This window comes from Allobosea sp. 10L422 (assembly GCF_056395345.1).
Map to the genome: position 1 here is coordinate 278,859 of NZ_JBFTJI010000003.1, position 112,071 is coordinate 390,929.

The window sequence follows — 112,071 nt, forward strand, 5'->3', positions numbered from 1 at the left end:
AGGACATGCCTTCCGCACCAAGCCGAGCGGCACCGTGGTCAACGCCGCCGGCCAGGTCGTGCGCCTCATTCCCGCCACCGGTTTTGCCCGCGAGCGCTTCGCCAATCTCTACGGCCAGGGCAAATACGTCCCGCATCACGCCTATCCGGCTGCTGACACGGTCGATCCGGCCTATGCCGAATACACGCGCACGACCAAGGCCGAGGCCAATGGCCGCTTCGCCTTCGACAAGGTCGCGCCGGGCTCCTACTTCGTCACCACCCAGGTGATCTGGGGCGATGAGAACGCCTTCACGCGGGAGGGCGGCTTGGTCTATGACAGCGTCACGCTGACGGGCAAGGAAACCGAGCCCGTCCAGGTCATCCTCTCCGGCAACTGAGTCCCACCTCCGTGAAGCTGCTCCTCGTCGTCGCCTGCGCTTTGATCGATGCCGACAACCGCGTGCTCGTCACGCGGCGCCCCGAGGGCAAGGCGCTCGCCGGCCTCTGGGAATTCCCCGGCGGCAAGCTCGAAGCGGGCGAGCGACCGGAGCCGGCGCTGATCCGCGAGCTTCATGAAGAACTCGGCATCGCCGTGAAGGAGAACTGCCTCGCGCCGCTGACCTTCGCCAGCTACGCCTATCCCGAGTTTCACTTGCTGATGCCGCTCTATATCTGCCGGCGCTGGGAAGGCAGTGTCGCCTCCCGCGAGGGCCAGGCTTTGAAATGGGTCCGCCCCGGCAAGCTGCGCGATCTCGCCATGCCGCCGGCCGACGAGCCGCTGATTCCGCCGCTGATCGACTTGCTGGGCGCCTGACGACGCGCTGCCTCAGTGCACGGCCGGCAGGCCGAGCGCCTCCCAGCGGGCCTGCGGAATCGGATCGCCAACCTGGAAGGCGAACGCCGTCACCCGCTTGAGATCGGGGGAAATCGTGCACTCGAAACGCAGTCCGTACCAGCGACGCCTGCTGCGGAAAGCCGCCCCCTCCGCCCGCATGATATGGCCGGCATAGCGGGTGTCGGCCGTTGCATAGGCACTGACGCGGTCGGGCTCGTAGCTGCGTTGCCAGGCATGGATCTGGCCCATCGCCTCCAGCCCGCAGAGCTGCTCGGCGCGCTCATCCGGCGCCAGGCGCGGCAGCAGCGCCAACGTCTCCCGGCTGCGCGGATCGGCCAGAACCTGCTGCGACAGCAGGCGCCGCGGCCGGACCAGCCCGTCCGTTTCGGCCGAGACCGGCGGCTCCGCGGGTGCCGGGGCGGACGGCAGGGGCAGTTGCGGAGCCGGCTGCAACTTAGGAGCAGGCTCGGCCGGCGGCGCGGGTGGCGGTGGCGGCGGGCGCATCATCGCCTCGAACTGCTCGGGCGTCTGCAGCTCGACATCGACGCTCTGCTCGATGAAGGCCGGCATCTCGTTGAACTGCTGGATAGCGACGGAGGCGAGCCAGGCCAGCAGCGCCGCATGGATGAGCAATGCGGTTGGCAGGCCGGGATCGGGCATCGCCCGGCGCGTGCGGCTCGCGACCGGCATAGCTCAGGCCGCATCCTGCGGCGGCACGAAAGCACCGGTCCGGAAATTCGCCGTCATCCGCTCGTTTCGCGCCTTTCGCCCCTGACGAGCGCAACAGCGCCGATCAAGCCGACATTTTTGTGATCTCGGGCAGCAGCTCCAGCTCGGCTTCGCCCCGCCCGAGCTGGAAGCGCTCGAAGCGCTGCAGCTCCTCCTCGATCGCGGCCTTCAGCGCCGGCGTCTCACAACCGTCGAGCCAGCTCCATTGCTGCATCAGGAGCTTGCCGGCGGCGCGGTCGGTCTTGAGGTCGAGCACCGCGACGATACGGTCCCCCGCCAGTACCGGCAGGCCGAAATAGCCGTAAACCCGCTTCTCCTTCGGCAGATAGGCCTCGAAGATATGGGCGTAATCGAAGAAGAGCTTCGCCCGCTTGCGCTGGATCATCAGCGGATCGAAGGGCGAGAGGATGTGGATCAGCGTCTCTTCCGGCGCCTCCGATAGCTCCAGCGATGCCGGCGTCGCCCAATGCTGCGTCTTGCCGGCGCCTTCCACCGCGACCTCGACAAGTTCCCTGCGCTTGACGCGGGCTGCGATAAGCTCGGCCACCGCCTTCTTGCTGGGCGCGTCGAGATGGCAGGCAGAATCGAGGCTGACGAGCCCCTGCGCCCGCAGGGCACGGTCGAGCTTGTAGGCGGTGACATGCCGCTCGCTCGCCGGTGTCGGCCTTTTCTCCCACTGGAAGTGCCGGTCGAACAGCTCATAGGTCTTGAGCATGCCGGAGCGCGCGGAGATCGCGAGCTCGCCATCGTAGAAGGCGCGCTCCAGCAAGCCCTTGGACGGCTTCTTGCTGGCCCACAGATGCGCCTTCTCGATCAGCTCCTCCTCGATGTCCCGGATCGTCAGCGCCCCGTCCCTGCGAATGCGGCGCAGGAGCTTGCGCGTCTCCTCGCGGGCGCCGACCGCCGACCAGCGCTTCGGTTCCGCGCGATGCGCCTTCATCTCGGGCAGCAAATAGCGGATGTCGCGGGTCGGTACATATGACAGCGCATGCGTCCAGTATTCGAAGACGCTCTTCTCGACCGATTGCAGATGGGCGAGATCGACCCGGCGATAGCCGGGGATGCGGGCATAGAGAATGTGGTGGTGGCAGCGCTCGATCACGTTGATCGTGTCGATCTGCACATAGCCGAGTTGCTCCACTGCCGCCCGCGCCGCGGCAGGCCCGGCCCCGAAGGGCTCGCGCGTATCGAGACGCTGGGCGTGCAGCCAGATGCGCCGGGCCTGTTCGGTCGTCAGGGAAAGGGGCTTGCGGGGTCGTGGAGGCATGATCCGCAGGCTAGCCTCGTCCGCGCCGCGCCGTAAGGGGCGCAGCCCGCAGCCGCTGACAGCCCGTGGCGGGAGCGAGAGCCCCGGCCGCCAGAGCATTTTCGAGCGAGGCGGACACCGGTTCGCGTGAAGAAAATGCAGCAAAACAAAGAGATGGAGCACGTCCACGCTTCTGCGAAACGTGGAAGTGCTCCTGCGTCACGGCGCGACGATCAGCGCCCAGTAGACCTGATATTTCGAGCCCGGCGCATAGGCGGTCGCGATGCCCATGCGCTTGGCCCTGGCATCCTTCATGACGCGGTCGTGCTGGGGCGAGTCCCGCCAGCCGGAGAAGGCTTCGGCGAGGCGCCGGTAGCCGGCGGAAAGATTAGCCTCGGCCCCCGGTTGGCCTTCCCTGGCAAGCCGGGCCTTGACCGCATCGGCCTGCACCGGCTTGTCGGAGGCCGCCATCGCCGCAGCCTCGCGCTGCGCGGCCTCCACCAGCGCCGGGTCGAGCGTCAGCGTGCCGAGCCCGGCGTTGAGGCGATAGGCCGAGATCATCGCCCGCGCCTGCTCCGCATCGACCTGGGCCGAGGCGGAACCAAGGTCGCGATAGAACGCCGGCTGACCCTGGCGCTGCGGCTCGGTGCAACCGGCTACACCGAGAAGGGCGAGCGCGCCGACCAGCGCGGCCGGGCAGGTCATCGCGCGCCGGCCGGCGGCGTGGCGCAAAAGGCTGGGCATCCGATCATTCCTTGCTGTCTTCTTTGGCGGCTTCGAGCACAGGCAGCGGGGCGGGCTTCGCCGCTTCGGCGGTCTCCTCCTCGCTCTCTCCGGCCTCGGTCGGCTTGCGGGAACGGCGAGCAGCGGCAGACGCGGCCGGCTTCACCGCCGCCCGCTTCGCCTGCCCGCCCGCATCTCGCCCGACTGCCGTAGCGATGCTGTCGAGGGAGTGCTCGACGCCTTCCAGCCCGCGCACGATCAATTCAGGCGTGGCGGCCGCCGGCTCCATATCGGCGAGGCGCTTGTGGATGGCAAAGTTCAGGTCGCTGGTCACGCGCCCGACGATTTCGACATCTCCCACCACGCAGACCAGCTCGAAATCCATCGTCGTGGTGCCGAGCTTCTTGAATTGCACCACCGGCGGCGGCTTCTGCATCACGTCGCCATGGTTCGCGGCGACCTCCGACAGCATAGCCCGCACCTGCCCCGCCTCCAGGGTGCGCGGGACGGAGAGCGCGATCAGCACGCGGCCGGTCCGGTCATTGCGGACGCGGTTGCGCACCACGCCCGAAATCAGGTTCGAATTCGGGACGATCACCGTCGAGCGGTCGAAGGTCGCGATCTCGGTTGAGCGGACATTGATGCGTTTGACGATGCCTTCGATGTCGCCGACCAGTACCTGATCGCCGACGCGGATCGGCCGCTCCCAGAGCAGGATCAGGCCCGAGACGAAGTTCGACACCACCGACTGCAGGCCGAAACCGATACCGACCGAAAGTGCCGAAGCGACGAGCGTCAGACGCTCGAGACTCAGGCCCACCGCCGAGACCGCGATCGCCACCGCGCCGATATAGCCGACATAGCCCGCCGCCGTGCTGATCGAATTGCGCAGCCCGGGATCGAGCGCCGTCGTCGGCAGGAACTGATTGTCGAGCCAGCGCTGCAGCGCCCGCGTCGCGGCGATGCCGAGCCCGAAGACGAAGGCGAAGACGACGATGGTCGAAAGCGAGATCGTGACACCGCCGACCTGGAAGCCGAAGAAGGCGGCGCGCAGCGAAACCAGAAAATCGGTCGATTCCAGCCCCCAAGGCGCGAGCACCATGAGAACCGTAACGACGATCAGCAGGAGCTTCAGTACGCCGACACTGATAACCGCGACCTTGTCCAGCGTGGTGCTGCGCAGCCCCATGCCGGCCCTCAACGTCAGGGCGAAACGGCCCTTGCCCGTCAGGAGCCGTGGAAGGCCGAGATCGATGAACTGGAAGGCCAGCAGGAACAGGCAAGCGACGACGCCGATCCAGAGCGTCTGCTCGGCCAGGAAGGCGGCGAAGACGACATAGCCGCTGAGCGCCGAGGCGATGATCAGGAAGCCGATGATCCAGCCGAGAATCCGGACCGGGCCGAGGCTTGCCCCGTCCACCGGCACATAGGGGCCGAGGCAAGCCTCCTGCTCGACCTCGTCGTCATCGCGAATCTGGTAGAGCCCGGCAATCAGCGTCAGGGCGAAAAGAATGGCGAACAACGCCTTGACGATGATCGAGATTGCCAGGCCTGCGGCGATCGCCTGGAGCCAGGCCTCGAAGACCTTGCCCACCGACATCACGAGCGCGAGCGAAGAAGCGATCCAGACGACACTGCGGGCCGTCGGGTCGAGGACGCGGACCAGACGACGCTGCGGGCTGGACGGCGCGAACAGGGCATCGGCCAGCGCCTGGACGAAGGCGAAGAAGGCGAGGCCGACAACCACGGCCCAGATCACCGGCTGGATGCGCGGCGGCAACAGCCCCGTCGTGCTCAGCGCCTTGTAGATCAGCCAGCTGGCCAGCACCGGCGGCGCCGCGCCCGCGACGATATGGGCGAGCGCTATATAGAGGCAATTCAGATTGCCGGCGTCCTGCGTGTTGCTGTAGCGCGCCTTGAAACGCGGCAGATAGCGTGCCCGGGCGACGTAGAGCAGGACGGCGCCGAGCAAAGCGAGAGCGACCACACCACCGCGCGTCCCGGAGAAGGCGTCCGTCACCCCTTCCAGCCAGCCGCCGAAGATGTAACCGGACGCCCGCAGATCCTCGGGCGCCGTCGCGACCGCGTTGCTCCAGACCTCCGGATTGGCGACGGAGGGCCCAGCGGCGAATAGCGTCTTGGCGAAGATTTCGCGGCGCTTGTCGCCGATTGCGCTCTGGAGCTGCTCCGCCTGAAGCAACGACGCCTTGGCGATCTTCAGCGTCTCGTCGGCGTCGGCATAGGCCTTGGCGCGGGCCTCGCGGTCACGCGTGATCTCGGCGCTTTCGGGCGGCGCATTGGCATCGGGCTTCGGGCCGAGCTGATCGAGGCGAAGCTTGGCCTGCTCGACCCGCGGCGTCTGTTCGGCGATGATGACGCGCAGCTGATCGAGCGAGGGCTGCAGGCGGATCCGCTGACGCTGCAGCTCCGTATCGCTCGCTTCCGGAGAGGCCAGCGTCGTCTCAATTTGCGCCAGCTCGGTGCGGACCGCATCGAGCCGCGCCCGTGCGCTGTTCGGATCGGCAGGGGTCGCAGCCGTCTGGGCAAAGGACGGCGCCGCGGCCGCCATAACCAGCGCGAGGAGCAGCAGGCAGGCGGCCAGAAGCCGCCGCAGGCTGCGGAACGGTGCGTGTGCCATGCGCCCTGCCATGGTGGTGCAGCCCTGCTCCTCGGGATGATTCGGCTCGGGATCGACCCTCGGCACAGCCTTGCGCGCAAGGCAAGACGGAGAGCGGAATTCGGCGGCCGGCAAAGCGGATGCTCCTCGGATGGCAAGCGGACATGGCGAGCCAGATCGCGGCTGCGGCCCGCTCATCGCCGCAAAACACGACCTGAAGATGGCACGATCTATGCCGGGATCAGCGTTTGCCTGCTGCTTTACCGGTTTCCTTGGCACTCGTGCGATTGCGATAGCTCGCATTGCCGAGCCCGGTCCCGATCGTCAGCACCGCCCAGTTTTCGACGTCCTGCATCGCCGGCATCTCGCTCAGTCCCTGGATGACGGCATCGTTGTGCATCACGATTTCCGTCTCGTGATTGCCGATCTCCGGCACGAGTTCGCGGATGCTGTCGACGAGGTTGAAGCGGCTGCTTTCCCAGTTGCCGGGCAGGTTCTGCGCGCCGCGCTCGATCGCGCCGTCCGGCTGGATCAGGCCGGGACAGCCCACGCCGATGAAGGGCGCGACCCGCAGGCCCTCCTTCTCGGCATTCGCGATCTGGTCCCGCAGCATCTTGCCGAGACGCTTGATCGCCTCATCGCGGCTCGGCTGCTCATCGGCATGGCGCCAGAGCTCCGATTTCCAGACTCTGGCCTTGCCCAGATCGGGCGCCTTCTGCTGCCGGAGTTCGACAATCCCGGCGCGGATGTTCGAGCCACCGATATCGACAGCGACGAGGCTGTCGAAGGCCTCGAAGATCCATTTCGGCGCAAGATGCGCGCTTCCGACCAGACCCGCCTCGTCCGGATGATGGCTGACGGGCACGAGATCGAGATCGCGGCCATCGGTGCGCAGGATGATCGCGGCCCGCGCGATGGCGAGTTCGCCGACGCGGCTCTCCCGGAAGCCCCCGCCGACGACGATGCGATCGACCGGGGCCCAGCTCTTCAGGCGCGCGAAGCGGCGGATGACGAAGGCAAGCGATTGGGCGAAGCCCTCGACAGCGCTCAGCACCAGAGCGGCTTCGGCGGCCTCGCCCTCCTTGATCAGCGCATCCAGCTCCTTCTTGCTGATCTCGGCGGTCTTGCCCTTCAGCGGATCGTCGCCGTTGCGTTTCAGATGGCTGCGCAGCGCATCGAGATGCTCGACGAAAGCACCGCGGCTCGCCTTGTCGCCGACGAAGCCATCATCGTCCCGCACCTCCAGATTGTAGCTGGTGACGGTGACCGAGGGCAGCTCGGCAGCGCCATGCGGCCCGGTCCCGGCATTGTGTGGTTTTTCGGCATTCGCTGTGGCCATGAAGAATCTCCCCCGCGGTTTCGCGAAGGCAACCCGGCAAGGGCGAGCGGGGTTCCGACGCCAGGGCGATGCGCCACATGCAGCCCGCACCCCGCGCAGACAGGCAGGCGCTGCAGTTGACCGCCGCCACAATCGTCGCTCCAACAGGCAAGAGCCGCGGCAGGCGGCCTTGGGGGCGGAACGTGTCTGATCTGATTTTGCGCATGATCGTCATCGGGGCAGGCGCGACGGCGCTCACCGATCTCTGGGCGCAGCTCCTGCGGCTTTTCGGGCTGCCCAAGCCGAACTGGGCGATGCCGGGGCGCTGGTTCGCCCATCTGCCGCGTGGCCGCATGTGGCATGCCGACATCGCCAAATCCCAACCGGTGGCAGGCGAGCTCGCCATTGGCTGGATCTGCCATTATCTCGTCGGCATCGCCTTCGCGGGCGTCGTCCTCGCGATCTGGGGCGCGGACTGGACCCGCAACCCGACCTTCCTGCCGGCGCTGATCGTCGGCTGGGCCACGATCGGCTGCGGCTGGTTCATCCTGCAGCCCGGCATGGGCATGGGCATCGCCGCCTCGAAGAAGCCGAATGCCGGTCAGATCCGCCTGCTCAACTTCGTCAGCCACACCCTGTTCGCCATCGGGCTCTATGGCACGGCGCTACTGATCCGCTGAGCTGCTCCGCCGTCATGCTCGGGCTTGACCCGAGCATCTCGTGACGCGAAGGCTCCGGCGTCTCTTCCGGCCAGAAGTCTCGGAACAAGCCCGAGAACGACGGCTTCAGTCGAGCAAACGGGTCTCGTAGCTATAGAGCTGGCGGAAGCCGAGGCTGCGGTAGAGATTGATCGCGACGGCGTTGCTCTGCTCCACCTGCAGATAGGCATCGCCACAGCCCATCGCCCCGGCCCAGCCCAGCAGCCCCCTGACGATCTTGCGGCCATAGCCATGGCCGCGATGATCGGGGTGAACGCAGATCAGGCCGATCTCGGCCATGCCACGCTCGGCCACGCTCATGCCGAAGGCGACGGCCTCGCCCTCGACCAGCCAGGTGGCGAAGGCGGCCGGCAGCCTGACTTTCTCGACGATCGCGGCGAGATTGCCGACATGGGTCTTGATGCCGCTCTGGAGAGCGGCGACGCCGGCGGTCCATTCCAGGCTCGGCCGCGCCTCGATCTGCAATTCGGGCTCTTCGGAAACGTCGAGGCCGCCGAGCGGCGCGATCAGGCCGAAGGACTTGTCCTTGACCCGATAGCCGCGCTCCAGCACTGCAGCGCGGGTCGCCTCGGTGACGAGCGGCGTCAGCCGGATGCTCGGCGCCAACCCATCGGCGCGATAGAGTTCCGCGATCAGATCGAGCGTCGCATCGTCGAGCTCGGCGCCATAGACCAGCGGTGTCGCCGAATTGGCCCGGCCGGAATAGCCATTGGCGAAACGCAGCGCCCAGTCTCCGACGATGAGCGTCGACAGGGCCGGCCACGCATTGATGATCCGCCGCTCGCAGCCGAGCACGAGCGCGCTGTCTTCGGTCTTCGTCAGCATCTCATCCCCCCGCCGGCTTGCGCGGCGTCGGCCGCCAGCCCGGCGGCGCCATCTCGAAACCCGAGAACTCGAAACCCGGCGCGACCGTGCAGCCAACCAGCGTCCAGGCGCCGAGCGAGGTCGCACTCTGCCACCAACCGGCGGGCACCACGAATTGCGGCCGCTCGCCGGCGGCAAGCTCAGTGCCGAGATAATGAGCCGAGGCGTCGTGGCCATTCGGCGAGACCGTGATGACCAGCGGCGCGCCGGCATAGTGATGCCAGATCTCGGCAGCATCGACCCGGTGCCATTCCGAAGTCTCGCCGGTGTCGAGCAGGTAATAGATCGCCGTCGAGAAGCCCCTGCCCTCCGGCCCGGCCGGATCGCGGAAGGTCTCGCGGTAATGGCCACCCTCGGGATGGGGCTTCAGTTCGAGCAGCCGGATGACCTCCGCCGCCGTCAGCCCGTCCAGCCGCGTCGGCATGGTCAGAACCGGTTCTTGGCTTCGCGCAGGGCCGCGAAGACCTTGTCGGCCGAAGCGCCCGCCAGCCCGACGGAAGCGGCGAGAGCGCCCTCGCCGGCCCGGAAGAACGGGTTGGTCGCCTGTTCCTCCGCCACCGTGGTCAGCGCCCAGAAGCGCCCATCCGCCTTGGCCTTCTCGGCCTCGGCGAAGCGCGCCTTGAGCGCCTCGTTCGCCGGATCGACCGACCGGGCGAAACGGGCATTGGCCAGAGTGTAGTCATGGCCGCCGAGCAGGCGCGTATCGCCCGGCAGCGCCATCAGCCGCGACAGCGAGATCCACATCCGCTCCATTTGCCCCGGCTGGACCCGCCCGCAGCCCATGACGAAGACGACGTCGCCGACAAGCGCGAGCTTCGCGCCGCGCCCGACATAGCTGAGATGGCCGTCGGAATGGCCGGGCGTATGCCAGATCTCGAAACGCTCCCCGCCCAGCGCGACGACATCGCCCTCGCCGACCACCGTGTCGAGCGGCGCACTGGCGCGGGCGTCGGCCGGGCCGATAACCTTGGCGCCGGTTGCCTGCTTCACCTCCGCGACGCCCTGCGTGTGATCGTGATGCGCGTGGGTGATGAAGATGTCGCTGATCGTCCAGCCCTTCTGCCGGGCGGCCGCCAGCATCTCGCCGGCATCGGGCACGTCGATAGCCGCGCAGGCGCCGGTGGCGGGATCGTGGAGCAGCGCGCCGGCATTGTCGCTGAGCGTGCGGAAGATGTGAAGGTCGAGCGGCATGGCTTCCTCCGGCAGGGTCGGCCCGACGGGCCGATGAATGATCGTCTTCTTGAATGGGCCATGCCCGGCGCCCGATCAACCCGCAGCAACGCAGCCGGCACCTGCCGCTGCTGCCGCGCAGCCCTTGCGTTCGGCCGCCGCGCGTTCCATCTCAAGCGCCATGCCTCTCGACGTCGTCGATCTGCGCGCCTTCTATGCCAGCCCGCTCGGCCATGTGGCCCGGCGCTTCATCGGCCGGACGATGCTGCGCTTCTGGCCGGACTGCTCGCGTCAGCGGCTCCTCGGCCTCGGCTTCTCGACGCCCTATCTCTCCGTGCTCGGCATGCAGGCGGAGCGGACCATCGCCTTCATGCCGGCGGCGCAGGGCGTCGTGAACTGGCCGACGCCCGGCCTCTCCGCCTCTGCCCTGGTCGAGCCGACGCTCTTGCCGCTGCCGACCGCCTCGATCGACCGGGTCGTCCTCGTCCATGCGCTCGAGGAGACGGAAAGCCCGGACGACCTGCTCGACGAGGTCTCGCGCGTGCTAAATCCCGGCGGGCGGATGATCCTGGTCGTGCCCAACCGGCGCGGGCTCTGGGCCCGGATGGACGGCACGCCCTTCGGCCAGGGCCGCCCCTTCAGCCGCCGCCAGCTCTCCGCCTTGATACGCGCCGCCGAGTTCTCGCCGGAGCATTGGACGGAGGCGCTTTATGTACCGCCGCTGCAGCGGCGGCTCCTGATGCGTTCCGCCCCGGTCTGGGAACAGATCGGCGCCGGCCTCTCGCTGCCCTTTGCGGGCGTGCATGTCATCGACGCGACCAAGCAGTTTTACCGTCGCGCGCCCCTGCGCGCGACGCGGCGCAGCTTCGCGTTGCGGCCGGTCCTGCTGCCGCAGCCGGCTCCCACGCCGCGCGCAGCGGCCCCGCCGACGGAAAGCCGAACGGGTTGACATTTTCGCCGGGTCGCGGCCAAGGTCCGCCGCCTTTCGCGCCGGTTGTGCCGTAAACCGCTGTTCCGCCCGATTTTTGGCGCGGATTCTGAACTGGATCACGATGCGTAGCTATCTGGATTTCGAGAAACCGGTCGCCGAACTGGAGGCGAAGGCGGATGAATTGCGGGCACTCGAGGCACGCGGCGACGGCATTTCCCTGTCGGAAGAGATCGGCAAGCTCGACGCCAAGGCCAACCAGGCTCTGAAGGACATCTATGCGGCGCTGACGCCCTGGCAGAAGACGCTGGTGGCGCGCCATCCGCAGCGCCCGCACTTCAAGGATTACTGCGCCGGGCTGATCGAGGAATTCACGCCTCTCGCCGGCGACCGCGCCTTCGGCGAGGACGAGGCCATCGTCGGCGGCTTCGGCCGCTTCCGCGGCGAGCCGGTCTGCATCATCGGCCAGGAAAAGGGCGATTCGACCGAGACCCGCATCCGGCACAATTTCGGCATGCCCAAGCCCGAAGGCTACCGCAAGGCGGTGCGCCTCGCCGAAACGGCCGACCGCTTCGGCCTGCCGGTGCTGAGCTTCGTCGACACCGCCGGCGCCTATCCCGGCATTGAGGCCGAGGAGCGCGGCCAGGCCGAGGCCATCGCACGCTCCACGGAGACCTGGCTCGGGCTGCGCAGCCCCAGCGTCGCGCTCGTCATCGGCGAGGGCGGCTCGGGCGGAGCCATCGCCATCGCCGCCGCCAGCCGCGTGCTCATGCTGGAGCATGCGATCTATTCGGTGATCTCGCCCGAAGGCGCGGCCTCTATCCTCTGGCGCGACACCGGCCGCGCGCAGGACGCGGCGACCGGCATGAAGATCACGGCGCAGGACCTGCTGAAGTTCGGGATCATCGACCGGATCGTGCAGGAGCCGACCGGTGGCGCCCATCGCGACGCGCACGCGGCGATCAGCCGCGCGGGCGATGCGATCGCAGCTGCGCTCGGCGATCTGGCCGGCCTCAGCGGCGAGGATATCGTTGCAAAACGCGCCGAAAAATTCCTCGCGATCGGGCGCAATCTCTGAGCAATCTTTGCGCGCGATATCTCGCACCAGCGAAAGCAGGGTTCTTTACCGGCCGTTGACCATGTGGCCAGACGGGGCAAGCCTATGGTAAGGAACCCTCAAGGCTAACGCTTCTACAACGAGTCGACGGGCACAATTTGGCCCTCTTGCGAAGTCACAGGTCGCACTCTGGGCCTGCCGTTCGATGGGAATGACGACGTGGCAATCAAGCAACTCGCGCTCGTGGCTTTTGTTGCATTGACGCTGGCGGCCTGTGAGGAGGAGCGTTATCGCGGCTCCGCCCGGCACAACATCCCGATCCCGACCGCGACCTACGCGCTGATGTCCGAGAAGGGCATGAGCAAGGATCAACCGATCCTGATCCGCTCCTACAAGAAGGAGTCGGAGCTCGAGGTCTGGAAGCGCAAGGCCGACGGCCAATACGCCCTGCTCAAGACCTTCCCGATGTGCCGCTGGTCCGGCCAGCTCGGCCCGAAAGTGCGCGAAGGCGACCGCATGGCGCCCGAGGGCTTCTATGCCATCGCGCCCCAGCAGATGAACCCGAACTCGTCCTATTACGTCTCGTTCAACATGGGCTACCCCAATGCCTATGACCGGGCGCATGGCCGCACCGGCGCGCACCTGATGGTCCATGGTGCCTGCTCCTCGGCCGGTTGCTACTCGATGACGGACGACCAGATCGGCGAGATCTACGCGCTGGTGCGCGAGGCGCAAAATGCTGGCCAGCGCGCCGTGCAGATGCAGGCCCTGCCCTTCCGGATGACGCCTGAGAACCTCGCCAAGCACCGTCTCGACCCGAACATCGCCTTCTGGAAGAACCTGAAGGAAGGCACGGACTATTTCGAGGTCACCCGGAATGAGCCCGCCGTCGCCGTGGCCGGCGGTCGCTATGTCTTCAACGGCGGCTCGGCTCCAGCCGCCGTCGCCGCGAAGCGCCAGCAGGACGAGGTCCAGGTCGCCTCGCTGGTCGCCAAGGGCACGCCGGCGATCCGGCTGATCTATGATGACGGCGACCAGCACGCGTCCTTCAAGCAGACGCTGCTCTCCGGCGGCTCCGATGCGCTCAACCGCTCCGCTTCCTGGGCCTCGAAGGATGTCGGCGTCAGCCGCGCCGACGCCCTGTCGATCGGCCCGCGCGTCGTCGTGCTCGACGACAAGGGCCAGGCGAAGGCCACCATCCGCGCCGCTTCGGCCGACAATGACGCCGTTCTCGCCGCCATCGCCGCTGCCCCGCCGGAAGTGGCCGCCAAGCCTGCCGCCGCGCCGCGCCCGCCAGCAGCTCCGGCTGCGACCCAGCTGGCCAAGGTCGCGCCCGGCAACGCCCTCCAGGCGCCGGTTCTCGCAAGCGCGGGTTCGACGCCGGTCGCGACCGTGGCTCCCGCAGAGGAAAAGCCCCTGCTGCAACGCGCGCTCAGCTTCATGCCGGTCTTCGGCGGCGGCTCCAGCGCTACGGCCGACCAGGGTGTCGGCAGCGCGCCGATCGCATCGGTCGTTCCGGCGACGCCGACAGCCACCAGCGCCCCGCTCCCGCCGCGCCGGGCCAATGGGCTCAAGACGTCCAGCCTGGACCAGTCCACGGCCGGCTATGCAAGTCAGGCCGCGACGCGCTGACCCATCGAAAACAGTCACTGGTCGCGTGACGCAAATGCAACAGCGCAACGGATAAAACGGGCTTGCTTATTTCGCAGGCGCGAAGGCCCTCCATTCGGGGGCCTTTGCTTTTTGCGTGGGCGAAGCGCCCAAAACCTCGTCTTGCCCAAGTCGGTCTCGTCCGCTTGCTGGGACGACAGCGCAATCAATGCGCGGCAAGGGGGTTCCTGCAGATGTCCGTTCGTTTCCGTTCCTCGATTCTAGGACTGGGTCTGGCCGCCGCTGTCGGCGTGGCACAGGCCTCAGACCTGCCGAGCAAGAAAGGCCCGCCGCCCGCCCCGGTCGTTCCGGCGATCACCTGGTTCGATATCGCCCTCAGCGTGAAGGGCATGACCGACTACAATTTCCGCGGCATCTCGCAGACCGATCGCAAGCCGGCCATCCAGGGCGGCGCCGAGCTGCAGATCTACAACAATCTGTTCTATCTCGGCGTCTACGGCTCCAACGTCGATCTGGCGACGAGCCCGACCGCGGAGATCGACTTCTACGGCGGCATCCGGCCGAAATTCGGCGACCTCTCCTTCGATTTCGGCGTCTGGCAGTATTACTATCCCGCCGAAAAGCAGTTGATCGACGGCGCCGGCGTGTTCTGGACGCCGAAGAACACCGACTTCACCGAAGTCTACGGCAAGGTCTCCTACACCTTCGCCGAGAGCCTGACGCTCGGCGCCAACGTCTTCTACGCCTGGGACTGGCTCGGGACCGGCGCGAGCGGCACCTACGCCTCGCTGACGGCCAAGTACAGCCTGCCCTTCCTCGAGGGTCTCTCGGTCTCCGGCGAGCTCGGCCATTACTGGCTCGGCACCACCAACCTCGCGATCTGGTCGACCGTGCCGCCGACCAACCTGCCCGACTACACCTACTGGAACGCCGGCGTCTCCTATACCTGGAAGAACGTTACCGCCGATCTGCGCTACCACGACACCGACCTGTCCAAGAACAACTGCTTCCTGCTGACGGCCGATCCGCGCGGCATCGCCACCGGCACGGGTCGTTCCAACTGGTGCGGCGCCGCCGTCGTCGCGACGCTCTCCTTCGATATCACCGCCAGCAGCCTCGGCGTCTTCGCCGCCAAGTAAGCCTCCAAGCGGCCCAGCCCCAAGGAAAGGCCGCCTCGCAGGCGGCCTTTCTCATTCTGGCAGGACGACGGTGCCGTCAGACGATCTCGGACACCAGCTTGGCGATCAGGCTGTTGGAAAGGATCACCGGCAGGCCAGCCTCCGCCGCCTCGTGGCGATGACGCTCGACGAAGCCCATGCAATCCATCAGCAGGATTTCGGCCCCGCGTCCGGCCAGTTCGCGCGCGGCTTCCGCAACCGAAGTCCCCCCGCCGCCATAAGGGGAGGCAGCGGCATAGAGAGGCGCCCGGCCGAGCGGCGCCCATTTGCCGGCCTCTGACGAAATCTGTTCGGCCAGAGGCACGATGATCCCCAGCTGCGCGCCTTGCGTCAGCGCCGCCACGGCCGGCGGCAGGATGCGGTCCGGCTCGACGAGCCGCGCCTTTTGCGTGCTCAGGCTTTCGAAATGGCCGGTGCAGAGCATCAGGATGGTGCCGCAGCCCTCGGCCTCCAGCAGAGCGAGCTTGCGCTGCGCCGCCTTCTCGGTCCGGGTGCGGTCGATGACGACGGCGCTGCCGTCGAGCAGCTTCGTGATCAGCACCGGCTGGCCCGGCAATGCGGCTAAATCGCGTTCGATCTCAGCCCGGCTGAGACCGTCCAGCACGCCGGCATGGCGTCGGGGCAGGTCCGCATTGAGCACGGCATCCAGGATCGGCGTGATGTCGGCCCGCGGCGCCTGGCCGATGGTGAGGGTTCCGAGCTTGCTCATGGTCTCGTCCTGCACAGAAGAAAGAGGCCCGGGCGGTTTCTCGTCCGGGCCTCGGTCCCTCAACGCTTCCAGAAATTCTTCGAGACGGAGTCGAAGAAGGAGAAGATTGCGTCGCCGGCGATGACGCCCGCAGCAAAGACCTCCATGTCGCCCTCGCCGCTCTTGCCGCGCAGCTTTTCCCAGACCACGCGGCAGAGGATGCCGGCCAGCACCGCCCAGCCCGCCATCGGGAAGCCGATCAGAAGGCCGGTGGCAAAGAGTACGCCAATCTGCCGCTTCGGCCCGCCGATGAACTGCAGGATCGCGCCSGGRATCGCCCAGAGGAAGAGCTGCCAGGCGACGCCATCAGCAACGCCGGCCTTGATCGTCGCGGCATAGACCTTGTTCACGGGGGCGACGAGGTTCTGGTCGAAGAAGGACTGGTACGAGAACAGCACGACCGCGCCGGCGACGACGAAGGCGAACATCGCGGCGAAGAGCTGCTGGCGGCGGCCATCAAGCTCGAAGGCCGGGTCGGCGCCATTGCCGCGCAGCAGATAGCCGGCCTTCAGGTCGTAGCCCATATCGGCGAAGGCAGGCCCGGTTGCGGCGGAGAAGCCGACGAGCAGCGCCAGCGCCGGCATCGGGAATCCGATGAGCATGCCGATGATCAGCGTGATCAGCGCCACCGCGAAGGCCGGGAACCAGCCGGAATGCATCGCGGCGAGGCCGACGATCAGCTCATGCACATAGGCCGCGAAGGCGGCGTAGAGCACGAACAGGATCAGCATGCCCGCTGACATCTCGCTCATCAGACCGCCAACCAGCGCAATGAAGATGGCGATGGCGAGATAGCCGATCGTGCCGAGGCCGAGCGCACGGCGCACCTCCGCATCGCCAACTCCTGCCTTTGGCTCGTTCTTCCTGGCATCGCTCGGTCGCAACAGCAGCAGCGCGACCTGCAGCAGCGCAACGAGGCCGGCGCCGATCATGAAGCCGTGCGGGATATAGGCGGCCATCAGGTCGCCCTTCGGGATGATGGTCTCGAAAGCCGGCCCCCCGAAGAGCTGGCCGGAATAGCCGCGCAGCAGCAGGCCGACGCCGAACATCGTGAGCGCCCAGACATTGCCGATGAAGGCAACGCCGAAGGCCGACATCGGGATGCCGGTGACGGCGGCCGAGCCGGCGAAGCCGATCCAGGCCAGCGGGATCTTGATGAAGGAGGCGACGACGCCGGTGCCGAAGCCGATGCCCATCAGCACCGCCTTGCGGCCACCCTCGTCGCCGGCCTTGATCGCCTCGGCGGCGGCGACGCCCGGAGGCCAGGCGCCCGTCGCCGGGAAGACGCGGGAATCGAACATCCGGTAGAGCAGATAGGCGTCCAGCAACATCGCGAAGAAGGCGCCGGCCAGCATCGGCAGCACGAGGTCCGGCCGGCCGAGCAGCCAGGGAATGCCGACCGGCAGGAGCAGGCTGTTCGCCGCGCCAAAAGTGGCCGAGGAGATCGCGCTCTGAGCCAGGTTCTGCACATGGATCGAGCGGTAGCGGGCAAAGATCGCGAGCGGCACGCGCGCCAGCGCCATGGCCGCGAGCGCGCCGATCAGCGAGGTATTGGCGGTGATGCCGAGCGACACCAGAAGCTGCATGCCGATGATCGCGCCGAAGACGCAGAGCACGGCGATGAGCAGCAGCGTCGCCGGCTCGAACAGGCTGGGGTGCCGCCGTGGCCCCCCTTCAGTCGGATTGTTCATGCCTCGGTCCCCATAATCGCCCCTTGCGGGCTGTTTGCGTTTCGATGCAGCCCGTCAGGCAACCAGGATGCCGGCCTTGGCCTCGCCCACGTCCTGCGTGGCATGCGCTCCCTGCACGCCGTAGTCCCGCTTGGCCGCGTCGGGTGAGACAAGGCCGAGCGCGATGTCGCGGGCGATCGCCTCCCGCGAGCGCTCGGCGGCCGGCCCGTAGCCGGCGCCGCCGGCGAGCACGAGCTCGACGATCTCATGCGTTTCCTTGACCTGGACGAGCTCGCCGGTGCCGACGTCCTTCAGCACATGGCCCTGCTCGTCGATGACCCGGCCGGAGGCTCCGCCGCCGGCCTTGCCGCCGAACAGGCCGGGGATCGGGTTGTTGACCCCTTCCGGATAGAGCGAGACCAGCGTCGGAAGCCCGTCATCGGAGAGCTTGCGCAGCCGCACGCGCTGGCCGAGACCGCCGCGATGCTGCCCGGCGCCGCCGGAGTCGGTGAGATAGGTCTTTTCGACCACCAGAACCGGCACGCGCGACTCGAAGGTCTCGATCGAGGTGTTCGCCGCCGAGGTCGGGTAGAGCAGTCCCGACTTGCCGTCGCCATGGGCCGAGCCGCCCTGGCCGCCCCCGACGAAGAGCATGTCGGAATAGGTGTCGCCGGCCTGGTCGCGGCCATAGACGCTCGCCGCGACGGGGAGGCCGGTGAAGGCCTGCACCTGCTTCGGCGCCGCCTTGGACAGCGCGCGGAAGATGTTCGGCGCCAGATACCAGCCGGTGCGGGTGCGCAGGTTCACCGCCAGCGGCTTGTCGCAGTTCAGGATCGAGCCCTTCGGCGCATCGATCGAGAAGGCGCGGTAGCAGCCGGCATTGCCGCGCACTGATGGCGTCAGCATGCATTTCAGCGGATAGGTCGCATGCGCCATCGTGTAGTTGAGCGTGCAGTTCAGCCCGCCCTGCGGGAGCTGCGGCGGCGCGCCGGCGAAGTCGAGATGGATCGTGTCGCCCTTCACCGTCAGCGCCAGCGGATAGGTCATCGGCGTGCCCAGCGGGTTGTTGGAGACGGTGCCGTGATAGGTTCCATCAGGCAGCGCGCGGATCGCCTCGCGCATCGCCTTTTCCGATCGGCTCTGCACGACATGGGCGAGCGCCCTGAGGTCCTGCATGCCGTAATCGGTGAGGAAGGACTGCAAACGCTCGGCGCCGATCGCATTGGCCGCGACGAAGGAGTGGAGATCGCCGAGCACCTGCTCAGAGTTGCGGACGTTCTCGCCGAGCAGGCGAACCAGCGTCTCATTGATCCGGCCGGCTTCGTAGAGCTTCATCGGCGGGATCTGGAAGCCTTCCTCGTAGATCTCGCGGGCGCGCAGCGAGTCCTTGGTGCCGCCGATATCGGAGACATGGCCGACGGTCCCCATCAGCCCGACGACGCGCTCGCCGAGGAAGACCGGCGTCACCACCGCGATGTCGAAGAGATGGCCGGCGCATAGCCAGGGATCGTTGGTGATCAGCACGTCGCCCGGCTTCAGCGTCTCCGCCGGATAGCGCTCCAGCAGCGCCTTGACCGCGCGCGGCAGCGTCAGGTTGAAGACCGGCATGGCGCGCGGCGAATGCGCCAGCGTCTCGCCTTCCGGATCGAGCAGTTCGCAGGCGAAATCCTGCGCTTCCGAGATCACCAGCGAGAAGGCGGTGCGGCAGACCGTCAGCCACATCTCCTCGACGACGTTGATCATCCGGCTCCACATGATCTCCAGCGAGATCGGATCGGCCTCGATCCGGCGCGCGGCCTCAGCCAGCGGCATGTCGGCGGTGATCGAGGTCTCGACCGCATTCGCCTGACCGACATGAATGATGAGGTTCAGGACATCGTCGATGGCGACGCTGTCGCCGGGCGGCACGATCGTGGTCGCCTCGCGCTCCTCGATGATGGCCGGCCCCTCGACGGTGTCGCCGGAGCGCAGGGCGTAGCGATCATAGACCACCGCGTCGCTCCAGCCGCCCTCGAACCAGGCGCGGCGGGTGCCCTTGATCTTGGCGGCCGCATTGCCACCGCCGGCCGCGCCGGAGAGCGAGAGCGTCGGAACCGGACCGGCGCAGCGGACGCGGAAGTTGATCGCCTCCAGCCGCGCGCCCTCATAGACCGAGGTATAGCGGGCGGAATAAGCCTTGCTGAAGGCCGCGCGGATGGCATCCAGGCTCGACGCATCGATGGTGCCTGATGGCAGCGGCACGGAGATGTCGTGCATCTGGCCGACAAGGCGCATATCGGCCGTGCGTTCGACCGTGACGTCCTCCGGCTTCACCCCTGCTTCGATCAGGTGCTTGCGACCTTCCGTTTCGAGCTGGCCGAGCATCGCGTTGACCGCGGCGGCATCGAAGCCTTCCGAGAACTCGACGGGCAGCGAGCGCACCATGTCGAAGGAGAGTGGCGCGGCAAGGAAGCCGAGCGCCGAGGCCGCGCCGGAGGCCGGCGGGATGATGACCTGCTTGACGCCGAGCACGCGGGCGACGTCGACGGCATGCGCCGGGCCGGCGCCACCGAAGCCGACCATGGCGTAATGGCGGGGGTCCTTGCCCTTCTCGACGAGATGGACGCGGGCGGCTGCGCCCATGCTCTCGACCACGACCTTGTGGATTCCCCAGGCGGCTTCCTCGACGGAAAGGCCAAGCGGCGCGGCCACTGTCGAGACGGCCTTGCGCGCAGCCTCCAGATCGAGCGCCATGCGCCCGCCAAGGAAGAATTTCGGATCGTAATAGCCGAGCACGAGATTGGCGTCGGTCACGGTCGGCTTCACGCCGCCCATGCCGTAGCACGCCGGACCGGGATCGGAACCGGCCGAATGCGGGCCGACCTTGAGCAGGCCGACCTCGTCGATGGCGGCGATCGAGCCGCCGCCGGCGCCGATCTCGATCATGTCGATGACGGGGGCCTTGATCGGCAGGCCGGAGCCCTTGGCGAAGCGGTTGACCCGGCCGGCTTCGAGCATCGGCGCGATCTCGGCGCGGCCATCCTCGATCATGCAGGCCTTGGCCGTGGTGCCACCCATGTCGAAGGAGATCACGTCCTTATGGCCGGCGAGCTCGCCGAAGAGCGCGGTCGCGAGGCCGCCGCCGGCCGGGCCGCTTTCGAGCAGGCGGATCGGGAAGGTGCGCGCCGTCTCGGGCGAGACCAGGCCGCCGGCCGAATGCATCAGCCTGAGCGCGCCGGTGAAGGAGCGGGCCGCAAGCTCGCGCTCCAGCCGCTGGAGGTAGCGGCGCATCAACGGCTGGACATAGGCGTTCGCCGCCGTCGTGACGAAACGCTGGTACTCCCAGATCTCCGCCACGACTTCGCTCGACAGCGAGACGGTGAGCTCGGGGCAGGTCTCGCGAACGATGCGGCCGGCTTCCTGCTCATGCGCCGGATTGCGGTAGCTGTTGAGGAAGCAGATCGCGATCGCCTCACAGCCGGCGGCGGCCAATTCGCGCGCCGCATTGCGCACCGCTTCCGCATCCAGCGCAGTCACGACCTTGCCGTCACGATCGATGCGCTCGGCCACCTCGAGGCGATGCTCGCGAGAGACCAGCGGGTCGGGGAAGGTCAGGAACAGGTCGTAGATGTCGTAGCGCTGCTCCGTCCCCATTTCGAGGATGTCGCGGAAGCCCTTCGTGGTAATCAGGCCGAGCTTGGAGCCCTTGCGCTCGATCACGGCATTGGTGACCAGCGTCGTGCCATGGACGATGTCGCCGACATCGGCGAGCGTGATCCCGGCCATATCGACCAGCTCGCCGAGGCCGATCAGCGCGGCTTCGGAGGGATCGTGCGGGGTCGTCAGGCGCTTGTGGAGGCGGACCGAGCGCTCCTGCCCGTCATAGAGGATGAAATCGGTGAAGGTGCCGCCGATGTCGAAGCCGATACGCCAACGATTGCTCATGGAGCGGTCTCCGCGATGGAAGGATTCAAGGGAAAGAAGCGCTTGTCCTGGGTCAGGGCCGCGATCTCGGCGCCGCCCTCCCCCAGCGAACGGATGATGGCGAGGCGCTCGGCCGGCTCCACCGTGGCGGCTGGGAAGGAGATGCAGATCGCCACCTCGTCGCCGCTGACGGGATCGCCGACGGCGACCGAGATGGCTCGCACGCCGCGCACCGCCTCGTCATGGGATTCGGCAAAGCCCGCGCTGCGGACGACCGCGAGGCGAGCCAGAAGCTCGTCCATGGTCTGCGGTGCGGTCTCTGAGGGTGCGGTGAAGCCGGCCGGATAGAGCGCGCGAACCTCGTCGTCCGAAAGCCGGGCGAGCAGGGCGCGGCCGGTGCTGGAGGCGAAGGCGGGGATGCGGTCGCCGATCGCGGTGACGACGCGCAGCGCATGGCTGCCGGGATGGGCGGTGACACCGACGATCTCGTTGCCGCGCCGGACGCTGATGTAGCCGGTATGGCCGATCTGATCGGAGATTCTGCCGACCACAGCATCGGCGCGGTCGATCAGCGAGGCCGCGAAACGATAGAGATGCCCGACCTGATTGAGCAGCAGCGAAGGGCGATAGCGCTTGCTGTCGCCGACGGTTTCCAGCAGCCCCTCGTCCCGCATCGCCCGCAGCAGCCGCGAGGCGTTGCTCTTCGGCATGCCCAGCAGCGACACGAGATCGGTCACCGTCACATCGTGACGCGTGCTGGAGAAGCAACGAAGCACATCCACGGCCGACGACAGGATGGACATCGAGATCGGTCCTAAAAGTTCCATTAAACAGAACTTGAGTTGCAATAAAAGGAACGATACGCCGGTTGATGAAGATGTCAATCCTGTGATCCCACCCGGCCGCAACGCGCTCGGCCGTCTCGACGCCGGCCAAGCCCGGCTGTATCCCCCGCGTTGACGCGGGTTTTGTCCCGCCGCCGCGCCTTGCCGTTACGGAGCTCTCGGGATGAGCGAAGCCCTGCTTTATCTGTCGCGCGAGAACGTCCGGGCGCTGTCGATCCCGCCGGCCGCGGCTCGCGAGGCCGTCCTCCAGGGATTTCGCGACCATGCCGCCGGCCTGAACCGCAGCCTGCCGAAGAGCACGCTGACGCTCGGCCCCGGCCATGGCTTCCAGGCGATGACAGCCGCCTCCTCGGCGCAGGGGATCGCCACGGTGAAATGGGTGGCGATGGCGCCCGTCGCTGCCGGCTCGCCGCTGCCGGCCGTGAGCGCGCTGATCTGCGTCAGCGACTATGAGACCGGCGAGCCACTCGCCGTCCTCGACGGCGACGAGATCACGCTGATCCGCACCGCGGCGATCAGCGCCGCCGCGGCATCGCTTCTGGCACCCGCTGCGCCGCAGACCATCGGCTTCGTCGGCTGCGGCCTGCAGGCTCACGCCCATCTCGCCGCCTTCCGCGATCTCTATCCCGGCCTGACCCACGCGCTGATGCTCAGCCGCAGCCGCTCCTCCGCCGAACGCTTCGCCGAAGCGGCACGCGCAGCCGGGCTCGCCACCGAGGTCCTCGACGATGCCGGCGCGCTGCTCGCCCACAGCGACATCGTGATCTCGATGGTGCCGGGCGCGGCGGGCATGACGCCCTTCCTCGATGCGCTGCGCCTGAAGCCGGCCGCCCTGGCAGTAGCGGTCGACACCGGCCGCAGCTGGAAGCCGGAGACGCTGCCGGCCTTCGACCTGCTCGCGACCGACAGCCTCGAACAATCGCGCGCGCCCTACGGCGCCGACGGCAACCCCGTCACGACCGTCACCTTCCAGCACGACTTGATCGGATTGGCCGCTGCACCGCAGCCGAAAGCAGCGACCGGGCGTTCCCTCTTCGCTTTCCGCGGCGTCGCCTTCGCCGACCTCGCCCTCGCTCATCTCGCCGTCGCGCAAGCCCGCGCGCAGGGGCTCGGGACGGTGCTGCCGCGCTGAAGCTAGGTTTTGCCAAGCAGCTCCAAGGTGCGTGGATCGGGACTGTCGAAGAAGCGGCGCAGCACCGCGCGATAGAGGTTGGCGCCGTCCCCGCTCGCGGCATCGAACAGCGTCATCGAGGACCGCAGCTTCATGTCATCAGGCGAGCCGAAGATCGCGTTTGCACTGCGTCCCTCATGCGCAAGCACCGCCTCCACGATCGCTGCGAGCCTCGGCCCCAGAACCGGATGTGCCAGATAGGCCCGCGCCTCGTCGAGCGAGCCGATGCCATAGAACTCCGAATTCGGGGACAGGCCGAGCCCGCGCATCTGCGGAAACACGAACCAGATCCAGTGGCTGCGCTTGCGCCCCGCCTTCACCTCCGCGAGCGCCGCGGCCCAGTTCGATTCCTGCGCGTCGAGGAAGCGTTGCAGATGGAAGGGATCGGACATCGGCGCACTCCCTGCTTCGCCATCGCAAACGCGCGGACTGCCTTGCCGTTCATTCCGCCCCGCGCCAGACGCGCTTGAGCCGGCACGCGCCCATGCTATTCCCGCCGGACGACCCATCGAGACCCGGCACCATGACCCAGCGCCTGCGCGATTTCGGCCTTTCCTGCGGCATCATGCAGCCGGGCCCGCTCAATGCCATCACCGACGTGGCGGGGGTGAAACTCGGGCACTGCACCCTACGCGACGGCGACATCCTGACCGGCTTCACGGCGCTATTGCCGCATGACGGCAACCTCTTCCGCCGCAAGATGCGCGCGGCGGTCGAAATCATCAACGGCTTCGGCAAGAGCGCGGGGTTGATGCAACTCGCCGAACTCGGCCAGATCGAGACACCCCTCCTGCTCGGTAACACGCTGAGCGTCGGCACCGGCTTTGACGCGCTGGTGACGCGCGCGCTCGCGGCCAACCCCGATATTGGCCGCGAGACCGGCACGGTCAATCCGATCGTGCTCGAATGCAATGACGGCTATCTCTCGGACATCCGCGCCCGCGCGCTGACCGAGGCCCACGCCTTCGCCGCCCTCGACGCTGCCGCGTTCGGTCCGGTCACCGAGGGCGCGGTTGGCGCTGGCGCCGGCATGAGCGCCTTCGGCTTCAAGGGCGGCATCGGCACATCGTCCCGCCGTTTCGATCTCGATGGCGATGTCTACATGCTCGGCGTGTTGGCGCTGGCCAATTTCGGCAATGCCGGCGATCTCGTCCTGCCCGACGGCCGCCGTCCCGCTCCGCCGACTGCGAAAGCGCAAAACGAGCGCGGCTCGGTGATCCTCGTCATCGCGACCGACGTGCCGCTGGAATCGCGGCAGCTACAGCGGGTCGCGCGGCGCGGCGGCGCCGGTCTCGCCCGGCTCGGCGCCTTCTGGGGCAATGGCAGCGGCGACATCGCGGTCGCCTTCACCACAGCCGATCCGATCGACCACGATCAGCCGAACGATCTCGTGCCGCTTCGCGCGCTCAACGAGAACCGTATCGACACGCTTTTCCGCGCAGCCACTGAAGCGACGCAGGAAGCCGTGCTCAACGCGATGGCCGCCGCCCCCGCCACGACCGGGCGGGACGGGCATCATCGCTCGTCACTCGGGGATTGGCTCAGGACGAACCCGGCTTGACGAGGAGCTTCCACGTCATTCTCGGACGACGCACAGCGTCGACCCGAGAATCTCATGCAGAAAAGGGCGCCTTCCGGTCCTGAGATGCTCGGGTCAAGCCCGAGCATGACGGCCCTCGCGCTTCAGGCCCACTCGCCCTTGCGGAACACCGGCACGCGCCGGCCGTCAGCATGCACACCGTCGATATCGACCTCGCCGGAACCAATCATCCAGTCGATATGGATCAGGCTCTTGTTGCCGCCTTGCGCCGCGATCTGCTCCGGCGTGAGGTTCGCGCCGTCGACGAAGCATTTCGAATAGCACTGGCCGAGCGCGATGTGGCAGGAGGCGTTCTCGTCGAAGAGGGTGTTGTAGAAGAGGATGCCGCTCTTCGAGATCGGCGAGGAATGCGGCACCAGCGCGACCTCGCCGAGACGGCGCGCGCCCTCGTCGGTGTCGAGCACCTTGTTCAGGACCGCCTCGCCGCGCGAAGCCTTGGCCTCTGCGATCCGGCCGCCCTCGAAGCGCACCTGGATGCCGTCGATCAGCGAGCCTTGATAGGAGAGCGGCTTGGTGCTCGAGACGTGACCCTCGACCCGGCGCGCATGCGGGGTGGTGAAGACCTCCTCGGTCGGGATGTTCGGGTTGCAGACGACGCCGTTCTTGGCCGGCGAGGCGCCGCCCTGCCAGTCATGGCCGTCAGCGAGCCCGACGACGAGATCGGTGCCCGGCCCGGTGAAGTGCAGAGAAGCGAAGCGCTGGCCGTTCAGCCAGTCGCGGCGGGTCCGCAGCGCCGCGTTGTGCGCGCCCCACGCCGCCACCGGATCGGCCTCGTTGATGCGCGAAGCGGCGAAGATCGCCTCCGCCAGCTTGCCGACCGCCACCTCGTCGGAATCCTCGGGAAACACCTGCTTCGCCCAGGCCGCGCTGGGATAGGCAAGGATGTTCCAGTTGATGTCGAAGCCGGCGATCTTCTCCAGCGCTGGCTGATAGGCGACGGAATTCGCCTTGCTGGCGCGCCCGACCTTGGCCGGGTCTTCGTTCGCCAGCAGCATCGGATTGTCGCCGACCACGGCGAGCCGCGCAGTGTTGGCGGAGAAGGCCCTGGCGACGCCCTCATAGAGCCAGCCCGGCGCCTTGTCGAAGCTCGCATCCGGCGCATAGCGATAGCGCGCGAGCGTGATCTCCTCGTCGGCAAGCATCGGCGTCACGATGCCGGCGCCGGCCTTGTAGGCGTGCTCGGCGATGCGCCGGACCAGCGGTAGCGCCGCGACCGGCGCGGTCAGGAACAGGTCCTGCCCCGGTTGCAGATTGAGGCCGACGCGGATGGCGACCTCGGCCAGCTTGTCGAGCTTCGCGGGATCGATGGCTTGCGGGCGCTGGTGAACAGTCATGGCACTTGACCTGTCGGATTCGGGATATCGGCCATTGCGGGCCCAAATCGCGGCCGGGTCAACCGCCTCGGCGGCAGGGCAGCCATCTCAGGGCCGAACAGGCTGGCTCAGTCGGCCTCATCGACCTGTCGCGTCCCCAGCTTGAGCTTACTGGCCCGGAACAAATGGCTCTGCATCAAGGCTGAGGCGACTTCGTTCTCGCCCGCCTCCAGATGGTCGAGCATGGCCAGATGCTCGGTGCAGTTCACCTGCACGCGCTCGAAACCGAGACCCCAATCATAGTTCGAGAGGCGCCGGAGCTGGTTCTGGCGACGCACGGCAGAGTGGAAGTAGCGATTGCCCGTCGCCCCGGCCAAACCTTCATGGAAAGCGGCATTCATCTCGTAGAACGCGATGCTCGAAGACTCGCGCCACGGGCTTTGCAGATATTCGAGATGGCGCGCCCGCATCTCGGCGATCCAGCCGGGCTCGAGGTGAAAGCCCGGTTCGAGCATGCACATCGGCTCGATGACCAGACGGAAGCGATAGCTCTCGTCGCGCAGACGCTTGTCGCGCGGCTCGTGCAGGAAGCGCCAGCCATAGCCCGGCTTGCGCTCGACCATGTCGAGATCGGCGAGGCGCGCGAGCAGCTTCTGCGCCTCGGGCCGGCCGAGCTCGTAGCGCCGCATCACTTCGAGTTCCGAAACCTCGTCCGGCAGCAGCCCGTTCTCGCGCTCATGCGCCAGCCGGATCATGGCGAGGTCGATCGCCTCCGGCGGCAGAGCACTATCGCTCGCGGCCGGCAGCTTCACGATCTCGATGCCCTTGTTGAGATGACGGCGAACGATGCCCTGCTCGGCGAGATGGTCAAGCGCCGCGCGCACTGGCGTGCGCGAGACGCCGAGGCGGCGGGCCGTCGCGTTCTCGTTCAGCCAGGCGCCCGCGTCGAGCGCATCATCCCGCACCAGTTGCAGGATGCGCCCGGCAATCTCCTGCTGCAGCCGGGTCGGAACGGTCATCGGAAAGCCCTTGCTTGTTTTAGTTGACGATGAAATACATTACAGATCAATATCACGCCAGCATATCGGAAAGTTGCGCGCCATGGTCCAGCCCTGCCCCTTCGTCGACGTTTCGGGCTCGCCCTATGAGCGCGGCCGCCAGCACGGCGCCGCCGTTCCGCAGCGCGTGAAGCGCTCGATCGAGCTCTATGGCGGCCAGCTCGGCGATCTCGGCTACGACGCCAAGGCCAAATCCGCCCTGATCGGCGAGTTCGCCAGCGAGATCGAGGCCTTCGGCGCGCATTACATCGAAGAGATGCGTGGCATCGCCGACGGCGCCGGCGTCGCGCTCGAAGACATCATCATGGTCAACGCCCGCACCGAGGTCATCGCCAAGGCGCGGATGGTCAAGAACAAGCCGGTCGAGGCAACCGAAGAACTCGACGATGGCTGCACCGGCGCCATCATTCTGCCCGAGCGCAGCGCCTCGGGCGAGTTGATCCACGGCCAGAACTGGGACTGGCGCGCCGAATGCGCGGAAACCGCGATCGTGCTGCGCGTGCGCCGCGACGACGGCCCGGATTTCCTGACCTTCGTCGAGGCCGGCGGCCTCGCCCGCTGCGGCATGAACGCGGCCGGCATCTCGATCACCGCCAATTATCTCGAATGCGAGCGCGACTTCACCCAGACCGGCGTGCCGCTCGCCCTGATCCGCCGCAAGGTGCTGGAGCAGGAGCACCTCGCCTTCGCGATCAAGGCCGTGGCCGCGACGCCGAAGGCCTGCTCCAACAACATGATGCTCTCGACCGTGAAAGGCTTCGGCATCGACTTCGAATGCGCCCCGGACGAGGCGTTTCCGATCTATCCGGAAGACGGCATGATCGTGCACGCCAACCACTGGGTCGGGCAGGTCGCGCTGACCAAGGTCAAGAACACCAGCATCCCGCGCGTGCCCGAGAGCTTCTACCGCGACTGGCGGGTGAAGAAGCTGCTCGACGAGGCCGGCCGAAAGCTGACGGTCGACGATCTCAAGCAGGCTCTCTTCGACGATTTCCTCTCGCCCTATTCGGTCTGCCGGCCGGCCCGCCCGAACGAGCAGGGCAACCTCTCGGCGACCGTCGCGATGGTGATCATGCAGCCCGCCAAGGGGATCATAGAGGTCGCACCGCTGCCGGCCGAGAACCGCGTCTTCACCCGCTACAGCCTGACCGAGGAGCCCGTCCTGCTCGCCGAAGCGGCGGAATAAACAGACGACAAAGGCTGCTTGGAAGCCCACTCAACCCTCATCCTGAGGAGCCATTCCCGAGGGAACGGCGTCTCGAAGGATGGTCCAGGAGACTCGGGAGATATCTGGAACACCCTTCGAGACGGCCCTGACGGGCCTCTTCAGGATGAGGTCTCACATTGAAGAACGGCCTCCGGGCACCGCGTCACAACCGAATAAAAACAGGGGAACATGATGCGTCGAACCACTACCACCGCCCTCGCCGCCGCGCTGTTGTGCGGCGGCGTGGTCCAGGCCGCCGAGGCCAGCACGCTCAAGATTCAGCTGCGCGCCGACATCCGCTCGATCAATCCCGGCGTCAATCGCGACGCCAATACTGACGGCGTCGTCGTTCAGATGGTCGAGGGGCTCGTCGCCTATGGCGAGGACGCGCTGCCCAAGCCCTTGCTGGCCGAGAAGGTCGAGATCTCGCCGGACGGCAAGAACTACACCTTCACGCTGCGCCCGGGCGTGAAGTTCCACAACGGCGCCCCCCTGACCGCAGCCGATGTGCTGTGGAGCTGGAACCGCTACATGGACCCGAAAACCGACTGGCGCTGCCTCTCGGAGTTCGACGGGCGCGGCCAGGTCAAGGTCGAGAAGGTCTCGGCGCCGAACGAGAAGACCGTTGTCTTCGAGCTCGACAAGCCCAGCGCGCTCTTTCTTTCCGCGCTCGCCCGCACCGATTGCGCCATGACCGGCATCATCCACAAAGACTCGGTCAAGGCCGATGGCAGCTTCGACAAGCCGATCGGCACCGGCCCGTTCAAATTCGGCGAATGGAAGCGCGGCGAGTACATCAAGCTGGAGCGCTTCGCAGACTACGCCTCGCTGCCCGGCAAGATCGACGGATTGACCGGGGCCAAGAAGCCGCTGGTCGACGAAGTCCGCTTCCTCATCATCCCCGACAACGCGACCGCCAAGGCAGCGCTGCTGCGCGGCGACATCGATATCGTTCCCGACATTGCCAATACCGACATCGCCGAGCTGAAGAAGAACGACAAGGTCAAGACCTCCGTCGTCACCAGCATGGGCCTGGTCGGCCTGATCATCCAGACGCGCGACCCGCTGCTGCAGAACGTCAAGCTGCGGCAGGCGATCGCCGCCGCGGTCGACACCAAGGAGCTGGTCGGCGCCGTCAGCGACGGCATCGGCACGCCCAACAATTCGATCGTCCCGGCGCTCTCGGCCTATTACGGCCCGGTGCAGAAGCAGGGCTGGAAATACGACCCGGCCGCCGCCAAGAAGCTCATCGTGGAAGCCGGCTACAAGGGCGAGAAGATCGTGATGCTCGCCAACAAGCGCTATCCCGAGAGCTTCGATGCCGCCGTGGTCGCCCAGCAGATGCTGCAGGCGGTCGGACTCAACGTCGAGATCGAAGTCCTGGAATGGGCGACGCAGCTCGACCGCTACAGCAAGGGCAACTACCAGATCCAGGCCTTCCCCTATTCCGGCCGCATGGACCCCGCGCTGAGCTACGAGTCGATGACCGGGCCGAAGGACAAGCAGCCGCGCAAGCTCTGGGACAATCCCGAAATCCAGGCGTTGCTCGACAAGTCGATGGTGGTGAACGACCGCTCCGGGCGTCAGGCGATCTTCGACGAGTTGCACAAGCGCTTCCTCGGCGAGGTGCCGATGGTGATGCTCTATAACGGCATCGTCGGCGGAGCGATGGGCGCCAAGACCAAGGGCTATGTCTCGACCGTCAGCTCGCTGCCGCGGGCCTGGGAAGTCACGGTCGGCGAATAGCGATCGAACCGCTCCATCTTCGGGATCTCCCGCGACATCGAGGCATGCCCGCACAGGGCGTGCCCTGACGGCATAACGGCAAGGGGAACGAGAATGATCCGCATTTCGGCGCCTGCTCTCGCACTCGCGCTCATCGGCGGCGCGGTCCAGGCGCAGACGATCAATGTCGCGCTCAACGCCGACATCCGCTCGACCAATCCGGGCGTCAACCGCGACGACAACACCGACGCCGTGGTGCTGCACATGGTCGAGGGCCTGGTCGGGTATCGCGAGAATGGCGCCGTCGCGCCGCTGCTCGCCGAGAAGATCGAGATCTCGCCGGACGGGCTGACCTACGCCTTCCACCTGCGCAAGGGCGTGAAGTTCCATAACGGCGCCGAGATGACCTCAGCCGACGTGCTGTGGAGCTGGAACCGGTACATGGACCCGAAGACGGACTGGCGCTGCAAGCCCGAATTCGACGGCCGCCTCGGCCTCAAAGTCACCGAAGCGACCGCCCCGGATGCCAGCACCTTCGTGATGAAGCTGGAGAAGCCGAGCGCGCTCTTCCTCGACACCATGGCCCGCACGGACTGCGCGATGGTCGCGATCATCAACAAGGACTCCGTCAAGGCCGATGGCGGCTGGGACAAGCCGATCGGCACCGGACCGTTCCAGCTCGCAGACTGGCGCCGCGGCGAATTCGTGCTGCTCAAGCGCTTCGACAGTTACGTCTCGCCTGTTGGAGACAAGCGCGACGGCTATGTCGGCTCCAAGCGCCCGCTTGCGCAGGAGGTCAAGTTCCTCGCGATCGCCGATGGCGCGACCGTCAAGGCTGGGCTGATGTCGGGAGCGCTGGATGTCGCCGACGTGCCGGACGAGGACGTGCCGGAGATGAAGAAGAGCGGCCTGCAGGTGCTGACCGCGCCGAGCGCCACCAAGCACACGATCCTGCTCCAGACCCGCGACCCGGTTCTGAGCGATGTGCGCATGCGCCAGGCGATCGTCTCCGCACTCGATCTCGACGAGATCGTCGGCGCCGCCTCGAACGGCCTGGGCAGGACCAACAACTCGGCGGTCTACATTACCTCGCCCTTCTATGACGACGTCCAGAAGAAGCGATACAGCCACGACCCCGCCCGCACCAGAAAGCTGCTCGCCGAAGCCGGCTACAAGGGTGAGACGATCAGGCTGATCGCCAACAAGCGCTCGACCGTGCCGAGCTATCCCGTCGCGATCATGGCGCAGGCGATGCTGCAGGCCGCCGGTATCAAGGCCGAGATCGAGATCCTCGAATGGGCGACGCAACTCGACCGGTTCTCGAAGGGCAACTACCAGATGATGTCCTTCAGCTATTCTGCCCGCATCGACCCCGCCCAGAGCTACAATCAGTTCTCCGGCCCGAAGGACAAGCTGCCCTCGAAGGTCTGGGACAATGCGCAGGCCAACGCCCTCATCGAGAAGGCGACGCTGGTCAATGACGAGGCCGAGCGGAAGAAGATCTTCGACCAGCTGCATGTGATGATGCTGGCCGATGCGCCGCTGGTCTTCCTCTACAACCAGGTCGATACGGCGGTGGTCTCCAAGCGCCTGCAGGGCTTTGCCCCCTGGGTCGCCTCCAAGCCGCGCCTCTGGGAGGTCGGCATCGCCAAGTGAACCTTGCGGGGCGAGGCGATCAGCCCAGCGCCGCTGCCGCCAGCCCGCGCGTGCCGCCCGTCAATATGTGGTCCGCGATCACCTTGGCGAGGCGCGGCGCATCCCCCGCCTTCAGGGCCTCGATCATCGCATAGTGCTCGCGGTCGCTGCGCAGGAGCGATTCATGCGAGCTCCAGACCGTCATCTGCGTGCCGCGCTCGCGGTCGCGCAGCCCCCAGATCATCTCCTCCAGCACGGCATTGCCGCAGAAGGAATAGAGCAGTTGATGGAAGGCACGGTTGATCTCGCTCTGCTCGGTGCGGCTGCCGGTGAGCACAACGGCGGAGAATCGTTCCGCGGCCTCGGTCAAGCGCGCGACCGCCGCCGTGTCGATACGCGCGGTGATGCCGTCCGCCGCCGCCGTCTCCAGAACGATCCGCGTTGCCTGGATCTCCCTGTAGGTCTTCATATCGACTTCGGCGACGCGATAGCCCCGGTTGGGGACATGCTCGATCGTCTTGCGCACGGCGAGCTCGTCGAGCGCGCTGCGCACGTCGAAGCGCGTCGCCTGGAAGCGTTCCTCCAGGTCGATCTGGCGCAGCCACTCGCCCGGCCGGAATGCGCGCAGCCGGATCGCCTGCGCGATCTCGTTGGCGAGGATGGCCCGCCGGGTGCCGGCGTTTTCGCGTTTCCGCTGGGACGTCATGGTTGGCTCTCTAGCAGGATTCGGGCGGCGCGACAGAAGTTGGTTGCGAAGCCAACCATAACATGCAACAAAATTGGCGCCAATAATTTCGCCAGAGGAGAGAGCCCGTGAGCGCAGTGGCAGAACAGACCGCTAAGCCGGAAATCGAGGCGGCCGCGCGCGCCAAGGCGCTCTACGAATACGGACCGACCTCGATCTACGCCGCGAAGCACGATCCGCGCTTCCCCTATTGCCTCTATGTCCCGCCGAGCCTCGGCGAAGGCGGCGAGAAGCCCGAGCTGATCGTCGCGATGCACGGCACCGGTCGCGGCTTCACCGGCTATCGCGACGCCTTCTCCGCCTTCGCGCGCTGGAACAACTGCATCATCCTGGCGCCGCTCTTCCCGATCGGCGTGATGGGCGACGGCTATCGCGACGGCTTCAAATACATGCGCGAGGGCAAGCTCCGTTACGACCATGTGCTGCTCGCCATCGTCGAGGAGGTTTCCGAGCGCTATGGCATCGCCTTCGACCGCTTCGGCCTGTTCGGCTATTCCGGCGGCGGGCACTTCGCCCATCGCTTCCTGATGCTCCAGCCGAACAAGCTCTGGGGCGTCTCGATCGGCGCGCCGGGTTCGGTGACCTTGCTCGATCCGACCCGCGACTGGTGGGTCGGCACGCGCGACTTCGCCACGCTCTTCGGCCAGGAACTCGACATCCCCGCAATGCAGAAGGTCGCGGTCCAGATGGTGGTCGGCGCCGCCGATCTCGAGACCTGGGAGATCACCCACAAGCCGGGCGGCCGCAACTGGATGCCCGACGCCAACCATGCCGGCGCCACCCGCCCCGAGAGGCTGGCCAAGCTGCGCGACAACTTCGCGGAGAACGGCATCGCCGCGCGCCTCGACCTCGTGCCGAACACGCCGCATGACGGGGTCAAGGTCGTGCCGGTCGTCGAGGATTTCTTCGCCGGCGAACTCCGCCGCATCCGCGCCGCCCGCAAGGCCGGCTGAACGATCACAACGACAACAGGGGAACCATCATGAAGCGCCTCCTTGTCTCCGCCGCTACGCTCGCCCTCACGGCCGGCGCCCTGCAGGCCCAGACGCTGACCGCCGTGCTCAATGCCGACATCCGCTCAACCAACCCCGGTGTGAACCGGGACGGCAATACCGACGCGGTCGTGCTGCATATCGTCGAGGGCCTCGTCGGCTATGCCGAGGACGGCTCGGTCGGCCCGCTTCTGGCCGAGAAGGTCGACCTCTCGCCCGACGGCAAGACCTATACCTTCCGCCTGCGCAACGGCGTGAAGTTCCACAACGGTGCCACGATGACCTCGGCCGATGTGCTGTGGAGCTGGAATCGCTACATGGACCCGAAGACCGATTGGCGCTGCCTGTCCGATTTCGACGGGCGCAACGGCCTCAAGGTCGTCTCGGCCACGGCCCCGGATGCCAACACCTTCGTCATGGAGCTCAACGCGCCGAACGGCCTCTTCCTCGACACGCTGGCCCGGGCAGATTGCGGCGGCACGGCCGTGATCCACAAGGATTCGGTGAAGGCCGACGGCAATTGGGACAAGCCGATCGGCACCGGCCCCTTCATGCTCGGCGAATGGAAGCGCGCCCAGTCGGTCCAGCTCCTCGCTTTCGACCAGTACACCTCGCCGAAGGGCGACAAGCGCGACGGCTATATCGGCTCGAAGCGGCCGCTGGTGAAGGAAGCGCGCTTCATGGTCATCCCCGACGCGGCGACAGTGAAGGCGGGTTTGCTTGCAGGTTCGCTCGACATGGCGCTGATGCCGGAATCCGATGTGCCCGACCTCAAGGGCGCACCCAACGTCGCGCTCGCAATCGCGCCTAACCCGGTCCGGCACAGCCTCATCATCCAGACCCGTGATCCGGTGATGAAGAACCAGGCTCTGCGCCAGGCGATCGCCGCCGCGATCGACTTCCCCGAACTCGTCGCCAACGTCTCCAACGGCCTCGGCAAGCCCAACAACTCGCCGGTCTACACGACCTCGAAATACTATGGCGACGTCGAGAAGCAGGGCTTCAAATACGATCCCGCCGCGGCCAAGGCCCTGCTCCAGAAGGCTGGCTACAAGGGTGAGAAGATCGTCATCCTCGCCAACAAGCGCTCCAGCGTGCCGAGCTTCAACACCGCCGTCATCGCCCAGGCAATGATGCAGGCGGCGGGCATCAACGCCGAGATCGAAGTGCTGGAATGGGCGACGCAGCTCGACCGCTACAACAAGGGCAACTACCAGATGCAGGCCTTTTCCTATTCGAGCCGCTTCGACCCCGCTCTCGGATTCGAGCAGATCGCCGGCCCGAAGGACAAGCAGCCGCGCAAGGTCTGGGAAGACCCGGAAGCGCTCGCCCTGATCGACAAGTCGATGGTTGTGACCGACCCGGCCGAGCGCCAGAAGCTCTTCGATGAGCTGCACAAGCGCTTCATCGACCAGGTGCCGACCATCTTCACCCATAACGACCTCGACATCATCGCCCATTCCAAGCGCCTGACCGGTGTGACGCCGTGGGCGTCGCAGCTGCGGCTCTGGGAGGTTGGCGTCGCCAAGTAAGGGGGCGCCTCCGGCCCTGGCTTTGGCCGGGGCCGGTATTGAGGCTTGGGAGGGCCTTCGATGTTTCGTTTCGCGCTGACGCGGATCGCAATGGCGTTGCCGACGCTGCTGATCGTAGCAGTCTCGGTCTTCGTCCTGATCCGCCTGATTCCGGGTGACCCGGCCCAGCTCATGCTGGGCGATCTGGCGACGCCGGCAAGCCTCGCCGATCTGCGGGCCCGGCTCGGCCTCGACCAGAGCCTGCCGGCGCAGTTCGGCATCTGGTTCGGCAAGGTGCTGACCGGCGATTTCGGCCAGTCGATCTCGTCGCAGCAGGCGGTCCTGCCGCTGATCCTGCAGCGCTTCGCCGTCAGCGCCCAGATCGTGCTCGTCGCGGTGCTGCTGGCGAGCCTCGTCGCGGTGCCGGCCGGCGTGATCGCCGCCTGGAAGCAGGACACGCCGGTTGATCTCGGCCTCGTCGCCACCGCGACGCTGCTGCTCTCGATCCCCACTTTCTGGCTCGGCCTGCTGCTGCTGCTGTTCTTCGGCCTCAAGCTCGAATGGCTGCCGGTCGTCGGCTATGTCTCGATCGCCGAGAACCCCTGGGCCGGCATCCTCTATCTGATCATGCCGATCATGACGCTGTTCCTGCACGAGATCGGCGTGATCCTGCGCATGGCCCGCGCCTCGACGCTCGAGGTGCTCCGGCTCGACTACATCACCCATGCCCGCGCCAAGGGCCTCTCGGAGAGCGCCGTGCTCTGGCGCCACGCCTTCAAGAACGCCTTCGGCCCGACCTGGACGCTGATCGGCCTCGTGCTCGGCAATCTGCTCGGCGGCATCGCGGTGGTCGAGACCGTCTTCACCATCCCGGGGCTGGGGCGCCTGCTCGTCGATGCGATCTTCGCCCGCGACTATCCGGTGATCCAAGGCTGCATGCTCTTCGTCGCCTTCACCTATGTGCTGGTGAACCTCGTCATCGACCTCTGCTACCCGGTCTTCGATCCAAGGGTGACCGCGCAATGAGCAGTGACAGCACCATGAGCACCGGCGGCTCCGCGAAAAAGGCCATCCGCATGAAGCTCCCGGCTCCCAACGCGATCGTCGGCGGCACGCTGATCGGCATTCTGCTCGCGACCGCCGGCACCGGCGCGCTGTGGACGCCCTACGACCCGCTCAAGCTCTCCTTCCGCGAGAAGCTGGCGGCGCCGAGCGCCCTCCACTGGCTCGGCACCGACGAGTTCGGCCGCGACGTGCTCTCGCGCCTGATGGCGGGCGCCGCGACCTCGGTCTGGATCAGCCTGCTCACCGTTACGCTCGCGGTCGTGCTGGGCACGCTGATCGGCCTGCTCTCCGGCTATATGCGCGGCTGGACCGACCGCATCATCATGGCCTTCAACGACGCGCTGCTCGCCTTCCCCGGCATCCTGCTGGCGCTCGGTCTGCTGGCCGTCGTCGGTGCCAACAAATACGGCATCATCGTCGCGCTCGGCATCGCCTACACGCCCTCGGTCGCCCGCGTCGTGCGCGGGGCCGTGCTCTCACTGCGCGAGCGCGAGTTCATCGCGGCCTCCCGCGTCATGGGCAATTCCGAGGCCTTCACCATGGCCCGCCACATCCTGCCGAACTGCATCGCGCCGCTGACCGTGCTCGCGACCTCGATGTTCGGCTATGTGCTACTGGCCGAGAGCGCGCTCTCCTTCCTCGGCCTCGGCGTACCCCCGCCGGCCCCGACCTGGGGCAACATGCTCGCCGGTTCCAGGCCCTATATCGGGCAGGCGGTCTGGCTCGGCATCTTTCCGGGCCTGTGCATCTCGCTGACCCTGCTCGGCATCAACCTGCTCGGCGACGCCGTGCGCGACAAGCTCGACCCGCGGATGAGGGGCTCGCGATGACCAAAGCGTCTTCAAGCGCAGTGGACACCGGTTCGCGTCAAGAAAGCGCGTCGAGCAAGACCGCTGCCCCGCTTCTCGATGTCGCCAATCTCACATTGAAGATCGGCGGCTCCGGCCGCACCGTCGTCAATGACGTCTCCTTCCAGGTCTTCCCCGGCGAGATCGTCGGCATCGTCGGCGAATCCGGCTCTGGCAAGACGCTGGCCGCCCGGGCCGTGATGGGCTTCATCCCGCCCGCGGTCGCGCTCACCTCCGGCACGATCCGCTTCGACGGGCAGGATGTGATGGCGATGTCGGGCAAGGATCTGCGCGCCATGCGCGGCGCCAAAGTCGGCATGGTCTTCCAGGAGCCGATGACCTCGCTCAACCCGTCGATGCTGATCGGCCGCCAGCTCGACGAGGGCCTGGCGCTGCATCGCAAGCTCGACGCACCCGCCCGCCGCGCGCTGATCCTCGACAAGCTCCGGCGCGTCGGGCTGCGCGATCCGGAGGGCGCGCTCGCCGCCTATCCGCACCAGTTCTCCGGGGGCATGCGCCAGCGCATCATGCTGGCCTCGGTGATGCTGCTGAAGCCCGCCCTGCTGCTGGCCGACGAGCCGACGACGGCGCTCGACGCCGTCGTCCAGCGCGACGTGATGGAGCTGATGGTCGAATTGACCCAGGCCAACAACACCGCCGTGCTCTTGATCTCGCATGATCTCGGCATGGTCGCGCGCTATTGCAGCCGCATCGTCGTGATGTGCCAGGGCGATGTGGTCGAGCAGGGCAAGGCCGAGGACCTGCTCGCCCGGCCGCAGCACCGCTATACCCGCAAGCTGCTCTCGGCGATGCCGCATCGACTGCCGGCGCGATTGCTGCCTGTGGCCAAGACGCCGATCGTGGCGGTGCGCGACCTCGTCGTCGAATATCCCGGTCGGCAGGGCTTCTTCCGCAAGGAGCAGGCGAAGCGGGCGCTACACGGCATCAGCCTCGACGTGAAGCCGGGCGAGGTCGTCGCCGTGGTCGGTGGGTCCGGCTCGGGCAAGACCACGCTCGGCCAGTCGATCGCGGGCCTGGTCAAGCCGGCCGGCGGCGAGATCCGCTTCAACGGCAAGCCGATCACGAAGAGCGAGACGGCCTATTGGGACTACCGGCTCAACTGCCAGATGGTGTTCCAGGACCCCTACTCCTCGCTCGACCCGCGCATGACGATTCAACAGCTCGTGGCCGAGCCGCTGCGCCTGGTGCCGGACATGAGCCCGGCCGACCGGAAGGCGCGCGTCGCCGAGGTTCTGGCCGAGGTCGGCCTGAAGGACGGCTTCGCCGAGCGCTATCCGCACGAGCTCTCCGGCGGCCAACGCCAGCGCATCGCGATCGCCCGCGCGATCGTGCGCCGCCCGAGCTTCGTCATCGCCGACGAGCCGGTCTCGGCGCTCGACGTCACGGTCCGCGCGCAGGTGCTCGAGCTCTTCGACGAACTCCAGAAGAAGCACGGCTTCTCCTGCCTGTTCATCAGCCATGATCTCGGCGTGGTCGAGCAGGTCGCCGACCGCGTCATCGTCATGCAGGATGGCCGCATCGTCGAGGAAGGCCCCCGCGACGACATCTTCGACAATCCGCAGCACGCCTATACCCGCAAGCTCCTCGCCGCGGTGCCCGGCCTCGAAAGCACTGGCGACGGCGGTGTCCGGCTCTTTTGGAGGCTCGGCGAGGCCGAAGCTCCGATCCCGGCCTGATTCCCTGCAACGGAAACGGCCCGGAATCCATCGTCGGTGGCGGCACCGTGCGATGGCTTCCGGGCCTCTCTCGCTCCACGGAGCGAGAGTTGATCGTACGTTCCGTCAGCGCTTGCGCTTGGCGCCGACCAGCTCGTCCCATTTGCGGAAGGCGACGACCATCTTGTCGGGCTTCAGCGGCAGCTCGATCGGGTTCTTGGCGATGAGATCGGCATATTCCGGCCGGCCGAACTCCGCGATCACCTCCTGGCTCCGCTTCGGCGCCAGGGAGAGCGGCACATCCTTCACCGCCGGGCCCGGATAGAGATAGCCCTCGTCATAGGAATAGGCCTGCATCTTCGGCGTCAGCACATGCGCCATGATGTCGAGCACGACGGCGAGGCGATCGTTCGGGATGCCCTTCGGCACGCACATGAAGAAGGCGTCCGAGACCCAGTGGAAGCCCTTCAGCGTCTGGATCTTCGCTTCCTTCGGCACGATGCCGAGCGCGCGCGGGTTGATGTCCCAGCCCGTGGTCGAGATGATGATGTCGCGCGAGCCGTCGCCGAACTCCTTCATCGTCGCGCCGGTGCCGGCCGGATAGTATTCGATGTGCTCGCCGAGCTCCTGCAGATAGGCCCAGGTCTTGTCCCACCCATTGACCGGGTCCTGCGGGTCCTTGTCGCCGAGGATATAGGGCAGGCCCATCATGAAGGTGCGGCCGGGGCCTGAGTTGGTCGGGCGCGCATACATGAACTTGTTGGGATTGGCCTTGGCCCAGGCCAGCAGCTCCTCGGCCGTGGTCGGCACCTGCTTGACCCGGTCCGGCATGTATTCGAGCAGCGGGCCGGACGGATAGTAGTTCACCACCGTGCCGAAGCCGGCGCCCTGGACCTTGTGCAGGTTGAGCGCCGCCGGCTCGTAGTTCTGCTCGATGTTGGGGAATTTCTCGGCGAAATCGGGGAAGATCTTGAGCCAGAGATTCTGCTCGAGGCCTGCCGCCAGCCCATCCGAGCCGGTCAGCACGAGGTCGAGATCGGCGCGGCCGGCATCCTGCTGTGCCTTGATCTTGCTCGCCAGCTCCGGTGCCGGCGCCTTCACATAGGTGATGCGCGAGACCAGCTTGGGATTGGCGTTGCGGTAGTCGTCGAAGGCCTGCTGCATCAGCGCCAGAGCGCCGCCGACATCGATGATGTTGATGCCGACCGGGGCCGAGGGCAGCGGCGGCGCGGCGGCGAAGGCGCCGCTTCCTCCGATGGTCAGCGCGCCGAGACCGCCCAGGACGGTGCGGCGATCGACGCCTTTCGAGAATTCGCTCATTGTTTTCCCCTCTTGCTTGTTGGTGAGGTCGTCAGGCTGCCGCCCCGGCGGTGAAATCGCGGCGCTCGTTGCCGATGCGCACGCTGCGGATGCGGAGTTCCGGCGACCATTCGATCGCGTTCTCCGGCAAGGTGATACCAGCGGCGACCAGGGCCCCGGCGATGCAGGCAAGTGCATGGGTCGAGGCCATGGCGATCGCTTCCTCGGGCGTCGCAATCCCCCAGGCCACGAGATTGCGCACGGCATCGTCGAGCTTGAGCGCCGAACCCGCCAGCGAGGCGCCGCCCGGCTGGCGCACCGAGCCGTCCGCGGCGAGATCGACCGGCATACCGGCGAAGCTGTAGCGGCCGGGCGCGGCGCCCGCCGCGACCACCGCATCGGTGACGAGGATCGAGCGCTCAAAGCCCTTCGCCCGGATCAGGCTCTTCAGTGCCTTCGGGTGAATATGGATGCCGTCAGCGATGAAACCGGCCATCAACCGATCCTCGGCGAGCTGCGCGAAGAGCGGATTGACGAGCTTGTGCATCTGTTGCGGCAGACCGTTGCCGAGATGGGTCGAGAGTGTCGCCCCCGCATCGGCGGCGGCGGCGACGGTCCCGAAATCGGCGGCGGAATGGCCGATGGCGACGACCTTGCCCATGCGAACAAGTTGACCGGCGAGCGCGATGCCGCCCTCGACCTCCGGCGCCAGCGTCACCATCAGGATCGGCCGCGACAGTAGCCGGTCAAGATGCGCGACCAGTTCGGCCGTTGCTGCCGTCATCGCCTCCGGCGGATGGCAGCCGGAATAGCCGGCGGACGGGTTGAGGAACGGGCCTTCGAGGTGGTAGCCCGGGCACATCAGCGGCCCGAGCCGGCTGCCGCTCACCGCCGCGTCGAGCGCGCGGAAGCGCTCTTCCAGCTCATGCGGATGCGCAGTGATGATCGTCGGCAGGCAGGTGGTCACACCCGTCGCCAGCATCGCCTCCAGCGCCCGGTCGAGCTCATCAGCCGTGATCGTGCCGGAGTTGAAATCCACCCCGGCGAAGCCGTTGACCTGGAGATCGACCAGACCGGGCGTGCGCATCGTCAGCCCTTCCGGCTCAGCAGCGACGCGGCCGGCGGATCGATAAACAGCACCGTGCGCTTGTGCGTCTGGAGGATGGAGGCCGGCGCCAGGTTGCTGACCGGCCCCTCCAGCGCGGCCTTGGTCGCTTCGGCCTTGCGCGTGTCGGAGACGGAGAGGACGATCAATTCGCTCTTCAGGATCTGGCGGATGCTCATCGAGATCGCCTGCTGCGGCACGTCCGCGAAGCTCGGGAACCAGCCCTCGCCGAATTGCTGCTGCCGGCAGGCATCGTCGAGATTCACGATGAGATAGGGCTCTTCCGCGTCGAAATCGGCCGGCGGATCGTTGAAGGCGAGGTGGCAGTTCTCGCCGATCCCCGCGAAGCAAACGGCGATGCGCTTGCCGGCGATCAGCGCGTTGAGTTGCTTCACCGCCGCCGCGGCATCGCCCTCACCATCGACGGGGATGAAGGTCGGTGCGTTCTTGAGCGGCGCCATGAAGCGCTCGCGCAGATAGCGGCGGAAGCTCGCCGGATGGCTCTCGGGCAGGCCGACATATTCGTCGAGATGGAAGGCCGTGACCTTCGACCAGTCGATGCCCTCGGCCGCGACGAGAGCTTGAAGCATCTCGAACTGGCTCGCTCCGGTCGCCACGATGATCGTCGCTTCGCCATGGCGGGCAAGCTCCTCGCGGATCGCCTGTGCGCCAAGCGCTGCCGCCTGCCGGCCGAGCCCGTCTTTGTCAGAGGCAACATGCATCTCGATCATCTATTTTTGAACCTTTTCCGTCAAAAAATTTCCGATATTCTGCTACCGAGCTTATGAAGCTTCGGCTGAAACGCAACGATTAATTTTGAACGCAATTGTTCTGAATAGAGCCTGCCTTGTCCCTGCTGACGATCGACGAAAGCCGCCTTGCGCTTGCCCATGACCGGGACTGCGCCCGCATCTACCGGCTGATCCTGAACGGCGAGGCCCATTCCCGTGCCGATATCGCCCGCATCCTCCAGCTCCGCTCGACCAGTGTCTCGCGCGTCGTCGGCGAGCTCATCGCCCGCCGCCTCGTCATAGAGACGGTCGGCGAAGCAAGCGGGCGCGGCCGCCCTCCCGCGATCCTCGTCGCCCATACCCGCCGCATCGGCGCCTCCGTGATCTATGTCTCCAGCCAGTCGCTGTCCGGCGCGCTGGTTGATCTGAATGGTTATCTCGTCGCCGAGCGCCGCCGCCCCATTGCGAGCGATGCCGACAACGCAGCCATCGCCGCGGCGATGGCTGAACTGGCGCGAGACCTCCTCGACGCGATGCCGCCGGGCATGAGCCACGCCGGCACCGCCGTCTCGCTCTCCGGCCTGATCGACCTGATGCAGGGCCAATGGCTGCTAGCCTCGCGCTGGCCGCGCATGCGTGGGCTCGACATCGCCTCGATCCTCGCCCCCGTCGCCGGACCCGTCACGGTCTGCCGCAATCTCGACGCCGAACTGCGCGCCCGGGCCGCCCGCGAGCCTGAGAATTTCACGGGCGGCACCATCCTGCTGCACTGGGGTTGGGGCGTCGGGCTCGCCTATGCGGTGGACGGCGAGCCCTTCGCACCGACCGGCTCCTTCGGCGAAATCGGGCATTGGCGGCTCGCCGCGCTGCAAGATCGCCCTTGCGGCTGCGGCAACACCGCCTGCCTCGAAACCGGCGCCGCGCTCTGGTCACTGCTCCCGGCGCTGCGCCGGCACTGGCCCGATCTCGATCAGGATGAGATCCGGCTTGCACGGCAGCTTGCCGGGCTGGACCTCCTGTCCTTGCCGGAAATCGACTTGGCAGCGCAGCTGCTCGCCCGCGCGCTCGCCAATGCCTGTCGCCTGCTCTTTCCCGCCCGGATCGCGGTGAGCGGTCCCTTCTCCGCCAACCCGCAGCTCTGGGCCCGGTTCAACACGCTGTTCCGGGCGGAGGGCACAATGGACGGCTTCGCCGTCCCGGACCTCTCCGGCGCGGCCGCCAGCCACCTTTACGAGATCCACGGCGCGGCCGCGCCGCTGCTCAGCCGCGCCGCGGAGTCGCTCCTCCTCGAACAAGTCTGATCCACCCGTTCATCGCATGCTCCGAGATGGTGCCGGCCATGCCAGCGAATGCGCTGGCGTGCCACTGAGTGGTGCACTAGTATCCCAGACAAGAGCTCCAGATGCCGATCATGGCACGCCAAAAGAGAGCCAAACCTCAGGGAGAGACCATGAACCATCCGACACGCCGAACCATCATGGCCGGAGCAGCCGGCCTTGCCGCATTGAAAGCCGGCGGCGCGCTGGCACAGAGCGCCCCGGTCGCGCTCAACATCATCGACGTCGCCGGCAATCTGCAGCTGACGCAGGTCGCCATCGAGCGCTTCGCCAAAGAGAATCCGAAGCTGATCTCGCGGCTGAACTTCTCGCGCGCGCCCTCGCCGGAGCTGCCGGCCAAGCTCAAGGCGCAGCAGGCGGCCAACCGCGTCGACATCGACCTTGTGCTGACCGGCCCCGGCGCCATGTCGGACGGCATCCAGCAGGGGCTCTGGGTCGATGTCTGGAAATCCCACGCCAAGGACCTGCCGAAGCCGGAAGAGGTCTATCACGAGCAGGCGCTGATGATGCAGCGCAACTTCGGCCAGAACGAGGGCGTCGCGGTCGTCTATTCCCCCTCCGGCCCGCTGTTCGAGTACGCGCCGGAGCGTCTCAAGGCCGTTCCGAAGACCGCCGAGGAGCTGCTGGCCTATGTCAAGCAGAACCCGAAGCGCTTCACCTATGCCCGCCCCGTCAATTCCGGCCCCGGCTGGACCTGGCTGCAGGGCCTGCCCTACATCCTCGGCGACGCCGACCCCACCGACCCGATGAAGGGCTGGGACAAGAGCTGGGCCTATCTCAAGGAGCTCGGCACCGGCATCGACTACTATCCGGGCGGCACCGCCGCGACGATGAAGGAGCTTGGCGAAGGCACCCGCGACGTCATCGTCTCGACGCTGGGCTGGGACATCAACCCGCGCGTGCTCGGCATCGTGCCGAAGGAGGCCAAGGTCTTCGTGCTCGCCAACACGCACTGGATCCCGGACACCCAGTTCATGTGCATCCCAAGGGGCGTGACGGCCGACAAGATGCCGGCCCTCGTCGCGCTGATGGCCCATATGCTCAAGCCGGAGGCACAGGCCGTGACCTACGACAAGGGCTATTTCTATCCCGGCCCGGCCGTGAAGGGCGTGACGCTCGCCATGGCGCCGCAGGAAAGCCGCGATGTCCTCGCCGAATATGGCCGGCCGGAATATGACGGGCTGATCACCAGCCTGCCGACCAAGCCGCCACTGACCCCGGAGCGCCTCGTCGCTGCCTTCCGGCGCTGGGATCAGGAGATCGGCGTCGGCCACGGGGCGCCGCAATAGACATGCGCTTCGCCGCCATCGGCCTCGACCACCGCCATATCTACCATATGGTCGGTGGCCTCCTCGAAGCCGGCGCGACCTGCGTCGGCTTCGATCCCGCGACCAGCGACGAGCGCGTCCTCGCCGGCTTCCGCGAGCGCTTCCCGGACCTGCCGGAAAGCACGGCCGAGCGGCTGATCGACGACCCGTCGGTCGAGCTGATCGTCTGCGCCGCCGTGCCGGCGGACCGGGCCGCCATCGCCATCCGCGCCATGCAGGCCGGCAAGGACGTGATGGTCGACAAGCCCGGCGTCACCAGCTTCGACCAGCTCGGCGCAGTGGAAAAGGCGGTCGCCGAGACCGGCCGCATCTTCTCGACCTGCTTCTCCGAGCGCTTCATCGTTCCCGCGACGATAATAGCCAGCAAATTGATTGCCGACGGGGCAATCGGCAGCGTCGTTCAGACGCTGGGCATGGGCCCGCACCGCCTCAACCGCGCTATCCGACCCGGCTGGTTCTTCGATAACAGCCACTTCGGCGGCATCCTCACCGACATCGCTTCGCACCAGATCGACCAGTTCCTGCATTTCACCGGCTCGAATGATGCAGAGATCGTGGCCTCAGGTGTCGGCCATTTCGGCGGCCCCGACCTGCCCGATTTCGAGGATTTCGGCGAGGTCCTGCTGCGCAGCGACAGGGCCGGCGGCTATATCCGCGTCGACTGGTTCACCGCCGACGGCCTGCCGACCTGGGGCGACGGCCGCCTGACCATCCTCGGCACCGAAGGCACGATCGAGCTCCGCAAATATGTCGACATCGCCGGCCGCCCCGGCACCGACCATGTCTTTCTCGTCGACAAGAACGGCACCCGCCACATCGACGCCTCGCGCGAGCCGCTGACCTATTTCCGCGACCTGATCGCCGACATCGGCGCCCGCAGCGAAACCGCGATGAGCCAGCAGCACGCCTTCACCGTCTGCAGGCTCGCGCTGGAAGCCCAGGCCAAGGCCGCCTGGCTGCCCGCGAAACCTGCTGCTCGTGCCTGAGGATCGCCTGACATGAGACGCAAACTCGGTATCGCCGTGATCGGGCTCGGCCCGGCCGCCCTGCCGCACTCCAAAAGCCTTCTCGATCTCGCCGACCGTGCGGATGTTTGCTGGGCGGTGAGCCGGACGCCCGATCGGGCCAAGGCCTATGCCGGCCAGTTTCCCTTTCCGACGACCACCGATCTCGACGCCGTTCTGACCGATCCTGCGGTTGACGCCGCCATCGTGCTGACGCCGCCGAGCAGCCATCTCGACGTTTCCGCCCTGTGTCTCGAAGCCGGCAAGCATGTTCTCGTCGAGAAGCCGCTCGAATTGACGAGCGAGCGCGGCCAGCGCCTCGTCGACACCGCCCGCCGGACAGGCAGGACCTTCGGCGTCGTGCTGCAGCATCGCTTCCGCCCAGCCAGCCTGCGCCTCAAGACCGCGCTACAATCGGGCGAACTCGGTACCATCGAGGCCGCTTTCCTCGCCGTGCCCTGGTGGCGCCCGCAGAGCTACTATGACGAGCCCGGCCGCGGCACGCTCGCCCGCGACGGCGGCGGCGTATTGCTGACCCAGGCGATCCACTCGCTCGACCTGTTTCGCTCGCTGGTCGGCGTCTCCAGGGTCGTCGCGGCTCAATCCCGGACCACTGCCCTCCACCGCATGGAGACCGAGGACTACGTCTCCGCCCTGCTGGAGACCGGCAACGGTGCGCCCGCCACGCTGGTGACGACCACCGCCGCCTATCCCGGCTATCCCGAGCGCATCGAGATCACCGGCTCCAAGGGCTTTGCCGCCCTGATCGGCGGGCGGCTGCGCCTCGCCTTTCTCGACGGGCGCGAGGAGATCGTCGAAGCCGAGGGCTCGACCGGCAGCGGCGCCAATATCATGGACTTCCCACACGACGCCCATCGCGCCGTCATCGCCGATTTCCTCGACGCGATAGAACAAGGCCACGACCCGGTCGTCACCGGCGAGGAAGCGCTGGCGTCGCAACGCCTCGTCGACGACATCCTCAAGGCTGCACGCGGTGCGGCCTGACGGCGTCCGCCTCCTTGACTTCGGCGCGATTTGGCTGCCGATGACCCGACCGCCGTCCTTCCGGGCTTGACCCGGAATCCATCGTAGAGCACCGGAGCCCGTCGGTGGATCCCGGATCGACGCCGCCAACGCGGCTTGTCCGGAATGACGGGTGTGGTTCTATCCTCATGCAGCAGATCAGCATCGTCCTCGCCTGCGATCTCGGCGGCAGCAGCTTCCGCGCTGCGCTGATCGATCCGAATGGCGCGGTTTTGGCCGAAAGCGCCGCCGCCGGTCCCGCTCTCGACGATCGCCTCGGGCATTCGCAGGTCGCGGCCGAGGGCTGGTGGACGCTCCTCCTCGAGACCGCCGGCGAGCTCGCGCGGCAGGAGCCCGATCTTTTCGCGCGGATCGAAGCCATCGCGATCTGCGGCGTCACCCGCACGCAGATCTTCCTGGGCCGTGACGGCAGCGAGCTTCGCCCGGCATTGACCTGGAAGGATGCCCGCTCGGACGCGGTCGCAACGAAGCTTCGGGAAGCACTCGGCAGCCATCCGGAAGCCCCGCGCATCAACGCCTTCCATCCGCTCGCGCGGCTCGCCTGGCTGGCGGAAGCGGAGCCGGAGAATTTTCGCGCTCTCGCCCGCGTGCTCGAACCGAAGGACTATCTGAACTTCCGCCTGACCGGCCGTCAGGCGAGCGACCCGGTTTCGATGGCGCGGCTGATCAGCTGCGCGGAAACGCACGACGCGGCCTCGGCGCTCGACGCCATCGGTCTGTCGCCGGCCGTGATCCCGACGATCCTCGAACCCTGCGACGCCGTCGAGTCCGTTCGGGCCGGGTTGCCCGCACCATTCGATCGGCTCGCCGGTATTCCGGTCTTCTGCGGTTGCAACGACACCTGGGCAGCCGTGGCCGGGCTCGGCGCCCTGCGCGCGGGCTATGCCTACAACATTTCCGGCACCACCGAGGTGCTCGGCGTGCTCGGTCCGGAACAGGCCGAGGCCGAGGGCCTCATCTCCGTCGACTGGCGTGGCCTCTGGCATCTCGGCGGCCCCAGCCAGAACGGCGCCGACACAGCCGCCTGGCTGGTCGATCTGCTCGGCGGTTCGGATAGCGTCGGCGGCAGCATCGATCGCCTGCTCGCCGGCGAGCGTCATCCCCAGCCCGTCATCTTCCTGCCCTATCTGCAGGGCGAACGCGTGCCCTACTGGAACCCGAACCTGCGCGGCGCCTTTGTCGGGCTCGGCCGTCGGCATGGGCCGACCGACCTCGCCTATGCCGTGCTGGAAGGTGTCGCCTGCCAAAATCGCCTCGTTCTTGAGCGGGCAGAAGCGGCGCTCGGCAGCCGCGTCGGCGAGATCCGTTTCGGCGGCGGCGCGGCGGCCAATCCGGTCTGGGCACAGATCAAGGCCGATCTCTGCGACCGCCCGATCGTGGTCGGCCGTGCCAGGGAACCCGGTCTGCTCGGCGCCGCGATCATCGCCTGGACAGGACTCGGGCGCTTCGCTTCGCTGGAAGCGGCCCAGGATGCGCTGGTCGAGGTCTCCAGCCGCTACGAACCGGATCCCGCCCGGCGCGCAGCCTACGACGCGCTCTACCGCCTCTATCGCCGCAGCGAGGAAGCGCTCGCCGCGATCTCGGCTGACCTTACGGCGCTGGCGCAGACCTCGGCTGCGTTGCCCGGCCTTACCAACCCGAAATCGACCCCGTAAGAACGCTTCCCCATGCCGACGCGACCCGCCATGAACAGCCCGCAGCAAAGCGCTCCCGTCACGCTCCTGACCGGCGCCTCGGGAGGCATCGTCGGCGCGCTTGCCGTAACCCTCGCATGTGCTGGCCACAGGCTGGTCCTCTCCGGTCTCGACCAGCCTGGACTCGACGCAGTGGCGGCGGACGTCGCGGCAACCGGCGGCGAAGCGGTGACGCTCGCCGGCGATGTTCGCGAGCGCGATCTCGCCCAATCCCTCGTCGATCTCGCCGTGTCGAAATTCGGCCGGCTCGACCATCTCGTCACCGGCGCCGGCGCCTCGCGGCCGGTGCCTATGGTCGAAATGGAGGACGAGGAGTGGGACCAACTGGTCGACGTCAATCTCTCGGCAGTGTTCCGCATCTCCAAAGCCGCCGCGCGCCGGATGATCGCCCAGGGCGAGGGCGGTGCGATCGTCCATATTTCCTCGATCGCCCACAGCAATGGCGGTGCCAATCTCGCTTATGGCTCGGCCAAGGGCGGCGTCGCGACGCTGACCTATGGCATGGCCCAGCAGCTCGGCCGGCATGGCATTCGCGTCAATGCGGTTGCGCCCGGCATCATCGATACGCCAATGGTACGAAACGGATTCGCGCAGCAGTTCAATGCGCTGGTCGAGGGTGCGGCGGTGCGCACGCCGCTGGGGAGGCTGGGACGGCCCGAGGATGTCGCCAACGTGATCGCATTCCTGCTTTCGGACGGCGCCGCCTTCGTCACCGGCGCCCTGATCCCGATCACCGGCGGCATCGAGATACTCCAGCCGATCTCCACCATCGCCAGGGGAGCCTGAGTTGGGCCGCATCGACCCACGCGAACTGATCGGGCGCTATGGCACGGCAATCGCCGGCCTGGCGCTGATCCTGTTCTTCCTGATCTTTGCGCAGAACTTCGCCAGCGCCACCAACATCGTCAACGTCCTCAAGGATACGAGCTTCCTCGCCATCCTCGCGCTCGGCTTCGCGCTCGCCTTCACCGTGGCTGAACTCGACCTCTCCGTCGCGGAAATGGCCAGCCTCGCCGCCGTCGTCTGCGGCTGGTTGGTGCAGCTCCAGTACCCGCCGGCCGTTGCGGTGGCGGCAGCGCTCGGCGTCGGCATCGTGCTGGGCTCGCTGAACGGCTACGGCGTCACCGTTCTGCGCATCCCCTCCCTGATCATGACGCTCGGCACCGCCGCCATCGCCAAGGGCCTCGCCTTCATGATCACCCAGGGCGTCGCTTTCGTCGGCCGCTGGCCGGTCGGATTCACCGGGCTCGCCCGCGGCTACACCTTCGGCATTCCCAATCTCGTGCTCTGGATGGCCGGCGCCACGCTCTTCGCCTGGGGTCTCGTCAAATGGACGCGGACCGGCGCCCATATGGTCGCGACCGGCGAGGCGGACGAGGCGGCGCGGCTCGCCGGCATCGCCACGGCTCGGATGAAGCGCATCGGCCTGCTGCTGGCCGGTGTCTTCGCCAGCATCATGGCCGTGCTCCTCGCCGCCAACCTGTCCTCGGCTGCACCGAACATGGCTGGAGACTACCTGCTCTATGCCATCGCCGCCGTGCTGCTCGGCATGACTATGTTCGATCCCGGCAAGCCCAACGTGCCCGGCACGGTCTTTGCGGCGCTGGTGCTGAAGGTGCTCGGCAACGGCTTGGTGCTGCTCGGCGCGCCCTACTACATTCAGGACATCGTGCTCGGCGCGATCATCATCGGCTCGGTCGCCTTCTCGGCGAGCGCGATGAAGAAGGCGGCGTTCAAGGTCTAGGCGACACAGAACAACAACAGGGGAGAGTTCACATGTTCGGCAAGAATGGGTTCGGCCTGAGGAAGATGATGCTGGCCGCCGCCGCGCTCGTCGCGCTCGGCCAGTCGGCTGAAGCCTTCGAGGTCGGCRTCATCGGCTTCCAGTTCWCSTCGGAGACGCATGCGCGCGTCGCCAATGCCGCGGCCGCCGCCGCCAAGGCCAAGGGCTGGAACGTCACGCTGCTGAACTCCGAAGGCGCGCTGCCGAAGCATGCCGAGCAGTTCGACGCGCTGATCGCCAAGAAGGTCGACGCGATCATCATCGCCATGGGCAAGCCGGTCGAGGCCGACGCGCAGTTCAAGGCCGCGAAGGACGCCAAGATCCCGGTCGTCACCGTGCAGTCCGGTGCGAGCCCGCATGCGCTCTTCGACATCCAGACCAACGAGTACAAGGTCGGCGCCGACGCCGCGCTCTATTTGCTCGGTCAGCTCGGCTACCAGGGCAACATCGTCTCGGCGCGCTTCGATCTCAACGTTGCCTCGCGCATCCGCGGCCGGCTGCTCGATGCCGTGCTCGCCGAGAACCAGGCGGTGAAGGAACTCGGCAAGTTCTCGATGGCCCGCACCCAGAGCTGGCGCGACGACGTCCGCGCCGGCATGCAGGCGCTCCTGCTGCAGAACCAGGGCAAGATCAACGGCATCTGGGCCTCGTTCGACGGCCAGGCCTATATCATCGACGACCTGCTGCAGGCTCAGGGTGTGAAGAAGGGCCAGATCCCGCTGATCTCCGTCGATGGCGGCAAGGAGAGCTATGAGCGCATCGCCGATCCCGCCTCGACCTTCGTCGCCACGGTTGCGATCCCCTTCGAGGAGATGGGCAAGCAGGCGGTCGACGCGATCCAGGCGATCGTTGTCGAGAAGAAGCCGAAGGAGAGCATCACCTCTGGCCCCTATCTCTTCACCGAAGCCGTGCTGGTCGACAGGAACAACGTCCAGCAGTTCCTGAAGAAGTGAGGGCGTGCGCCCTTTCCGCGTCATGGTCGGGCTTGTCCCGGCCATCCACGTCTTCCGTGATCGAAGACCGTGTTCAAGACGTGCATGCTCGCCACAAGGGCGAGCATGCCGTGGCGCCAACCATTCGGACTCATGACAAGCGCTGAAGCCATGACCGGAATGACCACTCCTACCTCTCTCCTCTCGCTGCGCGGCATCGGCAAGAGCTACGGCCCGGTCGTCGCCGTCAGCGACGTCGATCTCGACATCTTCCCGGGCGAGGTCGTGGCGCTCTGCGGCGACAACGGCGCCGGCAAGTCGAGCCTGATCAAGGTGATCTCCGGCGCTGAGGAGGCGACGAGCGGCACGATCAGCCTGCGCGGCAAGCTGGTGACCTTCAGCTCGCCGCATGATGCGCTGGAGAACGGCGTCGCGACGATCTATCAGGACCTCGCGCTCGCACCGCGCCTCTCCATCGCCCAGAACGTCTTCATGGGCTCCGAGCTGACCAAGCCGGTGCTGCTGCCCTTCCTGCGCGTGCTCGACAAGAAGAGGATGATCGCGGAGTCGCAGCGCTATCTCTCGCAGCTCTCCGCCGCCGTCACCGATATGACCCGGCCCGTCGAACGGCTCTCGGGCGGCCAGCGCCAGGCGGTCGCGATCTCCCGGGCGCTACGCTGGAACGCCGAGATCATCATCATGGACGAGCCGACCGCTGCGCTCGGCGTCAAGGAGAGCGCGCTCGTCCTCGACCTCATCCGCAAGCTCAAGGCCGACGGGCGCACCGTCATCCTGATCAGCCACAACATGCGCGACGTCGTGGCATTGGCCGACCGGGTCGTGATCATGGGCGCCGGCCGCAAATACGTCGACCGGCCGCTCGGCGATCTCGCCGCGGACGACATCGCCCATATGATCATGGCCGGCAACGCCAAGGCGGCCTGATCCGATGCACGAACCGATCATCATAGACACCGATCCGGGGCAGGACGATGCCGTCGCCTTGCTGCTCGCTTTCGCCAGCCCGAGCGAAATCGACCTCAAGGCGATCACCACCGTCGCCGGCAATGTCCCGGTTGGGCAGACGACGGCGAACGCCCTGCGTATCCGCGACCTCGGCAAGCGCCGCGACATCCCGGTCTATCGCGGGGCCGAGGGACCGCTCGTCTTCCCGCTCGAAACGGCCGAATTCGTTTGCGGCCCGGATGGCCTTGCCGGCGCGGGCCTTCCCGCCCCCACGAGCGAGGCGACACCTGGCCATGCCGTGCAGGCCATCATCGATCTCTGCCGAGCGGCTCCCCCGGATGGCATCACGCTATGCCCGCTCGGGCCGCTGACGAATCTCGCACTGGCTTTCCGGCTCGCGCCGGACATCCTGCCTAAGGTCAAGCGTATCGTCCTGATGGGCGGCGCCATCGGACTCGGCAACATCACGCCGGCCGCCGAATTCAACGTCCATGTCGACCCGCATGCAGCGGCGATCGCCTTCGGCTGCGGCCGGCCGATCGTGATGTTCGGCCTGGGCGTCACCCTGCAGGCCATCGCCAGCCACGCCCAGATCGCCCGCATCGGCGCGCTCGGCAACGCCGCCGGCCGTTCTGTCCACGGCATGCTGACCCGCCCGCGCCCCGGCGGGCTCGGCAGCGACGGGCATCCGATGCATGACCCCTGCGTCATCGCCTATCTGCTCTGGCCGGAGCTCTTCGAGGGGCGCGACTGCTTCGTCACGGTGGAAACCGATGACGGGCCCCTGCGCGGACGTACCACCATCGACTGGAATGGCCGCCTCAAGCGCGAGCCCAACACCCACGTCGTCGCGTCCGTGAAAGCCCAGGAGCTGTTCGAACGGATGATCGAACGGCTAGCCACCCTGCCCTGAAGGATCGCCCCATGCCGCATTTCGTCGAAGCGCTGCAGCAGGAGGCGGCCGAGGCCATCGCGCAGATGCAGGAGGCGGCGCTGCGCGCCCGCCACGCCCATGCTCGCGCCGAGCTGATGCGCCACATGCTGACCACCGCTCGCAAGGTGAAGGACAAGCCCAAGGCGGAGGCCGTCGAGACGGTCGTACGCGAGTGGATGGACGCCTGGAACCTCGCGCGCACCGACTGGCCGCATATCGCCCGCGAGATGGAAGCCTTCACCGAGGCCTTCCACGATTATGCCAACGATCCGAGCGACGCCCATGATGTGCGGCTGCGCGCGGCCTGCGCAGCGCTCAACATCGTTCTGGAGAAGGAAGGCACCTCGATCTCCGATCAGATGGCCTATCGCTCCCAATGCGCGCATGGCTGGTGGGAGCTGGTGAGCCCGGTCCCGGAAAACCTGCCCGGCCGCAAGCCGCGGCCCTCGATTCCGCCGCTTGAATCCGGCAAACCATTCTGGGAAGCCGGCTGCGCCGCATTCTGCCGCTAGGCTGCGACCGCCGGTCTGGCCAGCGTCTCAGCTTTCGAGGAACTGCATCCGGTGCAGCCGGGCATAGGCGCCGTCGCGCGCCAGCAGTTCGTCATGGCTGCCGGTCTCGACGATTTTGCCTTCGTCCATCACGACGATCAGGTCGGCCTCGCGGATGGTCGAGAGCCGGTGCGCGATGACGATGGTGGTGCGGCCCTTCATCAGCTTCGCCAACGCCTGCTGCACGAGGCGCTCCGACTCTGTGTCGAGCGCACTGGTCGCCTCGTCGAGCAGCAGGATCGGCGCGTCCTTCAGCATGGCGCGGGCGATGGCGATGCGCTGGCGCTCGCCGCCGGAGAGCTTGTGGCCGCGCTCGCCCACCGAGGCATCGTAGCCGCCCGGCATCGCCATGATGAAATCATGCGCCGCCGCGGCCTTGGCGGCCGCGACGATGTCATCATGCGTCGCGCCGGGGCGCCCGAAAGCAATGTTGGCGCGCACGCTGTCGTCGAAGAGCACCACATCCTGGCTGACGACGCCGATCTGATGGCGCAGGCTTTCGAGCGTCACGCTGCGCAGATCCTGTCCGTCGATCTCGATCCGCCCGTCGATCGGATCGTACAGGCGCGGCACCAATGCAAGCAGCGTCGACTTGCCGGAGCCGGAACGGCCCACCAGCGCGGTCGTCTTGCCGCCGCGGGCGACGAGATCGATGCCCTCCAGCGCACGCTGGTCCTCGCGATAACGGAAGCGCAGATGCCGAAAGGCGACTTCGCCGGCCGTGATGGCCAGAGGCTTGGCAGTCGGCCGGTCGACGATGCGCGGCTTCTCGTCGAGCAATGCGTAATAGCGCTTCAGCGAGGCACCGGCCTCCTGGACGATGGCGTTGAGGTTGCCGAGCGAGCGCATCGGCTGTGCCGCAAGCAGCAGCGCCGAGACATAGCCGGTGAAATCGCCCACGGTGGAGGCGCCCGAGGTGATGCGGACGCCGATGGCAGCGAGCACGCCCGCGACCGCGATGCCGCCGGCGACCTCAAGCAGCGGGTCGAGCCGGCCACGGGCATTGGCCGCCTTGACCTTCAGCGTCCGGATCGTCTCGAAGGCGCTGGTCGCACGCTGCTTCAAATAGGGCTCGAGGGAATCCGTCTTGGCCACGCGGGCGCCCTGCAGGCTCTCCGTGACGAGGCTCGCCATGATGCCCGTCTGCTCCTGCTGCGAACTCGCCATGCGCCGGAGCTTCTTGCCGATCCGGCCGATCGGATGGGCGATGACCGGCGCGATCAGCACCACCACCAGCGTCATCTGCCAGTCGATCCAGAACAGCGCGCCGACGAGCGCGAGCGCCGTCACCACGTCGCGGATCGCGATATTGACGATGCGCGTCAGCGCCTCCTTCACGAAAGTGAAATCGGTGGTGAAGCGCTGGGTGAGAGAGGCCGGATTTTCCTTCTGGAGCTGCGCCAGATCGGCATCGATCAGATGCCCGTAGAGCGTCGACTGCATGTCCGCCTCGATCCGGCTGACGACCTTGTTGGTCATCACCGTCTGGGCGAGCAGCGAGAACCCCTTGATCGCGGTGACGATGACGACGACCGTCGCGACCGCATTGACGACCCCGATCTCGTAGCCGATCGACTTCGAGACCAGCCTCTCCATGCGGCGCACGAAGCCGGTCGATTCGGCCGTCAGCGGATCGGCGAAGGCATCGAAGGCCGCCTTGATCAGCAGCGGATAGAAGCTCGTCGTCGCGGCGATGACCACGACGAGACCGAGAATCATCAGCATCTGCGGAAGGTAGGATTTGATCTGCTCGCGCCAGACACGGGCGAAGAGCGCGAGGGTATCGTCGGTGACGCGGCCGATCTTCATGGGCCGCGCCTATCACGGCAGGGCGGCAAGCGCCACTGGCGCATGGCCGCATCCAGAAGGCAGGCCTTGCTCAGGACACGAAGCTGTCCTCCCATGGCCACAACCGACTCAGGAGACTCCATGTCGCTATCGCCGCCGGCGCAGCCCGGTCAAAGCCTCGCCGAAATCGAGACACCCTCCCTTGTGCTCGATCTCGATGCCTTCGAGCGCAACCTTGTCGCCATGGCAGCCTTCACCCAGGCCCATGGCGTCAGGCTGCGCCCCCATGCCAAGACGCATAAGAGCCCCGAGATCGCCCTGCGGCAGATCGCCAACGGCGCCGTGGGACAGTGCTGCCAGAAGGTTGCGGAGGCTGAAATCCTGGTCGCGGGCGGCGTCGGCGACGTGCTCGTCACCAACGAAATCGCGAGCCCCGCCAAGCTCGACCGGCTGGCGCGTCTCGCCCGCAGCGCCCGCATCGGCCTCTGCGTCGACCATCCCGACGGCGTGCGCGACGCGGCCGAGGCTGCCGCGCGCAACGATGTCGTGCTCGATGTCCTCGTCGAGATCGATGTCGGCGGGCGGCGCTGTGGCGTGGCGCCCGGCGAGGGCGCGGTCCGGCTGGCAGAAGCTATCGCCCGCTCCAACACGCTGCGCTTCGCCGGCATCCAAGCCTATCACGGATCCGCCCAGCATATGCGCTCGATCGACGAGCGGCGCGAAGCGATCGAACGCGCCGGATACGGCGTGCGCAACACTGCCGAGCGCCTCGCCCAGGCCGGCCTCAATTGCGAGATCGTCAGCGGCGCCGGCACCGGCACCTACGAGTTGGAAACGCAATCCGGCATCTGGAATGAGATCCAGGCCGGCTCCTACGTCTTCATGGACGCCGATTACGCGCGCAACCGCCAGGCCGACGGCACGCCCTTCCGCAGCTTCGAGCACGCACTCTTCGTGCTCGCAGGTGTGATGAGCAAGCCGGTGCCGGACCGCGCCATCGTCGATGCCGGCCACAAGGCGGTCGCCATCGATTCCGGCATGCCCGTCCCGTTCCGACGCGAAGGCGCGATCTACACCAAGCCCTCGGACGAGCACGGCATCCTGACGGGCGAGCCGATCGCGCTGCCGCATCGCGGCGACCGGCTGCTGCTGATACCCGGCCATTGCGACCCGACGGTCAATCTGCACGACTGGTATGTCTGCGTGCGCGGCTTGCACGGTCCCGACGCCCATGTCGAAGTTGTCTGGCCGGTGGCGGCGCGCGGCGCGCTGATTTGACGCCACGGTCCGAAAAGTGAGAACCGGTTTTCGGAAGCAGTCGATGCCAAGCGCTGGCGCATAGCCATGCTGGCGGAACTGGCTTTGCATCTGGCGACACCGGCCTCGCGCATGACCCGCCAGCTCGGCCTTGTCGGCGAGAGCGTCGCGCTCTGGTCGCGCGGCCTACGCCAGCGCCGGGCCTGGGCCGGGCATCACGCCCGCTGCCGGGTCATCGTCGCGCAGGCCGTCGCCGAACTGCCGGAGCGGCGGACTGCCGTCATTCTGGGCTCCGGGCTGCTGCGCGACATCCCGCTCGGCCTGCTCGCGGCCAATTTCGAGCGTGTGCTGCTGGTCGATGCCGTGCACCTCCCGCAGGTCCGGCTCCGAATGCGCCTGCGCGGCAACGTCGCATTGCTCACCCGCGACCTCACTGGCGTCATAGGCTGGCTCGCCGGTGAGAGTGGCGGCCGGAGCGATCCGCTCGCCGACCTCATCGCCGATCCGGCGGTCGATCTCGTCGTCTCCGCCAACTTGCTCTCGCAGCTCGCTTGGCCGATCGAGGACTGGCTTGCCGACAATCCCGCCGAAGCCGCGCAGCTGCCGACCGATCTCGCGACACGCTGCGTCGCCGGGCATCTCCGCGATCTCCGCCGCTTCCACGGCCGCGTTATCTTGCTCAGCGATGTCGAGATGATAGAGCGTGATCGAACCGGCAAGATCACCGACACGACCGGCTCGACCTGATGCGCGGCGCCGCGCTGCCCAACCCCGACGAGGGCTGGGACTGGCCGGTCGCGCCCTTCGGCGAAGCCGCGCGCGACCTGGAGAGCATCCACCGTGTCGGCGCCTGGCGGGATTTCCGCTAGATAGCGGCCTGCTCTTGCGTAGCGACGCGAGTCATTCCGGCCGCAGCGCAGCGGAGAGCCGGAATCCATGCCCGAGCTTTCACAGGCGTCGTTCCACAAAAAACAACAGCCTCAAGCACCGAGGCCACCTGGCTCAGGGGTGCCAGCCGGTCTCCGCGGCCGGAGCGTTCTCGCGCTCCTCCTCGCGCCGGGCTTCCTCGACAACGGCGAAGAGAGCCCTCAGCGCCGCATCGACCCCCTCGCCCGAGGCGGAGGAGAGGATGATCGGCATGCGCTTCGCCGCACGCTTCAGCCGCGCGACCTGCTCCTTGAGCACTTCCGGCGTCAGCGCATCGACCTTGGAGAGCGCGACGATCTCCGGCTTGTCGGCCAGCCCCCCGCCATAAGCCTCCAGTTCCTCGCGCACGGTCTTGTAGGCCTTGCCGGCATGCTCGCTGGTGCCCTCGACGAGATGCAGCAGCACGCGGCAGCGCTCGATATGGCCGAGGAAGCGATCGCCGAGGCCGTGGCCCTCATGCGCGCCCTCGATCAGCCCGGGAATATCGGCCAGCACCATCTCGCGCGCGTCGACGCGCACGACGCCGAGGCCGGGATGCAGCGTGGTGAAGGGATAATCCGCGATCTTGGGCTTCGCCGCCGTGACGGTAGCGAGGAAGGTCGACTTGCCCGCGTTGGGCAGGCCGACGAGCCCGGCATCGGCGATCAGCTTCAGCCGAAGCCAGACCCAGCGCTCCTCGCCCGGCAGGCCGGGGTTGGCATGGCGGGGCGCCTGGTTGGTCGCGGTCTTGAAATAGGCATTGCCGAAGCCGCCATTGCCGCCCTTGCACAGCACGAAGCGCTGACCGGGCTCGGTCAGGTCGGCGATCTTGGTCTCGCCGTCCTCGTCGAGGATCTCGGTGCCCGGCGGAACCTTCAGCACGATCGCCGGCGAATTCGCGCCGTGGCGATCCTTGCCCATGCCGTGCTCGCCGGTGCGGGCCTTGAAGTGCTGCTGGAAGCGGAAATCGATCAGGGTGTTCAGCCCCTGCACGCATTCGACGACGATGTCGCCGCCGCGCCCGCCGTCGCCGCCGTTCGGCCCGCCGAACTCGATGAATTTTTCGCGGCGGAAGGAGACGCAGCCCGCGCCGCCGTCACCCGCCTTCACATAGATTTTGGCCTGGTCGAGGAATTTCATGAGATCGAATCGTGTCTGAAACCGGAAGCTGAGACAGGCCGTCATCCCGGGCACCACGCATCAGTGGCGCCGAACCGGGATCCATGCCTGAAGGAAAGAAGTCCCCTTGGCTTTAAGCCCGCGCGCGCTTTTGGGCAATGCGCTGAGTCAGGCCGCGTGCCTCAGCAGGCTCATTTCCTCGCGCAGGGCGTCGGCGAAGCGTCGCGCGGCGAGATCGGGCCGCGGCGCCATGATCAGCCCGACGGTGAGCTCGAAAAGCGGCGGCAAGCCTTCTGCCGGGCCGAGCCGGCGCAATGAAGGCGGCACCGCGCTCTCGGTGATCGCCGCCACGCAGAAGCCCGCCTCCACCGCCGACAGCACGCCCGACGTGTGCGAGCAGGAGAAGACCAGCCGGTGCGCCTTGCCGGCCGTGTTGAGCGCGGCGAGAATGCGCGGGCGCGCCCGGCACCCCTCCGCGAAGAGCGCGAGCGGCAGCATCTCCTGCAGCTCCGGCCGGTGGCCCCGAGCCGCCACCCAGACCAGCGGCTCGCGGCGCAGCACCTCGCCCATCGGCTTGTTCGGATCCTGCGTGACCACCGCAAGGTCGAACTCGCCCGCCAGCAGTGCAGGCTCGATGCGCTTCGACAGGTCGCAGCGCACTTCGAGCTCCACCTTCGGATGTTCGGCGGCGAAGCGCGCGATCAGCGGCCGCAGATAAGCGTCCATATAGTCGTCGGGGATGCCGATGCGCAGCCGGCCGGAGGGCGTGTCGCCGGCGAGGTCCGCGAGCGCCTCGCGCTCGACTGCAAGCAGACGTCGCGCATGGGCAATCAGCCGCTCGCCGGCATCGGTCGGCGTGACACCGCGCCGCGAACGTTCGAGCAGCTTGTGGCCAAGCTGGTTCTCCAGATCCTGGATGCGCACGGAGATCGCGGATTGCGTGCGGCCGAGCCGCGCGCTCGCCGCGGTGAATCCCCCGGTTTCCGCCACCGCCACCAGCATGCCGAGGGCGGCAAGGTCGAAATGAACAGTCATGCGGTGCCTCCTCGGAACGCGCAACATCGATCGATTTTAAGAATGGTTAAATCAGAATAATCCGTTTTTCCGATGCAAGGAAGGGCCCTATATCCGCCCGTGAACGAGGCTGAGCCGGCCGCGCCGCCGCGACAGGAGTCGGCCTTACCACCCGTCAGAAAACACCATGTCCGCTCCCGCTATTCCCGTCCGGCCCGCATCGCCCGCTCTTGCGATGTTCCTCACGCTGCTTGCCGGCGCGACCTTCATCGGTTTCTCCGGCATCTTCGTGCGCCTTGCCGATGTCGGCCCGGCTGCCGCCGGCTTCTGGCGCATGCTCTTCGCCCTGCCGGTCCTCGCCGTCTGGACGGCGCTGGAGCAGCGCAAACCGGTGGGCGGCAAGGTTCGTGGCGGCGCCTTCGGCGCGGTCGCTCTGGCGGGCCTGACCTTCGGCATCGACGTCACGCTCTACAATGCCGCGCTCGGCCATACGACGATCGCCAATGCCTCGCTGCTCGGCAATCTCGCTCCGGTCGGCGTCGTGCTCGGCGGCTGGCTGCTGCTCGGCGAGCGCCCGTCACGGCGCATTCTCGGCGCGCTGATGCTGGCGATCGCCGGCGCGCTCCTGCTTATCCTGCCGAAATTCACCGGCGGGGCGCAGGTCTCGGGCAATCTGCTCGGCGACAGCCTCGCCGTCGGCGCCGCGATGTCCTACGCCACCTATATCCTCGCCGTTCGCCGCGCCCGCGACCGGGCCGATGCCGGCTATGTCAGCCTCGTCTCCAGCATCGTCTGCGCCGTGTTCTGCCTCGCGGCCGCGCTTGCGCTCGGCGAGGTCGTCGTCCCCGCGAGCCTGCAGGGCTGGCTCGCTGTCGCCGCGCTCGGCCTCGTCTCCCATGCGCTTGGCCAGGGGCTGATCACGCTCTCGCTCGGCAGCTATGGCGCCAGCGCCGCCTCGCTCGTCATGGTCTGGCCGGCGCTGGTCAGCGTGCTCGCCGCCTGGGCGCTCTTCGGGGAGCAGCCGACGCCGGTGCAAGCCTTCGGCGGCGTCGCCATTCTCGCCGCAGTGCTGATGGTCCGGCGCGGCTGAGCGGCGCGCTTAGGCTAACTTGACGCCATAGTGAAGGATCACGGTGCCGTTCTTCAGTGGGCGGGCCGCAATCAATGTGAAGCTGCGCTTCTCCGTGCCCGCCTTGAACAAGGGCGTGCCCTGCCCGATCGTGACCGGCGCGACCGCGAGCATGATCTCGTCGACCAACCCGGCCGCCAGCAGCGACTCCGTCAGTTCCGCGCTGCCGAAGATATAGATGTCCTTGCCCGGCGCGGCCTTGCGGCGCGCGATTTCCCCGACGATGTCCTCGATCACGGTGGTGTTGTTCCAGTCCGAGCCGGTCAGGCTGCGTGAGGCGACGAGCTTCGGCAGGGCGTTCATGAAGACTTTGGTCTCGCCCTCTTCCTGGGCCGACGTCCAATAGGCTTTCATCCCCTCATAGGTGACGCGGCCAAAGACCAGCAGCCCGGCCTTGCGTCCGAATTCGCTGCTGAGCTCAGCCAGTTCCTCACCCCAGGCATCGCCGTGGAAACTGAGATCCCACTTCTCCTTGCCTTCGAAGAATCCTTCCAGCGTCATCACATTCCAGACGATCACCTTGGCCATCTCACCCTCCTGTCAGGCTCGTTTAGCTAGTTGTGAATTGCAATCGGTTGCTGACACGTCGAACCGATTTTATATTGCAAGCGGTTCTGGAGACAAGCATGCGCGAGACCGGCCGTTCGGGCTGTCCGATCAATCTGACGCTTGAGATATTGGGGGATCGCTGGAGCCTGATCGTCCTGCGCGACATCATGTTCGGCAACCGCCGGCATTTTCGCGAGCTCATGGCGAAATCGGACGAAGGCATCGCCTCCAACATCCTCGCCGACCGCCTGAAGCGCCTCGTCGAGAAGGGCCTGCTCTCGCGCCGCGACGACGCCAGCCACAAGCAGAAGGCGATCTACAGCCTGACTGAGATGGGGATCGCGCTCGTGCCCGTCTTCGCCGCCATGGGCGAGTGGGGCCGGCGCTTCCTGCCGGTGACGGAGGAGTTGTCGATCCGTGCCGAGTTGCTGGGCGAAGGCGGCCCGGCGCTATGGGAGCGCTTCATGCAGGAGCTGAGACACCTGCATCTCGATGCGCCCAAGCCCGAGCAATCGGTGCTGGACGAGCTGACGCAGGCCTATCGGGACGCGTTGGCGCGCCGGCAGGCTATGACAATCTGAGCCACCGCCCGAACTTATCCCCGTCTGCCCTGGCGGCATGACACTGGAGCTCCTCTCAGGAGCCCCTCATGCCAATCCTCCACCGTCCTTACGCGGATCGCGAGCTTCGCACCGCGCGACTTCGCCTGTTGCGGCTGCGCGACGAGCTTTGCCTCATCCGCCGCGATCATTTCCACCGCAAATTCAATCCGAACCAGCCCCGCGTACCCTCCGGCAATGCCGGCGGTGGCCAATGGACCAGCGGCACAGGCGGAGGCGGTGGCTCGGGCGGAGGAGACCCCATTTCTCCCGATGGTACGTCGCTGGATGCCGATACCGGCTGGTCCTCGTTGGGCGAAGGCTGGAACGAGGACGGCTCCGTCTTCGAGCAGGCCGTCACCGACGGCGCGGGCACGACGATCCAGTCGGAATATGCAGCCTCGCGCGCCGCCGGCTTCGACGAACGCCAGACGGTCATCGAGCCCAATGGCCAGACCACTAGCTTCGAGACCACCGCCGACGTCCAGACGATCCGCGATCGTGGGCCGGATGGCGAGGTCATCAGTCAATCGGTCTGGAGAGAAAACGGACCTGAGTCGACCGCGGTGGTGGTCGAGGCCAGATGGCGGCGCGGCCGAGGAACAGGCGGCTCCCCGTTGCAGGCGGCCGGCAAGCTATTCGATTGGTTGAACAGCCTAGGCGAGGCGAATGGCCCTCCGCCTATCCTCGGATTTCGCGCCCATGATTACACTCCCGGGAAGGTCGATTCGTTCACCACGTCATGGGTCGGCACAGTCGAACGCGACGAGGTCGAAAAAGCTTGTCCGTACATGCCGAAAATTCAAGAGATGCTCGATGACGCAGCACGCGAAGCAGGGCCACCGAGCAACTTCCCTTCGATGCAAGCGTACGGCACGGTTGTTCATCTTGGAGTCAAGAAACGCGTCGATGCCTGGAATAACCCTGATGTCCAAGCAGAACGATCATACTTCAAAGAACTGCGAGAATATGGAGAACAGGTTTACGGCACCCTCGGAACCGCACGATTCGATGTCATGGAAAAAGGGCGCGATGGTACTCGCTGCCTTTATGATATAAAGGTCGGTCGCCCGTTGTCCCGATCGCGCTCAGATGTACTTGCGGATGCAGGTCTTCGCATCCGAGGATTTGTAAGCCGGCTTCTTGTGATCGAAATGAGGCCACGATTTTGACAACCAGGCGGCAAGTCGACGACCTGCTTCGGCCTTATCGGCCATGCGAGGGTCTTTGGATCCGTGGGCATGAGGTTTACCTCGTGCCTATCCATCACGTCGTCCGCGGGTTCAGAATTTATCGGACGAGCGAAGCCGATCGTTTCGACATTGGCTTGTTCGTCGGCACGAGCTTTGATCCGCAATTAGGTTCGCCACGAGCAGTGTCAGAGGTTTTTCGGTACGAAAACTGGCTGGCCCGCTGGACGCAACCCAACCTCCGGCAGCAATTCGAACGCATTCTCCGAGAATACGCGTTGCCGTCACTGCGACCTTTGAGTCTGCAGGCGCTGGTTCTCAAAGAGAATCCGCTCGTGCAAGGGCCGGAGCTCCCATTCGAGGAATCGTTCAGGCCAGGGCATATGAGGGCCTTGCTTCATACGGCACTCGGTAACTTCGATGAGGCCGCTGCAAATCTGGATCTTCTCACCGACCTCCCGCGCGACCACCGCATAATGGGGCCTCTCCTGCTCCTTCTAGACGATCTTCGGCCGCTTATTCTGGCCAACGACCGTGCCGCTGTCGCCGCAATGCTGCACGCCTGGGAAGCCGGCTCGATCGCGCGTTGGGGATTGTCCGAGCATCACGAACCCACGCCCTTCCCGCTCGAACTCCAGCCCTGACGCCTCACTCTGCCGCCAGCCGCGGCGCGGCCGGCTTCGACATCGCTTCCGCCGTTGCGATCGCGGGCGCTGCGTGTTCCTCGATCGGCTCCCAGCTGCTCTCGTCCTCGGCCTTGCCGAAGAAGCGGCCGAAGAGCCAGCCCGTCGCCCGCGAGAGATCGTCCATCACCATGTAGAAGGACGGCACGAAGATGAGCGAGAGCACGGTCGAGACGAGCAGGCCACCGATCACCGCGATCGCCATCGGCGCGCGGAACTCGCCGCCATCGCCGACGCCATAGGCCGAGGGCAGCATACCCGCCGCCATGGCGATGGTCGTCATCAGGATCGGGCGGGCGCGCTTGCGGCCGGCTTCCAGCAGCGCCGTCATCCGGTCCTTGCCGCGCCCGACCTCCTCCACCGCGAAATCGACCAGCATGATCGCGTTCTTGGTGACGATGCCCATCAGCATCAGAAGGCCGATATAGACCGGCATCGAGACGGCGTTGCCCGTCGCCAGCAGCGCGATCACCACACCGCCGAATGAGAGCGGCAGCGAGAGCAGGATGGTGATCGGCTGGAAGACCGAGCCGAAGAGCAGGATCAGCACGGCCAGCACCAGCATCAACCCGGTCGTCATCGCGGTGAGGAAGCCCTGGACGACCTCTCCCTGGATTTCCGCGTCTCCGGTCGCAGCGATCCAGACTCCATCAGGCAGGCCGACTTCCTCGACGATGTCGTGGAATCTGTCCTGCGCGGTGCCGAGCTCGAAGCCGCGCTTGAGGTCGGCGCCGATCTGGGCGCGGCGCACGCGGTCGTAGCGGTCGATGGAACTCGGGCCTTCGCCGAAGCCGATATCGGCCACGGCAGTCAGCGGGATCGAGACGCCGTTCGTGTTGGTCACGCGCAGCGCCGCGATGTTGCGCATGTCGGTACGCGCGGCTTCGTCGAGCTGGACGCGGATCGGCACCAGCCGGTCGCCGGCATTGAACTTGGCGAGGTTGGCGCCGACATCGCCGATGGTGGCGACGCGCACGGCCTCCGAGATCGCCTCCGGCGTCACGCCGAGATTGGCGGCTTCCTCCAGCTTCGGCGTGACGCGCAGCTCGGGGCGGCTGAGCGAGCCTGCCGTCGCGACGTTGAGATAGCCGTCGACCTGGCGCATCCGCGCCTCGATCTTCGCGACGGCGGCATCGAGCGCCTCGCCGTTCTTCGACAGGATCGAGAAGGCCATCTCGCGCTCGCCGCGTTCATTGACGTACCAGGCGCGAACGTCCGGCACGCTGGCGAGCTTCTCTGCGATGGTGACCTTGAGCTCCTTCTGCTTGATGTCGCGCTCGGCCTTCGGCTTGAGCAGGATGAAGACCGCGGCGCGGCGCACCTCTCGCTGGCCGGTCGGCGATGCCCCGCCGAGCACGAAGACGTCGCGCACTTCCGGAATGGTCTTCAGCGCATCGACGAGCTTGTCGGTGGTGACGCGCGTGTCCTCCAGCGTCGATCCCGGCGGCAGCTCGACCGAGGCGACGACGCGAGAGGTGTCCTCGTCCGGGATAAAGCCGGTCGGCAGCATCTGCGTCGCCTGAATCGAGCCGATCAGGAACATGAAGCCGACCACCAGCGTCGCATAGGCCGTGTTGAACGGCATGCTGCGCCAGCGCCCCGTGCCGTCGAAGCGCGGGAAGAACGGGATGCGCCGCTTCTTCAGCGTGTCCTTCAGCAGGCCGACATAGGCGCCCATGATCAGCCCGTCCTTCGGGTCGGCATGATCGACCGGCTTCATCAGATAGGCCGCCATCATCGGCGTGATCAGCCGCGCGACCAGCAGCGAGAACAGCACCGCGGCTGCGACGGTGAGGCCGAACTGGCGGAAATACTGGCCGGCAACGCCGCCCATGAAGGAGACCGGCGCGAAGATCGCGACGATGGTCAGCGTGATCGCGATCACCGCGAGGCCGATCTCGTCCGCCGCCTCCATCGCGGCGCGATAGGGCGATTTGCCCATCTTCATGTGCCGGACGATGTTCTCGATCTCGACGATGGCGTCGTCGACCAGGATGCCGGTCACCAGCGTGATGCCGAGCAGGCTGACGAGATTGAGCGAGAAGCCCATCAGCTCCATCGCCCAGAAGGTCGGGATGGCAGAGAGCGGCAATGCAACCGCCGTGATCAGCGTCGCGCGCCAGTTGCGCAGGAACAGGAAGACGACGATGACGGCGAGCCCAGCACCCTCCAGCAGCGTTTCCATCGCCGCCTTGTAGTTGCCGTAGGTATAGGCGACGGCGTCGTCGATCGGCGTGATCTTGATGTCGGGAAAGCGCTTGTTGAGATCGGCCACGCGCTGCGCCACGACATCCTTGACCGAAAGCTCGCTCGACCCCTTCGAGCGGAAAACGGCGAAGGTCACGACCGGGCTCTTGTTCAGCCGGCCGAAGGCGCGCGGCTCCGAATTCGAATCCTCGACGCGGCCGAGTTCCTTCAGGCGTACCTCGCGCCCGCCGGTCAACGTGATCTTGGCCTCGGCAAGGTCCGCGACGGTGCGCGCCCCGGCAAGCGTGCGGATCGCCTGCTCCTGGCCACCGACCTCACCACGCCCGCCGGCGAGATCGACATTGGTCGCGCGAATCTGGCGGTTGACCTCGCCGGCGGTGATGCCGAGCGCGAGCAGCCGGTCCGGATCGAGCGAGATGCGGATCTCGCGATCGACGCCGCCATAGCGCTCGACGCGCCCGACGCCCTTCAGCCCCTGCAACTCGCGCGCGACGACATCGTCGACGTGCCAGGAGAGCTGCTCCAGCGTCATGCCCGCCGAGGCGGCGCCATAGGTCAGGATCGACTGGCCCTCGACATCGATGCGCTGGATCACCGGCTCGTCGATGGTGCGCGGCAGGTCGGCCCGGATCTTGGCGATGGCGTCCTTGACGTCGTTGACCGCGCGGTCGGTGTTGGTCTCGAGCCGGAACTCGATCAGCGTCAGCGACTGGCCGTCGGTCAGGGTCGAGGTGACATGCTTCACCCCTGTAATGTTGGCAACGGTATCCTCGACGCGCTTGCTGACCTGGCTCTCGAGCTCGGCCGGCGCCGCGCCGGACTGCGTCACGGTGACGGAGACCAGCGGGATGTCGATGTTCGGAAAGCGCGTGACCGGCAGCTTCGAGAAGGCGAGCAGCCCGAGCACGCAGAGCACGACGAAGAGCAGGATCGCCGGAACCGGCTTTCGGATCGACCAGGCGGAGAAATTCACATTCATGGCCGCATCCGTCAGTTCATCGCGACGGGAGTCACGAGGTCGCCGTCGCGCACGAAGGTGCCGGCGCGCGCCACCACGGTCTCGCCTGCCGCAATGCCGCTGGCGATCTCGGCGCGTCCGCCTCCGACGAGGCCGAGCGTGACCGGCTTGGTTGCGACGCGGCCATCCTTCACCGTCTGCACGGTCGGGCCCGAGCGGCTATAGGTGATGGCCGAGAGCGGCAGGGTCACGGCGCGCTTGCGGCCAGTCTCGATGATACCGCGTGCAAAGGCGCCGATCGCGACCGGCGGATTGCCGTCCAGCGCGACGCGGACGCGGCCAAGCCGCGAGGCCTTGTCGACCTCCGGCGCGATCAGCCGGATCGTACCGGCAAGCGCATCCTTGGCCCCGGCCGGCAGCACCGAAACCGGCTGACCGACCTTGAGGCCCGGCAGCTCGACCTCGGCAACCTGCGCTTCGAGCTCGATGGCGCCATCGGCGATGATGCGGAACAGCGGGTCCGACGTCGGCAACATGCTCGCCGTCGCGCCCAGCCTCGCCGTCCGGCGGCTGACGATTCCGGCGCGCGGAGCCTTGATCTCGGTCCGGGCGAGCCTGACCGCAATGTCCTTGCCCTGCGCCTGGGCGAGCGCGAGATCGGCGGTCGCGATCGCCAGCAGCTGCCGAGCGGCATTGGCGCGTGCCTGGCCGGAACGCGCGGCGGCAGCGCGCTGATCGAACGTCTCCATGCTGGCATTGCCACTGTCGCGCAGCGCCTTGGTGCGGTCGAAGGCGTTGTTGGCCTGGACCAGATTGGCGTCGGCCTCGGCGATCTGGGCGTTGGCCTGAGCGACCGCAGCCTCGGCGCGGGCGATCTGGGCGTCGTTCTGGATCTTCTGGACTTCGAGCGTCGTCCGGTTAAGCCGCGCCAGCACCTGGCCCCGCGCGACCTTGTCCCCTTCCTCCGCCAGAAGCTCGACGATCGACAGGCCGTCGACCTCGGGAGCCACCAGGATCTCGTCGCGCGCTACCATGGAGCCGGACACGACGACGCTCTGGACGATCTGGGTCTGCTCGGCCTGGGTGACCGTGACGGAGGGGCCTGCAGCGGGCGCGGCGGCAGGTGACGCCTTTGCCTGGGTCTGCGCGGCGAGCGGCAGCGGCGCCGCCAGCGCCGTGGCAAGCGCCAGCGAGGCAGCCGCCAGACGCGGAACGGTCATGCGAACGATCATCGGAAACGATCCTGTTGCGGCGTTGAAACCGAAAGAAATGGGAAGAGCCCGGCGGGAGCAGAGATCACGGCTGCATCTCCGTTTCAGGCAGGAGCATGGTCCGGGCGAGCTGGCGCATACCGGCGAAGAGCGTTTCCGCGGCAACGGCCTCGTCGAAGTTCGGATCCATCGCCCGCCGGCAGAAATAGCCGTCGGCCATCATCGAGACCGCCAGCAGGAAGCGGTGCTCATCAAGCCGCGGCGGCAATTCGCCATTGCGCTTGGCTTCGCTGATCGCGGCCGCCAGCCCCTCGATCACGGTGCCGTCGATATCGGCACACATGCGGGCCATCGCGGGATTGCGCGCGGCCTCGGCCCAGATCTGCACGGCGATCACGGCCTTCTCCCGCGGCTGGCGGACCAGATGCTTGCGGCCGAGCTCCTCGAGTTGGTCGAGCAGCGAGCCGTTATCGGGACAAAGGCTGCCGAAATCCTCCGCGATCAGGCTGCGGTCCCGCTCGGACATGCCGGCGATGATCGCGTCCTTGGAGCTGAAATAGCGGTAGAGATTGCCCGGGCTCATGCCCGCCTCGGCCGCGACATCCTGCATCGTCGCGGCGTGGAACCCCGCTCGCGCGAAGACGCTCTCGGCCGCATCGAGGATGCGGATATGGCGCTCCGACAGGGCGGAATCGGACTGCGATGCGGGAACCAGAGGTGGCATCAGAACTCGGCACAATGAGAATGAACGTTCATTCTCATCTCAGATCGGCAGCCTAAGGTCAAGCGAAACGCCTCCATCGCCTGACCGATCCGGCATGATCGAACAACCTTGCCCGATCATTGCAGCGTTTCCGGCGCATAAATTGCTTGCTTCGTCCCGTCTGGAACCTCATTCTGAAGAGCGACCTGTCATGGCTTGGCGTGCCTTTCTCCCGCCTGCCGGTGCGCGAGCGATTTTGAAGCCCGTGATGAACGACCACGCCTTCGCCCTCCGCGCTGCCCGCAGAACGCGCTCCCCCCTTGCCGCCCGGCCGAGCCTCCCCGCACCCAAGCCGGTGCTCGTCGTGCTGCATCAGGAGCATTCGACCTCCGGCCGCGTCGGCCGGCTGCTGCAGGCGCGCGGGCATGCGCTCGACATTCGCAAGCCGCGCTTCGGTGATCCCTTGCCGCAGACCATGCGAGGCCATGCCGGCGCCCTGATCTTCGGCGGCCCGATGGGCGCCAACGATCCCGAAGATTTCATCAAGGCCGAGATCGACTGGATCGGCACCTGCCTGAAGGAGGATGCCCCCTTCCTCGGCATCTGCCTCGGCGCGCAAATGCTGGCGAAGCATATGGGCGCACGCGTCTACACCCATGGCGAAGGGCGGGCCGAGGTCGGCTACTATCCCCTTGCCGTGACCGAAGCCGGCGCAGCCCATGCCGACGCCGCGCAATTCGTCTGGCCAGGCACGGTCTATCAATGGCACCGCGACGGCTTCGACTGCCCGACCGGCGCCGAATGCCTCGCTACGGGCGGGGATTTCCCCGTACAGGCCATTCGCGCCGGTTCGAAGGCCTATGGCGTCCAGTTCCATCCCGAGGTGACGCCGGCGATGATGTATCGCTGGTCGGTGCGCGGCCATGAGCGCACGCTGATGCCCGGCGCCCAGCTCGGCCACACCCATCTGCCGGGCTGGTTTCAGCATGACCCGGCAGTCAGGCTCTGGCTCGACGCATTTCTCGATCACTGGCTGGAGGAGCCGGCGGCAGCCGGCCTGCAACGCACTTGACCCGCACAGCTCTTGTCCTCGGCGCCGGCATGGTCGGCGTCTCCTGCGCGCTTGCCCTGCAGAAGCGCGGCATCGCCGTCACGCTCATCGACCGCAAGGAGCCGGGGCGCGAGACCTCCTATGGCAACGCCGGGGTGCTCGCCAGTTCCTCGATCCTGCCGCTCAACAACCCCTCGCTCTACGCTAAGATCACGGATTATCTCGGCAATCGGCACCCCGCGCTCAATCTGAGCTGGCGCCGCGCCCTGACCCGGCCGGGCTGGCTGCTGCGCTTTCTCTGGGAGGCCCGCCCCTCGCAGGCGCCCGCCCGCATCGCCGCGCTCGCATCGCTCACCGCCAGCACGGTCGAGCGCCACCGAACCCTTATGAACGAGGCGGGTGTCGCGCATCGCCTGCGCGAGACCGGCACGCTCAAGCTCTGGCGCACCGAAGCCGGCCATGCGGCGGCCCAGGCCGAGCATGATTTCCTGAAGCGGCACGGCATCAAGTCGCAGATCCTCGACCGGCAAGGTCTCTCCGCCGTGGAGCCGAGCCTGAACCCGATCTTCCCGGTCGCGCTGCTGATCCCTTGCGTCGGCTCGGTCGATTCCCCCGGCGCCGTCACCGCTGCCTATGCCGCGCTCTTCGCCGGCCGCGGCGGGCGCGTCGAGCAGGCCGCGGTCACCGGTCTCGCCCGCCACGGCGCCGGCTGGCGCGCGAACACTGCGAAGGGCCGCTTCGACGCCGATATCGCGGTGGTCGCGCTCGGCCCCTGGAGCGGCGATCTGCTGAAGCCGCTCGGACTCGATCCCTGGCTCGATGTCGAGCGCGGCTATCACCGCCATCTCACGCCGGGTGCCGGCACCCGGCTGTCGCGGCCCGTCTATGATGTCGACGGCGCCTATTACATGGCGCCGATGGAGCAGGGTTTTCGCATCACCAGCGGCGTCGACCTCGCGTTCCGCGATGCTCCGGACGACCACCGCCAGATCGACAGCGCGACAGAGGCAGCCCGCGAGGCCTTTCCGCTCGGCGAGGTCGTCGGCGAGACCTGGCGCGGCGCGCGGCCGACCTTGCCGGATTCCTTGCCGATGATCGGCGAGGCGCCGCGCAATCCCGGGCTCTGGCTCGCCTTTGGCAACCAGCATATCGGCTTCTCGACCGGCCCGATCACCGGCGAAATGATCGCCGCCATGGTCTGCGGCGAGACACCCCCGGCCGACCCGAAGCCGTTCAGGCCGGAGCGGTATATCTCCTGACGGCTGCCCCTACGTCATGGTCGGGCTTGACCCGGCCATCTCCGGCCGAAGGAGGCTCCAGCGCCTTCCTTCATGAGATTCTCGGGTCTGCGCTTCGCTCCGCCCGAGAATGACGCCTCATCGGCCGCCAATGAGGCGCAGCGAAAATTCGCCAGCGTGAGTCAACTGGCGTGATCGGAGAGAACCGGAGCGGAGCGGGCTTCCGTCCGCGAGCACCGGAAGCGCAGCCGATCGTGTCAGACGGCCGCTCGCCGATTTTCGCGCCTCAGACCTGGCGCGCAACCATCATCTTCTTGACTTCCGCGATCGCCTTGGCCGGGTTCAGCCCCTTCGGGCAGGCGTTGGCGCAGTTCATGATGGTGTGGCAGCGATAGAGCCGGAACGGATCCTCGAGATTATCCAGCCGCTCGCCGGTCGCCTCGTCGCGGCTATCGATCAGCCAGCGATAGGCCTGTAGCAGCGCGGCCGGGCCGAGATAGCGGTCGCCGTTCCACCAATAACTCGGGCAGGAGGTCGAGCAGCAGGCGCAGAGGATGCACTCATAGAGGCCGTCGAGCTTCTCGCGATCGGCCTTGGCCTGACGCCATTCCTTCTCGGGCGCTGGCGTCGTCGTCTGCAGCCAGGGCTCGATCGAGGCGTGCTGGGCATAGAAGCGCGTCAGGTCCGGCACGAGGTCCTTGACGACAGGCATATGCGGCAGCGGGTAGATCGCGACCCTGCCCGCATTCTTGCCGGTGCCGCCGCACTCGTCGATGCCGGTGGTGCAGGCCAGCCCGTTCTTGCCGTCCATGTTCATGGCGCAGGAGCCGCAGATGCCCTCGCGGCAGGAGCGGCGGAAGGTCAGGGTCGGGTCGACCTTGTTCTTGATCCAGATCAGCGCATCCAGCACCATCGGCCCGCAATCGTCGCGGTCGACATAATAGGTGTCGGTGCGCGGATTGGCAGTGTCGTCCGGATTCCAGCGATAGACCTTGAACTCGGTCAGTTTCTTGGCGCCGGCCGGCTTCGGCCAGGCCTTGCCCTCGGTCAGGCGGGAGTTCTTAGGGAGATTGAATTCGGCCATCGGATCGTCCTCAGTACACCCGCGCCTTGGGCTTGATGTACTCGATATCGTTGGACATCGTGTACGTGTGCACCGGCCGGTCATCGAGGGTGACCGTGCGCTTCTCGTCGTCGATCCAGGCCAGGGTGTGCTTCATCCAGTCCTTGTCGTCGCGGTTCGGATAGTCCTCGCGGGCATGCGCGCCGCGGCTTTCCGGACGGTTCAGCGCCGAGTCCATGGTGACCACCGCCTGGGTGATCAGGTTGTCGAACTCCAGGGTCTCGATGAGATCGGAATTCCAGATCAGCGAGCGATCCTTGGTGCCGATGTCGGTGATGCCGCCCCAGACTTCGTGGATGAGCTTGTGGCCCTCTTCCAGCGTGTCGCCGGTGCGGTAGACGGCGCAGTTGTTCTGCATCGTCCGCTGCATCCGGTCGCGGAGCTCCGCAGTCGGCGTCTTGCCCGCAGCGTTGCGGTACTTGTCGAGGCGGGTGAGCGCCAGATCCGACGAATTCTTCGGCAGTTCCGGCTGCTTCTCGCCCGCCGTCACCGTATCGGCGCAGCGCAGGCCGGCCGCGCGGCCGAACACCACGAGGTCGATCAGCGAGTTCGAACCGAGGCGGTTGGCGCCGTGCACCGAGACGCAGGCCGCTTCGCCCAGCGCCATCAGCCCGGAAACGACCGTGTCCGGATCGCCGCCGACCTTGGTCAGCACCTCGCCGTGATAGTTCGTCGGGATGCCGCCCATGTTGTAGTGGACGGTCGGCAGCACCGGGATCGGCTCGCGCGTCACGTCCACCCCGGCGAAGATCTTGGCGCTCTCCGAGATGCCCGGCAGGCGCTCGTGCAGGATCTTCGGGTCGAGATGGTCGAGATGCAGGTAGATGTGGTCCTTGTCCTTGCCGACCCCGCGGCCGGCCCGGATCTCCATCGTCATCGAGCGCGAGACGACGTCGCGCGAGGCGAGGTCCTTGGCTGAAGGCGCATAACGCTCCATGAAGCGCTCGCCCTCGGAGTTGGTGAGATAGCCGCCCTCGCCGCGCGCGCCTTCGGTGATCAGGCAGCCGGAGCCGTAGATGCCGGTCGGGTGAAACTGCACGAACTCCATGTCCTGCATCGGCAGGCCGGCGCGCAGCACCATGCCGCCGCCGTCGCCGGTGCAGGTATGGGCCGAGGTCGCCGAGAAATAGGCGCGGCCATAGCCGCCGGTCGCCAGGATCGTCTGCTGGGCGCGGAAGCGGTGCAGCGTGCCGTCATCGAGCTTGAGCGCGATCACGCCGCGGCAATGGCCGTCCTCGTCCATGATCAGGTCGATGGCGAAGTACTCGATGAAGAACTCGGTGTTGTAGCGCAGCGCCTGGCCATAGAGCGTGTGCAGCATGGCATGGCCGGTGCGGTCGGCTGCGGCGCAGGTGCGCTGGGCCGGCGGGCCCTCGCCGAATTCGGTGGTCATGCCGCCGAAGGGGCGCTGGTAGATGCGGCCGTCCTCGGTGCGCGAGAAGGGCACGCCCCAATGCTCGAGCTCGTAGACGGCGGCCGGCGCGTTGCGCACGAGATATTCGATGGCGTCCTGGTCGCCGAGCCAGTCCGACCCCTTCACGGTGTCGTACATGTGCCACTGCCAGGTGTCCTTGCCCATATTGCCGAGCGAAGCGGCGACGCCGCCCTGGGCCGCGACGGTGTGCGAGCGGGTCGGGAACACCTTGGTGATGCAGGCCGTGCGCAGGCCGGCCTGCGAGCAGCCGACGGTGGCGCGAAGCCCTGCGCCGCCGGCGCCGACGACGACGACGTCGAAGGTGTGATCCGTGATCGGATAGGCGGTGCCGGTATAGGCCGGGACCGGGCGGGACTTGGTGATCGCCATCGGATCAGCCTCCAAAAGACAGCTTCAGCACCGCGTAGACGCTGGCCGCGCCGACCGCGATGGCAAAGAAGGTGTTGGCCATGACGGCGAGGATCTTGGGCCCCTCCTCATGGATATAGTCCTCGATGATGACCTGCATGCCCAACCGCATATGGATGCAGGCCGAGAGGATGAAGAGCAGCATCAGGATCGCGACACAGGGGTTCGTCAGCAGCGCGACCGCAGCCGGATAGGGCCGGCCGACGAGCGCGATGACGACGCCGATGAAGATCACCGTCAGGATCAGGTTCGAGACGGCGGTAACGCGCTGCAGCCAGAAATGGCCGGTGCCGGACTTGGCGGAACCGAGGCCGCGAACACGGCCGAGCGGCGTGCGCATCGAGGAATTGGACAGCATCGACGGGCTCCTCAGCGCAGGACCAGGGCGACGATCCAGACCAGGACCGTCAGGCTTACCGAGGCGACGAGCGAGAACTTCGCCATGTTCATCCGGGTCTCGGGTTCGTAGCCCTTGCCCATGTCCCAGACGAAATGCCGGAGGCCACCGACCATATGGTGGATCAGCGAGAAGCTGTAGATGAACAGCACGAGGCGCCCCAGGAAGGAGCCGGCGACCGCCTGTGCCGTATCGAATGCGACCGGCCCGGAAGCGGCGGCCACCAGCCAGCCGGCGATCAGCACCGTGCCGAGATAGAGCCCCGTGCCGGTGACGCGATGGGCGACGGACATCGCCATCGTCCAGGACCAGCGATAGATCTGAAGGTGCGGCGAAAGCGGGCGAGCCGCGGGCTTGACCTCGGCCAATATCATTCTCCGATCAAGCGGCCCGCAAAAGGAGGCGGACCCAATTGGGATCATTCTAGAGTGACTGGTTCTCTAACGAAACCGTTCCGGCGCTGCAATGCGGCACGCGCAGAACGAAGTTACAGATTCTGAAAATCGTCATTTCGTTACAAAAAGCTTAGCGCGGCAGCAGCACCCAGTAGTCGAAATCGAGGATGACGCTCGGATCGTACTGATCTCCTGCCTTCAGCGGATGGTCGGCGCAAGGCCGGTTCTTGACCGCGACGAGCCTGAGCCTGAGGGCACCGACATCGCTTCGGTCCGGCAATTCCGCGCTCGCCAGCACCTCGCTCCAGGCATAGACGGTGTCGCCGGCGAAAAGCGGCGCGACATGCCGCCCGCCATTGATCGCGGCAATGTGGAAGGCGTTGCCGAGGCCGTTGAAGGAAAGCCCACGCGCCAGGCTGATGACGTGGCCGCCATAGATCAGGCGCTTGCCGAAGCGGCTGCTCTGCGCGGCATGAGCGTCAAAATGAACCTTGGCCGTATTCTGGTAGAGCCGCGTCGCGATCTGATGTTCGGCCTCCTCGACGGTCATGCCATCGACATGGTCGATCCGTTCTCCGACGGCGTAGTCGCTCCAGCGGAACGGGGAACCGGCCAACGCATCGTCATAGGCCGAGAGTTCGACCGCGGGACAGCCTTGCCCCAGTTCTTCCGGCTGCACGGCCCTCGCCAGCTCCGGCACCTGCTCGGCATGGGCTGGCGTGCCCGGGCTGCGCTTGCGCACCAAGACCCAGCGCGCATAGCTCAGCACGATCTCGCCATGCTGGTTGCGCCCGATCGAGCGGACATAGACGATGCCGGCGTCCCCGGCGGAAGTCTGCTTCAGCCCGATCACCTCCGAGGTGGTCGAGAGCGTGTCCCCCGGGAAGACCGGCTTGAGGAAGCGGCCATCGGCATAGCCGAGATTGGCGACGGCATTGAGCGAGACATCCGGCACGGTCTTGCCGAAGACGATGTGAAAGACGAGCAGATCGTCGACCGGCGCGGCCGGATACCCGATCGCGCGGGCGAAAGCCTCCGAGGACTGCACGGCGAAGCGCGGTCCATAGAGGGCCGTATAGAGCGCAACGTCGCCCACCGTGACCGTGCGCGGCGTCGCATGGACGATGACGTCCCCGAGCTGGAAATCCTCGAAGAAACGGCCGGAATTGGTCTTGGGCGCGGAGCCTGACATGCATCGCCTCCTGATTGCCTGCGATTTTGCGCTGCAACGAAGGCGATCGTCCAGCCCCGACGAAAGCAGGAGCGTCCGCGATCGACGGTGGCGTCAGCCCACGATGGCGGCGAGTTTCGTCAGGTCGACATTGGCACCGCAGACCAGCACGCCAAGCCGCTCGCCCTGCGCGGGCTTGTAGGCGCCGCAGAGAAGCGCGCCCAAGGCCGCCGCCCCGCCCGGCTCGACCGCGAGGCGGAAATCGCGCCAGAGCACTGCCTGCGCCTCGGTGATCGCCGCATCCGGCACGAGCGCGACATGATCGACGCTGTCCTTCGTCACGTCGTAGACGAGCTGGCCGACATTGCGGGCGCCCAGCGAATCCGCCGCGACCGACGCGACCTTGACCTCGATCGGCCCCTTGGCATCGAGCGCCGCCTGCAGGGCGCGCGATCCCTCCGGCTCCACGCCAACGACCTTGACCTTGCTATCGGTGAACCAGCTCGCAATGCCAGAGATCAGGCCCCCGCCCCCGACCGCGACCAGCACGGTATCGAGATCCGGCTCCTGCAGGTCCCATTCGCGACCGAGCGTGCCCTGCCCGGTAATCGTCTCCTTGGCCGCGAAGGGATGAATCTTGAGCGCGCCGGTCTGGGCAACGAAACGATCGCAGGCGGCCTGCGCATCATCGTATTGCGCGCCGCCGATGATAACATCGGCGCCGAAGCGCTTGATCGCCTCGACCTTGGCAGCCGGCGAAATCTCCGGCACGAAGATGGTCGCCTTCACGCCACGCTTCATCGCGGCATAGGCTACTGCCGCGCCGTGATTGCCGCCCGAGGCAGCCGAAACGCCAGCGGCCGGAACCGGCAGCGACAGCAGGTTGTTGAAGGCGCCGCGCGTCTTGAACGAGCCGGCATGCTGCAGGCATTCGAGCTTGAGCGAGATATCCGCAGCGGAGCCGAAGGCGCCGGTGCCCAGCCGCATCACGGGGGTGACCCGGGCATGGCCGGCGATGCGCGCGGCCGCTTCCTCGATCATCGGGCGGGAGACGGGGGCAGCGCTCATGACGGTATCCTGCAGGGGCTGGGATGCGGACACGAAGGTCCAGATCGCGATGGGAAGCCCGTGGCTATCGCGTCGCGGCGGATCAGGGAAGGGCTTCCCGCGCCCGGCGGCAATGTGCCGGGCGACGACCAGCGCCGCCAGCGCGTCGAGCAGATCATCCGCCGCAGCCCCGCGCGGCGGCCGCGCGAAGACGGCATCCGGCGCGATCCCGGCCTCCCGCAGCAGGGCTTGCCGTTCGGCCATGCCCATCGGATTGACGACACCCTTGACCTTCTTCGGGTGGATCAGCGGCACGCCCTTCATCGTCCGGAAGGCCAGCTCGGGATGAACCTCGAAAACGTGTTCGCGCATCGCCGCTTCGGCCCGTAGCAGAGTGTCGATCTCCCGAATCTTGGGGAAGAGGTGGAAGCCCTGCTTCGAGACCTTCCGCGGTGGCTCCGAAAGCGCGAGCGCCAATGCGCAAGCCTGGCGGTAATCGCTCGCCTCGACGGCGCGGCGCGCGGGAATCGCAAAGACCGAGGACTGCCTGTCGCCCAGCAGCGCCCTTACCGCCTGCTCCGGTCCGCGCCCGGAACCCAAGACGCGATCCGGCAAGCCGATCGGCATGTCGACCGCGACGGTCGCCGGCACGATCTCTCCCGTGAACAGATCGGCGAAGCGCGGCACCACGCGGATCACCGGCACATCATGCGCTTCATCTGAAGCGAGGGCGGCAATCCAGCCACCCTTGCAGCCATCGACCCCGGCCAGCCAAGCCATCCCGTTTCCTTCGCCTTTCGCAGCGCTGGCATTGCAGCTGCGTTGCTCTACTGTGCAGTGCAATACAAGCCGGCCGTGTCAGGAGAGACGATGACCACGATACGCCCCCGCCGCAGCGCCCTCTACATGCCCGGCTCCAACGCCCGCGCGCTGGAAAAGGCCCGCGAGATCGCGGCCGACGTCCTCGTCCTCGATCTGGAGGATGCCGTCGCACCCGATGCCAAGACCACCGCCCGCGAACAGGTCTGTGCCGCGGTGAAGGCTGGCGGATATGGCGGGCGCGAGCTCGTGATCCGCGTCAACGGTGTCGGAACGCCCTGGTTCGCCGATGATCTCGCCGCCGCCACGGAGGCGAAGCCGCAGGCGATCCTGATCCCGAAAGTCGCGGCCCCGGAGACGCTGCAGGAAATCGGCGGCCGCTTGACCGGCCTGTGGGCCGACCCCGCGATCGCAATCTGGGCGATGATCGAGACCCCGCTCGCCATCCTCGAGGTCGAGCGCATCGCCCGCGCCGCGCGCGATCCGGCAACGCGGCTTGCCTGTTTCGTGATGGGAACCAACGACCTCGCCAAGGAAACGCGGGCCCGCTTCGTGCCGGGCCGCGCGACGATGCTGCCCTGGCTGACCAGCGCCCTTCTGGCTGCCCGGGCCCATGGCATCGACATCCTCGACGGCGTCTACAACGACATCAAGGACGAGGCCGGCTTCAAGGCGGAGTGCGAGCAGGCTCGCGACCTCGGCTTCGACGGCAAGACCCTGATCCACCCGTCGCAGGTCGGGCCGGCAAACACGATCTTCGCGCCGGACGAAGCGGAACTGGCGCGGGCCCGCGCCATCATCACCGCGTTCGATCTGCCGGAGAATGCGGGCAAGGGCGCGATCCAGCTCGAAGGCCGCATGGTCGAATTGCTCCATGCCGAAATCGCGCGCCGCACCGTGGCGCTGGCCGAGGCGATTGCGGCGTAAAACGAAAACGGGGCCGCGCCTGGCGCAGCCCCGTGGACTCTGAACCCGTAGGAGCCGGCCTCAGCCCTTCTTGGCAGCCTTGGCGCGCTCCATGGCCTCGACGATCAGCTTCTTGGCCTCCGCGGCATCGCCCCAGCCCTTGAGCTTCACCCACTTGCCGGGCTCGAGGTCCTTGTAGTGCTCGAAGAAGTGCTGGATCTGGTCGAGCGTGATCTGCGGCAGATCGGTGTAGTTGTGGACGTTCTCGTAGCGCTTGGTGAGCTTCGGCACGGGCACGGCGATGATCTTCTCGTCGCCGCCGCCCTCATCCTCCATCAGCATCACGCCGATCGGCCGGACCGCAATGTAGGAACCCGGCACCAGCGGGCGCGTATTGGCAACCAGGACGTCGCAGGGATCGCCGTCTTCCGAAAGCGTATGGGGGATGAAGCCGTAATTCCCGGGATAGCGCATCGGCGTGTAAAGGAAGCGGTCAACGAAGAGCGTTCCGGCTTCCTTGTCCATCTCATACTTGATCGGCTCGCCTCCGATCGCCACCTCGATCAAGACGTTGACTTCGTCGGGCGGGTTCTTGCCGATGGAGATGGCATCGATGCGCATGGGGAACCTGTCGTTACAAAATTTCGCCGGGCCTTATGCAAGTTCGGAGCGAAAAGGCCAACCCCTTCCTTGGTTTTCGGTTGCCCAATGATTTGCGCTGCCGGAGTCACGCTGGTATCGGGCGGTGCATGAAAACGACCAAGGCCCTTCCGTGCTGACCCGGCTACGCCCAGATGCGGAGCGTTACGCCCGGCGCATGGCCCGCATCGCACGCTGGGACCGGCCGATCGAGAGCCGCGGCCAGCGCCTGCGCGCCTGGGCCAACATGCTGCTTGTCGACCACGGCATCTTCCGCCTGGCCTATCTCAATACCCATCGGGTGACGCCGCGGCTCTGGCGTTCGGCCCAGCCGGCTCCGCATCAGATCGCCGGCTTTGCCCGCAAGGGCGTCAGAACCATCGTCAATCTGCGCGGCGGACGCGAGCACGGCTCCTGGCCCTTGCAGAAGGAAGCCTGCGAGCGCCACGGCATCACGCTGATCGATTTCGTCCTGCGCTCGCGCGGCGCGCCCGAGCGCGAGACGATCCTCAATGCGAAAGGCTTCTTCGAGAGTCTCGAGGAGCCCGTGCTTGTGCATTGCAAATCGGGGGCCGACCGGGCCGGCTTCTTCTGCGCCCTCTATCTCCTGATCCACGAAAAGCGCCCGCTCGCGGAGGCCATGCGCCAGCTCGCGCTGCGCTACGGCCATTTCCGCTTTGCCAAGACCGGCATCCTCGATGCCTTCTTCGAGGCCTATCGCCGCGAGGGGGACGCCAAGGGAATCGCATTCCTCGATTGGGTCGAGACCATCTACGATCCGGAGCGGCTCGAGCAGGAGTTCAAGCCCGGCCTGTTTTCCTCGCTCGTCGCTGACGGGTTGCTTCGTCGGGAATGACGGGCTCCCGGCGGCTCAGCGCGCCGGGCTTCCGACGACGGGGCCGCCCGCGGGCGTGACCTCGGCATCGCCGAGATGCAGCCAGACGAAGCCCGTATGGACGAGGGCGCGCAGGATAGAAATTGCGCCGATCGCCTGCAGAAGCTCCGGCGACAATGACCTGAACCAGACCATCGTCGCGATGATCGCGACCAGCGCCAGTGCATTGATCAGCACCTGCCAGGCAGGCTGGCGCGACAGCGTCGCCATATCCTGAAGCGGCGTCAGCACCGCGATGCCGGCATAGAATGGCGCAAGCAGCGCCAGAACCCGGCCCAGATTGTCCCAGTGCGTTCCGTCGAACAGCGGCTCGACCAGAGTTGCGACCACGGCGATGGAGCCGAACAGCAGCGCCGCGGCGCCGATCAGCCCGACCGCCATCACGCGCGCCACGAAACGACGGCGTGCGCCCGCATAAGCACGCAGCCGATTCAACGCGATCGGCGCCGACACCGTTCCGAACATCTGCGTCGGCATGTCGAGCAAGCGCATCGATAGCGCAACCTGCGCGGCGAGCGCGGTGTTGGCGGCGTAGGGGAGCGCGAGCACCGGCGCGATCGCGAAGCCATAGGACAGCAGCGCGGTCGGCAGCAATGTCAGCGGGATGCTCCGCCAGTGATAGGCCGCGACGAGCAGGCTCTGCGACGTCCACAGCCGCGGTTCCACCAACGGCGAGATCGCGCCCCAGCGCCGCCGCAGCAGGTAGAGCGCCGCAAGGACATGCCCCAACGTGTCGGCCATGAAAAGCGCGAGCGCTTTCGGCCCGAAGATGCCGATCAGGGCCAGCATGAGCGCTGGCTGCGCGATGGCCTGAACGACATTGCTGTTGCCGATCGCGCGGAAGTCGCCCTCGGCGGTCGCCTCCGTCCAGAGCAGGCGAAGCACCGCGCGCGCCGACAGCGAACCGAGGAACAGCAGGGCAATGGCGGGGGCAACCCAGCCCGACAGGGCCAGCCCGATCAGCAGAACCGCGGCGATGCCGCAAAACGCCAGCCCGACGACGGCGGCGAGCCGGAAGGCACGCCCGAGCCGGGCGCGGTCCGCGCTCTGGAAGAAGACGGCTTCCAGCCGCAGCAGGGCGGCGATCGAAACGAAATTGACCAACGCCGAGAACACGGCGAAGGCGGCAAAGACGAAAGGCGGGCATAGGATGGCGGCAACCAGCAACCCCCACACCGAGATCAGCCGCGCCTGGATGAAGCGCAGGCCGAGCAGGATCGAGGAGCTCAGGCTGGAGCGCAGCAGCGGCGCGCGTGCCGCAACAAAGCGCCGGCCTGCCGACAGGCGCCCGATGGCTTGGCGTGGCGCGAGCTGCACCCGTTCCATGACGACTTGAGCGGTCATATCGACATCCATGCTCGGATGATCGGATGGGCCGTCTCGTACCGGTCCTGCGCCACTCTTCGCGGAAGAACGATTGGCGGACTGATTCACGGATGACGCGCCTTCTGCCGAGGAGGCTGCGCCTGTATGGTTAACGATCGATTAAGCTTGGTCACGGGCCGATAGCTGGAAAGGGGGCGGTGATCCCGCCCCGGGTCGCAGCGCATCAAGCGCACCATGTCGCCTTTTTTGGGGCTCAGGCGTGTTTGGTCTTGAGCGCTTCGAAGCGTTCCAGCTGATCCGGCAGCAGCTGGCGCGCGGCGTCGCGACGCACGAAGATCTTGAACATCACCTCGCCGGCGCCGTTGAAGAACTGGACCGAACAGGCCCGCCGGCCCTGCGCCGTGCTACGATCGACAAGATAGATCGCGCGGCAGTTCTCAGCCTTGATGTGCCCGCCGATCGGGCTGTCGCCATGGATGTTGTAGTAGCCATGGCCGAAGCTGCCGATTGGCAGCGAGCCTTCGCATTCCAGGACGATGTCGGGCGTATGCATCAGAAAGAGCACCGTGCCCCAGCTTGCCAGCTCTTTCCAGACATCCTCGAACCGCTCGGGCGCCAGGAAGAGGCGCTGCTCGGCCGGCAGGAGCTCCAGCACGGCCCGCGTCGAGACGTTGGCTTCGCGCGCCACGGCCTCGATAAGGCCGTCGGGCTTGGCGGCGAGCAGCGTGCGGGCATGCTCGATCGGATCGCGGGTCGGGATATCGGCGGTCGTCATCGTTGCAGCCTCACTCGGCCGCCTGGCGCGGCAGGTGCGGATTGCTCTCGCTCAGCACCGTCTCGAAACCCTCGAACTCGGGATGGCCGAGATAGATCGGCTTCGGGCGCGGCTGGCCGGCATTGCGATGCGACTCGCGGAACTGATCCGATTTCGTCCAGGCGACGAAGTCGTCCTTCGAGGCCCAGCTCGTATGCGAGGAGTAGAGCGTATGATCCTCCTTCTCCGGCCCCTTGAGCAGGTGGAAGGCGATGAAGCCGGGCATCTCGTCGAGCCGGCTCTTGCGCGAGGACCAGACGGTCTCAAAGGCGGCCTCCTCGCCCTTGACGACCTTGAAGCGATTCATGGCGATGAACATCGACGCATCCTGCATGTGAAGCCGCGAGCCGGCTGAAATGAAAGGGTGCCGCTACGCGGCCGGTCATCGCCATTTCCGGATAAACGCCTGGCGAAGCGTTCACCGCGGAGAATGCGCGCCGGGAGAGGCCGCGCGACGACGCGCCGCGACCGAAGCCGGCGGCGCACAGGCGCTGCCCTTGACCCCTTGTAGTAAAGATGAATATCACCGTCAACAATACACTCGGTCAATTCTTGTTTTGAGTAATTCAAAACTGGGATTTACTTTATTGAAGCATTCTAAACAAGACGATCTCTGCCGATCGGATTGAATTGCAATGGCCGCTGCCCGCCGGCGGCGTCCGAATGGAGTTGCACCATGTCTGGCTCATACGATCGAGCGATGCATTCCGCGCCGGTGCAACCGAACCGGCGGGAACTGATGGCCTCGGCCTTGTCGTTGCTCGCCCTGGCCGGGCTCGGCCCTGTCTCACCCGCCTTGGCGCAGACGCCCGAGCGCATTGTCGTCGCCGGCGGCGTCATCACCGAGGTGATCTATGCGCTCGGCCTGCAGGAGCGGATCGTCGGCGTCGATTCCACCAGCCAGTTCCCCGCGGAGGCGCTGAAGGACAAGGCGAATGTCGGCTACGTCCGCGCTCTTTCGGCCGAGGGCGTCCTTTCCCTCAAGCCGACGCTCATCATGCTGATCGACGGCGCCGGCCCCCCGGATGCCGTCTCGCTGCTGACCGAATCCGGCGTGAGGATCGCGCGCATCGGCGACGGGCTGACCCCGGAAGGGGTCGCGAGCAAGATCGCCGCGATCGGCACCGCCATCGGAGCTGCGGCTCCCGCCGAGCGCCTTGCGGAACAGACCAGGGCCCGGTTCGAGGAACTCGCCGATTTGCGTGCCGGAATCGCCAAGAAGAAGCGTGTGCTGTTCCTGCTATCGCTTCAGAACGGCCGGGCCCTCGTCGGCGGCCGCAACAGCTCGGCCGATGCGATCATCTCGCTGGCGGGTGGCATCAACGTCGCGGACGCGATCGAGGGCTACAAGCCGATGACGGATGAGGCGATCGCCGCCGCCGCGCCCGAGATGGTGCTGATGATGCGCAACAGCAGCGCCCACAACACCACGCCTGACGAACTCTTCGCCATGCCGTCCTTCTCCCAGACGCCCGCGGCCAAGGAGAAGCGGCTGGTCCATATGGACGGGCTCTACCTGCTCGGCTTCGGCCCGCGCACGCCAATGGCTGCGCGCGACCTCATGGCATCGATCTATCCGGAGGCCGCGATCCCGCCGTTGAAGACGGCCGCTGCCCCGTGACCCTCGCGGCGCCCCTCCCCATGGCTTCCGGCGCGCTGACGACGCTGATCGCCGGCCGGCGCCGCGCCGGCCTGCTGGCTGTCGTCGGGCTCTCCCTGGCCAGTCTGCTGATCGCCATCGTCGCCGTCGGCCAGGGTGCCATCTCCATTTCTCCTGGGCGCGTCGCCGAGATCCTGATGGCGAAGCTGACAGGAGACGCCACGTTGCTGGAAGGACGCGACGCGCTCGTCGTTCTCAACATCCGCCTGCCGCGCGTGCTGCTCGGCCTGCTCGTCGGCGCAGGTCTCGCGGTTTCCGGCGCACTGATGCAGGGGCTGTTCCGCAATCCGCTGGCCGACCCCGGCCTCGTCGGCGTTTCCAGCGGCGCGGGCCTCGCCGCCGCCGCCACCATCGTCCTCGGCGACCGCCTCCTCGCGGGCACCATGATGAAGCTACCCTTCGCCGCTCTGCCGATCGGAGCGTTCTGCGGCGGCCTCGTCTCGACGCTGGCGCTCTATCTCATCGCGACGCGCGGCGGCCGGACCTCGGTCGCCACGATGCTGCTGGCCGGCGTCGCGCTCGGTGCCATGGCGGGTGCGCTTACGGGACTGCTCTCCTTCATCTCGGATGACCGCCAGCTGCGCGATCTGACCTTCTGGTCGCTCGGCAGCCTCGGTGGCGCGAGCTGGACCAAGCTCTCGGTCGTCGCGCCGATCATTCTGCCGCTGCTCCTGTTGATGCCGTTGCTGGCGCGCGGATTGAACGGGCTCATGCTTGGCGAGGCCGAAGCCTACCATCTCGGCATCCCCGTCCAGCGCATCAAGGCGCTGGCCATCCTGCTGGTCGCGCTTGCCGTCGGCGCCAGTGTCGCCTCGGCTGGAATGGTCGGCTTCGTCGGCATCGTCGTGCCGCATTTGATCCGGCTCTGCGTCGGCCCGGACCACCGGCTGCTGCTGCCGCTTTCGGCGCTGGGCGGCGCGATGCTGCTCGTCGGAGCCGATATCGTCGCACGACTGATCGTCGCTCCGGCCGAGCTCCCGATCGGCATCGTCACCGCCACGATCGGCGCGCCCTTCTTCCTCTGGCTGCTGCTGCGGCGCTCGAGCGCTCTCGATGTCTGAAGCGACGCCCGTCCTCTCCGCCCATGGCGTCGGCTTCGCGGCAGGTGGCCGCCGGCTGGTCGCCGACGCCAGCCTCGAGCTCGCGGGCGGCACGACCACGATCCTGATCGGGCCGAACGGCGCGGGAAAATCGACCCTCCTGAAGCTCCTCACCGGCGAAGCGAAGCCCGCCGGCGGAGATGTCCGCATCGCCGGAGAGCCGCTCGCGGCGATCCCCCATTGGCGCCTCGCCTGCCAGCGCGCCGTCATGGCCCAGCATGCCCGCCTCGCTTTCCCCTTCAGCGTCTACGAGGTCGCAAGCCTTGGCGTCGACGGGATCGGCCGGGCGCTGACGCGCCAGCGCCGCGAGGCGATCGTCGCCGAGAGCCTTGCCGCCGCTGGGGTGATCGACCTCGCCGGCCGCCGCTATCAGACGCTCTCGGGCGGCGAGCAGCAGCGCGTGCAGTTCGCCCGCGTGCTCTGCCAGCTCGAGGCCGGCCGGAGCGTCGCCGAGAGGCAGGTGCTCTTCCTCGACGAGCCGATCGCCAGCCTCGATCTGTGCCACCAACTGGCGCTGCTCGACATGGCGCGCGGCATTGCCTCCCGCGGCGTCGCCGTGCTGATCGTCCTGCACGACCTCAACCTCGCCGTGACCTATGCCGACCATCTGGTGGTGATGGATCAGGGGCAGATCATCGCGCAGGGCCCGCCGGCGCGCACGCTCGACGATGCCCTGCTGCGCCAGGTCTTCAAGGTCGACCTGACACTGAGCCGCGCGCCGGCGCCGGGGCTGCCCTTCCTGCTACCGCAGCAGCACCGCGCGCGCCCCGCCGTTTGAAGGGCGATTCACCAGCGCTTCATCCTGAATCCCGCTTCACCATATCGCTCAACCCATGCTTCACGACTGAGGCTTAAACCCCGTCCGCGTCCGAACGGGAGTTTCGACCATGGACCGACACCTCGCCGCCATCGGCCTCGCCGCTGCCTTGTTATTGCCGGCCCTGACCAGCGCCGAAGCGCGTGAGGTCATCGGGCTCAACGATGACCGCTTCGAGCCCGGCACCATCCTCATCCGCACCGGCGAGCGGAAGCTGTATTTCGTCGTCGCGCCCGGCACGGCGATCCGCTACACGATCGCGGTCGGCAAGGCCGGCAAGCAATGGCGCGGCGTCAAATATGTCGAGGAAATGCAGGTCGACCCGGCCTGGGCTCCGCCGGCCGAGGTCAAGCGCGACAATCCCCGCCTGCCAGACGTCATCCCCGGCGGCTCGCCGCGCAACCCGATGGGTGCGCGCGTCATCGGCCTCGGCCCCGGAGGGCAATACGCCATCCACGGCACGAACATGCCGAACACGATCGGCACTGCCGCCTCCTATGGCTGCTTCCGCATGCACAACCAGGACGTGATCGACCTCTACGCCCGCGTCCAGATGGGCACGCCCGTCGTCGTCATGCCCTGAGCGTCACGCCGCCACCGGCGAGAGCAGCGGACGCCCGGCGAAGAAGGCTTCGAGATTGCCGAGCATGACCTCCTGCTGTGCGTCTTGCGCGGTATCCGAGGCGGCCGCGATATGCGGCGTCAGCACGACATTGTCGAGCGCCTTCAGCCTGTCGGAGACATGGGGTTCGTTCTCGTAGACGTCGAGCCCCGCACCCGCGATCGCGCCGGTCTCCAGCGCTGCGCACAGCGCGTCCTCGTCGACCGCGATGCCGCGGGAGATGTTGACAAGATGCCCGCGCGGCCCCAGCGCCTTCAGCACGGCGGCATCGATCGCATGGCGGTTCTCGGCGCTGGCACGCGCCGAAACCACCAGAAGATCGGCCCATTCGGCGAGACCGAGCAGGCTGTCATGGTAGAGATAGGGCGTATCGGCGCGGCGGCTGCGATTGTGATAGCCGATCTCCATGTCGAAGGCTTCGGCGCGCCGCGCGATCCGGCTGCCGATGGCGCCCAGCCCGTAGATGCCGAGCTTGCGCCCCGCCAGCCCCGGCACCGAGGCCATGCGCTGGACCGAATTGCCCTGCCAGCGCCCGGCCCGGACGAAGCGGTCGGCCTGTGGGATCTGCCGCGCCGTGGCGAGCAGCAGCCCCATGGCGAATTCCGCCACACTGGCGGCATTGGCCGTCCCGGCATTGCCTAGCGCAATTCCGCGCTCCTTGGCACGCGCCCGATCGACGCCCTCGATGCCGGTCCCGTAGCAGCAGATCAGCCTGAGCTTCGGCAAAGCGTCGATGAGCGCGGCATCGGTGCGGAGGCTTCCCATCGTGAGCAGCGCCTCGGCCTGCTCGGAGCCGGGCGGCAAGGCCTCCGGCGTCGAGCGCTCCATCGGCCCGAGCACGGTGAAGTTCTCCTTGAGCCGCGCGATCAGGGCCTCCGGCATGCGCGGCACCATCAGTATCGTCGGGTTCATGGCATTGCTCCAGCAGATGCTGCATCGCAGCACCGCGCCGCCGATCGCTCAACCCACATCGGCAAACGGCCCGCCATCCGCTCTGCGCATTCCGGGCTTCGACGAAAGACGCATCGAATCGCTCCAAAAGCCGGCAATCACGCGCTTTTTCCCCTCGCGGCCCGGAAGGAACCGCGTTAACCTCCGGCCGCGACACGCAACCGCCCGTGCCTCCCACGGGCCAGGAAGGGGCAACCAGATGGATCACCTCGCCGACGTGAAGAAGTTCGCCAAGAAGCCGCTGAACGATGCTGCCTTCGCCGGGATGTCGAAGGCCTATGCGCTCGTGATGAGCAAGCCGGACACCCGCTACGTCGCCTGCTCGGACCCGGCCGAGGTCGACCGCGTCCGCGAGAATTTCCTGAAGAAGAAGCTCGGCCTGAAGTCCGGCGATCTCGACGGTTCGATCAAGGCGGTCTGCGAGCATATGAAGGCGGACCGGACCAAATCCCGCCTGACCTTCTACTATCTGCTGGCCGAACACCACGGAAAGCTCGACCTCTTCATCAAGAAGTAGGTCATGGCCCGGCCCGTCCGGGCATTCCCATCCGTATATGCAGGGACGAACGGCATGGCCGGCAGCGGCGCCGGCCGGAGTCCCGTTCAGTCGCGATAAAGGTCTGCACGCGTCAGCGGCAGGCCGGACGGACCTTTGCGCCGCTTCGAGACCAGCGTCTGGTTGACCAGCGCCCCGCCGCGCTCGAAGGCGAGCGAGCAGCCCGCGAGATAAAGCAGCCACATCCGCGTCCGCTCCGGGCCGATCTCGACCTCGGCCTTCGCCTTGTTCGCCTCGAGCCTTTCCCACCACAGCCGCGTCGTGCGCTGGTAATGCTCGCGCCAGCCTTCGACATCGTGGATCTCGAAGCCGTGGCGCTCGAGATTGGCGATCGACATGCCCAAATGGTCGAGCTCGCCGCCGGGAAAGATGTAACGCACCAGCGCGCGGTACTCCGCCGGCATCTTGTTGAAGGCCTTTTCCGTCTTCTTGGCCCGGCGCGAGATGCAGTGATGCAGATAGAACCCGCGCGGCCGCAGCAGCCGGTTCACCGCCTGGAAATAGGACGGGTGGTTGCGGATGCCGACATGTTCGAACATGCCGATCGAGGAGATCTTGTCGAACTCCCCTTCCATCTGCGTGAAATCCTTGAGGTGGAGGGTGACCTTGCCCTGAAGCCCGAGCTTCTCGACCTTCTCGCGCGCCAGGGTGAGCTGTTCCTCGGCCAGCGTCACGCCATGGGCCTCAACGCCGTAATAGCGGGCCGCATGACAGACCAGCGCGCCCCAGCCGCAGCCGATATCGAGGAAACGATCTCCCGGCTTCAGGCGCAGCTTCCGACAGATCATGTCGAGCTTGTCGCGCTGGGCCCGTTCGAGGTCACCGTGATCCTCGGTGAAATAGGCGCAGGTGTAGACCATCTCCTCGTCGAGGAAGAGCCGGTAGAAATCGTTCGAGACGTCGTAATGATAGGCGATGTTGGCCTTGTTGGTGGCCGGCGCGCCGTCACGCGCAATCTCGTCGCCCTTGCGGTGGCTGACGGCAGCTTCGGCCTTGCCGGGCGCGAAGATGAAGCGTCTGACAACGTCGAAGACCGCGCCCTTTGGGATGTTGCGTGCGAGCTTGCCGACCTTGCCGTCAGGCCGCGCCGCCGCGAGATCGAAGATCGAGCCGTTCCGGATCGAGATACGGTCTGTGATATGCAGATTGAGCAGCGTGTCGAGCTTGGGCTGGCGGATCAGCGCGGCCGGGACACCGGCATCGGCGATGGCGATGGCGAGCCCGTCAGAGGGCCAGGAGGCGGGCACCGAGCTGCCGTCCCAAAGCCGGAAGCCGAGCTTGAGGCCGAGCTTGTCATGCGCCTCGTTCAGAAGGCGGCGCAGGGCCGCGAGGCGCTTGTCGTTGCTGTCCATGACCGAGAATCCGCTGCTTTCCGGCTGCTGTTTGGACGCAACGCCGCGGATTGGCAATGTTCCGCATATTCGGGTCCGATTGGCGCTCAGAAATCGCTGGCGATGCCCTTCACTTCCCAGTCGTCGTAGCGCACCGGCTCAAGCCCGCCACGCCCGTTGAGCTCGCGCTGTTTCGCGACCTCGGCCGCATGCGCATCGATAGCGGCCCGCCGGGCCGACGCCTCGGCCAGCGCGCGCTGCGCGGCTGGCGACAGCTTCTTGGGCTCCGCAGCGTCAGACGGCACGTCGTCTTCGACCTTCTCAGGCATTTTCGGCTCGTTTCCTAGCAGGGTTTCTCTTGCAGGATCGGGATCGCCCCCACCACATAGGGCACGAACCCGGCCTTCGCGAGGGCTTTCCGCCCCGCGGCGCTGCTGATGAAGGGGAAACGATGAACTACGTTCGCACCGGCATGTTGATGGCAGGCCTCACCGCGCTTTTCGGCGCGGTGGGCTATCTGCTCGGCGGCGGCGGCGGCATGCTGATGGCGCTCGGCTTCGCCGCCGTGACCAATCTTTTCAGCTACTGGAATTCCGACCGGCTGGCGCTTGCCGCACACAACGCCCAGGAGGTCGATGAGCGGACCGCGCCGGAGCTCTACGGCATGGTGCGCGATCTCGCGGCGCGCGCGAACATGCCGATGCCGCGCGTCTACCTGATCCAGGAAGACCAGCCCAATGCCTTCGCCACCGGCCGCAATCCGCAGAACGCGGCGGTGGCGGCGACGACAGGCATTCTGCGCACGCTGACCTATGAGGAACTGTCGGGCGTGATGGCGCATGAGCTGGCGCATATCAAGAATCACGACACGCTGACCATGACGATCACGGCAACCTTCGCGGGTGCGATCTCGTCGCTCGTCACTTTCGGCATGTTCTTCGGTTCGCGCGACAACCGCCCGAACATCGTCGTTCAGATCCTGCTCTCGATCCTCGCGCCGATGGCGGCCGCCCTGATCCAGATGGCGATCTCGCGCTCGCGCGAATACGAGGCCGACAAGCTCGGCGGAGAGATCGCCGGCAATCCGGTCTGGCTCGCCGATGCCCTGGCCAAGATCGCGGCGGGCGTCCAGCACATTCCCAACGAGACAGCCGAGGCCAAGCCTGCTACGGCGCACATGTTCATCATCAATCCCTTGACCGGCGGCGGCATGGATAATCTGTTCTCGACCCATCCCGACACCGGCAACCGCATCGCTGCGCTGATGGAGCAGGCCCGCGCCATGGGCATCGGCCGCAGCACGGGCGGAGCGAGCTTCTCCGCCCAGGCCGACAACAGCCCCTGGGGCAACGCGCCCCGCCAGCCCGGGCCCTGGGGCTGAGATGGCCGAGCGCCCTTCCCCGAACCGCCCCGCACCGGAACCGGCAGAAGCAGGACGCAGCGATGCGCCCGGACTGCCGGCCCGCCGCTTCGCCGCCACCATCATCGATGAAGTCCTGCGCGCCCGCCTCGCCCTCGACGAGACCGTCGACCGGCTGCTGCCGGCCTCGGGGCTCGACGCAGCCGATGCCGGACTGGCGCGCGCCATTGCCGTCACCGCCTTTCGCCGCCTCGGCACGATCCAGCACGCCGTCGATGCGCGCCTCGAACGCGGCAGCCCGCGCAAATCCGGCCCGTTCGAGCCGATTGTGACGGCGGCGGTCGCGCAGATCCTTTTCCTCGACGTGCCCGACCACGCCGCCGTCGATCTCGCGATCCGCCATCTGCATGAGGACGCTCGTTCGGCGCGCTACGTCGCCCTCGGCAACGCGCTGCTGCGCCGCATCGTGCGCGAGCGGGACGCGATCCTGGCCGAGGCGCAGGAGGATGCCCTCCTCGACACGCCCGATTGGCTCGCCGAAAGCTGGAGCGAGACCTATGGCGAGGCAGCAGCTGCCGCTATCGCGGCGAACCATCGCGAGGAACCGCCGCTCGATATCACCGTCAAGTCCGATCCCGCCCGCTGGGCCGAGGCGCTCGACGGCATCGCCCTGCCGACCGGCTCAGTCCGGCTGCGCGAGCGGCAGGCCATCGCCGGGCTGCCGGGCTACGATGAAGGCGAGTGGTGGGTGCAGGATGCCGCTGCCGCGTTGCCGGTGAAGCTGCTGGCGCCGCAACCCGGCGAACGTATCGCCGATCTCTGCGCCGCGCCTGGTGGCAAGACTGCCCAGATCGCCGCCGCTGGCGCTGATGTGACGGCATTGGATCGCTCGGCGCCGCGCCTGCGTCGCCTGAAAGCCAATCTCGCCCGCCTCGGCCTGACGGCGGAAGTCGTCACGGCCGATGCCGTAGTTTGGAAGGCCGAGCCCTTCGACGCCGTCCTGCTCGACGCGCCCTGCAGCGCGACCGGTACGATCCGCCGTCACCCGGACGTCGCCTGGACCAAGCTGCCGGGGGATCGCGACCGGCTCGCCAGCCTGCAGGCGCGCCTGCTTGATGCGGCGGCCGCCCTGACGAGACCGGGCGGACGGCTGATCTACTGCACCTGCTCGCTCGAAGCCGCGGAGGGCGAGGCGCAGATCGCCGCCTTCCTCGCGCGTCATCCCCAGTTTCGTCGCAAACCCGTCGAGGCCGCCGAAATCGGCGGTTTGGCTGAGGCGATCGACGCAAACGGCGATATCCGGACGCTGCCGCATCAGCTGAAGGGCGAATCCCCGCGCCTCTCCGGATGGGCGGGATTTTACGCAACCCGCCTGATCAGGCTATGACGGAGCAAGGATTCGCGCGCTGGGACGGCGCGGCTCCTCTGGTACTATTCGCGCGGCATCGGGCCGCGCCCGGGGACGGAGCATACGGGGGTTTTGAGCGGCTGGTCTGAGCGACGGGGATTGGCCCAGGCCGCGATCGGACGGGCGGCGCGGCGGACCCGTGGCCAGCTCATCGGCGCGACGCGCAAGCTCTGGCCCTTCGGGCGCAGCACCCCGACCCGTCTCCTCTTCGCACCGCATGATCTGCGCACTGCCGATCCAACGACAGCCGGCGACGTCTATGCCGGCTACTACAGCTTTGCCGGCCGCACGCTGCGCAGCCATGGCGAATCGCCCTTCGATGTCGAGCCGCCGAGCGAAGCCTGGGCCGAAGCTCTCTACGGTTTCGGCTGGCTGCGCCACATGCGTGCGGCTGACACCGCGATCGCCCGCGCCAATGCCCGCAGCCTCGTCGAGGATTTCATCGCCAGGCGCCGTGACCGGCACGATATCGCTCGCCGCCCGGCGGTGGCGGCCCGCCGGCTGATCGCATTCCTCTCCCATTCGCCGCTGCTGTTGGAAGGCGCCGATCACGCCTTCTACGAGCGCTTCCTGCGCCATGTCGCACGTCTGGGCGATCGGTTGAGCCTCGCGCTTGCCGGCGCCGTGGACGGGGCCGACCGGCTTAACGCCCTGATCGCGGTCACCCTTGCCGGCATCTGCCTCGATGGGCAGGACGCTCGCCGCCGCCGCGCCGAGACGATGCTCTCCGACGAGCTCGACGAGCAGATTCTGCCGGATGGCGGCCACCTCTCGCGCAATCCGCGCATGCTGGTCGAACTTCTCCTCGACCTGCTGCCGCTGCGGGAGACGTTCGCGGCGCGCGGGCTCGAACCGCCGCGCGGCGTGCTGACCGCGATCGAGCGGATGATGCCGCATTTGCGCCTGTTCCGGCACGGCGACGGTTCGCTCGCCCTGTTCAACGGCATGGGGACGACCGCGCCCGATCTGATGGCGACGCTCGCGGCCTATGACGACGCGCGCGGCCGCCCGACGGAGCATGCAGCCTATTCCGGCTATAGCCGCCTCTCCGCGGGCCGCAGCGTCGTGGTCGCCGATGCCGGCGCACCGCCGCACGGCGCCTATTCCATCGAGGCCCATGCCGGCTGCCTCGCCTTCGAATTCTCCAGCGGCGCGCAGCGTATCATCGTCAATTGCGGCGCCAGCCGCTTCGGGCCGCCGGAGCTGCGGCTCGCGGCGCGCAGCACCGCAGCTCACTCCGCTCTCGTCCTCGACGATCGCTCCAGCGCGAATTTCGGCATGGTTCTCGGCGAGATGCGGGTCGTCTCCGGGCCGCGCGATGTCCGCGTCGCCCGGCAGGACGGTGCCGATGGCCCCGAATGGGTCGCCAGCCATGACGGCTACCGCCGCAGCCTCGGCGCGGTCCACTCCCGCCGCCTCCTGCTCGCCCATGACGGCGCAACGCTTTCAGGCGAGGACGAAGTCACGCTGGGCGGACCGCGCGAGGCGCTGCCGGCCGCAGCCCGCTTTCATCTCCACCCCAATATCCGCGCCAGCCTCGTCCGCGAGGGCAGCGGCGCGCTGCTCGCGCTCGCTTCCGGCGAGGTCTGGAGCTTCGAGGCCGGCGGATTGCCGATCGTGATCGAGGAGAGCCTCTTTCTCGCCGCCTCCGACGGGCGCCGCCGCACGGAGCAGCTCGTCGTCGCCTTCGATGCCGCCACGACGCCGCGCATCACCTGGCGCCTGAGCCGGATCAGCGCCGCCAATCCCCGTGCGGGCAAGACCGTGGCCGCGGCCATTGCCGAACGCGAAACCGCCGGGCCCGCCCCCGACGCGTGACGATTCTGCGACGCCAAACTTTGCCTTTCGCGCCGCAGCATGATAGCTCGCGCGCGACAGCCTTCCCTGCAATCCAAGCCGGACCAGAACCCCGATGCCGAATGAACTTCGCCGCGTCGAACGCGCTCTCCTTTCCGTTTCCGACAAGACGGGGCTGATCGACTTCGCGCGCGCCCTCCACAAGCTCGGCATCGCGCTGGTCTCGACCGGCGGCACCGCCAAGGCGATCGCCGAGGCCGGCCTGCCGGTCAGCGACGTCTCCGACCTCACGGGCTTTCCCGAGATGATGGATGGCCGCGTCAAGACGCTGCATCCGAAGGTCCATGGCGGCCTGCTCGCCATCCGCTCGCATCCCGAGCACCAGGCCTCGATGCTCGGCCACGGCATCCAGCCGATCGACCTGCTCGTCGTGAACCTCTACCCGTTCGAGGCGACGGTCGCGGCCGGCAAGGCCTATGATGACTGCATCGAGAATATCGATATCGGCGGCCCCGCCATGATCCGCGCCGCGGCCAAGAACCATCATGACGTCGCTGTCGTGGTCGAGCCGGCCGACTACCCCTCGGTCCTCGCCGACCTCGAGGCCCAGAAGGGCGCGACCACGCTGACGCTGCGCCGCAAACTCGCCCAGAAGGCCTATGCCCGGACCGCAGCCTACGATGCCGCGATCTCGAACTGGTTCGCCAATGAGCTCGGCGACACCGCGCCGGCCTTCCGGGCGCTGGGCGGCGCGCTCGCCGAGACCATGCGTTACGGCGAGAACCCGCATCAATGGGCCGCCTTCTACCGTACGCCGGAGAACCGGCCGGGCGTCTCGACCGCCCGTCAGGTCCAGGGCAAGCAGCTCTCCTACAACAACATCAACGACACCGACGCCGCCTTCGAATGCGTCGCCGAGTTCGATCCCGCAGCCTCGGCCGCCTGCGTCATCGTCAAGCATGCCAACCCTTGCGGCGTCGCCGCCGGCGGATCGCTGCTCGAAGCCTATGAGCGCGCGCTCGCCTGCGACCCGGTCTCGGCCTTCGGCGGCATCGTCGCGCTGAACCGCAAGCTCGACGCGGCCGCCGCCAAGAAGATCGTCGAGGTCTTCACCGAGGTTATCATTGCTCCCGACGCTGACGAGGAGGCGATAGCGATGATCGCCGCCAAGAAGAATTTGCGCCTGCTGCTCACCGGCGGCCTGCCGGATGTCCGCGCGCCCGGCCTCGCGCTGCGCACCGTCGCCGGCGGCTTCCTCGCCCAATCGCGCGACAACGCCGTCGTCGACGACATGGAGCTCAAGGTCGTGACCAAGCGCCAGCCGAGCGAGCGCGAGCTCGCCGATCTGCGCTTCGCCTTCCGCGTCGCCAAGCACGTCAAGTCGAACGCCATCGTCTACGCCAAGAACGGTGCCACGGTCGGCATCGGCGCCGGCCAGATGAGCCGAGTCGATTCCTCGCGCATCGCCGCCTGGAAGGCGGCCGAGGCAGCGAAGGCGGCGGGCGTGACTGAGAGCCTCGCCAAGGGCTCGGTCGTCGCTTCCGATGCCTTCTTCCCCTTCGCCGACGGCCTGCTCGCGGCGGCGGAAGCCGGGGCAACCGCGGTGATCCAGCCCGGCGGCTCGATGCGCGACGACGAGGTCATCAAGGCGGCGGACGAGGCCGGCCTCGCCATGGTCTTCACCGGACACCGCCACTTCCGCCATTGACGGCGGCGCAGCCCGCGGGACACCCTCGCTGACAGGCTGCGCGCGAAACCGCGCGGCGGAGGGCAAGGGGTCCCCATGGCGAAAGCTCAAAAGCCCGGCGCGCTGCTCAGGGAGCGCGTCGAACACCAGCATGCGAGGGTCAGCTATGTGGAGCTGTTCTTCGACCTGGTCTTCGTCTTCGCCATCACCCAGATCTCGCATACGCTGCTGGAGCATTTCAGCGCGCTCGGGCTGGCGCAGGCTGCCTTTCTGCTCGGCGCCGTCTGGTGGGTCTGGATCTATACGAGCTGGGTGACGAACTGGCTCGATCCCGAACAGGCGCCGGTCAGGCTCATGCTGTTCGTGCTGATGCTGCTTGGCCTCGTCCTGTCCTGCTCGGTGCCGGAAGCCTTCGGCTCGAACGGCCTCGCCTTTGCCGGCGCCTATGTCGCGATTCAGCTCGGGCGCTCGCTCTTCACGATGGCCAGCCTGAGGGCCGCCTCTCCGGCGAATTACCGCAATTTCCAGCGCATCACGATCTGGCTCGCGGTCTCCGCCGTATTCTGGATCGCGGGTGGGCTGAGCGAGGGCAATCTGCGCTTCGGGCTCTGGATCGTCGCGCTCGGCATCGAATATGCCGGTCCGGCACTTGGCTTCCGCGTGGTCGGCCTCGGCCGCTCGCAGACCACCGATTGGAATGTCGAGGGCGGCCACCTCGCCGAGCGCTGCGCGCTCTTCATCATCATCGCGCTCGGCGAATCCATTCTCATCACCGGCGCCACCGCAGCCAAACTGCCGGTGACCGGCGTCAATCTGACTGCCTTCCTGAATTCCTTCCTCAGCTCTGTCGCGATGTGGTGGATTTATTTCCACATCGGCGCCGAGCGCGGCAGCCAGCTCATCGCCCATGCCTCGGATCCCGGCCGGATCGCGCGCATCGCCTATACCTATTTGCATGTGCTGCTGGTGGCCGGCGTCATCCTCGTCGCGGTCGGCGACGAGTTGGTGATCGCCCATCCGCTCGGCCACATCGATGCCAAGACGGCTATCGCCGTCGCTGCTGGTCCGGCCTTCTATTTGCTCGGCAATCTGCTGTTCAAACGGGTGACGGCCGGCTGGTTCCCCCTCTCCCATCTCGTCGGATTGGGCCTGCTCGCCCTGCTCACGCCCGCCTCGGCGGTGCTGCCGCCGCTTGCGTTCAGCCTGGGTGCCACCGCGGTCCTGATCGTCGTCGCCGGCTGGGAAGCGATCTCGCTGCGGCCGAAAGAGGTTTGAGCCCCGCGGACGATCAGCTGCACGAGATCGTCGAGCGGATACGAGGCCAGCCGGACGCTGGCCTCGTCGCGATCAACGATCAGACGAGCCTCAGCTCGACATCGATGTTGCCGCGGGTGGCCTTCGAATAGGGGCAGGTCTGGTGCGCCTCCTCAACGAGTTCGCGTGCCAGCTCCGGAGCAAGACCCGGCAAGCTGACATTCAGCCGCGCCTGCAGGAAATAGGCGCCGTCCGTCGTGCCCAGGCCGACCTCGGCATCGACGGAGAGACCGGCCGGCAGGGCGAGCTTGCGCTTGCCGGCGGCAAGGCCGATCGCGCCGATGAAGCAGGCCGACCAGCCGGCGGCGAAGAGCTGCTCGGGATTCGTACCCGCACCCGCGCTGCCCGGAGGCGACAGCCTGATGTCGAGCCGGCCGTCGGAGCTGCGCGAGGCGCCGTCGCGCCCACCGGTGGTGCGGGTCTTGCCGGTATAGAGAACCTTCTCGATCCTGGTCATGGAACTCTCCATCTGATGCCGCTCCTATCGGCGGCTGGCGATGGGGGTTTCTCAAGCCGGCATGTCCGGTTTGTTTGCGGATCGGAGCGATCTGCAAGGAAACGTCGGCCTTCGCCGCTGCGATACATTGCGGTACGATGATCTCCCGGCAGCGCCTGCCGGCCGCCCCGTACGGCGGGCGGTTTGTATCCGTTCGTATCGGAGCCGCCCGATCCTACGCAGGCTTGCAAATCCGACGCTGGCGGACATGGCGCGGATACAGCGGACAGGCTCATCCCCTTGCTTTCAACGCAATCAGGAACAGAACCATGTCGGAACAGATCGACCAGCCACGCCGCAGCCTCCTGAGCACCCTGGCGCTGGGCGCCGCCTTCGCGCAATTCGGCGGGATCAGCGGAGCCGCCGCTCAGACCCGCGCGGCCTCGCCCGCCGGACAGAGCGGCCACACCTCCTTCGCTGCCTTGAAGCAGATCGATGCGGGGGTCCTGAATGTCGGCTATGCCGAAGACGGACCGGCAGATGGCTCGCCGGTGCTGCTGCTGCACGGCTGGCCCTACGATATTCATAGCTATGTCGATGTCGCGCCGATCCTCGCCAAGGCCGGATACCGCGTGATCGTGCCCCATCTGCGCGGCTATGGCAGCACCCGCTTCCTCTCGGCACAGACCCCGCGCAACGGCCAGCCGGCAGCGCTCGCGGTCGACATCGTCGCGCTGATGGACGCGCTGAAGATCGAGAAGGCCGTGATCGCCGGCTATGACTGGGGGGCGCGCAGCGCCGACATCATCGCCGCGCTCTGGCCCGAGCGCTGCAAGGCGATGGTCTCGGTCAGCGGCTACCTCATCGGCAGCCAGGAGGGGAACAAGGCGCCGCTGCCGCCCAAGGCCGAATTGCAGTGGTGGTATCAGTACTATTTCGCCACCGAGCGCGGCGCGGCCGGCTATGCCAAGTACACCCACGACTTCGCCCGGCTGATTTGGGAGCTCGCCTCGCCGCAGTGGAAGTTCGACGACGCCACTTTCGCGCGCTCGGCAACGGCCCTCGACAACCCCGACCATGTCGCGATCTCCATTCACAACTACCGCTGGCGGCTCGGACTGGCGCAGGGCGAGCCGCAGTTCGACGCTATCGAGAACAAGCTCGCAACCTTCCCGGCGATCGGCGTGCCGACCATCACCATCGAGGGCGATGCCAACGGCGCGCCGCATCCGGAGCCAGCGGCCTATGCCAAGCGCTTCACCGGCAAGTACGAGCACCGGCTGTTCAAGGGCGGCATCGGCCACAATCCGCCCCAGGAGGCGCCGGAGGAATTCGCCCGCGCGGTGATCGACGCGGACAAACTCTGAGGGGCCCCGGGAGGCATCGAATGCCGCCCGGGCTTGCCTCGTCCCGCTCCAGCTTCTCTTGCCGAAGCGGCCCCGGATGGACTTATACCCTAAGCACACATACATAATGTGAACCTGGGTGATAGATCAAACGAACCAAAGGCTTGGCCTATTTCGGCCAGCGATGCGAACATACATCGAAGTACATCGCCAGATAGGAAGGGCTCGGCGTACCAAACCCCTCGCTTTTTGCTCGTCATAGAATTGCAGGAGAGGTCACCGAGTACGTTGGCAATGTTGTCTACGTCTCTCTGCCGAAATCACGAATGCCGGGACACGGTGTTTGTGATCTGGCCAAATGGCGACAATGGCCCCTAGCAGACGCTCAACATGTCCGCTTCAAGGCAGTTGAGTTGGTGCAGGCTGGTGCAAGCGTCGGAACCGCTACGGGTGGCTAGTCGCTCCTGGCGCTCCGCCGGACCGCTGTCCGTTTCGCCTCAATCGTGTGATGCCTGAGGCGATCGTCTGCCCGCTGAACTTCCACCGCCAATAGCGCGGTGGCTGCGTCGGCGTTCACGCGCTCGGTTTTCGTCGCGCTATGATTGCATTCCTCCTGATAGGGCAGATCGACCCGACGCGCCGTTCTCTCGGACCGCTTCACGGTCATTGGTTGAACTCCGCCTCGGTCTTGGCCTTGATTTCCTCAAGACTGACGCCTTCGGCGAGCTCGATCAGCGTCATGCCGCCGCCGTTTTCGTCGATGGCGAAGACACCGAGGTCGGTGATGACCATGTCGACCACGCCGGCGCCGGTCAGCGGCAGGTCGCAGGCCTTGAGCAGCTTCGGCGATTCCGAGCCGTCCTTGTTCTTGGCGACATGCTCCATCACCACGACGACCTTCTTGACGCCGGCGACGAGGTCCATGGCGCCGCCCATGCCCTTCACCACCTTGCCGGGAATCATCCAGTTGGCGAGGTACCCGATCGCCCGCGCGTTCGTGGATGCCCGCATGGCGCGGATCGGCGGTGGCAGCTCGGAGGTGATGAAGCAGATTATCGCCCGCAGCCTGCTGCCAGACAATCGCAAGCGCGTTCCGTTGGGTTGCGCAGGTGGTCAATCACGCTGTGTTCGCGGACCCGAAGAACCAGGCGGCGAAGGATCTTCAGGCCGACGCGTTGGAGCAACTCGGCTATCAAGCGGAGTCGGGGCCGTGGCGGAACTTCTATCTGACCGGTGCACAGGAACTCCGGAAGGGCGTTGCGGAGCTGCCGACGCCCAACACAGCCAGCCCCGACACCATCAAGGCGATGAATCTCGGCCTGTTCTTCGACTATCTCGGCGTGCGCCTGAATGCTGAGAAGGCGGCGGCGGCGAAGGCGAGCTTCAACTTCGACTTTTCCGATACGAACGAAAAGTATTTCGTTCAGCTTGAGAACGGGGTGCTCAACAATACCGCTGGTAAGAGCGTCAATGGTGCCGACGTTTCAATGACATTGACCCGTTCCACGCTCAACGACATCATTCTCCAGCAGACTTCGCTGGATGATGCCCTGAAGGCGGGCAGCGTGAAGCTCACGGGCGACAAGGCCAAGCTCACCGAACTCGTCTCTTATCTCGACAAGTTCCCGTTCTGGTTCAACATCGTTACGCCGTGAGACACGACAGAGCCAAGCCTGCTTTAATGGCAGGCTTGGCTCATCTTGCTATCCGGCGTCAAAGCCTGCGGCCTGGCGGGGTGTTCCCAGGAAGATCCGGGTGCTCGTCGAAGCGGTCTCGCAAGGACTGCTTCAGGCGAGCCCGTCGCTGCTCAATCCTGAAGACAGAGGCAAGACACCCGGCTTGGCGCCGGCGGTTATCGACGCCGACTTGAACGGGTTGGGGCTCCCTGCGGGCGCGACGGCTCAGGTAGCGGTTTATCTCGTACCGATCGCTGTCGTCCGCCGCGTCATGCTGCGGATGAAGAGTTGGCTGAACTACATCGTGTGAAGAAGGAGGCTGTGATGAAGAAGTTCGTGCTATCGACCGTCCTTGTGCTGATCTGCGGTGCCGCGTCGGCTCAAGTTCCGCTGTCCAACTATGCTGACAAGGACGGCTACGTGGATGTCCAGAAGCTGACCTGTGGCCAACTGGCCGGTACCTTCCAGGAGGATGCCGACTTGTTGGCCGCCTGGTACAGCGGCTGGTATAACGGCTTGGCGAAAGCCCACCGGGCCAAGATTACCCGCGTGAAGGACGACCTCCATGAGGTGATCGTCTACTGCAAGGCGAACCAGAACATCACGGTCATCAAGGCGATCGACACTCTCTTCAAAAAGAAGAAGTGACATTCGCTGCCTGCGAGTCGGCCGAACCGGTCGACCAATGACATCCTGGACCTCGACGGTGGGCGATGCCGTTCGCCCACCTCCTTCAACCAAGAGAGAAGGAGAGCCCATGCTTCGCGTCTCGTTCCTGGCGTCCGCTCTTTTGATCGGCATCCTCGCGCCGATCGAAGCGTCCGCAATCTCCGCAGGCCCGCCGATGGAGGACTCATCGCTGCAATCTGCGGAATACGTCCAGTATCGCGGCCGGGCGGTCAGGCGGGGCGGGATGGTGGGGCCCAGAGGTGGTGCCATCGCTCGCCGCGGCTACGTTGCGCGGGGGCCCCGCGGCGCGGTTGCTGGCAGAGGATACGTCGCGCGTGGACCACGTGGGAACGTCGTAGCCGGCCGCGGTCGCGTGGCGGTGAGACCGGGCTATCGACCCGTTCCGATCCGGCCGGGCTATCGCGCCGGCTGGGTGCGTCCTGCCTCGTATTGGTGGCATCCCGGCATGGCCGTCGCATCGGGCGCTGCGATCGGGTTTGCGACGGCAGCGGCCGCCTCCGCCTATATCAACTCGCAGCCGCCGGCCCCCGGCTATTGCTGGTTCTATACGAACCCGGAGCGCACACAGGGCTTCTGGGACGTATGCCCGAATTGAAGACGAGCGATGCTTCGACGGACAAGGCGGCTTCATCTACGGCCGAGCCTTAGCGGTCCAATCTTCAGCGTTTCATACCGCTTCTGACGACGAAAGGACTAGGGGTGATCGGTTCGATGCGGCGGCTGGCTTCCCTCGGCCTGATACTTACTTGCCTCTCGGCTACCGCCGCGGCTCAGACCGTGCCAAAGGCACCCGTGACCGCGAGTCTGCCTCAACTCAAGCCCTGGCAGGGTGATCTGGACGGCATGCTCGAGCGTCGGGTCATCAGAATACTCGTTCCGTACAGCAAGACGCTCTTCTTCATTGATCGAGGGCGCCAGCTCGGCGTCGTCGCCGAACTCGGGCAGCGCTTCCAGACCTGGATAAACCACCGTCACAAGACCAAGGCCCTCGCCATCACGGTGGCCTTCGTGCCTGTCCCGCGGGGCGATTTCGAGCGAGCGCTGAACGAGGGACGCGGGGACATCGTCGCCGGGAACTTGACCATCACGCCGGAGCGGCAGGCGCTGGCGGATTTCGCCGAACCTTGGATGACACAGGTCAAGGAGGTCATTGTCATTGGTCCGTCGGCGCCCGAGATGTCCGACCTCGAGGCCCTCGCAGGGCGCGAGATCTACGTCAGGGAGAGCAGCAGCTATGCCACCCACCTCCGCGAGCTCAGCAAGGGCTTCGAAGCGAAGGGGCTGAAGCCAATTCGGATCAAGGCGGCCGACGAGAACCTGGAGGACGAGGACATCCTCGAGATGGTCGGTGCCGGGCTGCTCCCGTTCGCCGTCGTCGACGATCACAAGGCGGCGCTATGGTCGCTCGTCTTCCCGACGCTGAAGGTCAGGTCAGACCTGGCGATCAGCAGCGGCGGCTCAGTCGCATGGGCATTCCGGAAGGGCTCTCCCCAACTCCAAGCGGAACTCGCCGCCTTCGTGAAGGAACACAAGCTCGGGACCGCCTTCGGGAACGATGTGAAGCGGCGCTACTTCGCCAGCGATAGGGTCGTGAAGAACGCTTATTCCCCGGAAGACGCGAAGCGCTTCAAGGAGCTCGTGATGCTCTTCCGCTCCCATGGCGAGGCGTATCGCTTCGATTGGCTGATGCTGATGGCGCAGGGCTATCAGGAATCGCAGCTCGACCAGAGCAGGCGCAGCCATCGCGGGGCGGTCGGCGTGATGCAGTTGCTGCCGAAAACGGCCGCGGCGAAGCCGATCGAGATCACCGGGGTCGACAAGGATGCCGACCGAAACATCCAGGCCGGCGCCGCCTATATGCGGCATATCACCGAGACCTATATCGCGAAGGATCCAGCGGTCGACGCGCGAAACCAGGTCCTCTTCGCCTTCGCCGCCTACAATGCCGGGCCCGGTAATCTCCGAAAATTTCGACGCATCGCCCGCGAGAAAGGCCTCGACCCCAACGTCTGGTTCGGGAACGTCGAGCATGCGGCCGCGCAGGTCGTGGGGCGCGAGACGGTCCAGTACGTCAGCAACATCTACAAATATTTCGTCGCCTATTCGCTCATGCTCCAGCAGCAGGAACAAGCCGCTGCTTCGCGATGACCTTCCTCTCGATGCGAGATACCGCCGATGGCTGCCGAGGCTTTGACTGCCGATCTAGAAGCCGGGCCGGCCATCATCGATCGCTTCCTGACACAGTTCGAAGCAGGGGCTGCGCAATCCTGCGGGCGATCGCTGGCGACGCCCTCCGGTGACACGAAGCCGTTGGCCTTGTGATAACCCAGATAGTTCTCGCCCGAGCGGATATTCGCGAGATCGGCAGGAGCCTGAGCTCCCGGCGCCTGCGGCGTCACCAGCTCTGCCTCGGCATTGCGACGGCCGGCGGCTTCGGCAAGGAGGTCCTGAATGACACGCTCCGAGCGCGCCTCCCCGCCCTCGCCGAACTGGCTGTAGCGGATGCGGCCTTGCGCATCGATGAAGTACAGCGCCGGCCAGTAGCTGTTGCGGAAAGCGCGCCAGATCCGGAAATCGTTATCGACCGCGACGGGATGCGCGATGCCGAAGCGGGCGATCGCCTGCCGGATGTTCTCGACCTTCTTCTCGAAGGCGAATTCCGGCGTGTGGACGCCGACCACGACGAGCCCCTGATCCCGGTACTTCTCCGCCCAGGCCCGGACATACGGCAGGGTGCGGATGCAGTTGATGCAGGAATAGGTCCAGAAATTGACGAGAACGACCTTGCCGCTCAGTTGCTCGGCGTTCAGCGGGCCAGAGTTGAGCCAGCCGGTCGCGCCGTCGAAGCCGGGGGCTGCGCCGTAATCCGGCAGGTTGCTGCGATAGGGCTGGACGGCGTTCTCAGTCGCGCGAGGCTGACCTGCCTCGGCCGGGCGCGGGCCGAGCGCATCCAGCAGGCTCTGCTCGACGCCGACCGTGCCGGCAAAGGAGAGCCGGGTCAGGACGCCGGCATCGAGGCCGAGGCCAATCGCCAGCACGCTCCCGAGAACCGCTACGCCGATGCCCTGCCGAACCCGCTCGCCAACCCCGAGCGAACGCTTCATCGCGGCAAGGACCGGCCCCCCAGCCCGCAGGGCCAGAGCGAGAGAAGTTGCTGCGCCCGCGGCATAGGCAGCCAGCAGCAAGACCGTTTCGGAACTGGCGCCGTGCAGCGCGGCGCCGGTCAGCACGAGGCCTAGGATCGGGCCAGCGCATGGCGCCCAGAGCAAGCCGGTCGCGATGCCCAGCAGAAGCGAGCCGCCAACGGAGTGCGTGTCGCCTTCGCTGCTCCCGGAAAGCCGTTCGCCGAGCGCGACGATGGGACGCGCGAAGATTGCCGCCGCGCGCTGCGAGATGAGCGTGACGCCGAACAGAGCGAGCAGCGCAACCGCCGCATAGCGCCCGATTTCGTTCGCCTGCACCGCCCAGCTTCCGCCGATGGCGGCGAGGCTGGCGACGGCCGCAAAAGTCAGCGCCATGCCGGTCAGCATCGGCAGGCCACTGCGGCGGAAAGGCTGCCCGGCCTGCGAGAAGACGAAGGGCAGGATGGGAAGGATGCAGGGGCTGAGGATCGTCAGCACGCCGGCGAGATAGGAGATGACGAACAAGGTCATGGCTGGTCCTCTCGGGGGGCGGCGGAGACGCTTGGCTTGAAACCTCCGCCGGATACCCGGCACTCAACCCTTGCGACGTATCTCCGATGTTTCCCCGAAAGGCCGATCTGTAACGCTCTGTAGCAATAGTGCCGGGCGGGCGATCATGGGGCCCGCCCGGGCAATGCGACTATCGGGAGACGGCGCCCGCCGCCTGGGCGATCAGCTCCGCGACCTCGGCCGGCTTCGAGGCGTAAACGGCGTGGCTCGCCGCGACCTCCCGCACCGTGCTGCCGGCGCGCTTGGCCATGTCGCGTTCGAGTGCTGGATTGATCGAACGGTCGTCGCTCGCGACCAGTGCCCAGCTCGGCTTGCTCTTCCAGGCCGGCTCCCCGGCTTCCGCCGTGAACACAGCCTGCGCGGCGAAGACCTGCGAGCGCGCGAGAAACGCCGCCTCCGCCTTGGGCAGATCGGCCGCGAAGGCGGCCGCAAAGCGCTTCGGATCGAGATAGAGATAACCGTCCTGCGTGGCCTTGATCGCATCGACGGGGGCATTCGGAACCGGCTTGCTGCCGGCGAGCTTCGCCAGGCTCTCGCCCTTCTCGGGCTGGAAGGCGGCGACATAGACCAGCCCGGCGACCTTGGGGTCATTGCCGGCATCACTGATGACCATGCCGCCATAGCTGTGCCCGACCAGGAGCGCCGGGCCATCCTGCAGCGCCAGCACGCGCTTGGCGGCGGCCACATCGTCCTGCAGCGAAGTCAGCGGTTCCTGCACGATGGAGACGTTGTAGCCCTTCGCGGCCAGCCGGTCCGAAACCTTGCGCCAGCCGGAACCGTCGGCGAAAGCGCCGTGGACAATGACGATGTTGCGGATTTCCGCCGCTTCCACGGCGGAACATGTGCCGGCAATCGGCAGCATGAGCCCGCCGATGATGGCCGAGATGAAACCCTTACGCATTGAAGCTTCCTTCCTGCTCGTTTGAGGACGATTGATACAGGCAGGCCGAACCGGGCGGCTGCGTGCTCGCAGGCACCCTGCCCAAACGAAGCGAAGGCTTCGACGGGAATATTGTCCGCGTCCGTATCGGGCCAGAGAGCCGATACACGCGCTTACAAATCTCCCGCAGAAGGCTCGGGCAAACCGCCGGGGCTCTGCTATTTCTACCACGACGGAAGCGGAAAGCCTTGCCGATGGACCATATCGACCACGTGCTCGTCGTCGACGACGACCGGGAAATCCGGGACCTCGTCTCGAGCTATCTCAAGAAGAACGGCCTGCGCGTGACGACCGCCGCGGACGGCAGGCAAATGCGCGCCTATCTCGAAGCCGACCGGGTCGACCTCATCGTCCTCGACCTGATGATGCCGGGGGACGACGGGCTCGTGCTCTGCCGCGAGCTCAGGGCGGGCAAGCACAAGGCGACGCCGATCCTGATGCTGACCGCGCGCAGCGACGACACCGACCGGATCGTCGGGCTGGAAATGGGCGCCGACGATTATCTGGCGAAGCCCTTCGTCGCGCGCGAGCTGCTGGCGCGGATCAAGGCCATCTTACGCCGCACGCGCATGCTGCCGCCCAATCTGCAGGTGACGGAAGCCGGCCAGCTCATCGCCTTCGGCGACTGGCAGCTCGACACGACCGCCCGCCACCTCCTCGACAAGGAAGGCACGGCCATCGCGCTGAGCGGAGCCGAATACCGCCTGCTGCGGGTCTTCCTCGACCATCCGCAGCGCGTCCTCTCGCGCGACCAGCTCCTGAACCTGACTCAGGGCCGCGAGTCCGAGCTCTTCGATCGCTCGGTCGACCTGCTTGTCAGCCGTGTCAGGCAGCGCCTGCGCGACGATGCGCGAGAGCCCGCCTATATCAAGACCGTGCGCAGCGAGGGCTATGTCCTCGCCATGCCGGTCGAGATCGTCACGGCCCGGCAATGAGCGTCGCCACCCGCATCGGTGGGTTCCTGCACCTGCCGCGTACGCTGCGCTGGCGGCTCTTCCTCATCCTCTTCGCCGGGCTCGCCGTCGCGCATGCCCTGTCGTTCAGCCTGCAGTTCTATGAACGCACCATGAGCGCCAAGGCGACGATGTACACGACGCTGGAGAACGACGTCGCGACCTCGATCGCCCTGCTCGACCGCCTGCCGCCGCAGGAGCGCCCGCAATGGCTCGGCCTCTTGGCGCGCCGCACCTATCGCTACGAGCTCGGGCCGGGCGTGCCGGGTGTTCCCGAATTGAGCCGGCGCGCAGCGGAGGTCGCTGAGACCATCAATGTCGCCGCCGGCAAGCGCTTCCCGGTCACGGTCGAGAGCATTCCCGGCGAGCGCGAGCATCTCCAGGCCCATGTCACGCTCAGCGACGGCTCGCCGGTGACGATCGACATGCTGCCCGCGCTGATGCCGCTCGCGAGCTGGCTGCCCTATGTGCTCGTCGCCCAGCTTATCCTGCTCGTGCTCTGCACCTGGTTTGCCGTCCGGCTGGCGATTCGGCCCCTGTTGCGGCTCGCCAATGCGGCCGAGACACTCGACCCCAACCGCAAGGCGGAAAGGCTCGACGAGCACGGCCCGGCCGAGGTCGCCTATGCGGCCACTGCCTTCAACGCCATGCGGGACCGGATCGCGCATTACCTGCAGGAGCGGGTGCAGATCCTCGCCGCGATATCGCACGATCTCCAGACGCCGATCACGCGGATGAAACTGCGCGCCGAGATGGCGGAGGATGGGCCGGAGAAGGACAAGCTCGTCAACGACCTCTCCGAGATCGAGCGGCTCGTGCGCGAAGGCGTCGCCTATGCGAAGAGCGCGCAGGGCGATGCCGAAAAGCCGGCGCGTATCGATCTCAGCTCATTCGTCGAGAGCATCGCCTTCGACTATCAGGACACCGGCAAGGCGGTCACGACGCCGAGCGCAATCGACGCCGTCGCAGTGACGCGCCCGCACGCGCTGCGCCGCATCCTGACCAATCTGATCGACAACGCCCTGAAATTCGCCGGCGCCGCGGAAATCCAGCTCGAGAAGGCGGCCGACGGAAAGCTGCGAATCCTCGTCCTCGATCGCGGCCCCGGCATTCCCGCCGACGAGCTCGATGCGGTCCTGCAGCCGTTCTACCGGCTCGAACAATCCCGCAACCGAAGCACCGGCGGCACGGGCCTCGGCCTTGCCATCGCCCAGCAGCTCGCCACGGCGATCGGCGGAAAATTGACGTTGACCAACCGGCCGGGCGGCGGCCTGATCGCCGAGGTCACGCTGAGCTGAACGCATCGCCGAGCGACCCACGGCCGAGACAAAAATACCCGGCGCGCAGGTTCTGCGCGCCGGGTATCGCAAGCGGACTTGCTTTCTCACTCCGCAGCTTGGAGCACCGGCGCCTCGACATCGTGCCGGGCGAGCGGGCGGTTGCGCGCCAGCTTGCGCATCAGCACGTAGAAAACCGGCGTCAGGAAGATGCCGAAGGCGGTGACGCCGATCATGCCGGAGAAGACCGCGATGCCCATCGCCTGGCGCATCTCGGCGCCCGCGCCGGTCGAGGTGACCAGCGGCACCACGCCCATGATGAAGGCGAGCGAGGTCATCAGGATCGGGCGGAGCCGGAGCCGGCTCGCCTCGATCGCAGCCTCGACGGGCGTCCTGCCCTCGAATTCCAGCTCGCGCGCGAATTCGACGATCAGGATGGCGTTCTTGGCCGATAGTCCCACCAGCACGACGAGACCGATCTGGGTGAAGACGTTGTTGTCGCCGCCCGAGAGCCAGACGCCGGTTAGCGCCGCGAGCAGGCCCATCGGGATGATCAGCAGGATCGCGATCGGCAGCGTCAGGCTCTCATACTGCGCCGCCAGCACCAGCAGGACGAGCAGGATCGCGACCGGGAAGACGATCACCGCCGAATTGCCCGCCAGGATCTCCTGATAGGTCAGCTCGGTCCATTCGAAGGCGAAGCCTTTGGGCAGGGTTTCCGCCGCGATCCGCTCCACCGCCGCCTGCGCCTGCCCCGACGAGAAGCCCGGCGCCGCACCGGCATTGATGTCGGCCGAGAGGAAGCCGTTATAGCGCATCGCGCGTTCTGGGCCTGAGTCGGAGCGAACGTTCAGGACAGCGCTGAGCGGGATCATCTCGCCCGCGGTGGAGCGCACCTTGAGCTGGCCGATATGCTCGGGCTGGGCGCGGAAGGGTGCGTCGGCCTGGACGCGCACGGTATAGGTGCGGCCGAAGCGGTTGAAGTCGTTGACATAGGTGGAGCCGAGATAGGTCTGCAGCGTATCGAAGACTTCCGTCACGGGTACGCCGAGCTGGCGGGCCTTGGTGCGGTCGATATCGGCATAGAGCTGCGGGACGTTGACCTGGAAGCTCGAGAACATGCCGGCGATCTCGGGCGCCTGCGCGGCTTTGGCCATGAAGGCCTTGGTCGCCTCGTCGAGCGCCGCGTAGCCGAGGCCGGCGCGGTCCTCGATCTGCAGCTTGAAGCCGCCGATGGTGCCGAGCCCCTGCACGGGCGGCGGCGGGAACATCGCGATGAAGGCTTCCTTGATACCGCCGAACTCCTTGTTGAGCTGCGCCGCGATGGCGTTGCCGCTGAGCGAGGGGTCCTTGCGCTGGTCGAAGGGCTTCAGGCCGACGAAGACGATGCCGGAATTGGAGGAGTTGGTGAAGCCGTTGATCGAGAGGCCGGGGAAGGAGATCGCGTTCTCGACGCCCGGATGCTTCAGCGCGATCTCATCCATGCGGCGGATGACATCCTCCGTCCGGTCGAGGGTCGCCGCGTCCGGCAACTGCGCGAAGCCGACAAGATACTGCTTGTCCTGGCCCGGCACGAAGCCTGACGGCACCGCCTTGAACAGCACGCCGGTAAGGCCGAGGAGCACGACATAGACCGCGAGCATCACCGCGCGATGCGAGATCACCCGGCGCACGCCGCCGCCATAGGCCTCCGACGAGCGGTTGAAGAAGCGGTTGAACGCGCGGAAGAACCAGCCGAACAGCTTGTCCATGGCACGGGTCAGCGCGTCCTTGGGCGCGTGGTGGCCCTTGAGCAGCAGCGCGGCGAGAGCCGGCGACAGCGTCAGCGAGTTGATCGCCGAGATCACCGTCGAGATCGCGATGGTCAATGCGAACTGGCGGTAGAACTGCCCGGTCAGGCCGGAAATGAAAGCGAGCGGCACGAAGACGGCGACGAGCACCAGCGCAATCGCGATGATCGGGCCGGAGACCTCGCGCATCGCCTTATAGGTCGCCTCGCGCGGGGAGAGGCCGTTCTCGATGTTGCGCTCGACATTCTCGACCACGACGATGGCGTCGTCGACGACGATGCCGATGGCGAGGACGAGGCCGAACAGGCTGAGCGCATTGATCGAGAAGCCGAGGATGTACATCACCGCGAAGGTGCCGACGACCGAGATCGGCACGGCGACGAGCGGGATGATCGAGGCCCGCCAAGTCTGCAGGAAGACGATGACGACGAGCACGACGAGCGCCACCGCTTCCAGCAGCGTGGAGATGACCGCCTTGATCGAGGCGCGGACGAACTGGGTGGTATCGTAGACGATCGAGTAGTCGACGCCCTCGGGCATGTTCTGCTTGATCTCGCGCATCGTCTCCTGCACGCGGTCGGCGATCGCGATGGCGTTCGAGCCCGGCGCCTGGAAGACGGGGACGGCGACGGCCGACTTGCCGTTGAGCAGTGAACGCAGCGCATAGTCCGCGGCACCGAGCTCGATGCGGGCGAGGTCGCGCAGGCGCACGACCGCGCCGTCAGCGCCGGTCTTGACGATGATGTCGCCGAACTGCTCCTCGTTCTGGAGGCGGCCCTGCGCGTTGACCGAGAGCTGCAGGTCGAGGCCGGGCGCATTCGGCGAGGCGCCGATGACGCCGGCCGCGGCCTGGACGTTCTGGGCGCGGATCTCGCGCACGACGTCGCCGGGCGAGAGCCCGTGCTCGGCGACCTTCTGCGGGTCGAGCCAGACGCGCATCGAATAGTCGCCCGAGCCGAAGAGCTGGACCTGGCCGACGCCGTCGATGCGGGCGAGCCGGTCCTTGACGTTCAGCACCGCGTAGTTGCGCAGATAGGTCATGTCGTAGCGGCCGTTCGGCGAGGTGATGTGCACCACCATCGTCAGGTCGGGCGAGCTCTTGACCGTGGTGACGCCGAGCCGGCGCACCTCCTCCGGCAGGCGCGGTTCGGCCTGGCTGACCCGGTTCTGCACGAGCTGCTGGGCCTTGTCCGGGTCGGTGCCAAGGCGGAAGGTGACGTTCAGCGTCATCACGCCGTCGGTCGTCGCCTGGCTCGACATGTAGAGCATGCCCTCGACGCCGTTGATCTGCTCCTCGATCGGCGTCGCCACCGTCTCGGCGATCACGCGCGGGCTGGCGCCCGGATATTGCGCCCGCACGACGACCGTCGGCGGGACGACCTCGGGATATTCCGAGATCGGCAGGGCCCTGATCGAGAGCAGCCCGGCCAAGAAGATCAGAACGGAGAGGACCGCCGCGAAGATCGGCCGGTCGATGAAGAATTTCGAGAGGTTCATGGGGCGCCCCTTCGGAGCGGATATTGTGTTGGGAAAGCACCGTCATGCTCGGGCTTGACCCGAGCATCTCCTGCCGCAAGAGGCTCCTTCAGCCTCCTCCTGCCTGAGATTCTCGGGTCTGCGCTCCGCTTCGCCCGAGAATGACGGCCGTGTTTTTCAGCGTTGTGCGAGTTCGGTCGCGGACTTCTTCAGCTCGCTCTTTTCGGCCATCGGCACCGGCTGCGGCGCAACGACCGCGCCGGGCCGGACGCGCTGCAGCCCGTTGACGATGATGCGCTCACCGGGCTTCAGCCCGGCATTGACCACGCGCAGCCCGTCATATGCGGAGCCGAGCGAAACCTCACGCCAAGTCGCCTTGCCGTCGTCGCCGACGACGAAGACGAACTTCTTGTTCTGGTCGGTTCCCACCGCGCGCTCGTTGATGACGAGCTGCTGCTCGGCCTTGGCCTGCCCGAGCTGCACCCGCACGAACTGGCCGGGCATCAGCCGGCCATCAGGATTGTCGAGCAGGGCACGCACCCTGACCGTGCCGCTGGCGCCGTCGATGCCATTGTCGACGAAGTGCAGCCGGCCGCTAAACTGCGCCGCCTCGGCGGTCGCCGTGGTCAGTTTGACCGGAATCTGTTCGAGCGCGCGCGAGCCTTGGGGCAAAGAGGCCAGCGTGTCGAGCACGCTGCGTTCGTCGGCATTGAAGGCCGCATAGATCGGATCGACCGAGAGCAGCGAGGTCAGGACCTGACCGCCCGCCGCGATCAGATTGCCGACGGTGACGTCGAGCCGGCCGATGCGGCCGCTGA

General features: G+C 66.8%; 102 protein-coding genes and 1 pseudogene (2 of these 103 running past the window's edge). 58 read left to right on the forward strand and 45 right to left on the reverse strand.

The window, feature by feature from the left end:
• Window positions 1–379 carry the 3' portion of a carboxypeptidase regulatory-like domain-containing protein gene (locus AC1DEZ_RS09545; RefSeq protein ID WP_476779566.1) on the forward strand. It extends 92 nt beyond the left edge of the window, so the window shows 379 of its 471 coding nt (coding positions 93–471); its start codon lies off the left edge, out of view; its stop codon occupies window positions 377–379.
• An 11-nt stretch (window positions 380–390) separates the two neighbouring features.
• On the forward strand, window positions 391–795 hold the full coding sequence (gene mutT, locus AC1DEZ_RS09550; RefSeq protein WP_476779567.1) for an 8-oxo-dGTP diphosphatase MutT: 405 nt from the start codon (window positions 391–393) through the stop codon (window positions 793–795).
• Window positions 796–807: 12 nt separating this feature from the next.
• Here mutT and AC1DEZ_RS09555 read toward each other — a convergent pair whose 3' ends face one another.
• The 5 genes from AC1DEZ_RS09555 to AC1DEZ_RS09575 all read right to left on the reverse strand — a co-directional run bounded on the left by AC1DEZ_RS09555 (window position 808) and on the right by AC1DEZ_RS09575 (window position 7,470).
• Window positions 808–1,506, reverse strand: coding sequence for a DUF930 domain-containing protein (locus AC1DEZ_RS09555; protein WP_476779568.1), 699 nt, complete (start codon window positions 1,504–1,506; stop codon window positions 808–810).
• Window positions 1,507–1,609: 103 nt separating this feature from the next.
• Window positions 1,610–2,812, reverse strand: a complete 1,203-nt coding sequence (locus tag AC1DEZ_RS09560; RefSeq protein ID WP_476779569.1) for a winged helix-turn-helix domain-containing protein — start codon at window positions 2,810–2,812, stop codon at window positions 1,610–1,612.
• A 198-nt stretch (window positions 2,813–3,010) separates the two neighbouring features.
• Complete coding sequence (locus tag AC1DEZ_RS09565) at window positions 3,011–3,535, reverse strand: CAP domain-containing protein (protein ID WP_441511632.1); 525 nt, start codon at window positions 3,533–3,535, stop codon at window positions 3,011–3,013.
• A 4-nt stretch (window positions 3,536–3,539) separates the two neighbouring features.
• Window positions 3,540–6,152 (reverse strand): DUF3772 domain-containing protein, encoded by a 2,613-nt coding sequence (locus AC1DEZ_RS09570; RefSeq protein ID WP_476779570.1) that lies wholly within the window; start codon window positions 6,150–6,152, stop codon window positions 3,540–3,542.
• A 220-nt stretch (window positions 6,153–6,372) separates the two neighbouring features.
• Complete coding sequence (locus tag AC1DEZ_RS09575) at window positions 6,373–7,470, reverse strand: ROK family protein (RefSeq protein WP_476779571.1); 1,098 nt, start codon at window positions 7,468–7,470, stop codon at window positions 6,373–6,375.
• 182 nt (window positions 7,471–7,652) lie between these two features.
• Here AC1DEZ_RS09575 and AC1DEZ_RS09580 point away from each other — a divergent pair, with 182 nt between their 5' ends.
• Complete coding sequence (locus tag AC1DEZ_RS09580; RefSeq protein ID WP_476779572.1) at window positions 7,653–8,129, forward strand: DUF2938 domain-containing protein; 477 nt, start codon at window positions 7,653–7,655, stop codon at window positions 8,127–8,129.
• Window positions 8,130–8,234: 105 nt separating this feature from the next.
• Here the strand turns inward: AC1DEZ_RS09580 and AC1DEZ_RS09585 are convergent, their stop codons facing one another.
• The 3 genes from AC1DEZ_RS09585 to gloB are packed head-to-tail and all read right to left on the reverse strand — an operon-like array spanning window position 8,235 to window position 10,223.
• Window positions 8,235–8,993 (reverse strand): GNAT family N-acetyltransferase, encoded by a 759-nt coding sequence (locus tag AC1DEZ_RS09585; RefSeq protein WP_476779573.1) that lies wholly within the window; start codon window positions 8,991–8,993, stop codon window positions 8,235–8,237.
• Between the two features lies 1 nt (window position 8,994).
• Window positions 8,995–9,456: a cupin domain-containing protein gene (locus tag AC1DEZ_RS09590; protein WP_476779574.1), complete on the reverse strand. Its 462-nt coding sequence runs from the start codon at window positions 9,454–9,456 to the stop codon at window positions 8,995–8,997.
• A 2-nt stretch (window positions 9,457–9,458) separates the two neighbouring features.
• Window positions 9,459–10,223 carry a hydroxyacylglutathione hydrolase gene (gene gloB, locus AC1DEZ_RS09595; protein WP_476779575.1) on the reverse strand — a complete coding sequence of 255 codons (765 nt, stop codon included), beginning with the start codon at window positions 10,221–10,223 and terminating at the stop codon, window positions 9,459–9,461.
• Window positions 10,224–10,383: 160 nt separating this feature from the next.
• Here gloB and AC1DEZ_RS09600 point away from each other — a divergent pair, with 160 nt between their 5' ends.
• The 4 genes from AC1DEZ_RS09600 (at window position 10,384) to AC1DEZ_RS09615 (ending at window position 14,937) form a co-directional block, all read left to right on the forward strand.
• A complete protein-coding gene (locus AC1DEZ_RS09600; RefSeq protein WP_476779576.1) occupies window positions 10,384–11,151 on the forward strand; it encodes a class I SAM-dependent methyltransferase in 768 nt (255 codons plus the stop codon).
• Between the two features lie 103 nt (window positions 11,152–11,254).
• Window positions 11,255–12,208 carry an acetyl-CoA carboxylase carboxyltransferase subunit alpha gene (locus AC1DEZ_RS09605; protein WP_476779577.1) on the forward strand — a complete coding sequence of 318 codons (954 nt, stop codon included), beginning with the start codon at window positions 11,255–11,257 and terminating at the stop codon, window positions 12,206–12,208.
• A 198-nt stretch (window positions 12,209–12,406) separates the two neighbouring features.
• The gene (locus tag AC1DEZ_RS09610) at window positions 12,407–13,819 is read left to right on the forward strand and encodes a L,D-transpeptidase family protein (protein ID WP_476779578.1); all 1,413 of its coding nucleotides are present in this window, start codon (window positions 12,407–12,409) and stop codon (window positions 13,817–13,819) included.
• Between the two features lie 212 nt (window positions 13,820–14,031).
• The gene (locus AC1DEZ_RS09615) at window positions 14,032–14,937 is read left to right on the forward strand and encodes a TorF family putative porin (protein ID WP_441511623.1); all 906 of its coding nucleotides are present in this window, start codon (window positions 14,032–14,034) and stop codon (window positions 14,935–14,937) included.
• Window positions 14,938–15,013: 76 nt separating this feature from the next.
• On the opposite strand, the gene AC1DEZ_RS09620 is transcribed toward AC1DEZ_RS09615, so the two are convergent.
• Genes AC1DEZ_RS09620 through AC1DEZ_RS09635 form a run of 4 tightly spaced genes read right to left on the reverse strand, consistent with a single transcriptional unit; the run spans window position 15,014 to window position 22,100 of the window.
• On the reverse strand, window positions 15,014–15,685 hold the full coding sequence (locus AC1DEZ_RS09620; RefSeq protein WP_476779579.1) for an AroM family protein: 672 nt from the start codon (window positions 15,683–15,685) through the stop codon (window positions 15,014–15,016).
• A 59-nt stretch (window positions 15,686–15,744) separates the two neighbouring features.
• The gene (locus tag AC1DEZ_RS09625; protein WP_476779580.1) at window positions 15,745–17,415 is read right to left on the reverse strand and encodes an OPT/YSL family transporter; all 1,671 of its coding nucleotides are present in this window, start codon (window positions 17,413–17,415) and stop codon (window positions 15,745–15,747) included.
• A 54-nt stretch (window positions 17,416–17,469) separates the two neighbouring features.
• Entirely contained in the window at window positions 17,470–21,318 is a 3,849-nt protein-coding gene (locus AC1DEZ_RS09630) for a hydantoinase B/oxoprolinase family protein (protein WP_476779581.1), read from the reverse strand.
• Window positions 21,315–22,100 carry an IclR family transcriptional regulator gene (locus tag AC1DEZ_RS09635; protein ID WP_476779582.1) on the reverse strand — a complete coding sequence of 262 codons (786 nt, stop codon included), beginning with the start codon at window positions 22,098–22,100 and terminating at the stop codon, window positions 21,315–21,317. Before AC1DEZ_RS09635 ends, AC1DEZ_RS09630 begins: the two co-directional genes overlap by 4 nt.
• Here AC1DEZ_RS09635 and AC1DEZ_RS09640 point away from each other — a divergent pair.
• Window positions 22,093–22,257, forward strand: a complete 165-nt coding sequence (locus AC1DEZ_RS09640) for a hypothetical protein (RefSeq protein WP_476779583.1) — start codon at window positions 22,093–22,095, stop codon at window positions 22,255–22,257. The two genes, AC1DEZ_RS09635 and AC1DEZ_RS09640, sit on opposite strands and share 8 nt — an antisense overlap.
• 48 nt (window positions 22,258–22,305) lie before the next feature.
• Window positions 22,306–23,274 (forward strand): ornithine cyclodeaminase family protein, encoded by a 969-nt coding sequence (locus AC1DEZ_RS09645; protein ID WP_476779584.1) that lies wholly within the window; start codon window positions 22,306–22,308, stop codon window positions 23,272–23,274.
• 2 nt (window positions 23,275–23,276) lie between these two features.
• Here the strand turns inward: AC1DEZ_RS09645 and AC1DEZ_RS09650 are convergent, their stop codons facing one another.
• Window positions 23,277–23,705, reverse strand: a complete 429-nt coding sequence (locus AC1DEZ_RS09650; RefSeq protein ID WP_476779585.1) for a DUF1810 domain-containing protein — start codon at window positions 23,703–23,705, stop codon at window positions 23,277–23,279.
• Window positions 23,706–23,836: 131 nt separating this feature from the next.
• On the opposite strand from AC1DEZ_RS09650, the gene AC1DEZ_RS09655 reads away from it, so the two are divergent.
• Window positions 23,837–24,874 (forward strand): DmpA family aminopeptidase, encoded by a 1,038-nt coding sequence (locus AC1DEZ_RS09655; protein WP_476779586.1) that lies wholly within the window; start codon window positions 23,837–23,839, stop codon window positions 24,872–24,874.
• Window positions 24,875–24,996: 122 nt separating this feature from the next.
• Here AC1DEZ_RS09655 and AC1DEZ_RS09660 read toward each other — a convergent pair whose 3' ends face one another.
• Window positions 24,997–26,247: an aminopeptidase gene (locus AC1DEZ_RS09660; RefSeq protein ID WP_476779587.1), complete on the reverse strand. Its 1,251-nt coding sequence runs from the start codon at window positions 26,245–26,247 to the stop codon at window positions 24,997–24,999.
• 107 nt (window positions 26,248–26,354) lie between these two features.
• Window positions 26,355–27,245 carry a GntR family transcriptional regulator gene (locus tag AC1DEZ_RS09665; protein WP_476779588.1) on the reverse strand — a complete coding sequence of 297 codons (891 nt, stop codon included), beginning with the start codon at window positions 27,243–27,245 and terminating at the stop codon, window positions 26,355–26,357.
• 82 nt (window positions 27,246–27,327) lie between these two features.
• On the opposite strand from AC1DEZ_RS09665, the gene AC1DEZ_RS09670 reads away from it, so the two are divergent.
• The 3 genes from AC1DEZ_RS09670 (at window position 27,328) to AC1DEZ_RS09680 (ending at window position 31,872) form a co-directional block, all read left to right on the forward strand.
• Complete coding sequence (locus tag AC1DEZ_RS09670; protein WP_476779589.1) at window positions 27,328–28,470, forward strand: C45 family autoproteolytic acyltransferase/hydolase; 1,143 nt, start codon at window positions 27,328–27,330, stop codon at window positions 28,468–28,470.
• A gap of 213 nt (window positions 28,471–28,683) precedes the next feature.
• On the forward strand, window positions 28,684–30,237 hold the full coding sequence (locus tag AC1DEZ_RS09675; protein WP_476779590.1) for an ABC transporter substrate-binding protein: 1,554 nt from the start codon (window positions 28,684–28,686) through the stop codon (window positions 30,235–30,237).
• A gap of 93 nt (window positions 30,238–30,330) precedes the next feature.
• Window positions 30,331–31,872 carry an ABC transporter substrate-binding protein gene (locus AC1DEZ_RS09680; protein WP_476779591.1) on the forward strand — a complete coding sequence of 514 codons (1,542 nt, stop codon included), beginning with the start codon at window positions 30,331–30,333 and terminating at the stop codon, window positions 31,870–31,872.
• Between the two features lie 19 nt (window positions 31,873–31,891).
• Here AC1DEZ_RS09680 and AC1DEZ_RS09685 read toward each other — a convergent pair whose 3' ends face one another.
• Window positions 31,892–32,557, reverse strand: a complete 666-nt coding sequence (locus tag AC1DEZ_RS09685; protein ID WP_476779592.1) for a GntR family transcriptional regulator — start codon at window positions 32,555–32,557, stop codon at window positions 31,892–31,894.
• 107 nt (window positions 32,558–32,664) lie between these two features.
• Here AC1DEZ_RS09685 and AC1DEZ_RS09690 point away from each other — a divergent pair, with 107 nt between their 5' ends.
• Genes AC1DEZ_RS09690 through AC1DEZ_RS09710 form a run of 5 tightly spaced genes read left to right on the forward strand, consistent with a single transcriptional unit; the run spans window position 32,665 to window position 38,709 of the window.
• The gene (locus AC1DEZ_RS09690; RefSeq protein WP_476779593.1) at window positions 32,665–33,549 is read left to right on the forward strand and encodes an alpha/beta hydrolase family protein; all 885 of its coding nucleotides are present in this window, start codon (window positions 32,665–32,667) and stop codon (window positions 33,547–33,549) included.
• Between the two features lie 29 nt (window positions 33,550–33,578).
• A complete protein-coding gene (locus AC1DEZ_RS09695) occupies window positions 33,579–35,120 on the forward strand; it encodes an ABC transporter substrate-binding protein (RefSeq protein WP_476779594.1) in 1,542 nt (513 codons plus the stop codon).
• Between the two features lie 60 nt (window positions 35,121–35,180).
• Entirely contained in the window at window positions 35,181–36,125 is a 945-nt protein-coding gene (locus AC1DEZ_RS09700; RefSeq protein ID WP_476779595.1) for an ABC transporter permease, read from the forward strand.
• 50 nt (window positions 36,126–36,175) lie between these two features.
• Window positions 36,176–36,994 (forward strand): ABC transporter permease, encoded by an 819-nt coding sequence (locus AC1DEZ_RS09705; protein ID WP_476779671.1) that lies wholly within the window; start codon window positions 36,176–36,178, stop codon window positions 36,992–36,994.
• Window positions 36,991–38,709 (forward strand): ABC transporter ATP-binding protein, encoded by a 1,719-nt coding sequence (locus AC1DEZ_RS09710; RefSeq protein ID WP_476779596.1) that lies wholly within the window; start codon window positions 36,991–36,993, stop codon window positions 38,707–38,709. The genes AC1DEZ_RS09705 and AC1DEZ_RS09710 overlap by 4 nt, the downstream gene beginning before the upstream one ends.
• 105 nt (window positions 38,710–38,814) lie before the next feature.
• Here AC1DEZ_RS09710 and AC1DEZ_RS09715 read toward each other — a convergent pair whose 3' ends face one another.
• From AC1DEZ_RS09715 to AC1DEZ_RS09725, 3 genes are read right to left on the reverse strand one after another with little or no spacing between them, the layout of a single operon-like run.
• Window positions 38,815–40,008 (reverse strand): extracellular solute-binding protein, encoded by a 1,194-nt coding sequence (locus tag AC1DEZ_RS09715; RefSeq protein WP_476779597.1) that lies wholly within the window; start codon window positions 40,006–40,008, stop codon window positions 38,815–38,817.
• Between the two features lie 31 nt (window positions 40,009–40,039).
• Window positions 40,040–41,074 carry an N-acetylglucosamine-6-phosphate deacetylase gene (locus AC1DEZ_RS09720; RefSeq protein WP_476779598.1) on the reverse strand — a complete coding sequence of 345 codons (1,035 nt, stop codon included), beginning with the start codon at window positions 41,072–41,074 and terminating at the stop codon, window positions 40,040–40,042.
• 2 nt (window positions 41,075–41,076) lie between these two features.
• On the reverse strand, window positions 41,077–41,814 hold the full coding sequence (locus tag AC1DEZ_RS09725) for a glucosamine-6-phosphate deaminase (RefSeq protein WP_476779599.1): 738 nt from the start codon (window positions 41,812–41,814) through the stop codon (window positions 41,077–41,079).
• 125 nt (window positions 41,815–41,939) lie between these two features.
• Here AC1DEZ_RS09725 and AC1DEZ_RS09730 point away from each other — a divergent pair, with 125 nt between their 5' ends.
• The 11 genes from AC1DEZ_RS09730 to AC1DEZ_RS09780 all read left to right on the forward strand — a co-directional run bounded on the left by AC1DEZ_RS09730 (window position 41,940) and on the right by AC1DEZ_RS09780 (window position 53,357).
• Window positions 41,940–43,124, forward strand: a complete 1,185-nt coding sequence (locus tag AC1DEZ_RS09730) for an ROK family transcriptional regulator (protein ID WP_476779600.1) — start codon at window positions 41,940–41,942, stop codon at window positions 43,122–43,124.
• Window positions 43,125–43,273: 149 nt separating this feature from the next.
• Window positions 43,274–44,449, forward strand: coding sequence for an extracellular solute-binding protein (locus tag AC1DEZ_RS09735; RefSeq protein WP_476779601.1), 1,176 nt, complete (start codon window positions 43,274–43,276; stop codon window positions 44,447–44,449).
• Between the two features lie 2 nt (window positions 44,450–44,451).
• Entirely contained in the window at window positions 44,452–45,474 is a 1,023-nt protein-coding gene (locus AC1DEZ_RS09740) for a Gfo/Idh/MocA family protein (protein WP_476779602.1), read from the forward strand.
• Between the two features lie 12 nt (window positions 45,475–45,486).
• Window positions 45,487–46,497, forward strand: coding sequence for a Gfo/Idh/MocA family protein (locus AC1DEZ_RS09745; protein ID WP_476779603.1), 1,011 nt, complete (start codon window positions 45,487–45,489; stop codon window positions 46,495–46,497).
• A gap of 167 nt (window positions 46,498–46,664) precedes the next feature.
• Window positions 46,665–48,191, forward strand: coding sequence for a xylulokinase (locus AC1DEZ_RS09750; protein WP_476779604.1), 1,527 nt, complete (start codon window positions 46,665–46,667; stop codon window positions 48,189–48,191).
• A gap of 12 nt (window positions 48,192–48,203) precedes the next feature.
• Window positions 48,204–49,016 carry an SDR family NAD(P)-dependent oxidoreductase gene (locus AC1DEZ_RS09755; RefSeq protein WP_476779605.1) on the forward strand — a complete coding sequence of 271 codons (813 nt, stop codon included), beginning with the start codon at window positions 48,204–48,206 and terminating at the stop codon, window positions 49,014–49,016.
• A gap of 1 nt (window position 49,017) precedes the next feature.
• On the forward strand, window positions 49,018–49,974 hold the full coding sequence (locus AC1DEZ_RS09760) for an ABC transporter permease (RefSeq protein ID WP_441511596.1): 957 nt from the start codon (window positions 49,018–49,020) through the stop codon (window positions 49,972–49,974).
• Window positions 49,975–50,006: 32 nt separating this feature from the next.
• Entirely contained in the window at window positions 50,007–50,966 is a 960-nt protein-coding gene (locus AC1DEZ_RS09765; protein WP_476779606.1) for a sugar ABC transporter substrate-binding protein, read from the forward strand.
• A gap of 159 nt (window positions 50,967–51,125) precedes the next feature.
• Window positions 51,126–51,890 (forward strand): ATP-binding cassette domain-containing protein, encoded by a 765-nt coding sequence (locus AC1DEZ_RS09770; RefSeq protein WP_476779607.1) that lies wholly within the window; start codon window positions 51,126–51,128, stop codon window positions 51,888–51,890.
• Window positions 51,891–51,894: 4 nt separating this feature from the next.
• Window positions 51,895–52,824, forward strand: coding sequence for a nucleoside hydrolase (locus tag AC1DEZ_RS09775; RefSeq protein ID WP_476779608.1), 930 nt, complete (start codon window positions 51,895–51,897; stop codon window positions 52,822–52,824).
• Window positions 52,825–52,835: 11 nt separating this feature from the next.
• Window positions 52,836–53,357, forward strand: a complete 522-nt coding sequence (locus tag AC1DEZ_RS09780; protein WP_476779609.1) for a hypothetical protein — start codon at window positions 52,836–52,838, stop codon at window positions 53,355–53,357.
• A gap of 27 nt (window positions 53,358–53,384) precedes the next feature.
• On the opposite strand, the gene AC1DEZ_RS09785 is transcribed toward AC1DEZ_RS09780, so the two are convergent.
• Window positions 53,385–55,205: an ABC transporter ATP-binding protein gene (locus AC1DEZ_RS09785; RefSeq protein ID WP_441511591.1), complete on the reverse strand. Its 1,821-nt coding sequence runs from the start codon at window positions 55,203–55,205 to the stop codon at window positions 53,385–53,387.
• Window positions 55,206–55,325: 120 nt separating this feature from the next.
• On the opposite strand from AC1DEZ_RS09785, the gene AC1DEZ_RS09790 reads away from it, so the two are divergent.
• The 3 genes from AC1DEZ_RS09790 to AC1DEZ_RS09800 all read left to right on the forward strand — a co-directional run bounded on the left by AC1DEZ_RS09790 (window position 55,326) and on the right by AC1DEZ_RS09800 (window position 57,310).
• Window positions 55,326–56,462: a DSD1 family PLP-dependent enzyme gene (locus tag AC1DEZ_RS09790; protein WP_476779610.1), complete on the forward strand. Its 1,137-nt coding sequence runs from the start codon at window positions 55,326–55,328 to the stop codon at window positions 56,460–56,462.
• A gap of 66 nt (window positions 56,463–56,528) precedes the next feature.
• A complete protein-coding gene (locus AC1DEZ_RS09795) occupies window positions 56,529–57,188 on the forward strand; it encodes a hypothetical protein (protein WP_476779611.1) in 660 nt (219 codons plus the stop codon).
• The gene (locus AC1DEZ_RS09800) at window positions 57,188–57,310 is read left to right on the forward strand and encodes a hypothetical protein (protein ID WP_476779612.1); all 123 of its coding nucleotides are present in this window, start codon (window positions 57,188–57,190) and stop codon (window positions 57,308–57,310) included. The genes AC1DEZ_RS09795 and AC1DEZ_RS09800 overlap by 1 nt, the downstream gene beginning before the upstream one ends.
• Before the next feature lie 133 nt (window positions 57,311–57,443).
• Here the strand turns inward: AC1DEZ_RS09800 and obgE are convergent, their stop codons facing one another.
• The gene (gene obgE / locus AC1DEZ_RS09805) at window positions 57,444–58,487 is read right to left on the reverse strand and encodes a GTPase ObgE (RefSeq protein WP_476779613.1); all 1,044 of its coding nucleotides are present in this window, start codon (window positions 58,485–58,487) and stop codon (window positions 57,444–57,446) included.
• Window positions 58,488–58,634: 147 nt separating this feature from the next.
• The gene (locus tag AC1DEZ_RS09810) at window positions 58,635–59,468 is read right to left on the reverse strand and encodes a LysR family transcriptional regulator (protein WP_476779614.1); all 834 of its coding nucleotides are present in this window, start codon (window positions 59,466–59,468) and stop codon (window positions 58,635–58,637) included.
• A 199-nt stretch (window positions 59,469–59,667) separates the two neighbouring features.
• Here AC1DEZ_RS09810 and AC1DEZ_RS09815 point away from each other — a divergent pair, with 199 nt between their 5' ends.
• Window positions 59,668–60,570 (forward strand): DMT family transporter, encoded by a 903-nt coding sequence (locus tag AC1DEZ_RS09815; RefSeq protein ID WP_476779615.1) that lies wholly within the window; start codon window positions 59,668–59,670, stop codon window positions 60,568–60,570.
• A gap of 9 nt (window positions 60,571–60,579) precedes the next feature.
• On the opposite strand, the gene AC1DEZ_RS09820 is transcribed toward AC1DEZ_RS09815, so the two are convergent.
• Window positions 60,580–61,137 carry a dihydrofolate reductase family protein gene (locus tag AC1DEZ_RS09820; RefSeq protein WP_476779616.1) on the reverse strand — a complete coding sequence of 186 codons (558 nt, stop codon included), beginning with the start codon at window positions 61,135–61,137 and terminating at the stop codon, window positions 60,580–60,582.
• Window positions 61,138–61,235: 98 nt separating this feature from the next.
• Between AC1DEZ_RS09820 and AC1DEZ_RS09825 the strand changes: the two genes are divergently transcribed.
• From AC1DEZ_RS09825 to AC1DEZ_RS09835, 3 genes are all read left to right on the forward strand, one after another.
• Entirely contained in the window at window positions 61,236–61,739 is a 504-nt protein-coding gene (locus AC1DEZ_RS09825; protein WP_441511584.1) for a winged helix-turn-helix transcriptional regulator, read from the forward strand.
• 68 nt (window positions 61,740–61,807) lie between these two features.
• A complete protein-coding gene (locus AC1DEZ_RS09830) occupies window positions 61,808–62,929 on the forward strand; it encodes a hypothetical protein (RefSeq protein ID WP_476779617.1) in 1,122 nt (373 codons plus the stop codon).
• An 83-nt stretch (window positions 62,930–63,012) separates the two neighbouring features.
• Window positions 63,013–63,591, forward strand: a complete 579-nt coding sequence (locus AC1DEZ_RS09835) for a hypothetical protein (protein ID WP_476779618.1) — start codon at window positions 63,013–63,015, stop codon at window positions 63,589–63,591.
• Between the two features lie 4 nt (window positions 63,592–63,595).
• Here the strand turns inward: AC1DEZ_RS09835 and AC1DEZ_RS09840 are convergent, their stop codons facing one another.
• The 3 genes from AC1DEZ_RS09840 to AC1DEZ_RS09850 form a co-directional block, all read right to left on the reverse strand.
• Window positions 63,596–66,817: an efflux RND transporter permease subunit gene (locus AC1DEZ_RS09840; protein WP_476779619.1), complete on the reverse strand. Its 3,222-nt coding sequence runs from the start codon at window positions 66,815–66,817 to the stop codon at window positions 63,596–63,598.
• Window positions 66,818–66,828: 11 nt separating this feature from the next.
• A complete protein-coding gene (locus tag AC1DEZ_RS09845) occupies window positions 66,829–68,016 on the reverse strand; it encodes an efflux RND transporter periplasmic adaptor subunit (RefSeq protein ID WP_476779620.1) in 1,188 nt (395 codons plus the stop codon).
• Between the two features lie 76 nt (window positions 68,017–68,092).
• A complete protein-coding gene (locus AC1DEZ_RS09850; protein ID WP_441511579.1) occupies window positions 68,093–68,731 on the reverse strand; it encodes a TetR/AcrR family transcriptional regulator in 639 nt (212 codons plus the stop codon).
• A gap of 247 nt (window positions 68,732–68,978) precedes the next feature.
• Between AC1DEZ_RS09850 and AC1DEZ_RS09855 the strand changes: the two genes are divergently transcribed.
• Together AC1DEZ_RS09855 and AC1DEZ_RS09860 are read left to right on the forward strand one after the other, a co-directional pair.
• Window positions 68,979–69,782 carry a glutamine amidotransferase gene (locus AC1DEZ_RS09855; RefSeq protein ID WP_476779621.1) on the forward strand — a complete coding sequence of 268 codons (804 nt, stop codon included), beginning with the start codon at window positions 68,979–68,981 and terminating at the stop codon, window positions 69,780–69,782.
• Window positions 69,779–71,020 carry an NAD(P)/FAD-dependent oxidoreductase gene (locus AC1DEZ_RS09860; protein ID WP_476779622.1) on the forward strand — a complete coding sequence of 414 codons (1,242 nt, stop codon included), beginning with the start codon at window positions 69,779–69,781 and terminating at the stop codon, window positions 71,018–71,020. Before AC1DEZ_RS09855 ends, AC1DEZ_RS09860 begins: the two co-directional genes overlap by 4 nt.
• Before the next feature lie 265 nt (window positions 71,021–71,285).
• On the opposite strand, the gene AC1DEZ_RS09865 is transcribed toward AC1DEZ_RS09860, so the two are convergent.
• From AC1DEZ_RS09865 to AC1DEZ_RS09890, 6 genes are all read right to left on the reverse strand, one after another.
• Window positions 71,286–72,083, reverse strand: a complete 798-nt coding sequence (locus tag AC1DEZ_RS09865; RefSeq protein ID WP_476779623.1) for a succinate dehydrogenase iron-sulfur subunit — start codon at window positions 72,081–72,083, stop codon at window positions 71,286–71,288.
• Window positions 72,084–72,093: 10 nt separating this feature from the next.
• On the reverse strand, window positions 72,094–73,926 hold the full coding sequence (gene sdhA, locus AC1DEZ_RS09870) for a succinate dehydrogenase flavoprotein subunit (protein ID WP_476779624.1): 1,833 nt from the start codon (window positions 73,924–73,926) through the stop codon (window positions 72,094–72,096).
• Window positions 73,927–73,930: 4 nt separating this feature from the next.
• On the reverse strand, window positions 73,931–74,323 hold the full coding sequence (gene sdhD / locus AC1DEZ_RS09875; protein WP_441511574.1) for a succinate dehydrogenase, hydrophobic membrane anchor protein: 393 nt from the start codon (window positions 74,321–74,323) through the stop codon (window positions 73,931–73,933).
• 11 nt (window positions 74,324–74,334) lie between these two features.
• Entirely contained in the window at window positions 74,335–74,736 is a 402-nt protein-coding gene (sdhC, locus tag AC1DEZ_RS09880) for a succinate dehydrogenase, cytochrome b556 subunit (RefSeq protein WP_476779625.1), read from the reverse strand.
• A gap of 151 nt (window positions 74,737–74,887) precedes the next feature.
• A complete protein-coding gene (locus tag AC1DEZ_RS09885) occupies window positions 74,888–75,949 on the reverse strand; it encodes a MaoC family dehydratase (protein WP_476779626.1) in 1,062 nt (353 codons plus the stop codon).
• A gap of 93 nt (window positions 75,950–76,042) precedes the next feature.
• Window positions 76,043–77,755: a serine/threonine dehydratase gene (locus AC1DEZ_RS09890; RefSeq protein ID WP_476779627.1), complete on the reverse strand. Its 1,713-nt coding sequence runs from the start codon at window positions 77,753–77,755 to the stop codon at window positions 76,043–76,045.
• Between the two features lie 90 nt (window positions 77,756–77,845).
• Between AC1DEZ_RS09890 and AC1DEZ_RS09895 the strand changes: the two genes are divergently transcribed.
• Window positions 77,846–78,721, forward strand: coding sequence for an HpcH/HpaI aldolase/citrate lyase family protein (locus tag AC1DEZ_RS09895; RefSeq protein WP_476779628.1), 876 nt, complete (start codon window positions 77,846–77,848; stop codon window positions 78,719–78,721).
• Window positions 78,722–78,781: 60 nt separating this feature from the next.
• Here AC1DEZ_RS09895 and ppa read toward each other — a convergent pair whose 3' ends face one another.
• The gene (gene ppa, locus AC1DEZ_RS09900) at window positions 78,782–79,321 is read right to left on the reverse strand and encodes an inorganic diphosphatase (protein ID WP_441511569.1); all 540 of its coding nucleotides are present in this window, start codon (window positions 79,319–79,321) and stop codon (window positions 78,782–78,784) included.
• Window positions 79,322–79,472: 151 nt separating this feature from the next.
• Here ppa and AC1DEZ_RS09905 point away from each other — a divergent pair, with 151 nt between their 5' ends.
• Window positions 79,473–80,195: a fused DSP-PTPase phosphatase/NAD kinase-like protein gene (locus tag AC1DEZ_RS09905; RefSeq protein ID WP_476779672.1), complete on the forward strand. Its 723-nt coding sequence runs from the start codon at window positions 79,473–79,475 to the stop codon at window positions 80,193–80,195.
• A gap of 15 nt (window positions 80,196–80,210) precedes the next feature.
• On the opposite strand, the gene AC1DEZ_RS09910 is transcribed toward AC1DEZ_RS09905, so the two are convergent.
• The 3 genes from AC1DEZ_RS09910 to hmuQ form a co-directional block, all read right to left on the reverse strand.
• A complete protein-coding gene (locus AC1DEZ_RS09910) occupies window positions 80,211–81,578 on the reverse strand; it encodes a hypothetical protein (protein WP_476779629.1) in 1,368 nt (455 codons plus the stop codon).
• A gap of 235 nt (window positions 81,579–81,813) precedes the next feature.
• On the reverse strand, window positions 81,814–82,335 hold the full coding sequence (hutX, locus tag AC1DEZ_RS09915; protein WP_441511566.1) for a heme utilization cystosolic carrier protein HutX: 522 nt from the start codon (window positions 82,333–82,335) through the stop codon (window positions 81,814–81,816).
• Window positions 82,336–82,345: 10 nt separating this feature from the next.
• Complete coding sequence (hmuQ, locus tag AC1DEZ_RS09920) at window positions 82,346–82,693, reverse strand: heme-degrading protein HmuQ (RefSeq protein WP_441511565.1); 348 nt, start codon at window positions 82,691–82,693, stop codon at window positions 82,346–82,348.
• A gap of 357 nt (window positions 82,694–83,050) precedes the next feature.
• On the opposite strand from hmuQ, the gene AC1DEZ_RS09925 reads away from it, so the two are divergent.
• The 4 genes from AC1DEZ_RS09925 (at window position 83,051) to AC1DEZ_RS09940 (ending at window position 86,534) form a co-directional block, all read left to right on the forward strand.
• A complete protein-coding gene (locus AC1DEZ_RS09925) occupies window positions 83,051–83,995 on the forward strand; it encodes a heme/hemin ABC transporter substrate-binding protein (RefSeq protein ID WP_476779630.1) in 945 nt (314 codons plus the stop codon).
• A 20-nt stretch (window positions 83,996–84,015) separates the two neighbouring features.
• Window positions 84,016–85,095, forward strand: a complete 1,080-nt coding sequence (locus tag AC1DEZ_RS09930; RefSeq protein ID WP_476779631.1) for a FecCD family ABC transporter permease — start codon at window positions 84,016–84,018, stop codon at window positions 85,093–85,095.
• On the forward strand, window positions 85,088–85,912 hold the full coding sequence (locus tag AC1DEZ_RS09935) for a heme ABC transporter ATP-binding protein (protein ID WP_476779632.1): 825 nt from the start codon (window positions 85,088–85,090) through the stop codon (window positions 85,910–85,912). The genes AC1DEZ_RS09930 and AC1DEZ_RS09935 overlap by 8 nt, the downstream gene beginning before the upstream one ends.
• Before the next feature lie 109 nt (window positions 85,913–86,021).
• On the forward strand, window positions 86,022–86,534 hold the full coding sequence (locus AC1DEZ_RS09940) for a L,D-transpeptidase (protein WP_476779633.1): 513 nt from the start codon (window positions 86,022–86,024) through the stop codon (window positions 86,532–86,534).
• A gap of 3 nt (window positions 86,535–86,537) precedes the next feature.
• Here AC1DEZ_RS09940 and AC1DEZ_RS09945 read toward each other — a convergent pair whose 3' ends face one another.
• The gene (locus AC1DEZ_RS09945) at window positions 86,538–87,485 is read right to left on the reverse strand and encodes a 2-hydroxyacid dehydrogenase (protein WP_476779634.1); all 948 of its coding nucleotides are present in this window, start codon (window positions 87,483–87,485) and stop codon (window positions 86,538–86,540) included.
• Between the two features lie 238 nt (window positions 87,486–87,723).
• Here AC1DEZ_RS09945 and AC1DEZ_RS09950 point away from each other — a divergent pair, with 238 nt between their 5' ends.
• The gene (locus tag AC1DEZ_RS09950) at window positions 87,724–88,041 is read left to right on the forward strand and encodes a DUF2853 family protein (RefSeq protein WP_476779635.1); all 318 of its coding nucleotides are present in this window, start codon (window positions 87,724–87,726) and stop codon (window positions 88,039–88,041) included.
• A gap of 86 nt (window positions 88,042–88,127) precedes the next feature.
• Here the strand turns inward: AC1DEZ_RS09950 and AC1DEZ_RS09955 are convergent, their stop codons facing one another.
• Together AC1DEZ_RS09955 and AC1DEZ_RS09960 are read right to left on the reverse strand one after the other, a co-directional pair.
• The gene (locus tag AC1DEZ_RS09955) at window positions 88,128–89,432 is read right to left on the reverse strand and encodes a class I SAM-dependent methyltransferase (RefSeq protein ID WP_476779636.1); all 1,305 of its coding nucleotides are present in this window, start codon (window positions 89,430–89,432) and stop codon (window positions 88,128–88,130) included.
• An 86-nt stretch (window positions 89,433–89,518) separates the two neighbouring features.
• Window positions 89,519–89,740: a DUF1674 domain-containing protein gene (locus AC1DEZ_RS09960; protein WP_441511558.1), complete on the reverse strand. Its 222-nt coding sequence runs from the start codon at window positions 89,738–89,740 to the stop codon at window positions 89,519–89,521.
• A 122-nt stretch (window positions 89,741–89,862) separates the two neighbouring features.
• Here AC1DEZ_RS09960 and htpX point away from each other — a divergent pair, with 122 nt between their 5' ends.
• The 5 genes from htpX (at window position 89,863) to AC1DEZ_RS09985 (ending at window position 96,938) form a co-directional block, all read left to right on the forward strand.
• A complete protein-coding gene (gene htpX, locus AC1DEZ_RS09965) occupies window positions 89,863–90,792 on the forward strand; it encodes a zinc metalloprotease HtpX (protein WP_476779637.1) in 930 nt (309 codons plus the stop codon).
• A 1-nt stretch (window position 90,793) separates the two neighbouring features.
• Window positions 90,794–92,158: an RsmB/NOP family class I SAM-dependent RNA methyltransferase gene (locus AC1DEZ_RS09970; RefSeq protein WP_476779638.1), complete on the forward strand. Its 1,365-nt coding sequence runs from the start codon at window positions 90,794–90,796 to the stop codon at window positions 92,156–92,158.
• 120 nt (window positions 92,159–92,278) lie between these two features.
• Window positions 92,279–93,997: a heparinase II/III family protein gene (locus AC1DEZ_RS09975; protein ID WP_476779639.1), complete on the forward strand. Its 1,719-nt coding sequence runs from the start codon at window positions 92,279–92,281 to the stop codon at window positions 93,995–93,997.
• Between the two features lie 94 nt (window positions 93,998–94,091).
• On the forward strand, window positions 94,092–95,684 hold the full coding sequence (gene purH / locus AC1DEZ_RS09980; protein ID WP_476779640.1) for a bifunctional phosphoribosylaminoimidazolecarboxamide formyltransferase/IMP cyclohydrolase: 1,593 nt from the start codon (window positions 94,092–94,094) through the stop codon (window positions 95,682–95,684).
• A 75-nt stretch (window positions 95,685–95,759) separates the two neighbouring features.
• The gene (locus AC1DEZ_RS09985; protein ID WP_476779641.1) at window positions 95,760–96,938 is read left to right on the forward strand and encodes a low temperature requirement protein A; all 1,179 of its coding nucleotides are present in this window, start codon (window positions 95,760–95,762) and stop codon (window positions 96,936–96,938) included.
• A gap of 79 nt (window positions 96,939–97,017) precedes the next feature.
• Here the strand turns inward: AC1DEZ_RS09985 and AC1DEZ_RS09990 are convergent, their stop codons facing one another.
• Window positions 97,018–97,434: an organic hydroperoxide resistance protein gene (locus tag AC1DEZ_RS09990; protein WP_476779642.1), complete on the reverse strand. Its 417-nt coding sequence runs from the start codon at window positions 97,432–97,434 to the stop codon at window positions 97,018–97,020.
• A gap of 308 nt (window positions 97,435–97,742) precedes the next feature.
• Between AC1DEZ_RS09990 and AC1DEZ_RS09995 the strand changes: the two genes are divergently transcribed.
• Window positions 97,743–98,780 (forward strand): alpha/beta fold hydrolase, encoded by a 1,038-nt coding sequence (locus AC1DEZ_RS09995; protein WP_476779643.1) that lies wholly within the window; start codon window positions 97,743–97,745, stop codon window positions 98,778–98,780.
• Window positions 98,781–99,422: 642 nt separating this feature from the next.
• Here AC1DEZ_RS09995 and AC1DEZ_RS10000 read toward each other — a convergent pair.
• Window positions 99,423–99,740 (reverse strand): annotated as a pseudogene (locus tag AC1DEZ_RS10000) (CoA-transferase); the annotation flags it as partial.
• A 98-nt stretch (window positions 99,741–99,838) separates the two neighbouring features.
• Between AC1DEZ_RS10000 and AC1DEZ_RS10005 the strand changes: the two are divergent.
• The 5 genes from AC1DEZ_RS10005 to AC1DEZ_RS10025 all read left to right on the forward strand — a co-directional run bounded on the left by AC1DEZ_RS10005 (window position 99,839) and on the right by AC1DEZ_RS10025 (window position 103,273).
• Entirely contained in the window at window positions 99,839–100,414 is a 576-nt protein-coding gene (locus tag AC1DEZ_RS10005) for an alkyl sulfatase C-terminal domain-containing protein (RefSeq protein WP_476779673.1), read from the forward strand.
• 100 nt (window positions 100,415–100,514) lie between these two features.
• Window positions 100,515–100,745: a hypothetical protein gene (locus AC1DEZ_RS10010; protein WP_476779644.1), complete on the forward strand. Its 231-nt coding sequence runs from the start codon at window positions 100,515–100,517 to the stop codon at window positions 100,743–100,745.
• A gap of 14 nt (window positions 100,746–100,759) precedes the next feature.
• A complete protein-coding gene (locus AC1DEZ_RS10015; RefSeq protein ID WP_441514396.1) occupies window positions 100,760–101,083 on the forward strand; it encodes an HdeA/HdeB family chaperone in 324 nt (107 codons plus the stop codon).
• 487 nt (window positions 101,084–101,570) lie between these two features.
• Window positions 101,571–101,720, forward strand: coding sequence for a hypothetical protein (locus AC1DEZ_RS10020; RefSeq protein ID WP_441514397.1), 150 nt, complete (start codon window positions 101,571–101,573; stop codon window positions 101,718–101,720).
• 197 nt (window positions 101,721–101,917) lie between these two features.
• Window positions 101,918–103,273, forward strand: coding sequence for an MltF family protein (locus AC1DEZ_RS10025; protein WP_476779645.1), 1,356 nt, complete (start codon window positions 101,918–101,920; stop codon window positions 103,271–103,273).
• Here AC1DEZ_RS10025 and AC1DEZ_RS10030 read toward each other — a convergent pair.
• Window positions 103,225–104,778, reverse strand: a complete 1,554-nt coding sequence (locus AC1DEZ_RS10030; protein ID WP_476779646.1) for a cytochrome c biogenesis protein DipZ — start codon at window positions 104,776–104,778, stop codon at window positions 103,225–103,227. The genes AC1DEZ_RS10025 and AC1DEZ_RS10030 overlap by 49 nt on opposite strands.
• Before the next feature lie 169 nt (window positions 104,779–104,947).
• Window positions 104,948–105,679: an alpha/beta fold hydrolase gene (locus tag AC1DEZ_RS10035; RefSeq protein ID WP_476779674.1), complete on the reverse strand. Its 732-nt coding sequence runs from the start codon at window positions 105,677–105,679 to the stop codon at window positions 104,948–104,950.
• A gap of 272 nt (window positions 105,680–105,951) precedes the next feature.
• On the opposite strand from AC1DEZ_RS10035, the gene AC1DEZ_RS10040 reads away from it, so the two are divergent.
• Together AC1DEZ_RS10040 and AC1DEZ_RS10045 are read left to right on the forward strand one after the other, a co-directional pair.
• Window positions 105,952–106,692: a response regulator gene (locus AC1DEZ_RS10040; protein WP_476779647.1), complete on the forward strand. Its 741-nt coding sequence runs from the start codon at window positions 105,952–105,954 to the stop codon at window positions 106,690–106,692.
• The gene (locus AC1DEZ_RS10045; RefSeq protein ID WP_476779648.1) at window positions 106,689–108,008 is read left to right on the forward strand and encodes a sensor histidine kinase; all 1,320 of its coding nucleotides are present in this window, start codon (window positions 106,689–106,691) and stop codon (window positions 108,006–108,008) included. The genes AC1DEZ_RS10040 and AC1DEZ_RS10045 overlap by 4 nt, the downstream gene beginning before the upstream one ends.
• 86 nt (window positions 108,009–108,094) lie before the next feature.
• Here the strand turns inward: AC1DEZ_RS10045 and AC1DEZ_RS10050 are convergent, their stop codons facing one another.
• Both AC1DEZ_RS10050 and AC1DEZ_RS10055 read right to left on the reverse strand, forming a co-directional pair.
• Entirely contained in the window at window positions 108,095–111,274 is a 3,180-nt protein-coding gene (locus AC1DEZ_RS10050) for an efflux RND transporter permease subunit (protein ID WP_476779649.1), read from the reverse strand.
• Window positions 111,275–111,430: 156 nt separating this feature from the next.
• On the reverse strand, window positions 111,431–112,071 hold the 3' portion of the coding sequence (locus AC1DEZ_RS10055) for an efflux RND transporter periplasmic adaptor subunit (RefSeq protein WP_476779650.1). It continues 559 nt past the right edge of the window; 641 of the gene's 1,200 nt are visible here — the last part of the coding sequence; its start codon lies beyond the right edge, outside the window; its stop codon occupies window positions 111,431–111,433.

Bases quoted from the DNA above. Each gene is read 5' to 3' on its own strand.
- AC1DEZ_RS09590 (WP_476779574.1), bottom strand. From the start codon at position 9,456: ATGCCGACGCGGCTGGACGGGCTGACGGCGGCGGAGGTCATCCGGCTG.
- AC1DEZ_RS09895 (WP_476779628.1), top strand. From the start codon at position 77,846: ATGACCACGATACGCCCCCGCCGCAGCGCCCTCTACATGCCCGGCTCC.
- htpX (WP_476779637.1), top strand. From the start codon at position 89,863: ATGAACTACGTTCGCACCGGCATGTTGATGGCAGGCCTCACCGCGCTT.
- AC1DEZ_RS09715 (WP_476779597.1), bottom strand. From the start codon at position 40,008: ATGAGCGAATTCTCGAAAGGCGTCGATCGCCGCACCGTCCTGGGCGGT.
- gloB (WP_476779575.1), bottom strand. From the start codon at position 10,223: ATGCCGCTCGACCTTCACATCTTCCGCACGCTCAGCGACAATGCCGGC.
- AC1DEZ_RS09725 (WP_476779599.1), bottom strand. From the start codon at position 41,814: ATGCATGTTGCCTCTGACAAAGACGGGCTCGGCCGGCAGGCGGCAGCG.
- obgE (WP_476779613.1), bottom strand. From the start codon at position 58,487: ATGAAATTCCTCGACCAGGCCAAAATCTATGTGAAGGCGGGTGACGGC.
- AC1DEZ_RS09575 (WP_476779571.1), bottom strand. From the start codon at position 7,470: ATGGCCACAGCGAATGCCGAAAAACCACACAATGCCGGGACCGGGCCG.
- sdhA (WP_476779624.1), bottom strand. From the start codon at position 73,926: ATGGCGATCACCAAGTCCCGCCCGGTCCCGGCCTATACCGGCACCGCC.
- AC1DEZ_RS09600 (WP_476779576.1), top strand. From the start codon at position 10,384: ATGCCTCTCGACGTCGTCGATCTGCGCGCCTTCTATGCCAGCCCGCTC.
- AC1DEZ_RS09890 (WP_476779627.1), bottom strand. From the start codon at position 77,755: ATGGCTTGGCTGGCCGGGGTCGATGGCTGCAAGGGTGGCTGGATTGCC.
- AC1DEZ_RS09995 (WP_476779643.1), top strand. From the start codon at position 97,743: ATGTCGGAACAGATCGACCAGCCACGCCGCAGCCTCCTGAGCACCCTG.
- AC1DEZ_RS10035 (WP_476779674.1), bottom strand. From the start codon at position 105,679: ATGCTGCCGATTGCCGGCACATGTTCCGCCGTGGAAGCGGCGGAAATC.
- purH (WP_476779640.1), top strand. From the start codon at position 94,092: ATGCCGAATGAACTTCGCCGCGTCGAACGCGCTCTCCTTTCCGTTTCC.
- AC1DEZ_RS10030 (WP_476779646.1), bottom strand. From the start codon at position 104,778: ATGACCTTGTTCGTCATCTCCTATCTCGCCGGCGTGCTGACGATCCTC.
- AC1DEZ_RS09930 (WP_476779631.1), top strand. From the start codon at position 84,016: ATGGCTTCCGGCGCGCTGACGACGCTGATCGCCGGCCGGCGCCGCGCC.
- AC1DEZ_RS09630 (WP_476779581.1), bottom strand. From the start codon at position 21,318: ATGAGCAATCGTTGGCGTATCGGCTTCGACATCGGCGGCACCTTCACC.
- AC1DEZ_RS09620 (WP_476779579.1), bottom strand. From the start codon at position 15,685: ATGAGCAAGCTCGGAACCCTCACCATCGGCCAGGCGCCGCGGGCCGAC.
- AC1DEZ_RS09990 (WP_476779642.1), bottom strand. From the start codon at position 97,434: ATGACCAGGATCGAGAAGGTTCTCTATACCGGCAAGACCCGCACCACC.
- AC1DEZ_RS09850 (WP_441511579.1), bottom strand. From the start codon at position 68,731: ATGCCACCTCTGGTTCCCGCATCGCAGTCCGATTCCGCCCTGTCGGAG.
- AC1DEZ_RS09585 (WP_476779573.1), bottom strand. From the start codon at position 8,993: ATGCTGACGAAGACCGAAGACAGCGCGCTCGTGCTCGGCTGCGAGCGG.
- AC1DEZ_RS09775 (WP_476779608.1), top strand. From the start codon at position 51,895: ATGCACGAACCGATCATCATAGACACCGATCCGGGGCAGGACGATGCC.
- AC1DEZ_RS09665 (WP_476779588.1), bottom strand. From the start codon at position 27,245: ATGACCGTTCCGACCCGGCTGCAGCAGGAGATTGCCGGGCGCATCCTG.
- AC1DEZ_RS09750 (WP_476779604.1), top strand. From the start codon at position 46,665: ATGCAGCAGATCAGCATCGTCCTCGCCTGCGATCTCGGCGGCAGCAGC.
- AC1DEZ_RS09970 (WP_476779638.1), top strand. From the start codon at position 90,794: ATGGCCGAGCGCCCTTCCCCGAACCGCCCCGCACCGGAACCGGCAGAA.
- AC1DEZ_RS09740 (WP_476779602.1), top strand. From the start codon at position 44,452: ATGCGCTTCGCCGCCATCGGCCTCGACCACCGCCATATCTACCATATG.
- AC1DEZ_RS09695 (WP_476779594.1), top strand. From the start codon at position 33,579: ATGAAGCGCCTCCTTGTCTCCGCCGCTACGCTCGCCCTCACGGCCGGC.
- AC1DEZ_RS09720 (WP_476779598.1), bottom strand. From the start codon at position 41,074: ATGCGCACGCCCGGTCTGGTCGATCTCCAGGTCAACGGCTTCGCCGGG.
- AC1DEZ_RS09825 (WP_441511584.1), top strand. From the start codon at position 61,236: ATGCGCGAGACCGGCCGTTCGGGCTGTCCGATCAATCTGACGCTTGAG.
- AC1DEZ_RS09705 (WP_476779671.1), top strand. From the start codon at position 36,176: ATGAAGCTCCCGGCTCCCAACGCGATCGTCGGCGGCACGCTGATCGGC.
- AC1DEZ_RS09815 (WP_476779615.1), top strand. From the start codon at position 59,668: ATGTCCGCTCCCGCTATTCCCGTCCGGCCCGCATCGCCCGCTCTTGCG.
- AC1DEZ_RS09840 (WP_476779619.1), bottom strand. From the start codon at position 66,817: ATGAATGTGAATTTCTCCGCCTGGTCGATCCGAAAGCCGGTTCCGGCG.
- AC1DEZ_RS09755 (WP_476779605.1), top strand. From the start codon at position 48,204: ATGCCGACGCGACCCGCCATGAACAGCCCGCAGCAAAGCGCTCCCGTC.
- AC1DEZ_RS09675 (WP_476779590.1), top strand. From the start codon at position 28,684: ATGCGTCGAACCACTACCACCGCCCTCGCCGCCGCGCTGTTGTGCGGC.
- hutX (WP_441511566.1), bottom strand. From the start codon at position 82,335: ATGACGACCGCCGATATCCCGACCCGCGATCCGATCGAGCATGCCCGC.
- AC1DEZ_RS09810 (WP_476779614.1), bottom strand. From the start codon at position 59,468: ATGCTGGTGGCGGTGGCGGAAACCGGGGGATTCACCGCGGCGAGCGCG.
- AC1DEZ_RS10015 (WP_441514396.1), top strand. From the start codon at position 100,760: ATGAAGAAGTTCGTGCTATCGACCGTCCTTGTGCTGATCTGCGGTGCC.
- AC1DEZ_RS09605 (WP_476779577.1), top strand. From the start codon at position 11,255: ATGCGTAGCTATCTGGATTTCGAGAAACCGGTCGCCGAACTGGAGGCG.
- AC1DEZ_RS09800 (WP_476779612.1), top strand. From the start codon at position 57,188: ATGCGCGGCGCCGCGCTGCCCAACCCCGACGAGGGCTGGGACTGGCCG.
- AC1DEZ_RS09570 (WP_476779570.1), bottom strand. From the start codon at position 6,152: ATGGCACACGCACCGTTCCGCAGCCTGCGGCGGCTTCTGGCCGCCTGC.
- AC1DEZ_RS09785 (WP_441511591.1), bottom strand. From the start codon at position 55,205: ATGAAGATCGGCCGCGTCACCGACGATACCCTCGCGCTCTTCGCCCGT.
- AC1DEZ_RS09745 (WP_476779603.1), top strand. From the start codon at position 45,487: ATGAGACGCAAACTCGGTATCGCCGTGATCGGGCTCGGCCCGGCCGCC.
- AC1DEZ_RS09635 (WP_476779582.1), bottom strand. From the start codon at position 22,100: ATGTCCATCCTGTCGTCGGCCGTGGATGTGCTTCGTTGCTTCTCCAGC.
- AC1DEZ_RS10050 (WP_476779649.1), bottom strand. From the start codon at position 111,274: ATGAACCTCTCGAAATTCTTCATCGACCGGCCGATCTTCGCGGCGGTC.
- sdhD (WP_441511574.1), bottom strand. From the start codon at position 74,323: ATGCTGTCCAATTCCTCGATGCGCACGCCGCTCGGCCGTGTTCGCGGC.
- AC1DEZ_RS10045 (WP_476779648.1), top strand. From the start codon at position 106,689: ATGAGCGTCGCCACCCGCATCGGTGGGTTCCTGCACCTGCCGCGTACG.
- AC1DEZ_RS09950 (WP_476779635.1), top strand. From the start codon at position 87,724: ATGGATCACCTCGCCGACGTGAAGAAGTTCGCCAAGAAGCCGCTGAAC.
- AC1DEZ_RS09790 (WP_476779610.1), top strand. From the start codon at position 55,326: ATGTCGCTATCGCCGCCGGCGCAGCCCGGTCAAAGCCTCGCCGAAATC.
- AC1DEZ_RS09560 (WP_476779569.1), bottom strand. From the start codon at position 2,812: ATGCCTCCACGACCCCGCAAGCCCCTTTCCCTGACGACCGAACAGGCC.
- AC1DEZ_RS09685 (WP_476779592.1), bottom strand. From the start codon at position 32,557: ATGACGTCCCAGCGGAAACGCGAAAACGCCGGCACCCGGCGGGCCATC.
- AC1DEZ_RS09945 (WP_476779634.1), bottom strand. From the start codon at position 87,485: ATGAACCCGACGATACTGATGGTGCCGCGCATGCCGGAGGCCCTGATC.
- AC1DEZ_RS09680 (WP_476779591.1), top strand. From the start codon at position 30,331: ATGATCCGCATTTCGGCGCCTGCTCTCGCACTCGCGCTCATCGGCGGC.
- AC1DEZ_RS09565 (WP_441511632.1), bottom strand. From the start codon at position 3,535: ATGCCCAGCCTTTTGCGCCACGCCGCCGGCCGGCGCGCGATGACCTGC.
- AC1DEZ_RS09640 (WP_476779583.1), top strand. From the start codon at position 22,093: ATGGACATCGAGATCGGTCCTAAAAGTTCCATTAAACAGAACTTGAGT.
- AC1DEZ_RS09780 (WP_476779609.1), top strand. From the start codon at position 52,836: ATGCCGCATTTCGTCGAAGCGCTGCAGCAGGAGGCGGCCGAGGCCATC.
- AC1DEZ_RS09910 (WP_476779629.1), bottom strand. From the start codon at position 81,578: ATGACCGCTCAAGTCGTCATGGAACGGGTGCAGCTCGCGCCACGCCAA.
- AC1DEZ_RS09615 (WP_441511623.1), top strand. From the start codon at position 14,032: ATGTCCGTTCGTTTCCGTTCCTCGATTCTAGGACTGGGTCTGGCCGCC.
- AC1DEZ_RS09660 (WP_476779587.1), bottom strand. From the start codon at position 26,247: ATGACTGTTCACCAGCGCCCGCAAGCCATCGATCCCGCGAAGCTCGAC.
- AC1DEZ_RS09985 (WP_476779641.1), top strand. From the start codon at position 95,760: ATGGCGAAAGCTCAAAAGCCCGGCGCGCTGCTCAGGGAGCGCGTCGAA.
- AC1DEZ_RS09960 (WP_441511558.1), bottom strand. From the start codon at position 89,740: ATGCCTGAGAAGGTCGAAGACGACGTGCCGTCTGACGCTGCGGAGCCC.
- AC1DEZ_RS10020 (WP_441514397.1), top strand. From the start codon at position 101,571: ATGGCCGTCGCATCGGGCGCTGCGATCGGGTTTGCGACGGCAGCGGCC.
- AC1DEZ_RS09955 (WP_476779636.1), bottom strand. From the start codon at position 89,432: ATGGACAGCAACGACAAGCGCCTCGCGGCCCTGCGCCGCCTTCTGAAC.
- AC1DEZ_RS09820 (WP_476779616.1), bottom strand. From the start codon at position 61,137: ATGGCCAAGGTGATCGTCTGGAATGTGATGACGCTGGAAGGATTCTTC.
- AC1DEZ_RS09935 (WP_476779632.1), top strand. From the start codon at position 85,088: ATGTCTGAAGCGACGCCCGTCCTCTCCGCCCATGGCGTCGGCTTCGCG.
- AC1DEZ_RS09845 (WP_476779620.1), bottom strand. From the start codon at position 68,016: ATGACCGTTCCGCGTCTGGCGGCTGCCTCGCTGGCGCTTGCCACGGCG.
- AC1DEZ_RS09555 (WP_476779568.1), bottom strand. From the start codon at position 1,506: ATGCCGGTCGCGAGCCGCACGCGCCGGGCGATGCCCGATCCCGGCCTG.
- AC1DEZ_RS09735 (WP_476779601.1), top strand. From the start codon at position 43,274: ATGAACCATCCGACACGCCGAACCATCATGGCCGGAGCAGCCGGCCTT.
- AC1DEZ_RS09710 (WP_476779596.1), top strand. From the start codon at position 36,991: ATGACCAAAGCGTCTTCAAGCGCAGTGGACACCGGTTCGCGTCAAGAA.
- AC1DEZ_RS09655 (WP_476779586.1), top strand. From the start codon at position 23,837: ATGACCCAGCGCCTGCGCGATTTCGGCCTTTCCTGCGGCATCATGCAG.
- AC1DEZ_RS09650 (WP_476779585.1), bottom strand. From the start codon at position 23,705: ATGTCCGATCCCTTCCATCTGCAACGCTTCCTCGACGCGCAGGAATCG.
- sdhC (WP_476779625.1), bottom strand. From the start codon at position 74,736: ATGATATTGGCCGAGGTCAAGCCCGCGGCTCGCCCGCTTTCGCCGCAC.
- AC1DEZ_RS09670 (WP_476779589.1), top strand. From the start codon at position 27,328: ATGGTCCAGCCCTGCCCCTTCGTCGACGTTTCGGGCTCGCCCTATGAG.
- AC1DEZ_RS09925 (WP_476779630.1), top strand. From the start codon at position 83,051: ATGTCTGGCTCATACGATCGAGCGATGCATTCCGCGCCGGTGCAACCG.
- AC1DEZ_RS09700 (WP_476779595.1), top strand. From the start codon at position 35,181: ATGTTTCGTTTCGCGCTGACGCGGATCGCAATGGCGTTGCCGACGCTG.
- hmuQ (WP_441511565.1), bottom strand. From the start codon at position 82,693: ATGTTCATCGCCATGAATCGCTTCAAGGTCGTCAAGGGCGAGGAGGCC.
- AC1DEZ_RS09855 (WP_476779621.1), top strand. From the start codon at position 68,979: ATGAACGACCACGCCTTCGCCCTCCGCGCTGCCCGCAGAACGCGCTCC.
- AC1DEZ_RS10040 (WP_476779647.1), top strand. From the start codon at position 105,952: ATGGACCATATCGACCACGTGCTCGTCGTCGACGACGACCGGGAAATC.
- AC1DEZ_RS09770 (WP_476779607.1), top strand. From the start codon at position 51,126: ATGACCACTCCTACCTCTCTCCTCTCGCTGCGCGGCATCGGCAAGAGC.
- AC1DEZ_RS09865 (WP_476779623.1), bottom strand. From the start codon at position 72,083: ATGGCCGAATTCAATCTCCCTAAGAACTCCCGCCTGACCGAGGGCAAG.
- AC1DEZ_RS09645 (WP_476779584.1), top strand. From the start codon at position 22,306: ATGAGCGAAGCCCTGCTTTATCTGTCGCGCGAGAACGTCCGGGCGCTG.
- AC1DEZ_RS09795 (WP_476779611.1), top strand. From the start codon at position 56,529: ATGCTGGCGGAACTGGCTTTGCATCTGGCGACACCGGCCTCGCGCATG.
- AC1DEZ_RS09830 (WP_476779617.1), top strand. From the start codon at position 61,808: ATGCCAATCCTCCACCGTCCTTACGCGGATCGCGAGCTTCGCACCGCG.
- AC1DEZ_RS09885 (WP_476779626.1), bottom strand. From the start codon at position 75,949: ATGTCAGGCTCCGCGCCCAAGACCAATTCCGGCCGTTTCTTCGAGGAT.
- ppa (WP_441511569.1), bottom strand. From the start codon at position 79,321: ATGCGCATCGATGCCATCTCCATCGGCAAGAACCCGCCCGACGAAGTC.
- AC1DEZ_RS09940 (WP_476779633.1), top strand. From the start codon at position 86,022: ATGGACCGACACCTCGCCGCCATCGGCCTCGCCGCTGCCTTGTTATTG.